Source organism: Ruegeria sp. AE3 (assembly GCF_056542225.1).
On sequence record NZ_JBQFZL010000001.1, the window covers coordinates 1,015,143 to 1,127,208 of the forward strand.

Genomic DNA, 112,066 nt, shown 5'->3' on the forward strand with positions numbered 1-112,066 from the left:
GCAAACAAGCAGCACATCGCGCACGACCATGACGGCGACATTGTCTATCTGACCCGGCTGCAATGGGACATCGACCGGGTGGTTCGGGACTATCCCGCCCTGAATCTGACCGCCACCAAAGAGATGATGGTGTGATCCAACTGACTGATTGCACAGCCAAGTCAGCCTGTGCAATTCTGCGCGCATGAACAAGGATGAACTGACTTTCCCCGGCGGTCTTCCAGACATGCTGGACAGGTATGAGAACCGGCGCAGCCCGTTTCAGTTCGGCACCACCTCTTTGCCTGACCTTGACATTGACCTTATTGAACTGGCCGGTCGAACATTGCCCGAAAGTGCGACTGTGCCCCCGCCGAAGCCCAGTACAAGTTGGGATCGCAAGCGTGCTCAGATTGCGCGGGAATTTGTCGGAAACTCGGAACTTGCCTTCCTGAATGCCCAGCTGATCTCGAACTTGCGAAAGCGGTCCTTCCCGCGTCACGCCCCGCTTCTGTTTTGTCGCCTCTGGGACGAACAGTCGGACCACCTTCTGTCCACGCTTGATTTGCGATGGCTGGTCTCGTCGGTTCAGACCTTTGCGGACCACGGTCAAACTGCAACTCAGCGCGAGGTTGGTCACGCTTTGCGCATGTTGTTCGGCATGATGAAGCTATATGAGTTCGAAAGGCGCTTTTCGGGGCTGACCCCGGAAACACCGTTTCAACACCAGAATTTGAGAAGTGTCCCGCTGCCCTATCAGATGAAAGGGTTTTCCCTTGGAAGTGGCGGACTGGATGTCAATCTGATTGCTCCGGTCTGGACCAAGGCCCTAAGCGATACCACCATCGCGCCGCTGGTCGATCACTTGATGACCGAACTCAACAGAGATCCCGGCGGTATCTTTCGGCGCCTGAAACGCATGCGCGAAGTGCGCGCGCAGCGCACATGACCACATGGGGTGTCGTGTCGATGGTCAGGGGCCCGACCGAAGATGTCCTTCGGTTCGTGGCCCATCACCTCGATCTGGGCGCCGAGACCATCTATATCTATCTGGATGAGCCGAACCAGCGCACGTTCGAGGCGCTGAAGGCACATCCCGGTGTTTGCGTAAAGGTTTGCGATGACGCCTATTGGCAAAAGCTAAAACGCACGCGACCGGAAAAGCACCAAGTTCGCCAATCGGTCAACGCGACATACACCTATCGCGACACGCACCTGGATTGGCTGGTCCATATCGATGTTGACGAGTTTCTGTGGTCGCCGACCCCAATCTCGGATGTGTTGCGCGATATTCCGGACAAGGTTCACGCCGCCCGTGTCCGCCCAATCGAGGCGCTGGCAGGCGGTGAAGACCTGTACAAGGCTCATGTGCCACAAAGCCCGGCCCGTACAGAGTTGATTGAGATGCTTTATCCCAACTATGGGGCTTTCGTCCTTGGCGGGTTCCTAAGCCATGTACAGGGCAAGTTGTTTGTGCGCACGGGATTGAAACGTCTGAGTTTTCGTATCCACAACCTGTTTCAGAACGGGAAATTGCTACCGTGCAAATACGAGCTTGCTCAGGTCGATCTATGCCACCGCCACGCGCCGGACTGGGATCACTGGATCGCACATTATCCGTTCCGCATGGATCGCGGCTCGTATCAGGCTGGTATGGCCCCGAATGCCCCGCGCGAGATGGGGGGGCTGAACAAGAATGAATTGCTCAGCTGGATTGAATGCGAACACGGCGAGGATGGGCTGCGCGCGTTCTTCAACGAGATGAGCGGCGCTGACCCAGAAGTCCGCGCCCGGCTGGAGCAGAATGGGCTGATCCGCCACCGCGCATTGAATCTGGACGGGAAACTGGCGAAACACTTTCCCGGAAGCTGCTGAATTGTTGCGCAAAACTCGAACCTGTTTCAATCAAACCAAGATGCTGCGGTCTTCATTTGACCCCGACCCACGTATTTGTTATGTCCGCGTCCAAGCCGATATGCCGCATCACGGGCATGGCCATCCGGGCCCGGCACATCTTATACGCGCGGGCCAGGTCAAGTGTCCGCATTAAACCGGACTTACATGACAAAATTTAACGAACTGAACCTGAACCCGAAGGTCCTCAAAGCCATTGAGGAAGCCGGATACGAAACCCCAACTCCGATCCAGGCAGGTGCGATTCCACCCGCATTGGAAGGGCGCGATGTTTTGGGCATTGCCCAGACTGGTACTGGCAAAACCGCCAGCTTTGTTCTGCCGATGATCACACTGTTGGCCCGCGGTCGCGCACGTGCACGTATGCCACGTTCGTTGGTTTTATGCCCCACGCGTGAGCTGGCAGCGCAGGTAGCGGAGAACTTCGACACCTACACCAAGCACCTGAAACTGACCAAAGCACTGTTGATCGGCGGCGTCAGCTTCAAGGAACAGGATGCCCTGATCGACCGGGGCGTCGACGTACTGATCGCCACGCCGGGCCGTCTTCTGGATCATTTCGAGCGCGGCAAACTGTTGCTGACCGGTGTTCAGATCATGGTGGTGGATGAGGCGGACCGGATGCTGGATATGGGGTTCATCCCCGATATCGAGCGCATCTTCTCACTGACACCATTCACCCGGCAGACCCTGTTCTTCTCAGCGACAATGGCATCCGAGATCGAGCGGATCACCGATACGTTCCTGTCGGCCCCTGCCCGGATCGAAGTGGCCCGCCAGGCCACCGCATCCGAAACCATCGAACAGAGCGTCGTCATGTTCAAAGGTGGGCGCCGTGACCGCGAGGCCAGCAACAAGCGCGGCCTTCTGCGCGCGCTGATCGATGCCGAAGGTGACAAATGCACCAACGCGATCATCTTCTGCAACCGCAAGACAGATGTGGATATCTGCGCCAAGTCGCTGAAGAAATACGGTTACGACGCCGCCGCCATCCATGGCGATCTGGACCAGTCGCAGCGGATGAAAACATTGGATGGATTCCGTGACGGGTCCTTGCGCCTGCTGGTCGCCTCAGACGTGGCGGCACGCGGTCTGGATGTTCCGGCTGTCAGCCATGTGTTCAACTTCGACGTCCCCAGCCACCCCGAGGATTATGTGCACCGCATTGGCCGCACCGGTCGCGCCGGGCGCGAAGGCAAGGCCATCACAATCTGCTCGGGACGCGACGAAAAAGCACTGGTTGCGATCGAAAAGCTGATCCAGAAAGACATCCCGCGCATAGACAACCCGGTTCAGGAAGAGCCCAAGCCCGAACAGCCGAAGCCCGAGAAGAAGGCCAAGGCCCCCGAAAGCATGAAAGAAGGTAAAAAATATCGTGAGCCGAAGGGGCACAGTCGTGGGCGCAAGGAAGGCACCGGCCAGGCCGTCGTGGGCATGGGAGATCACCTGCCCAGCTTCATCGCGCTTAGCTTTGACGAACGTCGCGCCAGCTAGATTGCCAGCACAAGCGCTAAAATCGAGAACCCAAGCAACATCATCCCGGCGATCTCGCGCCGGGTGATCGTTTCTCGGAAGAATAGGATCGAAGCCATGAGGCTAAAGATCAACTCTACCTGCCCCAGAGCTTTGACGTAAGCCGCATTCTGCAAGGTGAAGGCCCAGAACCAGCAAAACGAGCCACCGAGGCTGGTCAGGCCGACGAACACTCCGGTATTCCGCGTCTGCCAGACTGCGTGCAGTTCTGCGCGGTCGCGCCACAGCAGCCATATTCCCATGCTGGTAAACTGGAATGTCACCACCGCTGCCAGTGTTACCAGCGCCCGGAACCACGCATCGATATCGCCCAGTTGCAGTGAAGCCCCACGATAGCTGACGGCGGAAAACGCAAACAAAACACCTGATCCAAGCCCCAATTGCGAAGCCCGATTGGTCAGATGGCGCCACCAGGGTCCGTCCCCTCCGGGTGTTTTTGACAACAAAAGCACAGCCATCAACCCCAACAGGATCGCGAACAATGCGCCGCGCGATACACTGTCCCCCAGGATCAAAAAGCCAACAATCGCGGTCTGGATCACTTCGGTTTTCTTGAAGGTAATTCCAACGGCAAAATTGCGTTGTTTGAACAGCGCCACCACGCAGATCGTAGCAAGGATTTGCGCTGTCCCGCCGATGACCGCGTAAAGCCAGAACAAACTGCTGAGCCGAGGCATGCTCGCCCCAGTTATCTGCAACGCAACACATAGCCCGATAACGGCCAACGGCATAGAATAGGCAAACCGCGCAAAAGTTGCACCTGCAGCAGACAGCTTCACGCTGGCCAGGGACTTTTGCAGCATGAAACGCACAGTCTGAAAACTGGCGGCGGCTATGGTGACAGGAATCCAGAGACTCATGCCACCCGTTGTGTCGTTAAATCAAGGCTTTGGCCAGAGAGGATGTGGCACAGGGTCTTTTGCGCGAACGAAATACTGCCGGAAGATCTGTGTATAGGACCGGTAAACATAAGCCTCATTGCAAGCCAAGTACCTGTCCTTTCCGTCCCGGTACAATGCAGGTAGGCGATACCAAGGAGCGGCCGGATTCATATGATGAACGACGTGCAGGTTATTGTTCAGAAAAAGAAAAGCCAAAGGTCCGCTATCTTCGATGATCACCGTGCGGGCACGGGATTTTTCATGTGCACGATGTTCAAGAAACGTGCGGATCTTCAAAAGCGACAACCCCAGATAGGCTGCGATCAGATAGGCCCAGGCCGGCATGGCCGATTGCGCAACCACCCACAGCACCGCCGCCGCACCGGGCAAATGCAAAGCCCATCCTAGCAGGATCGCCTTGTCCCCGCGCATAAATCCACGCCATTCGTCCCGCATAAACAGAACCTGACCAAGAGCAGGACCCAACACCATCCGCCCCAACAGCGTGTTGTTCAGGCTCAAGATCATCTGCGCCAGCCGCGGCAATCCCGACCAGATATGCGGGTCCAGATAATTCGATTCCGGGTCGTCATAAGGGTCCGTCAGGGTGGCATCCTGATGATGCGCCAGATGCAGGTCCCGAAAGCGGCTATACGGAATGGCCAATGTCAACGGCAGTGCCATCAACGTCTCGTTCAGCCATTTGGCACGAAAGGGGTGCCCATGCAGGGCTTCATGCGTCAGTGACGAATGCAGAGCCGCAACGACACCCAGAGCCGGGACTGCCAACCACAAGGATGCAAGCGCCAACCAAAACAAACCGGCAAGCCATGCCGCATAACACAAGACAATCAGGAATAACGTGCCCCATTCGGGTGATTTGGGTGCAGTGGGATCAGCCATTTCGTCCCCACGAAATGTTCGCCCAGATTCTTTCGTAAATCACGTACATCGTCAGGCCGATGGCCGTGTTCACCAACGCCAGCGCCCCTCCTACAGCGGCCGAGCCTGTTGCCAACAAGCCCACCATTGTCATGATCGCCAACCCCATCGCATTCCAAACGATTGCTTTCACGACTGATCTTCGCCGCGTTTCCATTCCGAACCCCGTTCCTTTTTCTTACTCAAAAGCGTTACATCCGGACCCCAGTATTGGAAATTCTGAATATGATTAACAAAATTCAACAACAGTGATAAAAATCATGACATGCAGGGAAATATCGACAAGCGCGATCGCGCCTCCCAGTTTCGTCTCCGCCTAGCCCGCGCGATGGAAGAGCGCCATGTCAGCCAAAGTGCCCTTGCGCGCTATATTGGCGTTGACCGCTCGACCGTTTCCCAATTGCTGACAGATAATGGTGCTCGGTTGCCCAACGCACATGTTGTTGGCGGATGCGCAGCGGCGCTTGGTGTATCGGCCGACTGGTTGCTGAGCCTTTCCGACAGGCCGGAAAGCGCGGCTGAGCTTCTGGCAAGCTCGCTGACCTTTACCGAGGCCCCCCGCGCCCTTGTCGATGAACGTATCTTCGAGTGGCATCAGGAGGCCGCCGGGTACAAAATCCGCTATGTCCCGGCCACCTTGCCCGACATGCTCAAGACGCGTGCGATACTGGAATGGGAATACGCCCCGCATCTGGGCCGGACCGCTGATCAAGCCATCGGCGCGTCGGCGGATCGTCTGACTTGGATGCGCAGCGCCCAGTCGGACTATGAGATCGCCATGCCGTTATTCGAAATCGAAAGCTTTGCAAACGGCACCGGGTATTATCAAGATCTCAGCCCAGAGGTTCGGCTGGAACAGATCGATCACCTGTTGGCGCTGTGCGAACAGCTCTATCCGCGGATGCGCATCTATCTGTTTGACGCAAAACGGCTTTATTCGGCACCGGTAACGATTTTCGGCCCGCTACTCTGTGTATTCTACGCGGGAAGTCACTACATGGCCTTCCGCGACCGGGATCGGATCGAGACATTCTCACGCCATTTCGACACGCTGGTACGTGAGGCCGAAGTGGCCGCCCGGGATTTTCCGAACCACCTGCGTTGCCGCAGAACGGCGGTTTCCCGCGACGGGTGATGCAGCAGCGCTCAACCTGTGCTATTTTACTATGGCGCGAACCATAAGGCATTCCGAACACAGACGGAGGAGCACAGGAATGGACGCAATTCAAACCGCTCAATACGCACGTGCACTTTTTGCCGCCCATGGAGACCAAGCCGAGGCCGAAGCCGCGAAAAAAATGCGCGACTGCGAAGCTGCCGGGAATCGGCAAGAGGCCCAGGACTGGCAGGCGGTCCGTCGGACCATCCGCCAGATCCGTGGTCCAAACCAAGGCTGAGTTACAGTTTCGGGTCCGGGTTGACCGTGTGACCATCCACCGCGATCACCTGACCTGAAACCAGACGTGCCGCATCCGAGGCAAGGAATACTGCCATATCGGCGACATCCTGCGCTTCGACGAAGCGCCCCATAGAGGTGCCAGAGGCATAGCCCTGATAGACCTCTTCACGGGTCATGCCCTTGGCTGCGGCTTCACGGGTCAGGACGCCTTCCATCCGAGGGCCTTCAACTGCGCCCGGACAAATGGCATTGGCACGAATGCCATAGGGACCCAACTCCATGGCCAGCGTCTTCATCAACCCAATGACGGCCCATTTTGCCGACGCATAGGGTGCACGGAACGGGTAGCCATACTGCCCGGCTGTCGACGAGGTCAGAATGATACTGCCCGCCCGCGCCGATTTCATCAGCGGCGCTGCATGTTTTGCCGCCAGAAAAGCACCGTCCAGATTGACCGCGACACAAGCACGCCACGCGTCCAGATCAATATCCTCAATAGCATTTGTCGGGCCGGCAATACCGGCATTGGCGCAGAGCACATCCAACCCGCCCGTCGACCTGATGGCGTTAAATACCGCGCGCATGTCAGCCTCGTCCGCAACATCCGCTCGGTGCCCGGTCCAATGATCGGGCAAAGTATCCAACGCCGCCTGATCGATATCAGTAACTCGGACGTCATAGCCAACAGCGTCAAACGCCTCGGCCATGGCCCGGCCGACGCCTGACGCGCCAGCCGTCACCAAAACCCGGCGCGTCATGAAGGCTTCCTGATCGCCGCGCCTGCGCCTTCGGGGTAAGGCAACCCGGCCTGAGCCTTGGCAACCCGCGTCATAGCTGCCTCAATTTCAGCAGATGGCGGGCTGGGGCGACGGGTTTCCAGACTGACATGCAGCAGAAAACTTTCGCCCGTGGCCAGCAGCTTCTCGCCCTCGTACATGCTGTGGAACACGTGCAGTTTCTTGCCTTGCCCCAACAGCATCTGCGTGCGCACGTCGATTTTTGCACCAGCATGAGCTTCATCTACATAACGAATATGGTTCTCCGCCGTGAAATAGCTGCCACCCGAAGCGATGTAGTCCGCATCGCATCCGATGATTTCCATGAACCGATCGGTGGCAGCGGCAAAGGCCTCCAGATATTTCGCTTCGTTCATGTGGCCGTTGTAATCCGTCCAGTCCAGAGGAACAGCCCGCGACAGGGTCAGGATGGGCTGGCTCAGGTCCGCTTGATCCAGCGTCGGCAGCGCTCCGGGTTTCAACCGTGCATCATGTTGGTTCAGCACCGCACCCGCGCCGTAATTCTGCGCCTTGAGGGCCCGCATCATACCGACAAGGTTGTTATCGCGAATGCGCTCCAGCTCTCGGATCGAATGCATCCCGGATTGTGCGTCAGATTGATTGGCGATCAAATCGACCAGTTCGTCAGTGAACTCGGGAACATCCATCAACTTGGTCCAAGGCCATTTCAAGGCAGGCCCGAACTGCGCCATGAAATGCCGCATCCCCGCCTCGCCCCCGGCCACGCGGTAGGTTTCGAACAGACCCATCTGCGCCCAGCGGATGCCGAAACCCATTCGGATGGCCTCGTCAATTTCTTCGGTTGTCGCGATGCCATCCTTGACCAGCCAAAGCGCCTCGCGCCAGACAGCTTCCAGGAACCGGTCGGCGATATGCGCATCGATCTCTTTCCGGACATGCAACGGGAAGAACCCAAGCGATTTCAACAGGTCCTGGGCCTGTTTGATCATCTCGGGCGGGTTCTTGTCCGTTGGTACAAGCTCGATCAAAGGCAGCAGGTAAACCGGGTTGAAGGGGTGCGTCACCACGATCTGCTCGGGGCGCAGCGCTCCGTCCTGAAGTTCGGACGGCTTGAACCCGCTGGTCGAGGATCCAATGATCGCGCCCGGATCGCAAGCCTCCTGCAAGCCTTTGTAAACCTTCAGTTTCAGATCCAGACGCTCCGGCACGCTCTCCTGTATCCAACGCGCACCCTTAACCGCTTCGGCCATGTCGCTGTGAAAGCTCAGCGCACCCTCGGCTGGCAACGGAACGTCACTCAGCCCCGGCAAGGACCGTCTTGCGTTGTCCAACACCTCGCCAATCTTGCGTTCCGCCTCGGGATCAGGGTCAAACACCCGCACATCCCAGCCATTGAGCAGGAACCGCGCAGCCCATCCGCCGCCGATAACTCCGCCCCCAATAATTGCCGCCGTTTTCATGATTCCCCACCTACTGGCTGCTCATGTTTCATCTTTTTAGAAATACTCCGGGGGCTTGGGGGGCTGGCCCCCAAAAACCCGCGTGTCCATTATTTTGCAACAGGTGCCTGCTTGGTCAGCCCCAGCTTCGCACGGACTTCGTCAGGGCCGATCACGCGCGCGCCCATATTCTCGATGATGGATCCCGCACGTTCCACCAGTTGCCAGTTCTCGGCCATTACGCCCTTATCCAGCCACAGGTTGTCCTCAAGCCCAACGCGCACATTGCCGCCCGCCAGAACCGAAGCCGCGACAAACGGCATCTCGTTCCGTCCCAGCGAAAACGCGCTGAAGGTCCAGTCATCCGGCACGTTGTTCACCATCGCCATAAAAGTATTCAGATCATCCGGCGCGCCCCACGGTACCCCCATGCAAAGCTGGACCAGAGCGTTGGGTGCCAGAATCCCTTCCTTCACCAGTTGCTTTGCAAACCACAGGTGACCAGTGTCAAAGGCTTCGATCTCGGGCTTGACACCCAGATCGGTCATCATCTTGCCCATGGCGCGCAATGCCCCGGGCGTATTCGTCATAACATAATCGGCCTCGGCAAAGTTCATTGTGCCGCAGTCCAGGGTACAAATTTCGGGCAAACATTCGGCAATATGCGCCACGCGTTCCGATGCTCCGACCATGTCCGTGCCCGCGGCCACTGGAAACGGGTTTTCAACACCGCCGAACACGATATCGCCGCCCATCCCGGCCGTCAGATTCAATACGACGTCCACATCAGCGTCGCGGATGCGGTCCGTTACCTCGCGATACAGATCCAGCCGGCGGCTTGGCACGCCGGTCTCAGGGTCACGCACGTGGCAGTGAACCACTGCCGCCCCGGCCTTGGCGGCGGCAATCGCGCTGTCGGCGATCTGCCGCGGTGACCGCGGCACATGCGGACTGCGGTCCTGCGTTCCGCCCGAGCCGGTTACGGCACAGGTAATGAAGACTTCGCGGTTCATTTCCAGAGGCATGGTGTTTTCCCCAAGTTATACCCGGTTCTGCCTTGGGTTTTCCCCAGGCTTTTCCCCGGATTCCGATTTGCGTTCTGACCCGACTCTGGCGCAGCTTTGGGAAACCCACTTGGCAATATGCGAATCAAACTTGATGAAATCCGCAAAAAACATACTGCAACCGGAACACCGCGCCCTAAAAACTGCGGTGCTTGTACTGGACGAATGCAACACGCTCAGCTTTGCCTCTGCGGTGGACCCGATGCGGGCCGCGAACCGTCTGGCGGACCGCCCGGCCTTTGACTGGGACTATGTGACCGCGACGCCAGAACCCGCGGTGCTTACCAGTGCGTTGCAAGTGCCCGGTATCCCACTGGCCCGGTTGCAATCCTGCGACCTGATGATCGTGGTCGCCGGTTTCCAACTGGCCCGCCACGCCACCCCCAGCCTGCTGGCTGGTCTGCGGCGCATCGCGGGCACAGGCGCAACGATGGCAGGCATTGATGGCGGCCCGTGGCTCCTGGCCGAGGCCGGGCTACTGGATGGCCATCTGGCAACAACCCATTGGGAAGACCTCGAAAATTTTGCCACTCGGTTTCCCGAAGTTGATGTGCGCACCGATCGCTTCACCGTTTCCGGCAACCGCCTGACTTCGGGTGGCGCAATTCCGGCTGTAGAAATGATGCTGCACATCATCGCCGCCCGTCACGGCGCAAGTTTCGCCGCGCGCGTTGCAGGCCTGTTCCTTTACGATGGCGCTCCGGACCCCGGAAAACCGCAAAGCCGCACAGGCGCGCCACATCGCCACACAGCGCTGACGGCCAAGGCCAACTCGATGATGCAGGCGTCACTGGATGATCCCCTGCCGCTGGCCTTTATCGCAGACCGCCTGGGCACCAGCCCGCGGACGCTGCAACAACAGTTCCGCCTGCGCCTGAACACCACGCCGCAGGACCACTATCTGCAACTGCGCCTGGCCGAGGCCCGCCGTCTGGTCACCGACACCGACATGCCATTGATGGATGTGGCACTCGCCACCGGCTTCGCCTCACAATCCAGCTTTGCCCGCGCTTTCCGCACCGCCCACGGTCAATCGGCCCGCGACCTGAGACACGAACGCGCGCATCCCACCCATCACTGACCGGATCCCCCTTCATCTGGCCAAAAATATCCCGGGGGCGTCGCCAAAGGCGACGGGGCCAGAGCCCCTAAAACGGCATCGGGTGCGCCCGATGCGCCCTGCCGATCTCGGCCAACACATCCTTGGATAATTCTAGATCCACGCCCGCCAGAAGATGATCCAGCTGCGCGACGGTCGTGGCCCCGAAGATTGCCGACATCATGAAAGGGCGCGTCCGGCACCACGCCAGCGCCATATGCACCGGATCCAGACCATGCCGCGCGGCGATGTCCAGATAAGCTGCAACCGCCTCGAAAACACGACCGGATTTCCGGCCGCCCATCTCTGGCACAAATGACATACGCGATCCGTCGGGCACGCAGTCGTTTTGGTACTTTCCGGTCAAAAATCCTGCTGCCAAAGGGGAAAACGCCATCAGCCCAACATCTTCATGCACACTCAACTCACCCAGGTCGGTGTCGAAATGGCGGCACAGCAATGAATATTCGTTCTGCACAGATGCCACACGCGGCGCCCCCATCTGTTCGGCCAGCCGCAGCCATTGCGCGGTTCCCCAAGCACTTTCATTCGACAGGCCAAAGGCACGGATATTGCCCTTGTCCACCTGAGCCTGCAGTGCCTCAAGGCATTCCTGCATGTTGCTCAGCACTTCGTCTGTGTATTCGCCAGACGGCGCATAATCCCAATTCTGCCGAAACATATAGCTGCCCCGATTGGGCCAGTGGAACTGGTAGAGGTCGATGTACCCGGTCTGCAATCGTCGCAAAGACCCCTCAATCGCTTCGGGTATGGTGCGGGCGGTGATCGGCGCACCATCACGGACAAAGGACAGCCCCGCGCCGGAATGCTTGGTCGCCAGAACATAATCACCCCGGCGGGTAGGATTGGCGGCATTCCAGTTTCCCAAAATCTCTTCGGTGCGCCCGATCGTTTCCTTCGCGACAGGGTTCACCGGGTACATTTCGGCCGCGTCGACAAAGTTGATCCCCGCGTCCAGCGCCATATCCATCTGCCGGTGCGCATCCGTTTCAGATGTTTGAGAGCCAAATGTCATCGTGCCAAGGCACAGATCGCTCACCATAATTCCGGTACGGCCCAAAGGCTTCTTCTGCATCGTCGTATCTCCTGAAAATTGCGGGCCGGTCAGGCTTCGGCCTTTTTCTCCCACCGCCCGGACTCCTCCGACCAGTATTGTGCGGAACATCCGGCATCCGTCAGCGCTTTCCACTGCCCGCGCGCGTGTTGTACAGCCATGTCGTCATTGCCATCGAACAGGATACAAACCCGTTCCAGCGCGGCGACTTCTTCCGCCTCGACCGGCGCTCCATCCACGGCCATGATGCAGGTCGCGCCATTTCCCGCCACGGCGCTGGTGGTCAGCAGGATCGGCTGGTCCGCGTCATGCGGACCGCCTGCGCGACCATGGGGCACGAACCCGTCCTCGGGTCCCAGCCAAAGTTTTTCATCCAGCCAGTCCATCCGTGCAGGGTCAGTACCCCGCACGGCTATCCGCCACCCGGCTTGCCGCGCCTTGTCCAGCAGCGCAGGCAAGGTGTGCTCCAGCGGCTGGCGGGTCAGGTGGTAGAAATAGACAGCGCCCATATGCCTACTCGAAATTGTCCTGCACAAACCGGCTCAGTGCGCGTACGCCCCAGCCGGTGGCGCCTTTGGGCGCATAAGATGTCTCGTCGGCAACCGAGGCGACCCCCGCAATATCCAGGTGAATCCACGGCGTTTCCTCTTTCACGAAACGCTGCAGGAATTGCGCGGCGGTGACTGAACCCGCGGGACGACCGCCCACGTTTTTCATGTCGGCAATGCGCGATTTCAGCAATTTGTCATAGGCATCGCCCAATGGCATCCGCCAGGCGCCTTCATCCTCGGCCTTGGCTGATTTCAGAAAGGCATCGCAGAATGTGTCATTGTTCGAAAAGACACCAGCATTCTCATGGCCCAACCCGATAATGATCGCACCGGTCAAAGTTGCCAAGTCGATCATGCCGACCGGCTTGAACCGTTCCTGCGCGTACCACATCACGTCACACAGAACCAGGCGGCCCTCGGCGTCAGTGTTGATAATCTCGACCGTATCACCTTTCATAGACCTGACCACATCACCCGGACGGGTGGCGTTACCCGAGGGCATATTTTCGACCAGACCAACCAGCCCCACGACATTGGCTTTTGCCTTGCGCTTGGCCAGCGCGCGCATGGCGCCCGCAACAACTCCGGCTCCGCCCATGTCCATGGTCATCTCTTCCATGCCAGCAGCTGGTTTGAGCGAGATACCACCCGTGTCGAACACTACGCCTTTTCCGACCAAAGCCAGAGGCGCGTCGTCCTTGGCCCCGCCATTCCACTGCATCACCACCACTTTCGAAGGGCTGTCCGAGCCCTGCCCGACGCTTAGCAATGTGCGCATTCCCAACTCGGCCAGCTTGTCTTCGTCCAGCACTTCGACCTCAAGACCCAGCTCCTGCATCTCAACCAGACGGTCCGCGAATTCGGTAGTGGTCAAAACATTTGCCGGTTCATTGGTCAGATCGCGCGTCATCCGAACGCCATCAGCAATTGCATAGAGAGGTGCAAAATCTGCCTCGATCTCTGCAGGCTTTGCGTGGCTGATTGTCACTGTACCGGCCTTCTGGCTTTCCTTGGTTTTATGCGCGTCGAATTCATAGCTGCGCAGAACAATCCCCAGTGCCAGATCCTCGGCCCGCGCCTGATTGCCCACCATCACCAGCATGTCCTTGCCGCCTGCCAGCTTAGCCAGCGCCGCACCTGCCTTGCGGGCTTCGGCGGCCTCGGGGCGACGTGGCAGAACCAGAACATCCAGCGCCTCAGCCGCCATTCCGGCGGGCCATGCCATCGAGATGACATCACCTGTCTTGGACTTTCTGAAACTCTCGCTTTCAACAAGCCGCGCCAACCCGCCCTTTGTCAGACGGTTCGCCTTGCGGGCTGCCGGGCCCATCTTACCGTCATCCGGAATGATGATGGCGACGCGCCCTCCGGCCTGCGCCATAGCCTCCAGGTCAAACTCCTGAAAACGGATCGGTATCAGACTGCTCATTGTACACTCCTCGAATTCTGTTCCCCAAGACCTAGCCCGCAGGGCACGCGTTGACCAGATAGCAGTTTTCCCTGCCTTTCAATTGCATTAAGGTCCCGAAAAAATGACCGGCAGGCTCGGGGGAGAAAGACGTGGTACGAGAGGGCAGGCATACGCCATCGCGCACAGCATTGCGCAGGCGCGATATCGGCCCGAAGCCTCGCACTACAGGCACTGCGGGGTCGTGCCTATGATCCTGGACCGTTATTTCGCTCGCCGGTTCCTGCAAAGCTTCATGGTCATCGGAGGTATTTTCCTGACCTTGATGATTCTCATCGATCTGATCGAACAGATTCGCCGCTTTGACGATTTCGACCTGTCATTTGCCCAGTTGCTGCACCTTACGCTCCTGAATACACCAGCCGCCATCAGCGAAATGCTGCCTCTGCTGGTTATCCTGTCCACCATCGCCTTGTTCGTCGGGCTGGCACGCACATCAGAACTTGTGGTGACCCGTGCAACTGGCCGCTCGGGCATCCGCGCTTTGGTCGCCCCTGTCCTGTTGTCGCTAATCATTGGCGCGCTGGCCGTTGCATTGTTGAACCCCATCGCAGCGGCCACATCCGAAGAGTTCCGCCGCCTGTCGGATTCATACCGAAACAACGGCAGTTCGGCCCTTTCGATCAGCAGCGAGGGCCTGTGGCTGCGCCAGTCCGCCGAAAACGGACAGGCCGTTATCCACGCCCGGTCAACGTCGAACCAAGACAAGCTGCGGCTGGACGGTGTAACCGTCATCACCTTTGGGCGGGATGGCAAACCGACCCAGCAGATCGTTGCAAACCGGGCCGAGTTGGAAGATGGGAACTGGGTTCTGTATCAGGCAAAAACCTGGGCCTTGCAGGATGGGCAAAACCCCGAATCCAATTCAGTTGTACACGAGCGTCTGGAGCTGCCGACCTCGCTGACCCGACAGCGGATCATGGACACTTTGGGACAACAGGATTCGGTTTCGGTTTATGACCTGCCCCAGTTGATCAGCGACCTGCGCGAGGCGGGATTTTCGACCAAACAATATGAGGTCTGGCTGCAAGTTCAGCTTGCCCGGCCTTTGTTTCTGATCTCGATGGTTCTGATCGGGGCCGCGTTCACCATGCGCCACGTTCGGTTCGGCGGCACAGGGATCGCCGTCCTGACAGCCGTCCTGCTTGGATTTGCCATCTATTTCGTGCGCAATTTTGCGCAAATCCTCGGGGAAAACGGACAATTGCCCATCTATATCGCTGCCTGGGCACCGCCCTTTGCCGCAATTCTGTTGTCTCTTGGTCTGCTTCTGCATGCGGAGGACGGCTGATGCGGCATATTATTCATGTGTTGCTTACCAGTGCGCTCGCTTTGTCCGTCCCGGCGAAACTTGCAGCACAGACCTCTCAAGGTCAACCACAGCCACAGGGCACACAAGCGCAGCAAGAGCCCGCCTTGCTGGTGGCCGACAAGGTTTTCATCACGCCTGAACGCAAACTTGTGGCAGAAGGCAATGTCGAAGCTTTTCAGGGCGACATCAAATTGTCCGCTCATCGCATCACTTATGACCGCGAGACCGGCGAGCTGGTACTGGAAGGCCCCATTCGTATCGATCAGGGTGGTCAGACCACGCTACTGGCAGATTCAGGGCAACTGGACAGCGGAATTCAGAACGGACTGCTGATCGGCGCACGCATGGTGTTCGAACAGCAGGTACAGATCGCCTCGGTTCAGGCGAAACGGACCGCAGGCCGCTATACGCAATTCAGCAAGGTTTCGGCCACATCTTGTCATGTCTGCACCGACGGCAGGCCGCCTCTGTGGCAGATCAGGGCGCGCAAAGTCACACATGATCAACTGGAACGGCAACTATATTTCGAAGGCGCACAACTTCGGGTGCTGGATTATCCGGTATTCTACTTTCCCTATCTGCGCTTGCCCGACCCAACGCTAGAGAGGGCAACCGGATTTCTGGTTCCTTCGATCCGCAGCACGTCGCAATTGGGCACTGGAGTTCAGGTCCCTTATTTCTTTAAACTTGGCGATCACAAGGACCTGACACTTACTCCTTACGTCTCAGCCAAGACGACAACGCTGGGATACCGTTATCGTCAGGCTTTCGTGAACGGACGCATTCAGGTGGAAGGCGCTTATACACGGGATGATGTGCAACCCGATCAGGATCGCGGCTACCTTTTTGCCACCGGCTGGTTCAATCTGAAGAACGATTTCCGTCTGACCTTCAATCTGGAATCCACATCCGACGATGCCTACCTGGCCGACTACGGCTTGCCGGATCTGGACCGTTTGCGCAGTGAAATCGCGCTGGAGAGGATCAAGCGCGACAGCGCGTTCAAAACCAGCCTGATCTATTACAAAACACTGCGGGACAGCGAAAATCAGGACGAGATCCCGTCCCGCGTCTTCGATCTCAACTATGAAAAACGCTATTTTCCCAACACACTGGGTGGCGAGGTTCGGCTGGCTTTCATCGGCCACGCGCACGAACGTACCAGCAACACAGATGTTGTTGGCCGGGATATTGCACGGGCCACCTTCGACGCCGAATGGTTGCGCAGCTGGACGTTCGCGTCGGGGCTGCGGGTCGATACGACGCTAGGGGCGTCAGTTGACACTTTCAACGTCCGCCACGACAGCAACTATCCAGACAACGTGACCCGATCTACACCGCGTGCGGCTTTGACACTCCGTTATCCAATGACACGGCGCGAGGAGTCGGGGGCAGTTCAGTTCCTCGAACCGATCGCACAGTTTGGATGGACACATGTGTCGGACACCGATGTACCGAATGATGAAAGTACCTTTCAGGAATTCGATCAGGGCAACCTTCTGTCCCTGTCGCGTTTCCCGGCTGAAGATCAGCGCGAGAACAGCGCCACCGGCGTGGTTGGCCTGAACTGGGCTCGGTATAGCGCGGGTGGCTGGCAGGCTCAGGCGACCGTGGGTCAGGTGTTTCGTGCTGACGCCGATCCGAATTTCACGCTGACATCTGGGTTGCAGGGCACATCGTCGGATTTGCTGGTGGCCGGGCAGATCAGCACGGCCAATGGCTGGTCACTTGCCGGGCGTGGTCTGATCGACGGGGATTTCAGCTTTGTCAAAGCCGAGCTGCGCGGCGCTTGGGCATCCGAATATGCCGGCCTGTCTGGCAGCTATATCTGGCAGGAACCGGACCCGGCGGAAAACATCACCGAAGAAATCTCGGAAATTCTGCTGCTCGGGCGTTACCAGGTCGATCAGAACTGGCTGACAAATGCCCTGGCGCGCTACGATCTGGCCGAGTCGGAACCGATCCGGCTGGGTCTGGGCGTGACCTACCAGAACGAATGTGTTCAGGTTAACATGTCCGTAAGTCGGCGCTTTACTTCAACATCCACTATTGAGCCTTCGACAGAATTCGGCTTTACCCTTTCTCTGACAGGGTACGCCCTTGAAGGCGGTGGCAAGACATACAAGAGAACATGCAGTTGATATCAGGTTTCTCCAGGTTTCTCCGTTCCGGTTGGCTTAAGCCGGTCACACCGGCACTAGTTGCCGCAGTTTTTGCAATCGCGCCTCTTCAGGGCGGCGCGCAAAGCCTGTTCTCACCCGCGATCCGCGTCAATCAGGACATTGTCACCTGGTATGAGCTTGAACAGCGCTTGCAATTCCTGAATGTTCTGGGCCTGCCCGGTGGTAGCGAAGCTGACGTCAGGGATGCCTTGATTGATGAAAAACTGCGCAGGCAGGTCATGCGTGATGCCGGCGTGCAAGCGACGCCCGAGGCCGTTCAACTGGGCATCGACGAATTCGCCTCGCGCGGACAATTGTCATCCGAACAATTCCTAAAACTTCTCGGCGACGCGGGCGTCGACCCGGAAACGGTCCGGGATTATGTCGCCGATCAACTGGCATGGCGCGACTATATCAGTTCGCGCTATCTGTCGCAGGCCCGCCCGACCGAGGATGAGATCGATCGCGCTCTGGGCCAGACGGGCGGTGGCGGATTGCAGGTCCTGCTGTCCGAAATCATCATCCCGGTAAACCCGCAAACGGTTGCCCAGACCGAGCTGTTGGCCGAAGAAATCTCGCGGCTGGAAGGGCAAGACGCTTTTTCTGCCGCCGCGGCTCAGTATTCCGCAGCCGCAACACGGGGTCAGGGTGGACGTCTGGACTGGTTGAATATCTCGAACCTGCCCCCGGCGCTTCAACCTGTCATCCTGGGGCTTCAGACCGGTGAGATTACCGACCCGATCACCTTGCCGAACGCTGTTGCCCTGTTTCAGATGCGTGGCTTGCGCGAAGTCGCAACCGGCGCTCCGCGCATTTCAAAGTTGGATTATGCCGCCTATTACCTGCCAGGCGGGCGCAGCGCCGAAACCCTTTCGCGGGCCGCGAAGCTGAAAGAAGAAATCGACACTTGTGATGATCTCTATGGCATTGCCAAGGATCAGCCCGCCGAAGTTCTGGACCGGGTCGAAGCCGCGCCTTCCGAGGTGCCCGGTGATATTGCCGTAGAATTGGCCAAGCTGGACCGGAACGAAGCATCGGCGAATCTGACTCGCAACAATGGTCAGATGCTTGTGTTCCTGATGCTGTGCAACCGCACGCGGGATCTGGGCGAAGACACCTCTCGGGGCGATGTCGCCAATGCGCTGGCGCAGCAACGTCTTCAGGCCTTTGCGGCCAGTCTGGTGGAACAGCTGCGGGCTGACGCTGTCATTACTCAGGAATGATACGCCCCGTCGCGCTCAGCTGCGGCGAACCGGCCGGTATCGGCCCGGAAATCGCGGCCAAGGCGTGGGCTGAACTGCGCGATGCCTGCCCGTTTTTCTATATCGGGGACGCCAGCCACCTGCCCGCAGGCACTCCGGTTGCCAAAATCGAACATCCCAGTCAGGTCGCTGAAATCTGTGATCGGGCCCTGCCCGTTCTTCAGATGGACTTTCCCGCCCCTAACGTATTCGGCCAGCCAAACCCGGCCAACGCGCCGTCGGTGGTTGATGCCATCGAAACCGGCGCCGAACTGGTACAAACCGGTGAGGCCGCAGCGCTTTGCACTGCACCGATCAACAAGAAAGCCCTGATCGACGGCGCAGGCTTCACCTTTCCTGGCCATACCGAGTTTCTGGCAGCCCTTTCCGGAACCCGTCGGGTTGTCATGATGCTGGCCAGCGAGAGGTTGCGCGTCGTTCCCGCGACAATTCACATTCCATTGTCACAGGTTCCCGCGGCACTTACCCCTGATCTTCTGCGCGAGACGATTGAAATCACTGTACGCGGTTTGCGTGATCAGTTCGGGCTCACACATCCCCGCATCGCAGTTGCAGGTCTGAACCCACATGCAGGTGAAGGCGGCAAGATGGGCACAGAGGAACTCGACTGGATTGCTCCGATGCTGGCTGATCTGAACCCAGAGGGCGCAACCATCACCGGCCCCCATCCTGCGGATACTCTGTTTCACGCCGCTGCCCGCACCCGCTATGACGCCGCCATCGCCATGTATCATGATCAGGCTCTGATCCCGATCAAGACGCTGGATTTCGACCGGGGCGTGAATGTCACCCTTGGCTTGCCTTTCATCCGCACCTCACCCGACCACGGAACAGCACTGGACATCGCGGGGAAAGGCATCGCCAACCCCTCCAGCCTGATCGAAGCCCTGAAACTTGCCCGGCGCATGGTAAAAAGCTCTTGATCCTTCACCTGGCTGAAAATATCCCCGCCGGAGGCACAAAAATCTCGGGCGCAGCCCCTTTCACAGGCGCCAAGGTATTCCGATCATGAGCGCTATAGACACGCTTCCCCCTCTGCGCGAGGTCATCGCAACCCACCAGCTTTCAGCGCGCAAATCGCTGGGGCAGAACTTTCTGCTGGATCTGAACCTGACCGCTAAGATCGCCCGACAGGCTGGCGATTTGTCAGAATGCGATGTGCTTGAAATCGGCCCCGGTCCCGGTGGGTTGACGCGGGGCCTGCTGTCCGAAGGCGCGCGCAAGGTCGTGGCCGTTGAAAAAGACACCCGGTGCATTGCCGCCCTGAACGACATCGCGGCTGCGTATCCGGGTCGGCTTGAGGTGATCAACGGCGACGCCCTGGAAATAAACCCGCTTGAATACCTGTCACCGCCAATCCGCGTCGCAGCCAACCTGCCCTACAATGTCGGCACCGAGCTGCTGGTGCGTTGGCTGACACCGCCCGAATGGCCCCCATTCTGGCAGAGCCTGACGCTGATGTTCCAACGCGAAGTGGCCGAGCGTATCGTCGCCCAACCTGGCAGCAAAGCTTATGGACGCCTTGCCATCCTCGCTCAATGGCGGGCAGAGGCACGTATCGCCATGTCGCTTCCCCCCGGGGCCTTCACCCCGCCGCCCAAGGTTTCAAGCGCCGTGGTCCACCTGACCGCCCTGCCCGAACCACGCTTTCCCGCCGATGCCGCCACCCTGTCACGTATCGTGGCCGCCGCCTTCAACCAACGCCGCAAGATGCTGCGCGCCTCACTCAAAGGCATTGCCCCGGATATCGAAGACCGTCTGCTGGCTGCTGGTATCAAGCCCACGGACCGTGCCGAACAAATCCCGCTTGAAGCGTTCTGCGCTTTGGCGCGCGAAGTTAAGAAAACCTGATCAAACAAAAAAGCCCCGAGTTTGACCTCGGGGCTTGGTTCATTGGGCGTCAGCTTTACTCAGCCGCCTCTGGAGCATCCCCGGTGTTGGCGGGTGCTTCCTCTTTTGCCTCGGGTGCAGCTTTGGGCTTCCGCGTGCGCGGTTTACGCGCGGGTTTTTCTTTGAGCGGTGCCTCTTCCGGTGCCTCAGCTACCGGGGTTTCTTTGTTTTCCGGTGTTTCTACCAAGCCGCTATCGGGCTCTGAAACTTGCTGAGACAGGTCCATCAAATCAGGCTGCGGTGCTTCGGCCGGATCAGCCTGACGGGTCGCTTCGCGTTCCTGACGTTCGGCACGTTCACGATCGCGCTCAGCCTGGCGTTCGCGGTTCTGGCGCTCCTGCTCTTCACGGCGCGCATCCATTTCGCGCTGCGCCTCGCTCAGCATCCGCAGATAATGTTCTGCGTGTTGCTGGAAGTTTTCTGCCGCCACGCGGTCATTCGACAGCTGAGCGTCACGTGCCAACTGGTTGTACTTGTCAATAATCTGCTGCGGCGTGCCACGAACCTTGCCTTCGGGACCCGAGCTGTCAAAAACCCGGTTTACCACGTTGCCGCCAGAAGGACGATTGCGGTTATTCTTGGCCCGCGAACGGGGTTTGGAAGATCTCATCTTACTTACGTCAGCCTTATCAATGCGCTGTCGCTCAACCCGTGTTTTGCACTGCTCTAAGGCGTTTGCCGTGACGGGAAGTCGACTTTTTGGGCTTGGCGTCAGGGGTGCGCTGCAACAGCGTCAACCTCGCCGACTAATCCTGAGTAAACATGTCCTGACGGCGCAGACAAGAGGAATCTCGGGTTTTCACAAGCTTTTTTGTTCGGGTTGGCGTTTTTTGCCGCAAACCCGCCACTCAACCCGGCATTCTTGCGCCGACAACGCGGTCGCGACCGTCCAGATCAGGGATGATCCGAACATCCACCAACCCGGCAGCGTCGAACAGGGCTGATACTTTTGCCGCCTGCGTCTGACCGATTTCGACAAGAATTCGCCCGCCCGGCAACAGAAAATCCGGGGTCGCAGCCGCGATCCGACGATACGCTCCCAACCCATCCCCCTCATCCGTCAGAGCCATGCGCGGCTCATGCTCGCGCACTTCGGGCGACAGCTCTTCCATCTCAGACACTGAGATATATGGAGGGTTGGAAACAATCAGGTCGAATTGACCATTAATGTCTTCAAACCAGTTTGATCGAAGAATCTCAATCCGCGCCTCTACCTGATGCTGAACCGCATTGGCACTGGCTTGCAGGCAGGCGGCTTCGCTCAGATCGACACCCACGCCCGTGGAACTGCTGCGTTCGGCCAGAAGGGTTATCAGGATACACCCCGAGCCCAGCCCCAGGTCGAGGACATGATCAAATGGTTCGCTCAACGCCGCTTCGATCAGGGTTTCTGTTTCCGGGCGCGGATCAAGGACATCCCGGCTGACGCGAAACCTGCGGCCGTAAAACTCCCGCTCACCCAACAGATGCGATACCGGAACCCGAACGGCACGCAAGGAGATCAGCTGGTCATAACGCTCGGCGATTTCGGGCTGCAATTCTTCCGGGGCAATCAGTGTCACCCGGCTGGCTTCAATCCGTGCAGCGTGGGCCAGCAAAAGACGCGCGTCGCGCGCCGGATCGTCCACACCGGCCGCACGCAGGCGCGCTGTCGCTGCTACCATGGCCTGTGCCGCTGTTTGCAGACCCGTCATTGTGCCATCTCGGCCATCAGCCGGGCCTGATCGTCTGCCGTCAGCGCATCAATCACCTCGTCCAGATCGCCCTGCATCACCTGATCCAGCTTATATAGCGTCAGGTTGATCCGATGGTCGGTCATGCGCCCCTGCGGGAAGTTATAAGTACGAATGCGTTCCGAGCGATCCCCCGAGCCCACCTGACTGGCACGATCTGCCGAGCGTTCGCTGTCAATCCGCTGCCGTTCCAGATCGTACAAGCGCGTTTTCAGAACCTGCATGGCGATCTCGCGGTTGCGATGCTGGGACTTCTCGGAACTCGTCACCACCAATCCCGTCGGAAGATGCGTGATCCGCACTGCCGAGTCGGTCGTGTTCACGTGCTGTCCGCCCGCGCCCGAGCTTCGCATCGTATCGATTCGGATATCATTGGCGTCTATCTGGATGTCTACATCCTCGGCCTCGGGCAGAACCGCCACTGTCGCCGCCGAGGTGTGAATGCGCCCCCCGCTTTCGGTTTCGGGCACGCGTTGCACCCGATGGACGCCGGATTCGTACTTCAGGCGCGCAAAGACATTGTCGCCTTTGATATGGGCGACCACTTCCTTGATGCCGCCCAGATCCGAGGCCTGTTCTTCGATAATCTCGAATTTCCAGCCACGCGCCTCGGCGTAACGCTGATACATGCGCAACAGGTCGCTTGCGAACAAAGCGGCCTCGTCCCCGCCGGTGCCGGGGCGGATTTCCAGCATCGCCGGACGGGCATCCGCCGCGTCCTTTGGCAACAATGCCAGTTGGAGCGCGTTTTCCGCCTTGGGGATGCGGGCCTGCAACTCGGGGATCTCCTCCTCGGCAAGCTCTTTCATGTCCGGGTCAGTCAGCATCGCCTGCGCCTCGGCCAGATCTCCCACCAGCTGTCGCCAGGCCATGATCTGATCGACGACAGGCTTGAGGTCGGAATATTCTTTGGCCAGCGCCGCTATGTCACCACCCGACGCGCCATCGGCCATGGCTGCCTCGAGGTACTGGAAACGCTGGGTGATCTGTTCAAGACGTTCTTCGGGGATCATCCCGGCGGTGTCTCTCATCCGGGGGCTTTGGTCAAGGGCAACGTCATGCTAAGCTTGCGGCCATGAAACGGGTTTTAATTACTCTGCTGCTGACAACGACGCCTGCATTCGCCGATTACATCGGCCCTGATGGCAAGACGCGGGATTGCTATTGCACTGACACATCCGGGTCTCGCATCGAACTGGGTGAGATGATCTGCCTTCAGGTCGACGGACGCATGTTCACGGCGCAATGCCAGATGTCCCTGAACGTTCCCATGTGGCGTGAGGTTCAGGAGGGGTGTTTGTCGTCCAATTTACAGAGTGAGCCTGTCGACCCCTTGGATCTGGACGGCGCGTCCTGACCGTTTGAGCAACGACTAGAACTGCGCCAACCACCCATCGACTCGCGCCCTGTTAACCCCGAAATCCTTGCGGCCAAATCGCAGGCGCCCATGAATGCGCAGGGTGTCACCATCCTGCTGAACCGTGGTGTAGTCGGGAAAGCCGATCCATTTCGTGCGGGTGATATAGGTGATCATACCCTCACTGACCGAACCTGCCAAAACCGTGGTGCGCGACGTGGCTTGGGCAATCTCGTCAAGACGCTGCAACCCGTCGGAGCCGGTTTCGACAACGCGCACCACACCACCGGGCAAATCCTGATTTTCGGTTGCAACAAAAGCGACGTGCCACCGCGTAGGGTCGGACGGTGCCAGGCGGACATAGCCGCCCGCCCCAACCACAAGCGCAATCACTGCCCCCAAAGCCACCTTTTTCATCCCGTTCTATCCTTTTTGGTGAACCCTAAGCGGAACAAAACCGGCGGCAAGACATTCCACCGCGTCTTACCGCGACGTCACACCCGGCAGGATACACAGCATCTCGTAGATCAGGTTGGCCGCTGTCAGTGCAGTGTTGCCCGATGGATCATAAGGGGGTGAAACCTCGACCAGATCACATCCCACCACGTTTACCCCATGCAGGGCATGGATCAGTTGCAGCGCTTGCGGTGTCGTCAGACCTGCGATTTCCGGCGTGCCGGTGCCCGGAGCAAACGCGGGATCAAGGCTGTCGATGTCATACGAGATGTAAACCGGGTGGTCCCCGATGATCTTGCGAACCTGCGATCCGATCTGGGTCAGGTTCTGCTGCCACAGCTCCCAGGCCGGGAACTGGCGGAAGCCCCAGTCCTTGGCTTCGGTGAAGTCCGAGGCGGCATAGCCCGAGCCCCGAATGCCGATCTGGAACGTCTTGTCGGGAACAATCAGCCCCTCTTCATAGGCGCGGCGGAAGACGGTACCGTGGGTTTCACGCTCACCGAACATCTCGTCATTCACATCGGCATGGGCGTCCACATGCACCAGCGCCACGGGCCCGTGTTTTGCCTTGATGGCTCGCAGGATCGGCAGGGTGATCGAATGATCGCCCCCCATGGCCACCGGGATCACGCCTTTCGCCAATATGGCGTCATAGCTTTCCTTGATGATCCTGAGGCTATCTGCCAGCGAGAAGGTGTTGATCGCCAGATCCCCAATATCGGCTATCTGCAAACTGTCGAACGGGGCCGCTCTGGTGGCCATGTTATAGGGCCGGATCATCGCGCTTTCGCCGCGTATCTGCTTGGGGCCAAAGCGCGTGCCCGACCGCCACGACGTGCCGATATCCATCGGCACCCCCAGCACCGCCACATCCAGCCCCTCAAGCGAGGAGGCCTGCGGCAGGCGCATGAATGTGTTCGGCCCGGAAAACCGTGCCAGATCATTCCCGCTAATTGGTTGGTTGAATTCGGTCATGCGCGTAATGGTCCCGTCCCTGTTCGTCACTTGATCCAGCACATACCTTAAGCATGGCTAACTGTTGGTTAACGTGAACCCGTACGGGTTTACCCTTCTGCTTTTTCCATCTTGTTCCACCCCAACAGGCAAATGATCTGAGTCGCCACATGGGCCCCAGCAATCGCTGTCGCACCTGAGGTGTCAAAGGGCGGCGATACTTCGACCACGTCCCCGCCCTTGATATTGATCCCGGCAATGTCGCGCAGGATGATCTGTGCCTGAATCGAGCTTAACCCACCCCAGACCGGCGTGCCCGTACCAGGGGCAAAGGCCGGGTCAAGACCGTCAATGTCGAAGCTGAGGTAAACGGGGCTGTCACCAAGAATATCTTTGATCTTTTGCGCCACGGCAGCAGGTCCCGATTCATAAACCTCGCGCGCATCGATGATGTTCACGCCCAGCGTATCCTCATTCGTCGTACGAATACCCACCTGGACCGAGCGTTTCGGATCGACAATGCCCGACTTTACAGCCTTGTAGAACATTGTCCCGTGATCCACGCGGGACATATCGTCATCGACCCATGTGTCGGTATGCGCATCGAATTGCAGCAGGGACATTGGCCCGAATTTCTCGGCATAAGCCTTGAGGATCGGAAAGCTGATATAGTGGTCGCCACCCAACGCGACCGACGCTACGTCAGCGGTCAGAATGGTCCGGATGTGGTCGGTCAGCGTGTCGGGAAAGGCCGGTATATTGGCATAATCATAAGCCATATCGCCATAGTCCACGATCGCCAGTTCACTCAGCGCATCAAAGGGCCAGCCATAGGGCGCATCAGGCGACTGAAGCGCACTGGCCTCTCGGATCGCCCTAGGGCCAAGGCGCGTGCCGGGCCGGTTCGTAACCGCCTGATCAAACGGCACGCCGGTTACGGCGATGTCCACACCCTTCAGGTTCTTGGTGTAAAGCCGCCGAAGAAAAGACGTCGCGCCGCCGAACGTATTTTCATAAGACAACCCCTTGAGGTCCGGATTGGTGAATGCCTCATCCACTTGGTTTCTTGCGTCTTCCAGTGCCATGTCTTCCGTAGTCCCTTTCCCGAACCTTTATCAGCTCAACGGCTGCGCTTTTTCCACGATCCGCGCGAAAAACGACGCGCCCACCGGTGCGATTTCGTCGTTAAAGTTGTATTTCGGATGATGCAGCCCCGCGCCTTCACCCTGCCCGAGGAACAGATAAGCACCGGGGCGCTTTTGCAGCATGTACGAAAAATCCTCGGCCCCCATCTCGCGCCCGGTATTGCCGATGACCCGGTCATCTCCGGATATTTCTCGCGCCACTTCGGTCGCAAAACCCGCCTTTTCGGCATCATTGATGGTGGCAGGGTAATCGACATTGTATTCCAAACGCGCCTCGACCCCATAGGATTTGGCCTGCCCTTCGACAATCTCGGCCATGCGTCGCATCACCATCTGCTGGACGGTCGGATCGAATGTTCGAACGGTGCCGTTGATATAGGCCGTATCCGGGATCACGTTGTTGACCGTGCCGGTGTGAATTTGCGTGACCGAAATGACAAGATCATCCAGCGCATAGTGGTTGCGACTGACAATGGTCTGAATGGCCTGCGCAATCCCACAGGCCGCCATAACCGGATCACGGGTTTCATGCGGCATCGCACCGTGGCCGCCGACACCCTGAATATGCACTTCGAACGTATCGACAGCCGCCATGATCGGCCCCGGCGTGGTATAGAATGTCCCTTCGGCAAATCCCGGCGCGTTGTGCAGCGCGTAGACCTGTGAGATGTCGAACCGGTCCATGATGCCTTCTTCGACCATCACGCCAGCACCACCGCCATCTTCCTCGGCGGGTTGAAAGATCAGCGCCACGCGACCGCTGAAATTTCGCGTCTCGGCCAGATAACGGGCCGCGCCCAGTAACATCGCGGTATGCCCGTCATGACCGCAGGCATGCATCTTTCCGGGGTTCTGAGAGGCGTAGTCAACGCCTGTTTCTTCGGTAATTGGCAACGCATCCATATCGGCGCGCAGGCCAATCGTCGGCCCGTCGCCCTGCCCGTTTATGATCGCGACCATCCCGGTCTTTGCGAGCCCCTCATGCAACTCATCGACCCCGAACTCACGCAGACGTTCCGCCACAAAGGCCGCAGTTTCATGGCATTCGAATTCCAACTCTGGGATGGTATGCAGATACTGGCGCCATCTGGTCATGTCGGCAGAGAAATCGGCAATTCGGTTGACGACGGGCATCTGGGGTGGACTCCTGATCGGGACTGCGGAATGGATGCATCTGACACCGGAATGAAAGGGTTCGCAATGGCTGAAAATCCTCTGATCCATGACAGCGATGCAGGCATCGAACGGCTGCTGGAAATCATGCGCCGCCTGCGCGATCCGCAATCCGGCTGCCCGTGGGACATCGAACAGGATTTCGCGACCATCGCCCCCTATACGATCGAAGAGGCCTATGAGGTCGCGGACGCCATCGAACGCGAAGCCTTTGACGAGCTCAAGGGCGAACTGGGGGATTTACTGTTTCAATCCGTGTTTCACGCCCAAATGGCAGAAGAAGCAGGACATTTCACCTTTCAGGACGTAGTGCGCACCATGTCGGACAAGATGGTCAGCCGCCATCCGCATGTGTTTGGCGATGAATCCCGCGACAAGTCGGCCGACCAGCAAATCAAAGATTGGGAGGCCATCAAAGCCGCCGAGCGGGCGGGCAAGGAACAGAAAGGTGCGCTGGACGGTGTGGCCGCAAACCTGCCCGCACTTCTGCGCGCGCATAAGCTCCAAAAACGTGCCGCTCGGGTGGGGTTCGACTGGCCTGACGCAAGCCATGTGCTGGCCAAGATCACCGAAGAAGCCGCCGAACTGGAAGAGGCGCGTGACCAAATGGATGCTGACGCGCTGGAAGACGAATTCGGCGATCTGCTGTTCGTGATGGTCAATCTGGGTCGTCATCTTGGCATCGAACCCGAAGCCGCCCTGCGTCGCACCAATGCCAAGTTCACCCGTCGCTTTGAAAAGGTCGAAGCCCGGCTGGCCGAACGGGGCAAGACCCCCTCGCAAAGCGATCTGGCCGAGATGGATGCGCTGTGGGACGAAGTTAAAACGGAAGAGCATCGCGCGAATGGCAAACTCCCGCCGGTGGATACACTGGCCGCGACCAGAAACGGGTAGACAAGCGATCCGACACTTGCGAGTGTCCCACCTTCACGACCCCCGGAGACGCCTATGCCCCCTCGCAAGATCATCATCGACACCGATCCCGGACAGGACGACGCCGTCGCCATCCTGCTGGCGCTGGCCAGCCCGGACGAGATCGAGGTTCTGGGTATTACGGCCGTCGCGGGTAACGTCCCGCTCGCCCTTACAGCCAAGAACGCCCGAATCGTTTGTGAATTGGCCGGACGTACGGATGTGCCGGTTTATGCGGGCTGCGACAAACCGCTGAACCGTCCGCTTGTCACCGCAGAACATGTGCACGGGAAAACCGGGCTGGATGGCCCGGTCCTGCCGGATCCGCAGATGCCCCTGGCCAAAGGTCACGCTGTGGATTTCATCATCGACACCCTGCGTGCTGAAGAGCCGGGGACCGTGACCCTTTGTCCACTGGGTCCGCTGACAAACGTCGCGACTGCGTTTCGCAAGGCCCCCGATATCATCGACCACGTGCAGGAAATCGTCTTGATGGGTGGGGCGTATTTCGAAGTCGGCAACATCACCCCCACTGCTGAATTCAACATCTATGTCGACCCAGAAGCTGCTGATATCGTTTTTAAATCCGGAATACCGATTGTTGTCATGCCATTGGATATCACGCACAAAGCGCTGGTGACCAAACCGCGAAACGACGCGTTCCGCGCATTGGACAGCAAGGTTGGGCATGCAGTGGCCGAGATGACGGATTTCTTTGAACGCTTCGACAAAGAGAAATACGGCAGCGCGGGCGCTCCCCTGCACGACCCTTGCGTCACCGCCTATCTGATCCGCCCCGAGCTGTTTTCGGGCCGCCGCGTGAATGTCGAGATTGAAACAGGGTCCGACCTGACCTTGGGCATGACCGTTGCGGATTGGTGGGGTGTCACCAACCGCGCACCAAATGCGTTGTTCATGGGGGAAATCGACGCCGACGGCTTTTTCACCTTGCTGACAGAAAGGCTGGCCAGATTATGAGCGCTGCCCTCCGCCTAGCGCGTCCCGACGATCTGGATCGCCTGATGACGCTGGTCACCGCCTTTCATACCGAGGCCGGGCTGACACAGGACGCCGACAAGACACGCAATGCCCTCGCCCCCATGCTGGATGGTATCCCTCATGGCTGTGTCTATCTGATTGGGCCCGGGCGCGCGCCTTTGGGATATATCATCCTGACCTTTGGCTGGTCAGTCGAGTTTGGCGGCATGGACGGTTTCGTGGACGAAATCTATATACGCCCCGCCGTTCGGGGCCGCGGCATTGCCACCGAGGTTCTTTTGGATCTGCCCAAAGCTCTTGCCGGGGCAGGCCTGATGGCTCTTCATCTGGAAGTCGACCGAAACAATGAATCTGCCCATAAGCTCTATCTGCGTACCGGGTTTAGACAACGCGACAGGTATATGCTGATGAGCAAGGTACTTTAGCGCGACTCGCCGCGGAAGATATTTGCCGGATTCATATGCTGAACCGGGTCATTCGACGAAACCTCTTCTCCGGTTATCGGATACGTTCCCGGACCCGCGCAGGCGGACAATACTGTGATGGACGCTGTGACGATTATCAGAAGGAATTTGGATACAGACATCGTAGTCTCCTTTCTGCAATGAAGACAAACTACGGCATTCTGTGCGGGCGTGATAAGTAACAAGTTCACACATAAGAATAGATAAGCCACATTTTTTTTATCAAACACCTCAACCGCAAACGAACATGTCCCTGAAAAATTTAACTTTTCTCTGGCCTGAGGGTGCCATTCTCAAATAGCGGCATCTCAAAAAAAAGCAGGTGGTCGCGTGCGATTTCAGGAGTTTCGTAATAGGCGTCGCGCAAGTGAAAGCCCAAAGACAGGTATAACCGAGTCGCCGCTTCCAGGGGTTTGCCGGTGTCCATTCGAATATAGTCGAACCCAATATCTCGGCACATTTCGATCAGCGAAAGCATGATGGCACGGCCTGCTCCGGTCCCCCTTGCTGCGTCAGTTACAAATACACGTTTGATTTCAGCTACACCGGGTTCGTACGTGTGAAACATACCGCAGCCGACCGGTTCCCCATGCAGCAATGCCAGTTTGATCCCACCGGTCGGCGGTGTGTGTTCCGTGTCGATGTTGTCCATCACGCGGGCGTATTTTTCGCTTGGGTAGAAAGCCTGCACAATCTGGGCGGTTCTTTCATCCAGTGCCAGCAGGAAATCCCTGTAATCCCAACACAAACGCCGAACCGCTTCAATCTGGTCCGGCGTTTCCGGTTCGATGATGTTCAGCACAACGCGACCCCCGGATTAAAACCAGGGGCCAGCCTAGCGCCAAGCGCGTTATTTGCGAAGGATCGACGCGCCTGCGTATTCCGCAACCTCGCCCAGCGATTCCTCAATGCGGATCAACTGGTTGTATTTGGCCAACCGATCCGACCGCGCCAGCGAGCCGGTTTTGATCTGACCGCAATTGGTCGCCACCGCCAGATCGGCAATAGTGGCATCCTCGGTCTCGCCCGAACGGTGCGACATCACGTTGGTATAACGCGCACGGTGCGCCATATCGACGGCGCGCAGGGTTTCGGTCAGCGATCCGATCTGGTTCACCTTAACCAGCATCGAGTTCGCGCAGCCGCGCTTGATCCCTTCGGCCAAGCGCGCCGGATTGGTCACAAACAGGTCGTCGCCCACGAGCTGCACCTTGTCGCCGATGGCGTCGGTCAGGGCTTCCCAGCCGTCCCAGTCATCCTCGGACATGCCGTCTTCGATCGAGATGATTGGATAGTCATTGACCAGAGCCGCCAGATAGGCTGCGTTTTCTTCGGGTGTCAGGGTGATCCCCTCGCCCGCCAGAACGTATTTACCATCCTTGTAATACTCGGTCGCCGCGCAATCCAAGGCCAGGTGGATTTCTTCGCCGGGTTTGTAGCCCGCCTTTTCGATGGATTTCAGGATGAAATCCAGCGCCTCGCGGGTGCTGGCGATGTTGGGGGCAAAACCGCCCTCATCGCCCACGCCCGTGGCCAGCCCCGCGGAAGACAGTTCTTTCTTCAGCGTATGGAACACTTCGGACCCCATTCGCACGGCCTCGCGGATATTCGCGGCCGAGGTTGGCATGATCATGAATTCCTGAATGTCGATCGGGTTGTCGGCGTGTTCGCCGCCATTGATGATGTTCATCATCGGTACCGGCAGCACGCGAGCTGAGGTACCACCGACGTAACGATAAAGGGGCTGCGTCGTGAAATCGGCTGCCGCCTTTGCGGTGGCCAGCGACACACCCAGAATGGCGTTGGCGCCCAGACGGCCTTTGTTATTGGTTCCGTCCAGTTCGATCATCGCCTGGTCGATGGCCACTTGTTCTGTCGCGTCAAAGCCCACCAGTTCCTCGGCGATTTCACCATTCACGGCGGCCACGGCTTCCAGAACCCCTTTGCCCATATAGCGGGATTTGTCGCCGTCGCGTTTTTCTACGGCTTCATGTGCGCCGGTGGACGCACCGGACGGTACGGCGGCGCGGCCCATGGTGCCGTCTTCCAGAATCACGTCGACCTCGACCGTCGGGTTGCCCCGGCTGTCCAGAATTTCGCGCGCGTGGATGTCAATAATGGTGCTCATGAGGTCTGTCCCTATGGCTGCAGTCTGTTGCACGCGTCATAGCAGCAACCGGCCAAAAGTAAACCGGTTCCGTTATCGCTAACACGCATATTTACCGACCTTTAGGGCTAACAGTTTGCTGTTTGCGCCAACAGGATCAGGCCGGAACCAGATTGCGCGCCAGACGTCGCTCGCGGATAAAGGTATACAGGCCAGATCCGATGATGAGGCTCGCCCCAGCCATTGTCAGCGCGTCAGGGCGTTCACCGAACATCAACATTCCGGCAAGGATCGAAAACACCAGACGCGTGTAACGGAATGGCATCATGGCCGAAGCCTCGCCAACCCGCATGGCCGTTACGATGCCGTAATACCCCAAAACGCCGAAACCGATCGCGCCCAGATATGGCCCTGCCTGGCCGCTTTGCACCGGCACAAAGGGTGTTCCGGAAATGACCATCAACAGCAGCCCGGCCAGCGCCACTGCGATATACGCCTGCATCGCCACAACGGATGAGGCCACCCGAGCATCCAGCTTGCGCGTTATCAGATCACGCGCCGCAATCGCAAACACGGTCAGGACGACAAACAGCGAGTCTGGCTGAAACCCTTCCAATCCGGGGCGAATGATCATCAGAACACCGATAAAGCCGACACCAATGGCGCTCCAGCGGCGCCAGCCGACCTGCTCTCCCAGAAACAGGGCCGCGCCCATGGTCACGGCAAGCGGCATGGCCTGAAACACGGCGGCGACAGTGGACAGATCAATCAGCGACAACGCGGTGACAAAGGTTACGGCACCGAATCCTTCTGTCCCTGCACGTACCATCGGCAGCAGTTTCCACGCCACGGGATCGAAGATGCGTTTGCGGGTGACCACCGACATCACCGCAAAGACAAGCCCGCAGAACACACCCAGACACACCATGATCTGACCTGTCGGCACAGCGCCCGACAGGAACTTGATGAACATATCCTCAAGAGAAAAGGCCGCCATCGAGCCGATCAGCAAAAGGATGCCGTTTACGTTATTCATGCGCGCGTCCGTAGGAAAAGGGTACTTGGGGTGCAGTATGCGGGCACATGAACCGCAACCAGCGGCATCTGGCAAGCCAATTCCCGACACATTCAATGAATTAACGTGTTGGGGCCGTTCGTGATTTGTGATGGATCACTTCTGCTTGAGCGGCACGCCATACAGTTCCAGCCGATGCCCTTTCAGCTTGTACCCAAGCTTGGCGGCGATCTTTTCCTGCAGGGCTTCGATCTCGGGGTCGACAAATTCGATAACCTCCCCCGACTGCATGTCGATCAGGTGATCGTGGTGATCACGCTCGGCATCCTCGTAACGGGCCCGCCCATCGCCGAACTCCAGACGTTCCAGAATTCCGGCCTCTTCGAACAGTTTGACCGTACGATACACCGTCGCAATCGAGATGCCTGTGTCGATGGCAGAAGCACGCGCGTACAGTTCTTCGACATCCGGATGGTCGTCGCTTTGTTCCAATACCTGCGCGATGATCCTTCTTTGACCGGTCATGCGCAGACCCTTGGCCTCACAACGTCCAATAATCGTTTCCGACATGATGCCCCTCAGAATTGCTCGGGTGTCTGTCTTAGTATGTCTGTGCGATTTGCGCCACAGGGATTTCTTCTTTTCCAGTGAACTTAAGCCACGCGCGCCAAATCAGCCCAAACCGGCAGATGATCCGATGCGATATGTGCCGGGCGCGCGTCATGGACACCATGCGCAGTGGCCCTGACGCCCGCGCCCAGCGCGATCCGATCCAGCGCGCCCAGCGGCTGCGCGGCGGGAAAACTCGGCTTGGGGGGCAGAAAACGCATTTCCGGTGCCAGATGATCCAGAACAGGCTGTCGGGACCATTCGTTGAAATCCCCCGCCCAGACAGTCGGCATCTGCTCCAGCTCTTTATCAAACCGCCTGATATGCGAGATCTGCTGACGTCGCGATGCAGGCAACAGCCCCAGATGCATTCCCATCACCCTCAACGGCCCGATATGGGTATCAAATTCGACACGGACCGCGCCGCGCGGTTCAAGCCCGGGCAGTTCGTGATGCCCGGTTCGCCGGACCGAAAGGCCCTCGCCACGCCAGATCACTGCATTGCCATGCCAGCCCAGACTGCCGGCACCACCCAGATCGACGATCTGCCACCCCGCTTCATCCAGCATGAAATGCGGCAGGGCCGCCGGCCGCGGCGGCAGACGTTTGTCGGCCTCCTGCAACACAACGATATTGGCCTGCATATGTTCGATGACCTGCAAAATGCGCTGCGGCTGGCGCCGGAGATCCAGCCCGAGGCATTTCTGAATGTTATAGCTTGCGATGCGAAGGGTGGAAGATGACTGCATATAGACCTGACCAGTGGGCTTGACCCAAAGTGCCACGCCTGTCGCCGGACGCAACCCTTCAGTTTCACTTCTCAACAACGGCGACCGGGGAAGTCGCCTCGGCACAATATATCGCCTAAAAACCCGGCACGTGGCGTGGCCGGAAACAGATGGGTTTCCCCTCATATCATCCAGGTGCGGCAGGACGGAGATACAGCAGTTTCAGCGCATCCGACACCGATCTGGAACGGGCAAATCCGTTCGCCCCTCCCAGCGAAACGTTCCGCAGCGAGGGATTTCCAGAGATGTTTGACCGTCATGTTCCGCAAAACGTGACGTGCACAACTTCGTTATCGGTCGGGGGCCGTTTGAGATCCGCCGCTTCTGCCTGATCGTCGTATGGCCGCGTTAGGATTGTATTCAACCGATGGAACGGTTGGTAATCCCCCGCCACCGCTGATCGAATCATCTGCTCGACGCGGTGATTGCGCGGGATAAAGGCCGGGTTCGCCGCGGTCATCACTTCATGCGGTGACGCCTCATGCGCCAAACGCGCACGCCAGCCTTCTGCCCAACTGTCAAAGGCCTGTGGATCGACAAACTGATCGCGCACGGTATCTTTGCCCAGCGCACGGAAGGTGTTGGTGAAATCAGCCTGCCCCTCGGCCATACGTTTTAGCAAATCGGTGATCAGCGCCTGATCGCCTTCTTCAGCGGTCGTCAGCCCGATCTTTGCCCGGAACCGGGTCAACCAGTTCTGTTGCAGCAGGTCCGGCATGGCATGCACGATCTCGGTCGCCTGCTCAACAGCGGCGTCCTTGTTGTCCATCTGCTGAATCAGAGAGGTTGCCAGCTGCGCCAGATTCCACACTGCTATATCTGGCTGGTTGGCATAGGCATAACGGCCCATCCGATCTATCGAGCTGTAGACCGTATTGGGATGATAAACATCCATGAAGGCACAGGGGCCATAATCGATGGTCTCACCTGTAATCGAGCAATTGTCGGTATTCATGACCCCATGGATGAAACCCACGCTCATCCACTGAGCGATCAGGCGTGCCTGCGCATCCCGCACAGCCCGCAACAGACCCATTGGCCCTTCGGCCCCGGGATAGTGGCGCGCGATTGCGTAGTCTGTCAGGCGCCGCAGATTGTCCAACTGCCCCCGCGCTGCAAAGACCTGAAAGGTGCCTACCCGTAGATGGCTGGTTGCAACCCGGGTTAGCACCGCACCGGGCATCGGACCCTCCCGGAACACGGTTTCACCCGTCTCTACCGCCGCCAGCGCGCGTGTTGTGGGAATGCCCAGCGCGTGCATCGCCTCGGATATCACGTATTCGCGCAGAACCGGACCCAGCCAAGCCCTGCCGTCGCCTCGACGCGAAAACGGCGTCGGGCCCGAGCCTTTCAGCTGAACATCCCGCCGCACGCCATCCGTTCCGACAGTTTCGCCCAACAGCACCGCGCGTCCGTCCCCAAGCTGCGGATTGTACTGGCCAAACTGATGCCCGGAATAAAGCTGCGCGATGGGGTCCGCACCATCGGGGATGCGATTACCTGCAAAGGCTTCCGCCATCTCTTGCACGTCGCCCGGATGGACCTGCAACAGCCGTGCCAGATCATCATTGAACGCGATCAACTTGGGCGCGCGTACAGGCACCGGATTCTGTCGTGCAAAAAACGCGTCCGGCAGGCGGGCATATGAGTTATCGAATGGAATGGTCAGTGTCATGCGGCATACATATTCCCCGTGCGCACGAATACCATAGCGGATCACACCTTGCCGTGCATAATTGCGCCAAACACACGGGGGCCACATGACAGCACAAGAGATCATCGACCGCCTGAACCTGCAACCTCACCCCGAGGGCGGCTGGTACGCGGAAACCTGGCGTGCCGAGAACAAGGGCCGCCCGACCGGCACCTGCATCTACTTCCTGCTGCAAGCGGGGGAAAGCAGCCACTGGCACCGGGTAGACGCGACCGAGATCTGGCTCTACCACGCGGGCGCGCCACTGATCCTGTCCCTGAGTGCAACAGACAAGGGTCCGGCGGTTGACCATGTGCTGTCGCCCGATTTGTCTCGGGGCGCACCGCAACTGATTGTTCCCAACGGCCATTGGCAGGCCGCGCGCAGCACCGGTGATTACACGCTGGTCAGCTGTACAGTTTCTCCCGGATTTCAATTCGATGGGTTCCAACTGGCAGAACCTGGGTTTGATATCCCTCGGGGATAAGCTGATCTGGGGATGCTCTGAAAAGGTGAGTTTACAGAAAGTTACCCATTTATCATTCTGTCAACGCAACCGCAGGTATCGGAGCATCGGGTGATTGTGAAACGCATCTTTCTGGTCCTTCTGCTTCTGTTCGCAAGTACCTGTCTTGCAAACGCTGAGCCCGCCTGTGCAGAATCCCGCCTTTCATCCGAACTGGCACTGCCCGATCTGCAGGAGGAAGTCACGACCGAACATATCGAACCTACCGGGACTGTCGAACCTGCGGTGCTGACCTCGAAACGCCCAGCGCTGCGCCCTTGCAAGTTTCGCCAGTTTGAAGTGGGTCGTCAGCGTATGCGTGACCGCGGGGCGGTCTGTGGTGACTGGACCATCTTGGGCGAAACCCGCACGTCTTTGGCTGGAAAAGCGCTGGGTTGCGGCATCGCCAACCCGGTCCGGATTTACAGAATTTCGGACATTGCGCTCAGCCAGTTCTCGCTGATGGACTGTCAGACAGCCGTCACGCTGAAAACGTGGATCGAAAACGTCGCCAAACCCGCCTTTGCCGATCTGGGGGGTGGGCTCAAGGGTATGCGGGTTGTTGGCCACTATGCCTGCAAGACGCAGAACAACCAGCCCTATGCGCGCATTTCCGAACATGCGCGGGGTCGGGCCATCGATATCTCGACCTTCGTGTTGCAGGACGGAACGCAGATCACCGTTCAGGACGGGTGGAGCGACACCGATCAAAGCGTCGTGTTGCAAGAGTTGCACAGCGGAGCCTGTGGCCTGTTCGGAACTGTTCTTGGTCCTGACGCTGACCGGTATCACAAAGGGCATTTTCACTTCGACACAGCCCGTCGCAGTGGCAAGCCTGTGTGTCGATAACGCGTTAGCCAATACCTGTATGCAGCCTCAACCCACCGGTTGAACGTTCACTGAACTGACCATGCCGCCACCCACCAGCGCTTTCACCCCGGTTGTTCCGGGGCACGAGGTTGGCAATCCCCGCGCCACGCGCACAGCCAGATAGGCAAAGGCCTGCGCCTCGAGCATGTCGCCGTCCAGCCCCACCGCCTCGACCGGTTCGACCGGGCAGTCGAGGGATACGCGCAGCATCTCCATCAACACCGGATTGCGCCGTCCTCCGCCTGTAACCAGCACGCAAGACGGCGGCTGCGGACAATGTTCCATCCCCTGCACCACACCCGCTGCGCACATCCCGGTCAGGGTTGCCACCGCGTCAGCGTCACCCAGTTCTTTCACTAGGTCGATCATCTCAGAGAAATCGTTCCGGTCTAGCGACTTGGGCGGCATACGTGCGAAGAAAGGCTCAGCCAGAAACAGCTCCAGCGCGCCCATTTCGACTGTGCCATTGCGCGCAACCGCACCATCCCGGTCCATCGGCTGCCCCAACCGGGCCTGCATGAGGTCATCGACCGGCGCGTTCGCCGGCCCCGTATCAAAGGCAAGCAGCGCCCCCGGTGCCTCGGGACCATCAAAGCTTGGGTCCACATAGGTCAGGTTGCCAACACCACCCAGGTTCAAAAAGCACAAGGGGCGGTCCGCGCCAAACCACTTGGCGCAGGCAAAGTGAAAAAACGGTGCTAACGGAGCGCCCTCGCCCCCCATAGCCACGTCATCGCTTCGGAAGTCCCAGACCACCGGGCGCCCCAGCGCCTGCGCCAACCCAAGACCATCGCCCACCTGCAATGTCCCGCGCCCGCGCGGTTCATGCGCCAAAGTCTGGCCGTGAAAGCCGATCAGGTCTACATCTTCGAACTCGGACAGCGCTTCGGCATGGGCAAAGGTCACCATCTCGGCCGCCGCGTCGACCTGTGGACCGTGCCATTGCCCCAAAGCCGCCCGCAGAATTTCGCGTTCGGCATCGGTATAGGCGCGATAGCCGCTTTTCCCGAATCCAGCGATGGAATGCCCGTCGGTTTCCACCACCGCAGCGTCCACCCCGTCCAGCGACGTACCGGACATTGCGCCCAATGCCCGAACCATTCCGTGTTTCTTGATGGTTTGGCCCACGCCTGCCTCCTGATCTGGCAATGTTTCCGCCGTGCCCGGGGTTCTGGACTTCACCTCTGGGTTGCAGCTTGGTCAAGGTGCTTTTGTTATGCCGCCTTGGCAAGCCTTCTGATTGGGGGCGTCGGTTTTTTTCCAACGTCGCGTTTCATGATCAACACCCCGGCCATCAAGTTGCGCGCGCATATCACGGCACGCGGTTTTAGAGTGAAAAGGTGGCTTTTCCTCATCCGCAGCGCCGCCTATACAGTGCCCCGCAACACAAACCCCGAGGGCACGATATGACCTACCACCCCAAATCGGATTTCATCGCCACGATGATCGAGCGCGGCTTCCTCGCCGACTGCACCGATTATCAGGGCCTTGACGACGCGCTGATCAGTGGGTGCAAGCCAGCTTATATCGGCTTTGATGCAACGGCCAAGTCGTTGCATGTGGGCAGTCTGATTCAGATCATGATGCTGCGCTGGTTCCAGAAGACCGGCCACCAGCCGATCACCCTTATGGGCGGCGGCACCACCAAGGTGGGCGATCCCTCGTTCCGCGCAGATGAACGCCCCCTGCTGGGTCCCGAACAGATCGACGAAAACATCGCGGGCATCAAGAAGGTGTTCGCGGCCTATATCGATTACGACACTGACGCCGAGAACAAGGCGCTGATGTTGAACAATGCCGAATGGCTGGATGATCTGAACTACCTCGATTTCCTGCGCGACATCGGGCGGCATTTCTCGGTCAATCGGATGCTCAGCTTTGAATCTGTGAAATCCCGGCTGGATCGCGAGCAATCGCTGTCGTTTCTCGAGTTCAACTACATGATCCTGCAAGCCTATGACTTTCTGGAGCTGAACCGCCGCTATGGCTGTGTTCTGCAAATGGGCGGTAGCGACCAGTGGGGCAACATCGTCAACGGTATCGACCTGACGCGCCGGGTGCTGGATCACGAAATCTACGGCCTGACCTCACCCCTGCTGACTACCAGCGACGGCAAGAAGATGGGCAAATCGCAGGATGGCGCGGTCTGGCTGAACGCCGAGATGCGCTCGCCCTATGAATTCTGGCAGTTCTGGCGCAACACCACCGATGCGGATGTCGGCCGGTTCCTGAAGCTCTATACCGAATTGCCGGTGGATGAATGTGACCGTCTTGGCGCGCTTGCCGGGTCCGAGATCAATGAGGCCAAAAAAATACTTGCTGACGAAGTTACAACACTCCTTCATGGTGCTGACGCATCCAAAGCTGCCCGATCAACATCGGAAGGTATTTTTGGCTCCATGTCTGTTCGTGAAGGAGGTCAGGATACCCTCTACGCAACCGGAAATATCAGCGCGCTCCCTACCTTGACTCTAACTAAGGAAGAATTGGGCGACGGCATGTCCATCGTGCAGATCATTGTCAAATCAGGCCTCGCCAAGTCCGGCAAAGAGGCCAAGCGCCTGATTGCCGAAAACGGGGCCAAAATGGACGACGCTCCGCTGACGGATGCGGGTTTGATGATCGACGCGGGCGCATTGACGTCTCCGATCAAGCTGAGTGCAGGCAAGAAACGCCACGCATTGGTGCAACTGGGCTGACGCCCCTTTCACCTTGGAAAGCAAAACAGAAAACGGCCACCCGATCGGGTGGCCGTATCTGTATTGGGGTGGACGAGGCTACTGACGTCCCTTTCCGCCACCGCGACCGGGTCTGTCGCTTTCACCTTCATCGTCATTGGCGTTGTTTCCGCGACCCGGACTGCTGCCCTCGCCGCCGTTGCCGCTGCCATTGTTACCCTTATCGCCACCTTTGCCGCCGCCGTTATTGCCTTTACCACCGCCGGGCTCTCCACCGCCACCGCCGGGTTCTCCACCGCCACCGCCGGGTTCTTCGCCGCCGTTGTCAGGTTCTCCTCCACCACCGGGGCCGTCAGGACCAGCTGCATTCGCAAACCCTGCCCCGCCGGGTTCTGAACCGCGGCTTTCACCCCGATTCTCGGCCAGACCGGACAGGCTGGCCGTTGCCACGTCTGTCAGCAAAGCGGCCAGACCCGGGCATTGCGCCCCGGTAATGCTCAGCGTTGTCTCGAAATCCGGTCTCTTCTGAAGTCTGTCCAGAAAGCTTGGGGTCACCTGAACACAATCGCAAAGCCCGGCGTAGTCGCCTGCATTCGCAAGACTTCGAGCCGTTTGCCAATTACAGGTTTCCGGCGCTGCAAAAGCATTACCGGCAACCACAATCCCAAAGACAGGCGCGGCCAGAACAGCGCCCAGTGTTAGTTTCTTACTATTTACCATATCGGAACCTCCTGACGAAAAAACACGCAATGGCTGTGATTACTTCGTTCACGAACAGGCGCGTTTTCGTGAAGCGCGGATTAAGATGCCTTAAAGATGCGTATTGGCCCGGCAGCGGTTATTCCGCGCCGCCCCTTTGGGCGTTCGGGCTCAAAGATATGGACACAACCCCTGCAAAGCGGTTATTGAACAGTTGTTCATATCCTAGGGAGGAGTTCCGATGCACCTGTCCACCACAGCCGCTCTTGTCACCGGCGGCGCATCCGGTCTGGGCGAAGCCACCGCCCGTCACTTTGCCGCGCAGGGCGCACAAGTTACTATTCTAGACCGTGACGCGGACCGTGGCGCTCAAGTCGCCTCCGAAATCGGCGGGTATTTTGCGCTGACGGATGTAACAGACGAATCCTCGGTCGCAGCTGCCGTGCGCCACGGTATGGACAGGATGGGCAAGATTACCGCGACTGTGAACTGCGCCGGTATCGCTTATGGAATCAAGACGGTCGGCAAGGATGGCCCACACCCGCTGGACGCGTTCCAGCGCACGATCGACATCAATCTTGTCGGCACATTTAACGTCTCAAGGCTGGCTGCGGCCGAGATGGCAAAGAACGAACCCGAACCAGACGGGGCGCGCGGTGTGATCATCAACACTGCATCTATTGCTGCATTCGACGGCCAAAAGGGACAGGCGGCATATGCAGCATCTAAAGGCGGCGTGGTTGGCATGACCCTGCCGATGGCCCGCGACCTGGCCTCAACCGGGATTCGCGTCATGACCATTGCGCCGGGAATCTTTATGACCCCGATGCTGGCGGGCCTTCCTGAAGACGTGCAACAACAACTGGCCGCCGACGTCCCGAACCCGGCCCGCCTGGGCGACCCTAAGGAATACGGGCGGCTGGCCGGTTTCATCGTTGAAATGGGCTACCTGAACGGCGAGGTCATCCGCATCGACGGCGCTCTGCGGATGCGGTAAGACAGCTCTATGTCGGAGCGCCAGAAAATGCAGTCCGGGCAGTGGTATTGCTGTCTCGATCCCGAGTTGGACGATCTGCGCGCGCGAGCACGACGGGCTGTACACGCTCACAACACCTGTCCGCCCGACACACGCGGCGCGATGGCCCCGGAACTGCACGCGCTGCTGGGCCATGTCGGCGAGGACTGTTTTCTCGAAGCCCCTTTTCATTGCGCCTATGGAATGAACATCCATCTGGGCAGCCGGGTTTTCTTCAATGCCGGATGCGTTGTTCTGGACACGGCCCCCGTTCGGGTTGGCGACGACACGATGTTCGGCCCCAATGTTCAGATTTACTGCGCGCATCATGCCAAGGACCCTGCTGATCGGGCACAAGGGCTGGAAGTCGGCCTGCCCGTCAACATCGGCAGGCAGGTTTGGATTGGCGGCGGAGCGATCCTGTTGCCCGGCATAACCATAGGCGACTACGCCACAATCGGCGCAGGCAGCGTCGTCACCAAAGATGTCCCCGCCAGAGAAACCGTGGCAGGTAATCCAGCAAGACGTCTGGCCCTCTAAACGCTTTCAGCTTTCTCTTCGAGCGTCAGCCATTCCTCTTCAGCGGCCGAGAGTTTCTCCTGCCGCTCAACCAACGCCTCGGTCGCTTTTTGGAACTTCACCGGCTCACGCGTGAACAGCTCGGGATCGGACATCAACTCTTCCAGCTTGGCAATCTCGGCCTCTAGGCGCGCGATCTCGGCAGGCAGTTTCTCCAGCCGGTGCTTCTCCGAGAAGGACAAGCCGGATTTCGGCTTTTCTTCCTGCTTGACCTTTGGCTTTGAAAGCTTTGCTTTTTCTACACTTTTTTCGATCACATCACCGCGCTGTGCGATGTAATCCGACCAACCGCCAGCATAGACTGTCGCCTGTCCGTTACCCTCCATCGCGATGGTGGTTGTCGCCACGCGGTCCAGAAAATCCCGGTCATGGCTGACCAGCAGAACGGTGCCGTCGTAATCGTCCAAAAGCTCTTGCAGCAGGTCCAGCGTCTCGACATCCAGATCGTTGGTCGGTTCGTCCAGCACCAATAGGTTCGAGGGTTTCGCCATCAGCTTGGCCAGAAGCAATCGGGCTTTTTCCCCACCGGACAGGGACTTGACGGCTGCTCGGGCCTGCCGTTCGTCAAATAGAAATTCCTTGAGATACCCTACAACATGTTTGGGCTGCCCGCCCACCATCACCTGATCGGCCTTGCCCGACACCCGCATAGCCGGATCGCCGGTCAGACTGTCCCACAGGCTCATCTCAGGGTCTAGTTGGGCGCGGTTCTGATCGAATACCGCGATTTCAAGGTTCGTCCCCTGAGATACCGAGCCCGCGTCCGGCTCCACCTGCCCCAGCAGCATCTTCAGCAACGTTGTTTTTCCAACACCGTTCGGCCCGACAAAGGCCACCCGGTCACCGCGCTGTACCAGCAGATCAAAGTTCCGAACGATCTGCTTGTCGCCAAATCCTTTGGCCAGCGCCTTGGCCTCAATGACCTTGCGGCCCGATTTTGGCCCTGCCTCCAGCGCCATTGCAGCCGAACCCTGACGTTTGATCTGCCCCGCCTTTTCAGTTCTCAACGCCTGCAAGGCCCGCACCCGGCCTTGGTTGCGTTTGCGTCGGGCGCTAATGCCCTCAACCGCCCATTTCGCTTCAGATTTGATCAGGCGATTCAGCTTGTGGCGTTGCTGGTCCTCTTCCTCCCAGACCTTGTCCCGCCAGGCCTCAAAGGCTTCAAAACCCTGCTCCTGTCGCCGAACAGCCCCCCGGTCAATCCAAAGCGTTGCCCGCGTCAGAGCCCTCAAAAAGGCTCGGTCATGCGAGATCAGCACAAAGGCCGCTCGGCTCGCGCCAAGTTCGCGTTCCAGCCACGCGATGGCTTCGATATCCAGATGGTTGGTCGGCTCGTCCAGCAACATCAGATCCGGTGCTTCGGCCATCAGCTTGGCCAGTGCCGCCCGCCGCCGCTCTCCGCCCGAAGCGGTCTCAACCGCGCGTGAAGGATCGAACTTCAACCCTTCACCGGCCCGTTCAACTTTGTAAAGTTCTCCCGGCTCCAACCCGCAGGATGCGTAATCTCCCAACGTGGCAAAGCCTTCCATCGTCGGATCTTGCTCCATATAGCCAACGGATTTCCCGGGCGGCACGACAATCTCGCCCCGATCCGCCTCGACCAGACCGGCCATCACTTTCATCAACGTGGACTTTCCGGACCCGTTTCGCCCCACCAGCGCAACACGATCACCGGGTTGAACCACCAGATCCAGTTCGGAAAACACCGGGTCACCCCCGAAAGTCAGGGAAATGCCGGACATCTGCAACAAAGGAATTCTCGCCATGTCCGCCAGCTAAACCGGCTGACACATTGCGTCAACGCCCCGTCTTCACCTTTTCAAAAATACTCAATCTACCCGGCCACCGCCCGCAACAGACGTTTGCGCGCCGGGGGGATCGCACCGATTTCCACCCCTGTGAAAACGTGCAGCGTGTTCATGTCGCGATCCACCACCGCATGATCGCTGACCCAACCGCCCATCATCAGATAGGTCCGCAACAAAGGCGGCATCCGCAGCATTGCCTTTTTAGAATCCGGTCTGCGCCGCAAACGCGCGGCAAAACGAAACACATCCGGAGCCTTCACGCGCGGCAACCAACGTTTCGGGCCCAGATGGCGATGTTTTAGCATCGCAAACGCATCCAGATACTGCTCTGTTTCGGTACCGGCAAAAGAGGAACATCCAAACAGCATCTCGACGTTGTTCCGATCAACGTAGGCCGTCATTGCACCCCAGGCGACACGCAGGATGTCGGGGTCGCTGTGATCAGGATGGATACAGAATCGTCCCATTTCGACCATCCGACCTTTGAAGCCTTCGAGCGAGGTCAGGTCATAGAACTGCGCCGAATAACTTCGCCCGATCTCGCCGCCACTATCCATGGTCAGCATCCGAAAGCAGCAGACCAGCCGTTCTGCCGAGCGCATATCCTCGACCAGGATATGGCTACAGCGTGCATCAAACTCGTCGCAGTCCGGTTGCTCTGTGCCAAAAGCCAAGGTCCGCAATGCCTGAGCTGTTCTGATATCCTCGGGCGACTGCGCCAGTCTGGCGCGATAGCGCCCCTTGCTTAACAAAACTGCCGTTGCCACGGTCGCGCCCTCCACGGTTGCCGACCCTCAGGCGTCGGTACGACACCATTAGCACAAGACATGTGACTGCCCTGTGACCACCGCAAGGTTTAGGCGCAAATTAGTTGGCGCCCGGAATGTTCGCCGGGTTGAAGTTGCCGATATTGCCTAGCAGCTGACGCAGGAAGCCTTTGTCCTGAACGTTGGAATCGGTAACGCGGCGCTCCAGAGCAATCACATTCCCGTCTTCAAGACCAAAGCGTTCGATGTTTCTGACGACACCGCGCTGATCAAAACTGATGGCAACCAGTTCGCGGGATACCACCTCGGGCCGTTTCGGACCGTAGTGACGCACGCGAGAGCGGACATAGTAATAGCCCGAATCCCGAACCACGCCGGATGCGCCCGGCGCGCCGATAGCCTCTTGCACACTGTCCCGCGTGTCTACGCCTACTTTGATTTCCGCCAGTTCTTCGGCCGGTGGCACATAGCCGTGATTCTTGAAGATAGCCGTACAAGCCCCGGTCGCAGCCAGACAGGCAACAAACACAAGCGATTTCGCAGTTGGTTTCAACCGGTTCACTACCTTCAACATCTGCACCCTCTTGCCTTGGCCTTCTTCGGCTTCTATCCGATTACATAAACCGCTGCCACGGTTCAACACATAGAAAGGCTCACGAATGAGCAACACGACATCATTTCGGGTGTCTGACCTGCCGCAGAACGCCCCGACACCGTTCGATCTGCGCCCCGCAACCACCGCGCTCGAGCAGATCAGGCAAGACCTTGGGCTGCTGGGGCTGCGCAAACTCAGCTTTTCGGGCGAACTGAGGGCGCAGGGCAAACGGGACTGGGTTCTAAACGGGAAACTCGGTGCAACTGTCATCCAACCTTGCGTAGTGACGCTGGAACCGGTGACGACAAGGATCGACATACCAGTGCACCGGACTTTTCTTGCGGATTGGGCAGACCCAGATGATCCAGAGTTCGAAATCCAGGAAGATGACGAATCTGAACCTTTGGGGCCTGAAATTGATCCGGCCCTTGTCATGGTCGAGGCCCTGTCTCTGGCTTTGCCACAATATCCGCGTAAAGACGGCGCGGAACTGGGCCAAGCTGCCTACACAGAACCGGGCAAACAGGCGATGACGGATGACGATGCCAAACCCTTTGCAGGATTGGCAGGTCTGCGCGATGTGCTAAAAAAAGACGAGTGACAGGTGCCAGATTTCCTGTCATAGCAGGCGGTCAGAAAAATCGCTTGAACATGCCGAGAATCGCAGTATTTTCGCGCGCTCATCGGATTTTGGGTTGGACATTGCGGGGCCCGTCGCCTAAACGCGCGTCAAACCACGATAAACGAACTACGAAACCCGGGTCGGCAGCGAATCTGCGGCCCCCAGTCAGACAAAGGTTGAGACCATGGCCGTCCAACAGAACAAAGTTTCCAAGTCGCGTCGCAACAACCGCCGCGCACACGACGCTCTGGTTGCTGCAAACCCGAACGAATGCCCGAACTGCGGCGAGCTGAAACGCCCGCACCACGTTTGTGCCTCTTGCGGCCACTATGACGATCGCGAAGTCGTCGCACAGGCCGACGAAATCGATCTGGACGAAGACGCAGCCTAAGCCTGATTGAGCGCAGGCCAAGGCATGAACGATCAGCCCACGCACGCCGGACGGATCACCATCTCGGTTGACGCAATGGGAGGGGACGCAGGTCCCGCTGTCGTCGTTGCAGGTCTGGCAAAATCGGCTGGCAAGAACCCGAATATCGGGTTCCTGCTGCACGGGCCCGAACAGGTATTGCGCAAGCTGGTTGCCAAACGACGTGTCCTTGAAGGGCGCGTCGTTTTTCGTGATTGCCCCGACGTTGTCACGATGGAAGACAAGCCCAGCCAGGTCGTGCGCAACGGCAAGCAGACCTCGATGTGGTCCGCGCTGGAAGCGGTTCGTCAGGGTGAAGCCCATGGCGCGGTGTCCTGCGGGAACACCGGTGCCCTTATGGCCCTTTCGATGATGCGTCTGCGCAAATTGCCGGGCGTGAACCGCCCCGCAATCGCGATCCTGTGGCCTTCGCGCAACCCGCAGGGGTTCAATGTAATGCTGGACGTGGGCGCCGATGTGCGCGCCGACGCCAAGGATTTGCTGCAATTCGCCCTGATGGGCGCGTCTTATGCGCGCAACGGCATGGCCCTGAACCGCCCCCGGATCGGGTTGCTGAACGTTGGCACCGAAGAGCATAAGGGCCGGGCCGAACTGAAAGAAGCGCATGCCATGATTTCGGAATACGCCGAACAGGCGAATTTCGAGTTTGTTGGCTTTGTCGAAGGCAGCGACATTCCCGGCGACAAGGCAGATGTCATTGTTACAGATGGGTTTACGGGCAATGTTGCGATCAAAACGGGCGAAGGCACAGCCAGGCTGATCGGAGATCTTCTGCGTGAGGCGTTCAAATACTCTCCGTTGTCGCGATTGGCTTCGGTCCTGGCCATTACGTCACTACAGCGCCTGAAAAAGCGCATTGATCCGCGGCGTGTGAATGGTGGCGTGTTTCTGGGTCTGAACGGGACTGTTATTAAATCCCATGGCGGGGCAGATGCGACCGGAGTGTCGGCAGCGATCAAACTGGCCTTTACTCTGGCACGGTCCGGCTTTGCCGAAAAATTAGCTGCGCGGGTTGCATCCACGGCCCAGCTTGCACAAGATGCCGCGCAAGCTGCGCCGCAGACCGATAAATAACAAAAAAGGCAGTACCCCAAAAATGGCAGGCCGTTCAGTTGTAGTAGGTGTCGGGCATTATTTGCCGGAACGTATTGTTCCAAATTCCGAGTTTGAGAAAACGCTGGACACAACGGATGAGTGGATCAGAACCCGGTCGGGGATCGAACGCCGCCATTTTGCTGCCGATGACGAAACGACGTCGGACCTGGCCACCAAAGCTGCCGAGGCTGCCCTGGCCGATGCGGGCCTGACATCGGATGATATTGACGCGATCGTCGTGGCGACCTCGACCGCGGACCTGACCTTTCCTTCTGCCGCGACCATGGTTCAGGCCCGGCTGGGTATGACCAAGGGGTTTGCTTTCGACGTACAGGCCGTCTGCGCGGGATTCGTTTTCGCTCTCAGCAACGCAAATGCGTTGATCTTGTCCGGTCAGGCCAAACGCGTGCTGGTCATTGGTGCCGAAACCTTTTCCCGGATTATGGACTGGACCGACCGCTCGACCTGTGTTCTGTTCGGGGATGGTGCCGGCGCTTTGGTACTCGAAGCGCAGGATGGCGAAGGCACCGCTGCGGATCGCGGCATACTCGCAACCGATCTGAACTCGGACGGGCGCTACAAGGACCTGCTTTATGTCGATGGGGGTGTTTCGACCCAATCCACCGGGCATCTGCGTATGCAGGGCAATCAGGTTTTCCGACATGCCGTTGAAAAGCTTACCAAAACGGCTGAAACAGCCCTGAGCCGCGCGGGGCTGAGCAGTGCTGACGTCGACTGGATTGTTCCTCATCAGGCCAATATTCGCATCATTCAGGGCACGGCCAAAAAGATGGGCCTGCCGATGGAAAACGTGGTTGTGACCGTTCAGGATCACGGCAACACCTCGGCTGCATCCATCCCATTGGCACTGTCGGTTGGTAAACAACGCGGGCAGATCAAACCCGGCGACTTGATCGTGACCGAAGCAATTGGCGGCGGTCTGGCCTGGGGCGCGGTGGTTCTGCGCTGGTAACCGGCGCAATCCAGCTTACACAGCTGCTTGCAATTCATTGATATTGACAGCGAATTTGCCATACCCATATGCTTTGACAGCAACAGGGGAAATGACATGGGCGACAATACACTGACTCGAATGGATCTGAGCGAGGCCGTCTTTCGCGAAGTTGGGCTTTCGCGCAACGAAAGTGCGCAGCTGGTCGAAAGCGTTCTGAACCACATGTCCGACGCTCTGGTGCGTGGCGAGCAGGTGAAGATCTCGTCCTTCGGTACGTTCAGTGTTCGCGACAAGACCGCGCGAGTCGGACGCAACCCCAAAACCGGCGAAGAGGTTCCGATACAGCCCCGCCGCGTACTGACCTTTCGCCCGTCGCATCTTATGAAAGATCGCGTCGCCGTCGGGAATCGCAAGTAACCCCAGGGTCACGCGGATATGAGCAAATCCCGCGACGCGTTTCGCACGATCAGTGAAGTAGCGGATTGGCTTGGTGTTCAGGCCCATGTTTTGCGTTTCTGGGAAAGCCGCTTCACTCAGGTCAAACCGGTCAAACGCGCGGGCGGGCGTCGGTATTACCGCCCCAATGACATGCGTCTTCTGGGCGGCATCAAGAAACTGCTTCACGAGGACGGGATCACAATCAAAGGTGTGCAGCGCATCCTGCGCGAGCAAGGCGTCGCACATGTCGCAGCACTGTCTCCGCCTCTAGACGAACCGGGCCCTGCCCTGATTGAACCCGTTCAGGGCAAAGTGGTGCCGTTCGAACCGAAACCCGCTGCCGCCACCGAACAAATCCTTATGGATCTGGACGAACCGGCCGAGCAGCCGGTGAACGAAGGCGTGCAGGCCGACGCACTTCCCGCGACTGCGTCAGAACAAGAACCACAGCCAGACCTGAACACTGCGCCCCTGATGGGTGGGATCGCGTCGCTGGCGTGGAAGCGCGCCGAGTTTGACGACGAACTACTGCGCCGGATTGCACCAATTGCAAAAGACCTGCGCCGCTGGCTGGATCGTGTTGAAACACAGGCGACGGGTTAGGAAAAAAGGCAGTGTTTTCCTCTTGCCCCTGCCGGGAAAATCTTTATGAACGGCCCAACGTCGGGCTATGGCGCAGCCTGGTAGCGCGTCCGTCTGGGGGACGGAAGGTCGCAGGTTCGAGTCCTGCTAGCCCGACCAAATCACACCGACGTTTATGGCACAAAGGCCAGATCCCGCTCTGGCACACGAGGGGATCGAGATGACAGGTGTTTGCGCGAACCAGCAAATCGAAGCAATGATCGCGCGCGGAGAGATTGCCGCCAACCCCGATGTCCTGCCAGCGCAAATTCAACCAGCCAGCCTTGATTTGCGTTTGGGAACAGTGGCCTACCGGGTACGCGCCTCGTTCCTCGCGGGCGAAGGACGGACCGTTACGGATCGGTTGGCCGAGTTCGAAATGCACCGCATCGACATCTCGGACGGCGCTGTTCTGGAAAAGGGCTGCGTCTATCTGGTGCCCCTGATGGAATCACTTGCCCTGCCCCGCGACATAACCGCCGTCGCCAATGCCAAAAGCTCGACCGGGCGGCTTGACCTTCTGACCCGTACCATTACCGATGGTGGCACAGAATTCGATCGCGTTCCTGCGGGCTATAAGGGCCCGCTGTATGCCGAGATCTGTCCACGTTCGTTTTCGGTTCTGGTCCGGCCCGGTATGCGTCTGAACCAGATTCGTTTCCGTCAGGGTCAGGCCGTCTTGTCTGACGCCGAACTGACCGCCCTGCACGCCGAATCGCCGTTGGTAGACGGCCCTGCTGTGATTCAGGACGGTCTTGGCTTTTCGGTCGATCTGCAACTGCCCGATACCGATTTGGTCGGCTATCGCGCCAAGCCCCATACCGGGGTAATCGATCTGGACCGAATTGGCGAATACGACCCCCAGGACTATTGGGAGGAAGTACGCACCGAGGACGGTCGCATCATACTTGACCCCGGTGCATTCTACATCCTTGTCAGCCGCGAGGCGGTCCATATCCCGCCGATGTGTGCCGCCGAAATGGCACCTTATCTGGCGATGGTTGGTGAATTCCGGGTGCATTATGCCGGGTTCTTCGATCCCGGCTTTGGCCATGCCGCAGCGGGCGGTGCCGGGTCACGTGGTGTGCTTGAGGTGCGATGCCACGAAGCGCCTTTCGTCCTGGAGCACGGACAGGTGGTCGGGCGCCTTGTCTATGAGAAAATGGCCGAGATGCCCACGCAGCTATATGGTGCCGGGATTGCATCGAACTATCAGGGGCAAGGCCTGAAACTGTCCAAGCACTTCAAAGCGGTTGGCTAATCCTCAGAATTTCTTGCAACGGTGCTTGTGCTAGATAACCCGCGTTGCCTGTCGTAGGTTCTGCGTCTGACCTGTAGTGACCTGTCCGGATTTTTTACTCATCAAACAGTTCCGACTGGTCCTCGTCCACTTCGTCCTCGCGCCCCTCGCCCAAGGGGATAGCCCCCGGTGGAGGCCGGTTTTCCAACAGACCCGCAGCCCTTAGTTCCTTGAGCCCCGGCAGGTCGCGGGCGTTCTCCAGACCAAAATGATCCAGAAATTCGGACGTCACCACAAATGTCACCGGACGACCCGGTGTCATGCGACGACGGCCCAGCCTGATCCACTCCATCTCAAGCAACTGGTCAATCGTCCCGCGAGAGACTGACACACCGCGAATTTCCTCAATCTCGGCGCGGGTGCAGGGTTGGTGATAGGCAACGATGGCCAATGTCTCGATCGCGGCCCGGCTGAGTTTACGAGTTTCAACCGTTTCCTTTTGCATCAGAAAGCCCAGATCAGGGGCCGTACGGATCGCCCATGCCTCTCCAACACGCACCACGCGCACGCCGCGCCCTTCGTAACGTCTCTGAAGCAACTCAACGGCTTGTGCGGCGTCGCTTCCATGCGGCATCCGCGCCTCAAGGTCGGCAATCGTCACCGGATCGGCGCTGGCAAACAAAACGGCCTCGACCATACGCTCCTGTTCCGCCAATGGTGGCGCCTCGAACAGGGTGCCGGTTTCTTCTGGGGCGTCAGTCACGTGTCTGGGTCCTCTTGCGCAAATGGATCGGCGCGAATGTCTCGCTCTGCTTGATCTCCATATGTCCTTCTTTCACCAGTTCCAGCGAGGCCGCAAAGGTCGCAGCCGTCGCCGACCTGCGGCGCACCGGGTCAGTATCCCAACCATCGGGCAGATAGGTTTCCATATCGGTCCACGTCCCCGCAAAACCGATCAGCGGGCGCATCCGCTCCAGTGCCTGCTCCATCGTAAACACCGAGTCGCGGTCCATCACAAAGGGGCGGAACTCGTCACGGGTGCGAATACGGGCATATCCCTGCATCAGATCCAGCAGCGTGGCGGAATAGGTTACGGTGCGGATGCGGGTTACGTCCTCGCCCTGCCCGCGCTTGAAAAAATCACGACCCAGTTGGTCGCGGGCCATCAGCCGCGCAGCGACGTCGCGCATTGCCTGCAGGCGTTCAAGTTGAAACGCCAGATGCGCGGCCAGTTCTTCACCCGATGGCCCATCGTCATCCGGATCTGGCGGGAGCAATAGACGGGACTTGAGAAAGGCCAGCCACGCCGCCATGACCAGATAATCGGCGGCCAGTTCAATGCGCAGCGCACGCGCCTTTTCAACAAAGGCCAGATATTGCTGCGCCAGCGCAAGAACCGAGATCTTGCGCAGATCCACTTTTTGCGTGCGTGATAGAGTTAGCAGAACGTCCAACGGGCCTTCGAACCCGTCGACATCAACAATCAGCGCTTCGGCCGCAAGACGATCCGCGACCGAGACAGGGTCTTCGCTAAAAAGATTATCGTTCATATACCTGCCCGCCCATTAGGGCAGATAGTTCCGCTTCGGCGGCTTGGATGTCAAGTTCCCGCGGGCGTTTGCGCATCGCCAGCGCCCGTTCTGCGCGGGCTTGTGCCACATCCGACATTTCTCCGGCAGTTTCCATTACAGCGGCACGTTCAGAAAAACTGCCATTGCAATGCAGGACTACATCGCAGCCCGCCTGCAAAGATTGGCGGGAGAGGTCCGTCAACGCCCCGCTGAGCGCCTTCATCGAGATATCGTCGGTCATAATCAGCCCGCCAAAGCCGATATTGTCTCGGATCAGACCCATCATGGCCGCGGAAATGGTGGCCGGCCGGGGATCTATCTGATCAAAGACCAGATGCGCGGTCATCCCCATCGGCAGGTCGTTCAAGGCACGGAACGGCGCGAAATCGCTGTATTCCAACTCTTCCAGCGGCAAATCAACATGCGGCAGGTCATGGTGACTGTCCAGAGTGGCACGGCCATGGCCGGGAATGTGCTTGAGAACCGGAAGAACGCCCCCATCAAGAAGGCCCTGCGCCACAGCCCTGCCGATCCTGGAAATCTGCTCAGGATCAAAGGCATAACAGCGGTTTTTCAGAAACGCGTGTGTCTCGGGCCGCACCACATCGACCATAGGGGCACAATTGCTGTCGATGCCCAGACCAAACAGCTCATCCGCAATCAGGCGGTACCTGAGGTACATGGCGCGTTCCGCTTGATCACCCGCCCTGGTCACATGATCCAGCGGGGGCAGCCATTCGCGGGCCAAGGGTGCGCGCAAACGCTGTACGCGCCCTCCTTCCTGATCAATGGTAATGGGGCAGTTGCGCCCAACAGCCTCTCGGAAATCATCACACAAGGCGCGCACCTGATCGGCGCTTTCAATATTGCGGGCGAACAGAATGAACCCAAACGGGTTCATCTGGCGAAACAGGTCTCTTTCCTCCTGCGTCAGGCGCAGTCCTTCAGCATCTGTGATCGCTGCTCCGAACTTCACCTCACGGCCACCGGGATACAGTCAGCGCCTTGCGCGACCAGAGCGGCGCAGAATTGGCGCGAGTCGCTCAGATCTTCAAACCCCAGAACGCGCAGGCGGTAGAAGGTCCGCCCACCGCTTGAGGTTTTCTGAATAACGCGCTGTTTTCCCGACATATACTCACCAAACTGACCATTCAAACGGTCCCACTCGGCCTGTGCCACTTGCGTGCTGTCATAAGCCCCAAGCTGCGCCAGTCGGGTCCCCTTGGCCAGTGTATCCGGATCAACATCCACCCCAACCGCAGCTTTCACCGCTGCATTAATGGCGTCTTCGGAATTCTCGCTGGGTGCGACCTGACTGCGGGTCGACCGTGCCGGACGCGTCACAGGGCGCAACGATCGGCGCACACCCGGCAACTCTGCGAAACTTGGGTCTGGCAAGGCCGCAGCAAAATCTGCCGGGTCAATGGCGGGTTCTTCGTCGGGGGTGGTCAGCGATGCCAGTTGCACACCGTCTTCGAATTCTTGCTGCGTTTCTGCTGCCGCACCCGCCAATTCCGCAACCAGCGCATCTACTGCGTTCTGGCGCAGGCGCGCGGCTTCCTGCGTGGTGATCGGTTCTTCGACCACATGCAGCGCAGGGGTCGGCTTCAGTTCTCCGGCGGGCAGGTCTTCTTCCGTAAGGGACACCGGGCGCGGCGCAAGGATCAACCGGTCAGCCGGTGCCGCGGCACTGCCTTCGGCGGCGACGGCATTCACGGCAAAGCCCTGATGATCGGCGGGTGTTCCACCCGGATTTTCCGGTTGCACACGCATCGGCCCTTCGGCGGCGCGGACAACCGGCACGCCACTGACATCGCGCATGATCAGTTGATAGCCCCAGACCCCGACACCGGCGACCAGCGCCAAGGAAGCAACAGCCCCCAGGAAATTGACTGCCCTGCCCAGACCAAACGAGCCTCGCGGCGCGTCATCTTCCTGCATATCTTCGGGAAAATCATACACATCATCAGAATGCGCTTGATTCGGGTAATGAATCTGCCCGGGGCTTTGATGCCCCGAGTAATCGTAACTCGCCATGTCCGCCTCACTGCCCGTTTCACGCCTGAAAATAAGGCCCGCGGGTCATTTCTTGCCTACCTCGTACCGGCGGTTCGGGCGATATTTGTTACCGCATCTCCTGCGCCGGAGTAACGCCAAGAATACCCAAGCCCGCTGAAATCACAACAGAAACGGCCCGGGCCAAAGCGATTTTTGACTGGCTTGTGGCAACATCGCCATCCTGGATGAAACGCAATTGCGTCTCGTCATTACCCTTGTTCCACAACGCATGAAAGTCGCCTGCAAGTTCATAAAGGTAAAATGCGACCCGGTGCGGTTCATTGGTCCGCGCCGCAATCTCGACCAGCCGCGGCCATTCTGCCAGCTTCTTGGCAACAACCAGTTCCGAGGCATGATCGTTTTTGCTCAGGTCGGCGCCTGCAAGGGTCGCATCATCAACCGCAATTCCAGCCTCGGCCGCGCGGCGCAGCACGCTCATGACACGGGCATGTGCGTATTGAACGTAGAATACAGGGTTCTCGCGACTTTGTTCCAGAACCTTGTCAAAATCGAAATCCAACGGCGCGTCGTTCTTGCGGGTCAGCATAACAAACCGCGTCACGTCCGGGCCCACCTGATCGACCACATCGCGCAGAGTGACAAAGTTCCCTGCACGCTTGGACATCTTGAACGGCTCGCCATTCTTCCACAGCTTCACCAGCTGCGTCAGCTTGATATCTAGCGGCACCTCACCGTCGGACAGTGCCGAAACAGCCGCCTTCATCCGCTTGACATAGCCGCCATGGTCCGCGCCAAACACGTCGATCAGCGCGTCAAAACCACGGGACACCTTGTCATAGTGATAGGCAATATCCGGGGCAAAATAGGTCCAGCTGCCATCTGATTTCTTGACAGGGCGATCCACATCATCGCCATGTTCGGTCGATTTGAACAGCGTCTGTTCGCGTGGCTCCCAATCTTCGGGCTTTTTGCCCTTCGGCGGCTCGAGCACGCCTTCGTAAATCAGACCCTTGTCAGTCAGCGATTGCAATGCGGCCTCGATCCGACCGGTGCCATAGAGCGATTTTTCCGAGAAGAACACATCCATCTCAACGCCCAGCGCTTTTAAGTCAGCACGGATCAGATCCATCATCGCGTCGGTCGAGAACTCACGTACCTCTTCCAGCCAGTCACTTTCCGGCTTGTCGATCAGGCTGTCGCCGTATTTCTCTTTCAACGCTTCCCCAATTGGGATCAGGTAGTCGCCGGGATAAAGACCTTCGGCAATCTCCGGGCTCAGACCATTGGCCTCGCGATAGCGTTCGTAAGCCGAGCGCGCCAGCACATCCACCTGCGCGCCGCCGTCGTTGATGTAATACTCACGGGTCACGTCATGGCCGGAATAGGCCAGCAGGCTTGCCAGAGCGTCACCGAAAACCGCGCCCCGTGTATGACCCACGTGCAGCGGACCGGTTGGGTTGGCCGAAACATATTCAACGTTGACCTTTTGCCCATGGCCCATAGTCGAGCGGCCATAATCGGTGCCCTTCTCCAGCACAGCCGCCAGCACGCCTTGCCAGACCGACGGTGCCAGCCGCAAATTGAGAAAGCCCGGACCTGCCACATCGGCGCTGGTGATCCGGTCATCTGCCGCCAGCTTCCCCGCCAATACCTCGGCAATGTCACGCGGTTTCATCCTGGCCGGTTTTGCCAGCACCATCGCCGCGTTTGTCGCCATGTCGCCATGCGCTGCATCGCGCGGCGGTTCGACCGCCACGTTGTCAAAACTCAGCCCCTCGGGCAACGCGCCTTCGGACTGCATCTGCGCCAGCGCGTCCAGTACAAGGCCGCGGATCTCGGAAAACAGGTTCATTTCGGATGTCCTTTTGCTTGCCCGGCGGTTTACCACGCATCACGGCAAGGTCAATGGACGCCTAATGTTTGGACTTGGTTTGCGCCCAATGTCTGCCAATCTCGCCCGGATTTCCACTGTCAGAGATTTCAAATACCCTGCGGGCTGTCTGTCGTACGGCTTCTGATCATCGCTTCCCGCCTGCGCAAGGCACCAATCAACCCACAAAAAAGGTCGCAAACATGGACCATTACCCGTGTCATTGCGGCCCAGTCAGCCAGTCAGCCGCGCGTGATCCTGCAAGGCAAAACGGTCGGTCATACCTGCGATGTAGTCCGATACGATCCGGGCCAAAGCTGTCTCATCCGCCGCAGCTTCAATATCCTCGTGCCAACGTGCGGGCATCTGTTTCGGGTCGTTCAGGTAGATCGGGAACAGGTCTTCGACAACCGTTGCAACCTTGGCCCGTACCTTCATGACGCTGGGTGCGCGATACATCCGGGTGAACAGGAACGCCCTGATTTGTTTCAGATCCGCCCAAGTCCCGGTCGAGAATTGGATGACAGGATGCCCAAGATGGCGAATCTCTTCGACCGATTGCGCGCCCGAGGCTACAATCAAGTCTCGTGACGTTGTGATGACATCTGCCACCATGACCCCAAATACCCGCCGCAGTGCTTCATGACGTCGTCGATACGGATCAAGACCGGGGTATTTAGCATCCACATCCGCGTAGCATCCCCCCACGATCGGAAGGTGACGCAGATCATCATCTTCAAACAACCCCGCGCGCAACCCATCCAGAAGGTCGTGATTGTTGTAAGCAATGTCATCAGACAAAGCCGCCACCTGCGCCTCGGCACTTGCATGGGTATGAAGTTCAAGATCAAAGCCCTGGTTGCATTCAGCCAGCGCCCACGGCAGATCGCCAACAACTGGACCGTTATGCTTGGCGATACCCTCCAGACATTCCCAGGTCAGGTTGCATCCGTCAAACCCGGCATAATGCCGCTCCAGCTTCGTTACGATCCGAATGGCCTGGGCATTGTGATCAAACCCCCCGTAAGGCACCATCAGCGCGTGGAGGGCGTCTTCACCCGTATGACCAAAGGGTGTATGACCCAGGTCGTGCGCCAGGGCTACAGCCTCGGTGAGTTCAGGATTCAGGCCCAACGCCCCTGAAATGGTTCGCGCGACCTGAGCAACTTCGATGGAATGGGTCAGCCGTGTTCGATAACTGTCACCTTCATGCTCGACAAAGACTTGCGTCTTGTGTTTGAGCCGCCGAAACGCACTGGCGTGAATGATCCGGTCGCGATCACGCTGAAAGCATGACCGGAAGCTGCTTTCTTCCTCTGGCACCAGCCGCCCCCTTGCACGGTCTGGGTCCGAAGCAAATCCCGCTCTGTCCAAAGGCCTTGTCCTTGTCGCCTGTCTTTTTGTTTCATATATTGTAGGACGCTTGGGAAATAAACCTTTGGAGACCGGCATGAATCTGCCCCCATCAGTCACCGAACGCGCCTTTGACCGCCTCGCCGAGATCGGCGCCGCGGAACAGGGGCAAGCCCTGCGTGTCGCAGTGGAGGGTGGTGGATGTTCCGGTTTTCAATATGAAATCGCTCTGGACACGCCAAACACCGATGACCTCATCCTAGAAGGCAAGGGGCAGAAAGTCATCGTCGACCCGGTCTCTCTGCCCTTTCTTGAAAACGCGGTGATCGATTTCACTCAGGAGCTTATTGGTGCAAGGTTTGTGATCGACAACCCCAACGCCACCTCTTCCTGTGGCTGCGGCACGTCGTTTTCGATGTAACCGGCGGGGGCTTTGCCCCCACACCCCCAGGATATTTTCAGCCAGATGAAGCAGGAATCCGCTCTCTGACCAAAACGACCAGAGAGCTTCACCTGGCGCGGTCATCGGCGTCCCCGCCTGTACCGCCCCTTCTAGTATCGAAAAAATGGTTAAGGGTTCGTTTCTTCATCTGGCTAAAAATATCCCGGAGCGCGAGGCAGAGCCTCGCTTATCCGATCTCCGACTTGCCGCTGGGCCCGTTCTGAGCGATAGGTTGCCACAAGGTTTCGGAGGATCGCGCATGAAAATCGCCACGTTCAACATCAATGGCATCAAGGCACGAACCGAGGCGCTGCCCCGCTGGCTGGACGACGCCCAACCCGACGTTGTTCTTCTTCAGGAAATCAAATCCGTCGACGAGAACTTCCCACGCGAGATGTTTGAAGATCGCGGGTACAACGTGGAAACACATGGGCAAAAAAGCTTTAATGGTGTCGCGATCCTGTCGAAGCTTCCGCTGGAGGATGTATCTCGCGGCCTTCCCGGCGATGACAATGATGAACAGGCGCGCTGGATCGAGGCCACCGTCGTAGGCAAAAAGGCCCTGCGGCTCTGTGGGCTGTATCTGCCCAACGGGAATCCGGCACCCGGACCGAAATACGATTACAAGCTGGCCTGGATGGAACGGCTTTACGACCGCGCCCAGGCCCTGATGAAGTCAGAGGAGCCTGCCCTGATGGCCGGAGACTATAACATCATCCCACAGGCCGAGGATGCCAAACGCCCCGATGCCTGGCGGGAAGACGCGTTGTTCCGCCCGGAAAGCCGGGCCGCCTTTCGAAAGATCCTGAACCTTGGCTTTACCGAGGCCTTTCGCGCCACAACGCAGGGCCCCGATCACTATTCTTTCTGGGATTATCAGGCTGGCGCGTGGAACCGGAATGACGGAATTCGAATTGATCATTTCCTGCTGACGCCACAAGCGGCCGACCTCATGCGGGATTGCCAGATTGATGCGGCTGTTCGGGGGCACGAAAAGCCATCCGATCACGTTCCCGTCTGGATTGACTTGGATCTTTGAGGCCCTAGGCAGCCGTGACGTCGTGACTGTAGATCCATTCATAGCGTTGTGACAACCGGGCACCGACGACCCTCAGCACACATTGCGCAGCCATACGGGCTGGACCGCGCAGATGAAAGTTCCGCGCATTTGACCCGGCCGCCGCGACAACGCGCTGCGCCCTTGGTTTCCGGGTTGTTTCATAGGTTGCCAGTGCGCTGGTGATACCCGATCGTTCGTCAAACGCGCGCGCCAGAACCCAAGCGTCCTCGAGCGCCAGACACGCCCCTTGCGCCATGAACGGCAATGTCGGATGGGCCGCGTCCCCTACCAGAACCAATCGGCCATTCTGCCAGTTTTGCGCGACAGGCCGCAGAAACAATGCCCACAGATGCACATCCGTGACTTTCGACAGAATGTCGCACACGGGGCCACCGAAATCTGCAAAGCGCTTGCGCAACTCTTCAGGGTCGCCCGTCTGACGCCATCCTTCTTCCCGCCAGTCCGAACGCTCTTCAACCGCGACAATGTTCATCATGCTTTCGTCACGCAACGGATAGGTTACCACATGCCGCCCAGGCCCCATCGTCAGGGATGCGGAAACCGGGTCATGACCGGGCTGCCAGGGGATGGCGGCGCGCCACGCCACCTGATGCGTGAACTCCGGCATCTCTGCCCCGTTCAGAGCCGGGCGGAGCATGCTGCGGCCGCCATCGGCCGCAATGGCGCACTCGGCGCGAATTCGCTCGCCTGACGCCAAGATCACCTCGGCCTCGTTGGGATGCTTTTGCACATGCGAAACTCTGGCACCCAAGCGGATATTCACGCCTGCGTCACAAGCCGCATCATGAAGAAGGTTCAGAAGGTCGGCACGGTGGTAGTAATAAGTCGGACCAGCTGCAGGGCCCGGCAGGTGACTGACCACGCGCCCTTCTCGGTAATCGCGCAAGACAGTTCCATGGGACTTCTGCCCGACAGAAAGACCTGTGACGCCAAGTGCATGAAGAACGCGCATCCCGTTCTCGCTGATCTGCAAACCAGCGCCGACTTCGGTCAGGGCCGGGGCTTGCTCCAGAAGCGTGACATGCGCCCCACGGTGTTGCAGTGCCAGAGCCGAGGCCAGGCCGCCGATTCCACCGCCAATGACACAGAATTTCAATCCATCTATCTTCATGGCATCCGCATAACGCAAAAACGCCGGAGCCACAGGCCCCGGCGTTTGGATTTCTTACACATACCCGGCGATTAATCGTCGCGGTGGACCTTTTCGCGACGCTCATGGCGCTCTTGTGCCTCAAGTGTCATGGTTGCAATCGGTCGTGCGTCCAGACGCTTCAGCGAGATCGGATCGCCCGTCATTTCGCAATACCCGTATTCGCCATCATCAATCCGGCGCAGGGCCGAGTCGATCTTTGCGACCAGCTTTCGCTGACGATCACGGGTCCGCAGTTCTAGCGCACGGTCAGTTTCTTCGCTGGCGCGGTCCGCGACGTCCGGAATGTTACGGGTGTTGTCTTGCAGCCCTTCGATGGTGTCGCGGCTACCAGCCAGTAACTCTGTCTTCCAATCCAGCAGCTTGCGGCGAAAATACTCAAGCTGACGATCATTCATGAAAGGCTCATCTTCGGCCGGACGGTAATCTTCCGGCAGAAAAACTTCCTGCTTCATATTTGCTCCCTCGGTATGGCCAGTAACGTCGTTCGAGGCTGTTTCAGCTGACATTTGGCTCTCCCTTCTGCGCAGCGTTTAGCCGACGGGCGGTGGAATGTCACTACACAAACGTTGCGCAACACTGCACCCCCGCGGATTTGTCTAACTATGAGACAAACATCAACAAAACCTTGTATTTCTATGAAATTTGACAGGCTTTTTTGGGGCGAGAGTTACAACGTCCGGGAATGGTCTACATCGGAATCAAGCAAAAGGGCTTGGAGTTGCAGCACAATTCCCGCCGGGCGACGCAGGGACGCGGGTTGTAAAAAACCTTGCCGCTCTGTAACCCGGAAACCACAACCTGCCCGTCCAACGCAATATACGCACGAGAGGCCCATGACCGCACGTTTCCAAGGTACAGCCGAATATGTCGCCACCGACGATCTGACCATTGCCGTGAACGCCGCTGTCACGCTTGAGCGCCCCCTGTTGGTGAAGGGCGAACCCGGTACCGGCAAGACCGAGTTGGCCAGACAGGTGGCCGGTGCGCTGGGGCTGAAAATGATCGAGTGGAATGTGAAATCCACCACCCGCGCGCAGCAGGGTCTTTACGAATATGATGCCGTCAGCCGCCTGCGTGACAGCCAACTAGGCGAAGAGCGTGTCCATGATGTGTCGAACTATATCCGCAAGGGCAAGCTGTGGCAGGCCTTCGACGCCGACGAAAAGGTTGTTCTGCTGATCGATGAAATCGACAAGGCGGATATCGAGTTCCCCAATGACCTATTGCAGGAGCTCGATAAGATGGAGTTCCACGTCTACGAAACGGGCGAGACGATCCGGGCCAAGCACCGCCCTATCGTCATCATAACCTCGAACAACGAAAAAGAGCTGCCAGACGCTTTCCTGCGCCGCTGTTTTTTCCACTATATACGCTTTCCGGATGAGGCGACGATGCGCCGGATCGTTGATGTGCATCATCCCGGCATCAAGGACGCACTTCTGACCGCCGCGCTGACGCAATTCTATGAGATCCGAGAGACGCAAGGGCTCAAGAAAAAGCCCTCGACCTCGGAGGTGCTGGACTGGCTGAAGCTGTTGCTGGCCGAAGACCTGACGGCCGAAGACCTCAGGCGTGACGGGGCCAGCGCGCTGCCGAAGCTGCATGGCGCTTTGCTGAAAAATGAACAGGATGTGCATCTGTTCGAACGTCTTGCTTTCATGGCACGTGGCAAACGCTAGCCTGCGTGTGAACAATCAGTGATCACGGCTTGCCATTGCGTATCCCGGGTGTCAGCATCGAAATACCTGACGCAACCGCGTTTCAAAGCAGCAGTATTGGGGTCATCACTTGGCGAACGCTCTGACAATCCGGACCCTGCGGGCCGAGGACAAAGATCAGTGGGCCGAAATGTGGCGGGATTATCTGGCGTTTTATGAAACTACCCTGCCTGAAAACGTGTATGAAACGACCTTTTCTAGATTGTTGGGCGACGACCCACAGGATTTTTCCTGTTTTGTTGCGGAACAGGATGGCGTTTTGGTCGGGCTGACGCATTACCTGTTTCATCGCCACGCTTGGAAAGTGGAAAAGGTCTGTTACCTGCAAGACCTGTTCGCCCGACCTGAAACCCGAGGAACGGGCGTCGGTCGCGCCTTGATTCAGGCGGTTTATGAAGAGGCGGATCGCCAGGGCGCCCCATCCGTTTACTGGCTGACGCAAGAGTTCAACCACACGGCACGCCACCTTTATGATCGCATCGGCACCCTGACACCGTTCATCAAGTACGCCCGCCCATGATGCGTTTGGGCGCCCTTTTTCTGGCGCTGGTTATCGCTGGCTGCACGTCTGTCGAGACAATCGAAATCGGGAACGATGTTTCATATGTCGAAGTGGCGTTGCCACCAGCCAAGTCTTTTGCGGCACCGCGTCCCTCGCCACCGGCACGGTCCAACACGAACATCGCGGCGGATTTCCTGTCCCTGCATTTCGAACTGGAAAGCGGGGCCGCCCTGCCTGTTTTCACCCGGTTCGAAATGCCGATCACCGTTCGCCTGACCGGATCGCCGACACAAAGTATGCAGCAGGATTTGACCCGCCTGCTGAACCGCCTGAAGCGCGAGGCGGGTATCAACATCCGACAAATCAACGACGGTCAGGCCAATATCACGATCGAAGCGGTCAGCCAGAAGGACATTCTGCAAATTCTGCCAAACGCGGCCTGTTTCGTGGTGCCAAACGCGTCCAGCCTGGCTGAGTATCAGCGCGACCGCCGCAAGACCAAAAGCAGTTGGGTTGAGCTGCGCCAGCGCGAACGATTGGGGATATTCATCCCCTACGATGTCAGCCCGCAGGAAATGCGCGATTGTCTGCACGAAGAACTGGCGCAAGCCCTTGGTCCGCTGAACGACCTCTATCACCTGCCGGATTCCGTGTTCAACGACGACAATATTCATACGGTTTTGACCGGGTTCGACATGTTGATCCTACGCGCGGCCTATGCGCCCGAACTGCACACCGGTATGACACGGGATCAGGTCGCCGCCGTCATCCCCGATGTTCTCAGCCGCCTGAATCCACGCGGTGACCGATTAGCCGCGCAACGGCCAACGGATACCCCCCGAGAGTGGATCAACGCGATCCAGAAATCACTGGGACCAGGGCCGGGTTCCCCCCGGCAGATACGCGCCGCGCAAAAGGCAGCCCGCATCGGGCAGCAATTGGGATGGACGGATCACCGCCGCGCCTATCCCCACTACCTGATGGGTCGGATGGAGCAGTTTCGTGACCCGGCGGAAGCCCAGCGGCAGTTCAAGATCGCGCAACAGTTTCTTCGCGCAACGCCCGGAACCGAGGTTCATCAGGCTTATGTCTCAACGCAAACCGCAGCCTTTGCGCTTGCGCAGGATCGCGGGCCAGAGGTCCTGCCCGAACTGGATCAGGCCATCGACGTGATGACCCGCGCGGAAAACGCTTCGCTTCTGGCAACCTTGCTGCTGTTGAAATCCGAGGCCTTGAAACAGGCCGGTCAATTACAAAAGGCACGTGCCGTCAGACTGGACAGCCTTGGGTGGGCGCGATACGGGTTCGGTTCTGATTTGGTGGCTCAGTCTTTGGTTCAAAACAGTGGCCGACGCCCCGCTGACAGCACGAAAGACGGATGAAACGCATATGTTGCTAGTACTGGGAATGGCGATACTGGGTGCAATCCTGGGTGCTTTGACCGCAAAAAAACGCAATGGAAACGGCGCTGACATGGCACAGTATGCCGCCGGATATGGGATCGCTTTTGCGCTTGTGGGGCTGGTGATCTCGCTGGTTCTGCTTCGCATGGTGGCATGACGCAATGTTCCTGCCCTTTTTCAAAAACCTCCGCAAAGCGGGCATCCCGGTATCACTCCGGGAGTATCTGACTTTTCTGGAAGGCATGAAAAAGGGTCTGGTCACCTATGATGTCGAAGCGTTTTATTACCTTGCCCGGGTGTCGATGGTGAAGGACGAGCGCAATATCGACAAATTCGACCGCGCCTTTGCCGCCAGCTTTGAGGGCTTGGGCGAGATCAGTTTCGATCAGGTGTTGGAAGCTGTCGATATCCCTGCCGATTGGCTCGCCAAGATGGCCGAGAAACACCTGTCGGAGGAGGAAAAAGCCGAGATCGAAGCGCTTGGCGGGTTCGACAAGCTGATGGAAACACTGCGCGAACGGCTCAAGGAACAACAGGGCCGTCATCAGGGCGGCAACAAGTGGATCGGCACCGCAGGAACCTCTCCGTTCGGGGCCTATGGGTACAACCCCGAAGGCGTCCGTATCGGTCAGAAAGAAAGCCGTCACCAGCGTGCGGTCAAGGTCTGGGACAAACGGGAATTCAGGAACCTCGACGATACGGTTGAACTGGGCACCCGCAACATCAAGGTCGCCCTGAAACGCCTGCGCCGCTGGGCGCGGGAGGGAGCAGCCGAAGAGCTGGATCTGGACGGCACCATCCGTGCCACGGCCGAGCATGGCTATCTGGATGTCAAAACCCGGCCCGAGCGCCACAACGCCGTCAAAGTACTGTTGTTTCTGGATGTCGGCGGCTCGATGGACCCGCATATCAAGGTGGTTGAAGAGCTGTTTTCCGCTGCAAGAACCGAGTTCAAGCATCTGGAATATTACTACTTTCACAATTGCCTGTATGAAGGGGTCTGGCGGGACAACCGCCGCCGCTGGAACCAACAGACCCCGACCCACGAAGTGCTGCGCACCTATGGGTCCGACTACAAGTGCATCTTTGTCGGCGACGCTTCGATGAGCCCCTATGAGATCGCCTATCCCGGCGGTGCCAATGAACATTGGAATCAGGAAGCTGGTCAGGTCTGGCTGCAACGCGCGCGCGAACAGTGGGCGTCAAACCTGTGGATCAACCCGGTGCCCGAGAAATACTGGGAATATACCCATTCCATCAGCATGATCCGCGACATCTTTGAAGATCGCATGGTGCCCATGACACTGGCTGGTCTTGAAAAGGGAATGCGCGAGCTGACGCGGTAGAGGCTGATGGCAGGTTTGAGGCCATAGCGACCGGTTTTCCAACTTACGAGCGTCCAGTCTTCGAACTTTTTTGTTTTTTGCACCTAATCCGGCACACCAGCCTTTTTCAAACTCGCCAACCAGATTTTTCGGTTTTCTGGATGATTTTTCGATCCTGCGAACTGTCTCTTCATCGCCGAAATTGAAAGTTTCGGATTAATGCGCATAGCCGCCTCCACGGCCTCACGAGCTTCTTCCGGTCGGTCCATTTCGGCAAGGTTTGCGGCGCGCAGTAGATGATGAAACAGACGCCACGTGTTGCTTGTCGCGACAGTGCCCAGCTGCCTTGCAGTATCCAGCGCCTCTTCGTGGCGTCCAAGATGAAACAGGATATGCCCTTTATAAAAGTACATGTTCTGCAGCATCGGATCGCGCGGACTCAGTTTAATGGCCATTTCAATTTCCGGCAACGCACGGTCCTGCATACGAAACCAATCGAAAGTATGCGCCAGTTCCAAACGGATACGAGCGTCATTGGGATTGAGAGCTACCGCGCGTTCGAGGTTTGCGATGGCAGGATCCGCCTCGCCGGTAAACCGGTAAATATATCCCAATGCCGCGTGGGCCTGCGCTTCCTGACCGTCGAGTTCTATAGCTCGCGTAGCGGCTTCGGTAGCGGATATGAGCGTGTTCTGCGGGGTGTCTGCCCATTGGAAGAAAAAAGTCGTCCCAAGGGCACGAGCCAACAGGCTGTAGGCTGCGGCAAAACCAGGATCAGCCGCAATCGCTTCCCGCGCGTAGCTTGCGGCTTCCTCCTGTGCCTCCTTGGTAAACTCGGATTGACGCACCCGACCACGAAGGTACAGGTCCCACGCTCCCATGTCCTCGGTTGGCTTTCCCTGTGAGCGCGTCGCGTCCGACAGGTATATTTCCGGCAACAATTGCCCGGCGATTGCTTGGCTAATCTCGTCCTGAACCGCAAAGATACCCGTTGTTTGCCGTTCGAAACTCTCTGCCCAAATAGTTTCGCTGGCATCCACATCAATAAGTTCTCCGCTAACCCGCACCCGATCGCCAGCGCGTCGGACGCTGCCCCGGACGATGTAATCGACCCCCAGTTCGCGGGCGATTTCGATCGGGCTCGCCTCGCCACGCGCATAAGAAAACATCGTCGCGCTGGAAACGACGAACAAGTCACGGTTGCGTGACAGGTGAGTGGTCAGATCGTCTGTAAGACCATCGACAAAGTACTGCCCCGCGTTATCACCGCCCAGATTATCAAAACGAACAACAGCCAATGACGGGGTTTCGGTATCTGGCAATCCTTGCCGTTCAAAGGAGACAGAAAAAAAGACAATGGCAAGAGCACACGCCAAAACAATGCTCGCAGCAAGAGCAAGCCGTTTTGAAGGCCTGCCAGATTGCTGTTCCGAAGGCTCGTTTTGAACGACCGGCGCAACGAACTGAAACCCGCGCTTGGGAAGCGTCTTGATGTACTCCGAACTCGCCGCGCTATCGCCCAGTGCTTTTCGTACAGAGCGGATTCGCGTGTTCAGAGCTGCGTCCGTTATGGCCTTTCCGGCCCAGACTTCATCAACTATTTCATCCTTGGTGACGATTCGACTGCGGTTTCTAATCAGTAATTCAAGCAATTGAAGTGCCTGAGGCTCCAATGCCACCGGATGTCCGCTGCGGCTCAAACCTTTTGCCGGGTCAAGTTCAAAATCCAAAAACCTGTACATAGTTCAACTTACATCCGGCTGTGTTTGTCGCTCAACGGATTTTGCCAATTGTCATCTAAATGTCAGGAAATATCAGCTTTCGATCAAGTGCCGCGGCCGGAATCCTTCTAACTTCCGTATGGCGGGAAATCATCCCGATACGTTTCCCCCATCATGAAAGGAGAAGGAACATGCCACGGTTGAGAACACTGCTCATGGCGGCCGCAATAACCTGTGCCGGCGGCTCGGTCTTCGCGCAAACTGACCTTGAAGCGGCATTGGCCAATGGCGGCAAAAAGCTGAATGCAGAACAGATAGCCGAGTTACTGATCGGAAACAGGGTCACAGCCAGTTCCGGAGAGAAGACGTTCCGTTTCTATTACGACCCGAACAATATCGTCAGTGGCGAATTAACCAACGGCGGTTGGACGGGTACGGGAGCATTTGCGATCACTGATACGGATCAGGTTTGTGTTTCCATGGTAGCGGATGAAGGCCGCTATCGTTGTCTGACGGTCGTTCGCGAAGGTGACGTGGTTCAGAAATTCGACGTCAATGGAAAGAAGACTTTCGTCTTACTGGAAGTTGAGCCGTCTACAGGTCTTTGATTGCTACATCGCATCCTATAGATCAACAAAGCTGCCGCAGGATCGCAGAATTCTGGCGGTAGCTTTGTCCCAATAGCGGCCCCTGAATTTTTCGTTTGCTCTAAAAGCCCAGTGCTACCATATCTAACCCATGCTTCGCCTGACCCCGATCCTGCTGGCCATTGCCTATGGAATTGTGATGTACCGGATTTCCGTCTGGCGCACCCATCGGGAACTGGATGCGAAATCGACGGAACTTGCCGATCCGGCGCTGAAACGCATGACCGACCGGCTGGCGGCGGCGCTCGGGATCGAACGGGTGCCGGTCTATATCTACGAGATCGACCCGGTGAACGGGCTGGCCGCGCCGGACGGGCGGATATTCATCACGCGGGGATTTTACCGCAAGTTTCACAACGGAGAGGTTTCGGCTGAGGAAATGGCCAGTGTAATCGCGCATGAGTTGGGGCACGTGGCGCTGGGTCACGCACGGCGGCGGATGATCGATTTTTCAGGGCAGAATGCGATGCGAACGGCGCTGATCATGGTTCTGAACAGGTTCATCCCCTTTGTCGGGGCGATGATTGCCAATGCGTTGACCGCACTGATCGCCTCGCGCCTGTCGCGGCAGGACGAGTATGAGGCGGATGAATACGCAGCCGCTTTGCTGACAAAAGCCGGGATTGGAATCGGACCACAGAAATCACTGTTTCACAAGCTGGAAGAGTTGACACAGCAGCGCGCCGGGGTGGTCCCGGCCTGGCTGATGAGCCATCCCAAGACAGATGAACGTGTTGCGGCGTTGGAAAAGCTTGAACAGCGTTGGGCACGCGGGTGATGCCTGTGCTGCGAGAGGCCAGCCTCTCGCGCTCTCCGGGATATTTTTGGCCAGATGAAGCTGGATCCCGCTCAGATGGCGAGCGCTTTGCCCAATCGCGGAAGCCGGGCTTTTTTCATGAGCGCGCGGAGAGTCCATTGTTCGCCTGAGAGGCGATCGGCTTCGGCAAGGACCTGTGTGGCAAGTGTGCTCATGCCTTCTGGGTTTGACTGCCAGAAGCTGTACAACAGGCTGTCGGGATCTTTCCGGTCAAGCCCTTCATCAGTCAGGATATTTCTGGGAAAATCCTTGGCATTTACCGTGACAATCAGATCAGCGGAAGCCGCGATTGCTGTGGCCAGCACGTGGATATCTGCGGCGTCCGGCAGCCACAGACGGTTTTGAAGACCCTCGTTCGCTGGACGTTCGGCATCCGGCCAGGCACCTTGCACCAGCGCGATTTCAGCACGCGCCTGCGCCTCCCCCGTCGGGCCCAGCTTGCGGGCGGCGCGGGCCCATTCTTCGAGGATGCGGGCGGACCAGATCGGGGTGAAGTGTCCCAATCGCGCGGCGCCCAATAGCATTTCGCGCATGACCGTGGGATAGAGGACGCAAGTGTCGAGAACAGCCTTCATAGGCGGTAAAACACCGCCTTGAGGTAGCCGCTTTCCGCCAGTTGCGGCAGTTGCGGATGATCCGGCCCAGCAAATCCGGTGTGGATCAGTTGCGACTTTCGGCCCGCCCGGCCGATCCCGCGGGAGGAGGCATCGCGGAACCGTCCCAGATCGGCGGCATGAGAACACGAGCACAGCCCCAGATAGCCGCCCGGTTTGACCAGAGGTGCGGCAAGCCGTGCGATACGTTCATAGGCGCGCAAACCCGCATCCAGCGCTTGTTTTGATGGGGCAAAGGCAGGTGGGTCACAAATGACCACGTCAAAAACCGCACCCTCGTCCCCCAATTGAGTCAGTACATCGAACGCGTCGCCCTGCCGGGTCTGGAACCTGTCGGCAAGGCCCGAAGCCTCGGCACCTTTGGTGGCCAGTTCCAGCGCGGCCGCAGACCCATCGACGGATAAGGCCCGTCCGGCACCTGCGGCCAGCATCGCCAGACCAAAGCCGCCGACATGACTGAACACGTCCAGCACCTGCGCTCCGGGATGTACCAGCCGTGAGGCAAAGGCTTGGTTGGGGCGTTGATCGTAAAACAGGCCGGTTTTCTGACCTCCGGTCAGGTCGGCCATATACGTGGCACCATTCATTGGCACAGGCAGGGGCGCGTCGGGTGCAGTGCCGTGCAAAGTCAGGTTCTCATCGTCCAGCCCTTCCAGCCCGCGCGTGCGGCCCGAGGCGTTTTTCAGCACCGTCGTCACGCCTGCGACCTTGATCAGCGCATCGGTGAGCGTATCCAGATGCACCTCGGCCCAGGCCGCGTTGGGCTGGATGACACAGGTATCGCCAAACCTGTCGATGATCACACCGGGAAAGCCATCGGCCTCGGCATGGACCAGACGGTAGAAAGGCGCATCAAACAGACGTTCACGCAGTGCAAGGGCGCGGCTGAGGCGGGTTTCGAACCAAGTATTGTCCAACTGCGCGTTGGTATCACGATCCAGCACCCTGCACATGATTTTTGACTCAGGATTGACCGCCACCAGCGCAAGCGCTGCGGGAGTGTCATCCTCGAGAATCGCCAGAGCGCCTGCGGGGATCTTGCGCGTACGGCGGTCGGTGACGATGTCATTTGCATAGACCCAAGGGAAGCCATGGCGCAGGCCGCGCGCGTTGGCTTTGGGTTTCAGGCGGATACGGGGGCGGTCGGCAGATTGGGTCATGGTGCCCTCTTAGTCGCGAATGTGCCGATGGAAAAGACCTAGCGGCTTCGCGAACGCCAGCCACCGCGCCGTTTCGGGGTTTGGGCCGCCTGAAGGCCCTCGGACAGAACCTGAGTCATGGGATGATCCGGGCTGTGCAGCGCGTATGCCGCATGCAACTCGGTCAGCGCCGTGTTCTGGTCACGCTCTTCGGGCAGGCTGAGCGCCCAGTCCAGAAATATGCTGCGGCATTCCGGCAGGGTGATGCCTTCGATGCGATAAGCTTCCTGGATCAGACCTTTGTGGTCATTGGGATCAGTGCTGCGTGCCATCTTCGCCCTCTTGGATCACGCTGCCGATCAGGTCGGCCGCAGTTGTGTAACTCTCCTGCAATGCCCGTTGCAGTGCATCGACCTGTTCAAACCCGGTGGCACGGCACAGGAAATCCACACCTCCTTCACCGATCTGCTCCGCCTCGATGACTTTGCCCGATAGAAGCCGGGCCGCACATTGCACCGACCAGCATAGGCTGTAGCAGTCTTTCAGGGATTGCGCCTGCGCGACATCCAGCAACCCGGCAGCGACGGCTCCATCGAGGCCCGAGGACACATCGCGTGCCGTAGTCCCTGCCAGCAAGGCACCGGTTTCGGCCATCAGTTCGATGTCCATCAGGCGGCCGGGCCCGTTTTTGGCATCCCAAATCCCGGCAGGTGCCTTGGCTGCGGCCAGGCGCGTTCGCATCTCGGCGACTTCGCGCAAGACATTGTCCCGCTCGCGTGGGCGCGACAGAAACCCGGCGCGGAACGCTTCGATATCATTTGCCAAACCGGCATCACCCGCAACGACATGAGCACGGGTCAGGGCCAGATGTTCCCACACCCAGGCCTCGTTCTGCTGATAATTGGTAAAGCTGGCCCAACTGGTGGCGACCGGCCCCTGATTGCCGGACGGGCGCAGGCGCATGTCAACTTCATACAGCCGCCCCTGTGACATCGGAGCTGAAAGTGCTGTGATCAGCGCCTGCGTGAACCGCGCATAATAGGTGCGCGTGGCCAGAGGGCGCGGACCATCGGACATGTCCTGATCCTGCGGGTCATAGATCACAATCATGTCCAGATCGGATTGCGAATTGATCCGTCCTGCGCCCAGCGACCCCATGCCCAACACCGCCGCTCCGCGCCCCGGTGCGGGCCCGTGTTTGCGGGCGAAATTTTCGGCAACATATGGCAGGATGGCGGCAATCACCGATTGTGCAAGCTCTGCATATTGCCGGCCTGCCTGTGCCCCGTCGATCAGACCGCGCAAGTGGTGGACACCGACCCGGAAATGCCATTCCTTACACCAGCGCCGCGCAAGGTCGAGCCGGGTTTCATAGTCAGGCTCTTCCGCCAGCGCACGGGCCAGTTCGATTTGCAAAGCCTTCTGCCCCGGCCAATCGGCAAAGAAACTGCCGCCGATCACCGCATCGAAAACCAAGGCATTGTGCGACAGATGCGAGGCCAGAGCATGAGACGTGCCAACGATATCGACCAGTAGGTCAATCAGTTGCGGATTGGCCTCGAACAATGAAAACAGCTGCACCCCGGCAGGAAGGCCTGACAGAAACCCGTCCAGCGCCATCAACGCCTCGTCCGGTTTGGCGGTCTTGGCAAGACGCGACAGCAGCTCGGGCCGCAACCGTTCGAATATCCGCGACCCGCGCTGGGACCTTAAGGCCGGATAGGTCGTCCACCGGGCCAGAACACTCTGGTCAAACTCCACATCCTGCGCCGCCACAGGTGCAGGACCGGGCCCGGGCGCAAAAAAACCTTCGGTCAGTTCGTGTACTTCCGTCAGGCGGTTTTTCAGGTCCTGTTTCAGTTCGTCGCTGCCGATCCCCATCAGACAGGCGATGCGTTCGATGCCTTCCGGTGATTTCGGCACCTTATGCGTCTGTGCATCATGAACCATCTGAATGCGGTGTTCGACTTCGCGATGCGCCCGATAATGATCGGTCAGTTTGTCCGCGACATCCTGCGGCACCCAGCCTTTTGACGCCAACGCCGCCAACCCCGGGACCGTTCCGCGCACCCGTAAATCCGGATCGCGGCCACCTGCGATCAACTGACGGGTCTGGGTGAAGAACTCGATCTCGCGAATACCGCCCTGCCCCAGCTTCATGTCGTGGCCGGGGATCGACAAGGCCCCGCCCGTACCCTTGTTTTCGCGAATTCGAAGACGCATATCATGCGCGTCCTGAATGGCGGCAAAATCCAGATGGCGACGCCAGACAAAAGGGCGTAATGTGTCCAGAAACCGCTGCCCCGCGGCCAAGTCTCCGGCGCAGGGGCGGGCCTTAATATATGCTGCGCGCTCCCACGTGCGGCCAAGGCTTTCGTAGTACCGTTCAGCGGCCTCCATCGCCATGCAGACCGGTGTTACGGCGGGATCAGGTCTCAGCCTCAGATCTGTACGGAAAACATAGCCATCGGCAGTCTTGTCGCTAAGCGTCGCGCAGAAGTTCCGCGTTGCCCGCACCATACCCTGCCGGGCCTCGTAGAAGTCGTCGGGGTCAAACCGTGTCTCATCAAACAGCACAATCAGATCGATATCCGAGCTGTAGTTCAGCTCATGCGCGCCCATCTTGCCCATGGCCAGAATGACCATCCCGGCGGCAGTTTCGATATCGTCCTCGGTCATACCCGGCAGTTTGTTGCGCCGGATCAACGTCGCAATCTCGGCCTTGGCCGCAACATCTGCGGCCAGTGCCCCGAAATCGGTCAGTGCCGCGGTGACTTTCTCAAGCGGCCAGGCACCTGCGATGTCGGCAAGCGCGGTCAACAGCGCCACACGCCGCTTTGCCTGCCGCAAGCCGGATTTCAGCTGATCCGGGGGCAGCTCACGCGCTTCCGCCATGACTTCAGACAGCGCCTGGTCCGGGCGCACTAAGGCATCAGGCAGCCATTCCCTTTCACGCTCTATCAGGCCTTTCAGATATGGGCTGGACCCGGCGGTTCCCGCCACCAGCTCTCCCATCTCCTGCGACAGATCAGGTATCAGAGCGCGGGTTTCATCGCCCAGGGACGGATCAAACGCACGCGGAAGGCGGGTAATGGCAAGAGCGTCAGTCATGCGCGCACCCTGCGCATTGCAGGACGTAATCGTCAATGGGGCATTCTGATCAGGTTTCCTGAACCGGCGTGTCCTGACTGAAGCTGTTGACCCAGACGTCGTTTCTTCTTTCCCACAAAGATGAAATCAGCATCGCCTCGCGCCGATCTGCACCCGGGCGCAGGTAATCGGCACGGTAGGACAGCAACACGATATCCGGAGTCAGGACACGTAACCAAGCGTCACTCAGATCAAACTCGGCCATCGTTGGCGCATCTGCAAATTGCCCGACGTGATCGTCCCGATTGGCAAACCCCGTGGGATAAACACCCAGAAAATCCGCGCTCAACAAGGCGCGGTCGGCGCTTGCGTCGCCTTCAACCAGCGCCACCCAGACCTGCGTTTCCAGTTCAAGAATGTCCTTTAGTGCAGGGGCGGCTTTGTTGTCCGTCATATCCATACCCAGACCCTGCGAGCCAGATCCTGAAACGTCAACCGGATTGCTTAATGTAAATCTTTTTCACATTACCCCTTGCACCCAACCAAACGATACCCCATCTATGCAATGTGAATAGAGTTTACATCAACCCTGGAGAGCTCAAATGACCGCATTGTCCGACCCCGCCGTCCCCGCGAATCCGGGATGGCTTTACCGAACCGAAGCCTGGCTGGATGACAAAGGCAAAGGGGCCTGGATCGCCGCCATGGTTCTTGGTTTCATCTTCTTCTGGCCCGTTGGCCTTGCCCTGCTGGCCTATATGATCTGGAGCAAACGCATGTTCAGCAAATCCTGCAACCGCCGCAAATCCTGGCACAGCCACATGAGTGCAATGAAGCCCTCGGGCAACAGCGCCTTTGACGCCTACAAAGCAGATACCCTGGCCCGCCTGGAACGCGAACAACAGGATTTCGAAGCCTTCTTGCGCCGCCTGCGTGACGCCAAGGACAAAGCCGAATTCGATCAATTCATGGATGAACGCGCCCGCGAAAGCCATGACGAAGACGGCAAGGGCGAGCCCGCCTGATTGACCTTGCCCTGCCCCGGTGTTTCGGGACAGGGTCCCCCTACCCCTGTTTTACGGACCTTTCGAATGAACCATCTGCCCGACCCGGACACCCAACCTGATTTCTATCGTTCGGTGACAACCAAACGCTTTGTCGCCTGGCTGTTCGATATCGCGTTCATTTCGCTGCTTTGCACGGTGGCAATCCTTTTAACCGCTTTTCTGGGTCTGTTTTTCCTGGCCCTGATCTACGCGGTTGTCAGCTTCGTCTACCGGGTGGTGACCATCGCCAACGGCTCAGCCACGCTGGGTATGCGCTTTATGGGGATCGAGCTGCGCGATGCGTTCGGAGAACGAATGGATCTGGGCAAGGCGCTTGCCCACACAGCTGGTTATTTCGTCAGCATGGCCTTTCCCGTGGTCCAGATCATCTCGGTCATCATGATGATGACCAGCGCCCGTGGCCAGGGTCTGACCGACAGTTTTCTGGGCACCGTCATGATCAATCAACGGGCCTGACGCAAGGTTGCGTGAAACACTTGGCGGTCTCGGGAACGGTTGCTATCATCCCTCCCGAGGCTGGATGGGGATTTCATGCGACATACGCTGCCAATTGCGCCACAATTCTATGTCACGGCACCGCAGCCCTGCCCTTATCTTGGCGGCAGGATGGAACGTAAACTGTTCACCGCCCTGCAAGGCGAAGGGGCTGAACAGCTGAACAATTCCCTGTCTCAACAAGGATTTCGCCGGTCTCAGAATGTACTCTACCGGCCTTCGTGCACGGATTGCGCAGCCTGCCTGTCGGCCCGGATCGATGTTTCAGCCTTCCGTCCGACCAAAAGCCAGAAACGCACGGCAAAGCGGAACGGGTATCTGGAACGCCGCGCAACCTCGCCATGGGCCACGGATGAGCAATACGAGCTGTTTCGCCGCTATCTTGACACCCGTCACGCCGATGGTGGCATGGCTGACATGGACGTTTTCGAATTCGCCGCGATGATCGAGGAAACACCGATCCGCAGCCGCGTTGTGGAATATGCCGATCCTGAAACGGGCGAGTTGATCGCCGTCAGCCTGACCGATGTGCTCGATGACGGACTAAGCATGGTCTATTCCTTCTACGACCCGGAACAGCCGCAGAACTCACTCGGCACCTACATGATCCTCGACCATATCGACATCGCACGTGAGGCGGGCCTGCCCTATATCTATCTGGGGTACTGGGTCCCCGGCAGTCCCAAGATGGGCTACAAAGCCAAGTTTTCTGGGCTTGAGGCGTATATTCAGGGGGGGTGGCAAAAGATCAGTGATCCGGATGCTTATTCCGGCACATCGCATCACCCCTTGTCGGCGCCGCCAATCGCCGAACAGGTCGCCAATATCCAGCTCCCTGACCGGCATCCGACCAAAGGCTGACCGCGCGATGAAACAAAGCCTGCATGCCGTCACCCTTGTTGTGCCGGATTACGACGACGCCATCTTGTTTTATACAAAGACACTCAGCTTCCAACTCATCAAGGACATCGACCTCGGCCATGGCAAGCGCTGGGTTCTCATCGCGCCTCCAGGTTCGGACAGCGGATGCCTTCTATTGGCAAAGGCTGACGGACCTGAACAAACCGCCGCCATAGGCAACCAGACCGGCGGGCGCGTTGGGTTCTTCCTGCAAACCGATGACTTTTATCGTGACCACGCAGATATGCGCGCTGGGGATGTCCTCTTCGAAGAAGACCCACGCCACGAACCCTATGGCATCGTCGCTGTCTGGCGTGATCCCTTCGGCAATCGCTGGGACCTGATCCAGTTCACCTGATCCGCATCTTAATCTGGCTATAAATATCCCGGGGATGAATTGGCCGCAGGCCAAGAAGGGGCTGGCCCCTTGCCCGAAATAAACAGAAAAGGGGGCCAGCCGGCCCCCTTTGCAATATTCTCTTCCGGATCGGATCAGTTTGGCATCAGGTCCGGAACGATCGTGACAATCGTCGGGAAGAACCACAAGATCGCGATCCCCATCACCTGGATCAGAACAAACGGAACGATCCCGCGATAAATATGACCTGTTGTGACCTCTTTCGGCGCAACCCCTCGAAGGTAGAACAACGCAAACCCGAAAGGTGGCGTCAGGAACGACGTCTGAAGGTTCACCGCCACCATGATCGTGACCCATTTCGGATCGAACGAGCCGCCATAGATCACCGGGCCCACGATGGGGATCACGATGTAGATGATCTCGAGGAAATCCAGCACGAACCCCAGAATGAACAGCACCAGCATCACGATCAGGAAAACCGTGAACTCGTTGTCAAAGCTCTTCAGGAATTGCTGGATATAATGCTCCCCTCCGAATGAAATCACCACGAGGTTCAGCAACTGCGATCCGATCAGGATGGTGAACACCATCGAGGTCACTTTGGCTGTCTCACGCACCACCGGGGTCAAAACACCGCTGGAATAGAGCACCCAGCATCCGTACAGCAGCCCGAACAGGGCGTACAGATAGGCCGCATAAGCAATGATGAAGGCGATCCAGGTTTCCACCGTCACACTGCCTTGATTGATACGCAGGTCAAAGTTGACCCCCATCAGCAGTGCAATGACAACGGCGAAGGTCGACCAGATGACCACTTTGCCCGAACGGCCCTGATCCTGCAGCTTGCGATAGGCCGCCAGCATGATCGCGCCACCCGCGCCCAGCGCAGCCGCTGGTGTCGGATTGGTGACACCTCCCAGAATCGAGCCCAGCACCGCGATGATCAGAACAAGCGGCGGGAAGACCACGCGGATCAGATCGTTTGTGGCACAGCGGGCCGCAGCCTCCTTGCAACCATACATGGCCAGCGCGAACGGCAGGGCGAGCAGCACGAAAGTCACGCCAGAGGATGTGGTAGGCGATATCATCAGGATATCGACCAGTGCCATCAGCAGCAGCCCGATTGCGCCAAGTATCAGCGGTTGCGGTGACCGCGACGGTGCGATCCCTCGGCCCAGAACCAGGGTCAGACCCAGCAGGACGAGGGTAACCGCCACTCCGGTGCCGATCGGTGCCGCATCGGCAATCCTTTTTTGCTGTTCAGCAGCCAGTTCCTCTTCTGTCAGGCGATGCGCTTGGGTTGTGCCGCCCGCGGCATCAATGGCTTCCTGCTCGGAAACCGCCTGATCCCATGCAGCCTGCCCATGCAGGTCGATCATTGACGCCTTGCATTCTTCCGATACGTTGGTCCGCAGCGACGCACCCTCGCCGATATCCGAGAAGGCCGAGACCGAGATGTTCTGGCTTCCGATCACACCGACATTGCCCAAAAGGACCGCGCCGACGATCAGGGCTACAGGCGCACCCAGCAACCATGTCAGGCCTTCTGACCGCGTAATGGGTTCCCCGGAACCACCGGACACAGCCACAGCGGGCGCTTTGTGTGGATTCAGCAATGCATAACCAAAGGCATAGAGCGCATAGAGCAGCGCCAGCATGATCCCTGGCAACAGCGCAGCCTGGAACAATGTCCCGACCGAGACAACCGCAGGCTCACCCAGATAGGTCAGCGCGTCGGTGCAACCGGCCTCAACAGCCCTGGTTTCCTGGGCTGTCGAATACAGATCTCCTGCCAATGTGCCCAGTAGGACGATCACGATCGACGGCGGAATGATCTGCCCCAAGGTGCCCGATGCCGCGATCACACCGGTCGCCAGTTCCGGTGAATAGTTGTTGCGCAACATGGTTGGAAGCGCCAGCAGGCCCATCGTCACAACGGTCGCGCCAACGATACCGGTCGAAGCCGCCAGAAACGCCCCCACAACCACAATTGACACGGCCAGACCACCCGGAAGCGGGCCAAAAACACGTGCCATCGTCGTCAGCAGATCATTGGCAATCTTCGAACGTTCCAGCGTGATGCCCATCAGAACAAACATGAGCACGGCCAGAAGGGTCTCGATGGATTGTCCGGCCAGTACGCGCTCGTTCATGCGGTTCACGATGAACGAAACGTTGCGGTCCAGCGCGGTTTCCCAGCCCGAGGCAAAAACCGGTTCGGCAAGCCTTGGCAAATCCGGGTATCGGAACACCGATATGGTGTCCGGCTTGATCCCGGAATTCACAAGGTCCCGATAACTTTGCGATCCGACATCAATCGCCTGGTGGATCAGCAACCCCGCACTGTCCAGCGCGGCGATGATGCCAAAGGATATGATCCCCGCCCCGCCGATGGCAAAAGCCACCGGAAAGCCGGAAAGAATGCCCCCGAAAAGGCAAAAGAATACGATAATGAGGCCTATCTCGACGCCATCAAGTCCGAATAGCATTGTCTTTGTCTCCGCCCTTAATGCGCGCCTTCATAGGCTTCTTCACCCTCACCAAGGCTGTCCTTGTCGAGGTATTTTCCAACGCTTTCCGGCCCTTCCACAAATTCCAGATACGACCGGTACAGGAATGCGACGGCGTGCAGGAACACCATGGCCGCAAAAGCCACCAGAAGGATCTTGAACAGGAAGTAGGCATTGAACCCGTTGGGGCTGAACCCGATGGTTTCCACGTTCCAGCGCAAGGCACGGGACTTGGCTACCAGACGGTCCAGCGCGTCACTGGCCGAAGGGTTCGGCACGATCAGGTGACGCCACAGGAAGAACCAGCCGTACATCCAGGTCAGCACCGCCATTGGCATCATGAACAGTAACGCACCGCACATATCGACCACGCGCTTGGCGCGGTGGCTGATACCGGCATAGATCAGATCAACGCGCACATGCCCGCCCTGCACAAATGTGTATGTACAGCACAGACAGACGACCATGGCGTTATACAGTTTCAGCTCTTCCGCGAACCAGCTGATATCCATCTGGAACGGTATTCCCAGACCGAAGGACATATCGGGACGGGTAAAGACCCGTTGCATGAATACGATGACAATCTGCTGGATTACCATCAGCAGACCCGCCCAGGCAAAGAACCGCCCGGTGGTGTTTGCAAACCCTTCCAGGCCACGCACGATGGCCCACATGAAGTTTCTGTAATACAACCCGACGGCTGTCAGAACCAGAAAGAAGGTGAACACCACAAAGAAGAATTCGACCGAACCGCCGTAATAGACAAAGCGCATGATCGACGCCTTGTCAGACCAGTCCAGCCAGAGCTGCGGATGCGTGATCGCATATCCGAAATTATAGAAGGCTTCGGCAATGTTCTGAATGAACCAAACCAGTCCATTCCACAGGGCGCCGAAGAACGAGATACCGTTTTCGTCCTGCATGTTGTCCCCAGGTCGTCTCAGTTGCGCGCAGGCCTATTGTGGCTTGCCCAAGTCCTTTCGCGCAACGGGAAAGGTTTCCCCGCAAGGCGCGGGGAAACCGTTTTTCCTTTGATCAGGAAGATTTAGCCGCGAACACGGTCACGCTGTGCGGTGTAGACACCCGACGACAGGTTGTTCCATGCCGACGAAGCCGCCATCGACGGCATTGCGCTGTCGTAGATCTTCTTGAACAGCTCGTCGCCCATGTTCTCGTCCAGAACCTCTTGGCTGGCCTTGCCGAACGCATCCCAGACACTGTCGGGGAATTCCAAAACCTTGACGCCACCGGCCTGCAGGCGCTGCAGGGCGGCACCGTTGTTGGCCAGGAACTGCGCCAGGTTCCACTGGTGCGCTTCGGCGGCAGCGATCTCGATGATCTTCTGCTGGGCCGGGGTCAGTTCATTGAACACGTCGCGGTTGGTTGCCAGCGACAGACCTGCGCCCGGCTCGTGGAAGCCCGCGGTGTAGTAGGTCTTGGTGATTTCCTGGAAGCCTGCCTTTTCGTCGGCCCAGGGTCCGATCCACTCGGTTCCGTCAATCGCGCCGGACGACAGCGCCTGATACACTTCGGAACCGGGGATGTTCTGAACGGACGCGCCCAGTTTGCCCAGAGCTTTACCGCCCAGACCGGGCATACGGAACTTCAGACCATTGAAGTCTTCGGGGCTGTTGATCTCTTTCGAGAACCAGCCGCCCGCCTGCGCACCGGTGTTACCGGCCAGGAATGACTTCAGGCCAAAGATTTCGCCCAGCTCATCATGCAGCTCCATACCGCCGTCATGATAGTACCAGTTCACAAGTTCCTGTGCGGTCATGCCGAAAGGCACTGCCGTAAAGAACGCATAGCCCGGGTGCTGACCGACAAAGTAATAGTCAGCGGCGTGATACATGTCGGCCTGGCCGGACGACACCGCGTCAAACACCTCGAACGCGCCAACCAGTTCGCCTGCCGCCTTGATCTCAACATTCAGGCTGCCATCCGACATGGCGTTGATGCTGTCGGCACAACGCTGCGCGCTGTCAAACACGCCAGCCAAACCACGGCCCCACGAGGTCACCATGGTCAGTGTGCGCTGTCCCTGTGCATAGGCCGGAGCCGCCAGAGCGGTTGCTGCGGCTGCCGAACCGCCCAGCGCGGATTTTTTCAGAAATGAACGACGATCCATATGAGTGTTCCTCCCCTTCATAGTCACGATCCGGCAGAACCGGACCTGTCGCATTCAGTGCGCGTCAGCCTAATGTGAGCGAAGCGAAAGGGAATACCTACTACTGCGTAGAGAATCGATTTCTTTGGGGGATGCGGTGAAATTTCCGAATGAAAACTCCAACAAATACGGCCCAAATACCGGAATTTCACCGACCAACGCCAATCTTTTTGCATTTTTGCCGCCGCTTGCGTATCGATTCGTCCATGCAAAGACTCCGACATCTGATTTCGCTGACCTATGCGCAGAAACTGTCGCTGGTGGCCGCAATCCCGCTGGTTGTGGCCGTGGCAGCAATCGCTGTGCTTGTCGCATATGAGGCGCGTGCGACCGCTGAGCGCGAGATCGAAGCCCTGGAGCGCAGCCTGATCGAGGCCAAGAAAGAAGAACTGCGCAACTACGTGACGCAGGCGCGCAATGGTTTTGCCTATATCTATGGCCGCGCTGAACCGGACGATGAGGTGTCGAAGAACCTTGTCTCGCAGATACTTTCGGCAATGATCTATGGGCAGGACGGGTTCTTTTTCGTTTACGATTATGATGGCAACAATCTGGTCAGCCCCCGTCAGACACAATTCATCAACCGCAACTGGGAAGGTCTGACCGACAGCGATGGCACACCTATCGTTGACGAGTTCATTCGCCTCGCCCGTCAGGGAGCCGGGTGGCACAGCTTCATGTGGGAAAAACCCTCGACCGGGGATGAGGCGCAGATGATCGCCTATGTCGTCGGGTTGCAGGACTGGCGCTGGGTCGTGGGTACCGGGGTCTTCATTGACGACATTGTCGCCACGGTCGCCAACGCAAGGGCCGAGGTTGAGACCCGCGTGCAGCGCACCTTCATGTATATCGGCGCCATTGTTGTTGCTGCGGTTCTGATTGTTTTTGCTTCGGGCATGTTGCTGAACATTCGCGAGAGACGGTTGGCGGATGCCAAGTTGAAAGAACTGACGCAGCGTGTCTTCGACGCGCAGGAAGAGGAACGCGGCCGGGTTGCCCGCGAACTGCATGATGGCATAAGCCAGATCCTTGTGGGTGTGCGCTATGCGCTGGACAATGCGCGCCGCCGGCTGTTGCGCGGCGATGATGCAGGCGCGCGCGATCCGCTGGACAAAGGCATTGACCATCTTCGCACCGCTATCACCGAGGTGCGCCGCATCAGCCGCGACCTGCGCCCCGGCGTGCTGGATGACCTTGGCCTTGGACCTGCGTTGAAGGCTCTGACCGACGATTTTCGCGAACGAACCGGGATCGAGACCGAGTTTTCCACCGTCGTATTCCGCAACCGGCTGGATCAGGACAGCAAGATCGCACTCTACCGCATCGCACAAGAGGCGCTGACAAATATCGAACGCCACGCGGATGCCTCTTATGTGACGATTGACCTGCGCGGCCACAAGAAAGGCGCAACCATGCGGATCACCGACAATGGCCGTGGGTTGCGCGCAGAATCCGGAACCCCAACCACCGGCATCGGTCTGCGCAACATGCAGGAGCGAATTGAGCAACTTGACGGATCGCTGCGTATTCTGTCATCACGCGGACCGCGCGGCGGTACGGTAATCGAGGCCAGCCTGCCGCTGAGCCACCTGTTGCCTCCGCAGGAAGACGCAACTCCGAACCGAAAGGCCGGTACATGAGCGCCAAAAACATCCGAGTTCTTATTGTCGACGATCATCCCATGGTGGCCGAGGGCATTCAGTCGATCCTTGAAAGCTACGACGATATCGAAGTGGTTGGAACTCTCGGCAGCGGTCAGGCCGCGGTGGATCAGGCGGTTGGCCTCGCCCCGGATGTCATCCTGATGGACCTGAACATGCCTGGCCTCGGCGGACTCAGCGCCACGGAGATCATTCTGGAACGTCTGCCCGATACGCGCATCCTGATCCTGTCGATGCATGACAGCCCCGAATACATTTCGACCGCGCTCAGCCACGGCGCAAAAGGCTATGTTCTCAAAGATGTCCCAACCGAAGAGATCAAGCAGGCCATCGATGCGGTCATGCGGGGTGAGCAGTATCTGTGCACAGGTGCAAGTGGGTCCCTGAAACCCAAAGGCGACAACGCACGCGAGGCGCTGACTGGGCGCGAGCAAACAATTCTGCTGGAACTGGCTCAGGGCAAATCAAACAAAGAAGTTGCGCAAAAGCTGGATATCTCGGTGCGAACGGTTGAAACGCATCGCAAGAACATCAAGCGCAAACTGGGAATATCCTCGACCGCCGGGCTGACCCGCTATGCGCTGGAACATGGCATGCTGCAAGGCACGGGGGTCGGCTTCTGATCTTTGCGCAACCGCAGCGCGCAGCGCTGCCCGGCCCAAGCAGATAAGACGCGCCACAGGCGCGTTGACGACGGGCGGGAGCCTTGACCTCCGGTAGTGCCCCTTCAATCCAGCAACTGATCTTTTCGCAAACCCGCACGCTCATAATGGTGTGGCAACACGCGTCCATAGAGCTGCTGCGTCCGTTCGATCCCACCACACATGCCTTCGGCCTCGACAAATGAAAAGATACCCACATACCGCCGCCGCGTGCCCTTGACCGGGGCGACCCTGTGCAGGGAGTAGCGGCCTTTGAATATCTGCAAGTCCCCAGGTCGCAGCTCCAACCGATGAACGCGCTCATTGTTTCCGTCCAGAACCGACGCGACCTGATCGAAATTCTCATCCTCGGCTGTGCGCAGATTGGGTGCGTATTCGAATGCACCGCCCTGCTCGCCATTCTGGATCGCCAGTGTCACGGTGTAGTTGTTGGTGTCGAAATGCCAGGGAAAGCCCTGCCCCTCTTCCACGACATTGATGATCACATCTGCCAGAGGGTCATCGTAACGAAAGAAGCGGTCCTCAGGCTCATCCAGCGCATCCCGAATGAAGGGAAGAAATCCGCTAAACTCGTAAATCCTGCGCAAAGGACCGGAATGCGCAAAATTGTCAGCAGGAACAAACGCGTTCGACCGGTCATAGAACCGTCTGATCGGATGGGCGGCGTCGAACCGTGGGTCATCTTTGGTGAAATAGGCATTTGTGCGATTGAAAGACCGGTGTGCATTGGGTGCCACCTCGTCGGCCTCCTGCACCAACAGCTCGATCCCTTGCGCATGTGCGAAACCCGGCAGAACCGCACAGCCGTCCTGTTCCAACTCGCGCCGCAAATCCCCGATCAATCGCCTGTAAGCTGGCGAATCCGGGCGATCAATCGGATATCGTCCCAGATCTACCAGGTCATGTAACATGCTCCGCCTCCCTCGTTTGCGAACACAAGGTCAGCGTGACGCAGACAAATCACCGGATCATGCCAGTTTCAGACATCGACCTGACGCATTCAGACCTTCATACCTGTCCCGCCCTCACGAAAATGCCCGCCCTTTTCCCGGAAATTCCCGGCGTGCGGCAATCTGCGCAACAAAATTTCGAAAAATACCGCCATTGAGATAGAAAATTGGTGGATTTGCCTGTTGACGCTTCTCCCCCCCGAACATAATGTCCCCTCCAAGCAAAAAGGAGCCTCTGGCGATGAGAACGCTAGTCGTAATCGTAGGAACCACGCGCATGGGCCGGTAACGGTAAACCATAATCGAACCCATGCGCCTCCGAAATTTCGGGGGCTTTTTTTTGTCAAACGCAAGACACATGTCGCGAACGGAGCAAAGCAGATGACACGTGAGATGACCGGCGCAAAGATGGTAGTTCAGGCCCTTAAGGATCAGGGCGTGGACACGGTATTCGGATACCCCGGTGGCGCCGTCCTACCGATCTATGACGAGATCTTTCTGCAAAACGACATTCGCCACATTCTGGTGCGTCACGAACAGGGTGCAATCCACGCCGCCGAAGGCTATGCGCGGTCGACCGGCAAGCCAGGTGTTGCGCTTGTAACCTCTGGTCCCGGTGCCACAAACGCAGTTACCGGCCTGACCGATGCGTTGCTGGATTCGATCCCGATTGTGGTTCTGACCGGACAAGTCCCGACCTTCATGATCGGATCGGATGCCTTTCAGGAGGCCGACACCGTTGGCATCACGCGCCCCTGCACCAAACATAACTGGCTGGTAAAGGACACGAATTCGCTGGCCGAGACGCTGCACGAAGCCTTCCATGTGGCCAAGTCGGGTCGTCCCGGCCCGGTTCTGATCGACATTCCCAAGGATGTGCAGTTTGCCACGGGTGAATACAACAGTCCGAAACCTTCGACCTCGCACTACCAGCCTGTGCTGAAAGGCGATCTGGAGGAAATCAACGAGCTTGTTGCAGCCATTGAGAAAGCCAAGAAGCCGGTTTTCTATACGGGCGGTGGTGTCATCAACTCTGGCCCCGCAGCCAGCCAGTTGTTGCGCGAACTGGTGGATTCCACGGGCTTCCCGATCACCTCAACCCTGATGGGTCTGGGCGCTTACCCCGCCTCAGGCGAAAACTGGTTGGGTATGCTGGGGATGCACGGCCTCTACGAGGCGAACCTTGCGATGCACGGCTGTGACCTGATGATCAACATCGGTGCACGGTTCGACGACCGGATCACCGGGCGCATTGACGCGTTCTCTCCAAAGTCCAAGAAAGCCCATATCGACATTGATCCGTCTTCGATCAACAAGGTCATCCGCGTGGATATTCCGATTGTCGGCGACGTGGCGCATGTTCTGGAAGACATTCTGAAGGTGTGGAAGTCACGCGGGCGCAAGACCGATGCAGCGGCTGTCAAGAAATGGCAGGCGCAGATCTCTGAGTGGCGTAAGATCAACTGTCTGTCCTACACCAACAGCGAAAAGTCGATCAAACCGCAATATGCGCTGCAACGACTTGAAGAACTGACGAAAAAGTATAACCGCTATATCACCACCGAGGTTGGCCAGCATCAGATGTGGGCGGCACAGTATCTTGGGTTCGAAGATCCCAACCGCTGGATGACATCGGGCGGGTTGGGCACCATGGGCTACGGCTTCCCCGCTTCGATCGGCGTGCAGATGGCACATCCGGACGCGCTGGTGATCAACGTCGCCGGTGAAGCCTCGTGGCTGATGAACATGCAGGAGATGGGAACGGCCGTTCAGTACCGTCTTCCGGTCAAGCAGTTCATCCTGAACAACGAACGCCTCGGCATGGTCCGCCAGTGGCAAGAGCTACTGCATGGCGAGCGGTATTCGCATTCCTGGTCCGAAGCCCTGCCCGATTTCGTAAAACTCGCTGAAGCGTTCGGCGCCAAAGGCATCCAGTGTTCCGACCCCGCCGATCTGGACGACGCAATCATGGAAATGATCAACTACGACGGTCCGGTAATCTTCGACTGTCTGGTTGAAAAGCACGAGAATTGCTTCCCGATGATCCCGTCCGGCAAAGCGCATAACGAGATGCTTCTGGGTGAGGCCGAAACGCAGGGCGTGATCGACAGCAAAGGTTCGGTTCTGGTCTGATACCGTCCGAGGATTACCGCCGGGCGACCATTGCGCCCGGCAAACACAGGATGATGAAAGGGACATAAATGTCTGCCCTACATATCAAAAAAGGCTCCAACCGCCATTCGGCCTATAACCTACGGCCTACTTTTTCGGACGTGCAGGAACGCCACACCATTGCCGTGCTGGTCGAAAACGAACCCGGTGTCCTGGCCCGCGTGATTGGGCTGTTCTCGGGGCGTGGATATAACATCGAAAGCCTTACCGTGGCCGAGGTGGATCACACAGGACACCTGAGCCGCATCACCATTGTCACCACCGGCACGCCGCAGGTGATCGAGCAGATCAAGGCGCAGCTGGGCCGGATCGTGACTGTCCATGACGTGCATGACCTGACGGTCGAAGGCCCGTCGGTTGAACGCGAACTGGCCATCATAAAAGTCGTGGGAGAAGGCGACAAACGCGTCGAGGCGCTGCGCCTGGCTGACATCTTCCGCGCCAATGTGGTCGACAGCACCCTGAACTCTTTCATCTTCGAGATCACCGGCGCGCCGGACAAGATCGACGCTTTTGCTGACCTGATGCGCCCGCTGGGCCTGATGGAAATCGCCCGCACCGGCGTGGCGGCCCTGCTGCGCGGCGACTGAACAACGTACCCGCCTTGGGACTTTTCTTGCACCCAAGGCGGGAACACTATTTGAGGTTGGTGGGCATTTTTAAAACCAACCCACGCGCCCTTCTATGCGCTAAATTTGCCATAGGGCCGGCTTTTCCGAATAAGGATCAGGTATTTTCACATAAAGCCTATTGCCATTGCGCTTAATGGCATTAGCCTCGATGCCGCAACGCGACGTGGGGATACGTTGCTTGGGGTCAAACTGTACGATTTTTGAATGCGCGCCAGGGTTTGGCCCGGTGTTGCGATGGTTTTTCGGGAAACTCAGCAAGGCGTGGGCATCCATGATCGACGACATTCGCAGCCCGGCTGAACTTCGCGCGATGTTTGGTGCGAACCTGCGGCAACTGGCACGAAGGTATCGGTCAGTCTCGGCACTGTGCCGCAAGCTTGGCGTGAATCGGACGCAATTCAACAGGTATCTTTCAGGCGAAAGTGTTCCACGGCCGGATGTTCTGGATCGCATCTGCCGATTTTTCGACGTGGATGCGCGCATTCTCCTGAAGCCGCTGGACGAAATTGAAAAGATCGAGGACCACCCCGCAGCAGCGGCCTTGACCGAATTCCTGGGATCAGGTGTGGACATGATCGCCAGAACTGCGTTTTCTCCGGGGTTTTATGCCGTGATCGAAAGCGTCTCGGCCTCGCACCGTATGACCTTGCTGCACGCCCGACCACTGGCCCAATGCACGTTGATACGCGGATATGTGTCGCGCGCCGCGATGCCCGAAGCAACACCACAGGCGCGCGAAATACAGGGGATCGTCGCCTGCACCGGCAGTTCCGTCTATATGCTGACCTCTCAGCGAGCGGGTCAGAACAGTCGTGTTTATATGATTGCACCCGATCCGACGGGAACAGCAGTTCAGTGGCGCGGCACGGTCATAAGCCCGGCCAACCCTTCGACACCGGAACCCGTGGTTCTGAAATATCTCGGGCACGATGCAACGGCGATTTTCGCCGCTGCACGGTTGTCGACCAACAATCCGGCACAGTATCCCTGACCGGTTTTCTCAGGACGATGCGTCCTCGCCTTCGACTTGGGTGATTTGCCTATACAGGTGCCAACTGGCGTGGCCCAACAGTGGCAGGACCACCAGAAGGCCCAAAAACCAGGGCACCATGGCCAGAAACGTCAAAACAGCGATGATCACCCCCCATGCCAGCATCACCGGAAAGTTCCCGGACACATAGGTAAAGCTTGCAATCATTGCCGTGACAAAATCCAACTCGCGATCCAGCAGCAGTGGGATCGACAAAACGGTGATCATATACAGAACGGTTGCGAAAACCGCCCCGACCACCGTGCCCACAGCCAGCATTGTCAGGCCATTCGCCGTCAGAAAGACCTCAAGCGAGGATGACACGTTTGTCATCGTAGCCAGCCCAAGGAACAGGGCAAAGATCATGTGCCCCAGAAAAAACCAGAACAGAAACACCACGACGATGATGGCGCAGATCGACGGCAATTGCCTACGGCTTTGTTGCAGCACGACACCAAAGATTGCGCCAAGATCCAGCGGTTCACCCTGTTCCAGCCGGTGCGACACCTCGTAAAGGCCAACAGCGGCAAACGGGCCGATCAACGGAAAGCCAATGGCTGCCAGAACCAGCCAGAAGGTTGTACCGGTCTGGATGGTGACCCATGCCATCGCCCATCCCGCAAGCACGTAGAACCCGGCAAAGATCAACCCGAACTGCGGCGCACGCCGAAAGTCGGCCCAGGCGCGCCCCAACGCGGCGCGTAGCATGGCAGTATCTACCGGACGCATGTCCGGAACGCCAAATGGCTTTTCCATTAAGTCTCCTCCCTGATCGGCGTTATGACATCGCCGGCCTCTTGTTGGGCCAGTCGGTTTCGGCGTGATAGGCCGCCCCGACCGACAATAATTTCTGATCCGACCCTTTTGGTCCAAACAGTTGAAAGCCCATGGGCAGGCCCTGCACACCAAATCCGGCGGGCGCGGCCAGACAAGGCAAGCCAATCAGGCTGACCGGTACCGTGACATGCATCCAGCGATGATACGTATCCATTGCGCAGTCCGCGATCCGTGTGGGGTAAGGTGTTTCAATCCCAAACGGCCAAACTTGTGCGGATGGCAGGACAAGGGCATCAAACTGCTCGAACAGTTCAGCCGCGCGCCGGAACCAGTCTGACCGGACAACACTGGCGTGATGCACATCCATGGCACTCATCGTCAGACCCCGATCCAGCTCCCACTGGGCTGTGTCTTTCAGGTGGTCCCGTCGTTCAGCCAAGGGTTCAATCCCCGCGGCAACGCTCCAGGACCGCAGGTTGATCCAACTGGTCCATAACCGTTCGGCATCGAAAGGCGAGGCGACATGTTCAACGCGCGCGCCGAGCATTTCGAACACCTTCAACGCATCTTGGCACAGCTCGAGAATTCCGGCCTCTGTTGGAAAGGCCCCGCCCCAATCGCCCAGCCAGCCAATGCGCAGCCCGCTCAGATCTGCTGCGACCACCGGTGACACCGGCGTACAATCTCTGGCCAGCGGCAGGCGTGGATCAGGCCCCGAGATCACATCGAGCAGGAGACCCAAATCTTCGGGACTGCGCGCCATCGGGCCCAGCGTGGACAGTTGATGCAGGAAACTGTCACCCACAGGATCAGACGGCACCCTGCCCCAACTAGGCCGAAAGCCATAGATGTTGTTCCATGCCGCCGGGTTGCGCAGGCTGCCCATCATGTCGGACCCGTCGGCCAATGCCACCATACCCGTCGCCAAAGCCACTGCTGCCCCACCGGATGAGCCACCGCAAGTGAAACTGGCATCATACGGGTTGCGCGTCGCACCATAGACCGGGTTGAACGTGTGCGAACCCAGCCCGAATTCCGGAGTGTTGGTCTTGCCGATCAGGATGGCGCCTGCGGCCCGCATCCTAGCGGCAATCAGATCATCCCTGTCAGGGACGACATCCCTGAAAACAGGCGATCCATGCGAAGAGACAATACCTGCTACATTGACCAAATCCTTGACCGCAATTGGCAAGCCGTGCAGCGGGCCAGTGACGGGGCCGCTGTCGCGGGCCTGTGCTTCGGCCATCAGTTCACTCTTGTCCCGCAGCGCCACGATGGCGTTCACGTCACCGTTGACCTTGGCAATGCGATCCAGCGTGGCCTGCATGACTTCCGTGGCCAAAACCTGTCGTGTAGCCAGTTGGTTCAGAAGCTCTGTGGCAGATATCCGGGTCAGGTCCATAACACGCCAGTCTATTGTTGTCTTCAGCAGCCTAGCGAGCGGTTCACCTCATTTAAACCCACTGTTTAGATGTATATTTTCTTGTCTTACTAACAACAGCATCACAACGCTTTGCCGTGCAATGGCAGGTTGCTGTTCCGGCCCAGCCAATACCGTAGACAAAGGGCAATGGCGCCACCACTCAACACCAGCCAGACGCCACCCCACAGCATCGCGGTGCCGCCGAATTCCTCGGCCAGCAGGAACGCGTCCGAGCGCGCTCCGGATCGCCGGATAGTGTCATCAAAGATATCAAACGGCACGTAGATCATGCTGGTCAGCCCGATGACGCGCAGCACCAGATCACTGACCTCGTGGCTCAGAAACCACGCTGTCGCAATCATTGCCGTCCCGACCCCTGCGCAAAACAGCAAGGCGAAAGCATCGCGTATGTACAGCAGTGCGATCAGACACATGATTGCGCCGAAAACAGCCAGAACAGCTCGGTCAGCATTTGTCCGCAAGGCGATGATCAAAAGCGCAATGCCAAACACAAGCGAGCCGAGATACCCGGCGGACAGGCTGAGAAACCTGCTGCCGCCCCGGCCGATCACCATTCCGCCTTGCTGGGGTGAAATCGTGAAACCCTCGACCGAGCCGCCAGTCAGTAGGATTGTCCCGGCATGAGACAGCTCATGCAGAAAGACGACCAGAATTTTAAGCGGAACAACAACCGGCGTATTCCAGAGCGCAAAGACCAGACCGGTGATCAGGATAAGCTGCCAGTGCCCTTTCAGCAGGTCCAAAACGGAACGCTGGCGTGTCACCTTAGCTGTCGCCCTGCGCCTCGGATCGGCTTTTGCCTGCCACGTTCAGGGCCAAGGTTGCCGCCATGAATCCGTCCAGATCGCCGTCCAGAACGCCTTTGGTATCCGAGGTTTCGTGATTGGTTCGCAGGTCCTTTACCATCTGATAGGGCTGCAACACGTAAGACCGGATCTGGTTGCCCCAGCCGGCATCGCCCTTGGCCTCGTGCGCGGCGTTGATATCCGCGTTGCGGCGATCCAGTTCCTGCTGGTACAGACGCGACTTCAGGGCCTTCATGGCAATATCGCGGTTCTGGTGCTGGGACTTTTCCGAGCTGGTCACAACAATCCCGGTCGGGATGTGTGTGATCCGGACGGCCGAGTCGGTGGTGTTCACGTGCTGGCCACCAGCCCCCGAAGACCGGTAGGTGTCGATGCGGATATCGGCCGGGTTCACCTCGATCTCGATATTGTCGTCGACCACCGGATAGACCCAGACCGAGCTGAACGACGTGTGGCGCTTGGCCGCCGAGTCATAGGGCGAAATTCGCACCAGCCGATGCACGCCGCTTTCCGATTTCAGCCAGCCATAGGCGTTGTGACCGGAAATCTTGTAGGCTGCGGATTTGATCCCAGCTTCTTCGCCCGGTGTCTCGGATTGCAGCTCGACTGTGTAACCCTTTTTCTCGGCCCAGCGCACATACATGCGCGCCAGCATCGACGCCCAGTCGCAGCTTTCGGTTCCCCCCGCGCCCGAGTTGATTTCGAGGAAGGTATCATTGCTGTCGGCCTCACCGTCCAGCAGCGCCTCAAGCTCTTTTTTTGCAGCCTTGGTTTTCAGCGTCTTGATCGCGGCTTCGGCATCCTGAACGACTTCTTGGTCTTCCTCCATCTCGCCCAACTCAATCAGTTCGATATTGTCGCTGAGATCGGTCTTGATGGATTCATACGTCTCGATTGCATCGACCAGCATCTGCCGCTCGCGCATCAGTTTCTGCGCGTTTTCAGGGTTATCCCAAAGGTTGGGGTCTTCGACGCGCGCGTTGAATTCCTCAAGGCGATGCGGCGCAGTTTCATAGTCCATACGCTGCGCCAGCAGCTCCAGCGACTTTTTGATATCCGCCACGATGTTCTGGGTTTCAGCGCGCATAGTCTTGTCCCAACTTGCTCAATCAGGCCTGCGTGATAGCAAGAGGTGCGAGACACCACAAGACAGGCTGGATGCTGAAACAGCTATCGTGCTTTCAATCTGAAAGATGCGCAATCGCCCGAATTTCCACCAGCGCCCCTTCCCCTCGCAATCCCGCAACTTCAACTGCGGTCCAGGCCGGGTACGGCGCGGTCAGTACCTCAAGGCGCACGCGATCAAACAGGTCGAAATGATCCCGCATTTCAACGTGGTATGTCGTCATCTCGACGACCGCATCCAATCCAAGGCCGGCTTCCTTCAAAACCTCTGCAATCTTTGCAAAGGCGTTTCGGAATTGTTCTTCCGGATCGCTTGGCATGGAGCCGTCCGCCGCGTTTCCGGTCATGCCGGTTAGAAACACGTGCTGGCCCGAGAGGACGCCCGGAGAAATGCTCAACTGTCCGGGTGCCCCCAGCAAAGAGTGCGGAATCAGCGGGATCTTAGCCAATTGGAACGCACCTTGTCAGTAAAGCCCGCCGGTGCTCAGGTCCCCTTGGGAAGCTTTCGGTCCAACGGTCACGGTCTCGCCCGTTGACGTCTGAACCTGAACCCCCGCGCGCTGCACTTCTTCAAACAATGGCAGATCCGATCCGATGGCAAAACCACCATCATAGACACGGTCGATGAATCCATCGACACCGTCGCGGAAGAATTCGGCCACGACATAATCACCGGTGGCATCATCTGGCAGGCGGGCCCCGCTGAAACGGTCGATCTTGATGAAATGGCCGCCTTCGGGCACTTCAAACGGACCACCGCCGTATTTCTCGACCGCTTTTTCCATGAAGCTCTGGAAAACTGGGCCGCACAACGTGCCACCATAGGCCCCACGTCCCATCGGACGCGGTCGATCATAGCCGATGTAGCAACCCGCCACGATGTTCGACGTAAAGCCGATGAACCACGCATCCTTGGAGTCGTTGGTGGTTCCGGTTTTGCCTGCTGTTGGCACCGGCAGATTCACTACGCCGGATGCTGTCCCGCGATCCACCACGCCCTTCATCATCGATGTCAGCTGATAGGCGGTGATCGCATCCATGACCTGCGCGCGATCCGTGACAAGGGTCGGCGATTCATCTGGTTCCAGCCAGGTCGAGTTACAGTCCAGACACTGACGGTCATCGTGGCGATAGATGGTTTTTCCGAACCGGTCCTGAATGCGGTCGACTAGAGTCGGTTCCACACGTTGGCCGCCATTGGCGAACATCGCATAGGCCGCGACCATCTTGTAAAGCGTGGTTTCCTCGGCCCCCAGCGAATTGGCCAAAAACGCGCCCATCCGGTCATAGACACCGAACCGTTCCGCATAGCCGGCAACAACGGGCATTGTAACTTCCTGCGCCAGACGGATGGTCATCAGGTTCCGCGACTGTTCGATCCCTGTTCGCAAAGGTGTAGGGCCGTAGAACTTGTTGGAGGAGTTCTTGGGGCGCCACAGACCCTGCGGCGTGTTCACTTCGATTGGCGCATCGACAACGATGGTCGCGGGGCTGTATCCGCTGTCCAGCGCGGCAGCATAGACAAACGGCTTGAACGACGATCCCGGCTGGCGTTGTGCCTGTGTGGCCCGGTTGAACACGGTATCCTGATACGAGAACCCGCCCTGCATCGCCAGAACACGACCCGAGTTCACATCCATCGCGACAAAGCCGCCTTGTACCTCGGGCACCTGGCGCGCCGACCATTGCCCATCTTCACCCGCAACGACAAAAATGACATCACCACGCTTGAAGTTGGCCGCAAAATCACCCTGCATCCACTTGATGTCCGCGCGCGGGATAATCCCATCGGCAGGACCTTCTTCGACACCAACGGTCAGTTGCTGGTCGGTCACGCCCAGAACCACGGCGGGATACCAACGGGTTGGCAGAATAACGTCGCGCGGAATTTCCATGGTCGCCAGCGCCTCGCGCCATTGCGCCTCATCCGCCAGTTTTTCTTCCGGGATCACGTCACCTGTTCCGCGCCATTTGCCACGGGACCGGTCGTATTTCTCGAGCGCCTCGCGCAAGGCCCGTGCGGCCTCAACCTGCATTTCCTCGTCCACCGATGCACGCACGGTGAAGCCCCCGGTAAAGAACTCGCCCTCACCAAAATCTTCGCTCAGCTGGCGGCGGATTTCGTCGGTGAAATAGTCGCGGGGCGGCAGGGCCGTACGGAAGCTTTCAAAATCTCCGTTCTGGACCGAGCGCAGAGGCAGCTCGACCTCGGCCTCATAGGTCGCCTGATCAATGTAACCGTTCTGCCGCATCTCACGTAACACGTAGTTGCGCCGGGCCAGAAGGCGTTCTTTTTCCCAAACGGGGTGGTAATCTGACGGCGCTTTGGGCATGGCAGCCAGCATGGCGGCCTCATGCGGGGCCAGTTCCTGGAGAGTCTTGTTGAAATAGGTCTGCGCAGCGGCAGTCACACCGTACGAGTTCTGGCCCAGAAAGATCTCGTTCATATAAAGTTCGAGGATCTGTTCCTTGTCCAATGTATCCTCAAGCCGAGTCGCAAGAATGATTTCCTTGATCTTACGCTCGGCCCGGCGGTCACCGGACAGCAGAAAGTTCTTCATGACCTGCTGCGTGATGGTTGATGCGCCGCGTACGGTTTCGCCCTTGGTCCGCACTGCCTCGACCCCGGCGGCAATGATGCCGCGCGGGTCATAGCCCTGATGGTTGTAGAAATTCTTGTCTTCTGCCGAAATAAACGCCTGCTTCACCAGATCCGGGATTTCCTCGGATGGCGTAAACAGGCGGCGTTCCTGCGCGAATTCATCAATCAGCTTGCCTTCACCCGAATAGATCCGGCTGATCGTGGGTGGTTTGTACTGTGCCAGTGACTCGTGGCTGGGCAGGTCGCGCCCATACATCCAGAACACCGCGCCGATCACCAGCGCGGCCATGAAAATACCCAATGTCACGAGGCTGAAAATCGCCCCGAAAATCGAAAGAATGAACCGGATCACGTTACTGCCTTTTTTTCGCGGTGCCGCATATATAGTGATGCGCCGCCCAAGGGTCAAAACACCGAGCGTATTCTAGCCGTTTTACGCCGCAAGGTCACTGACCAATAAGGGATTTGCGGATCACATCCTGCTGGCGCCAATCCTCAAGCCCCCGATGAATTCCCAGCGCCATTCTTGCCCGCCAATCAGGATCTTTGAGGTTCTTCAGGTCTCTGGGACTGGACAGAAATCCAAGCTCGACCAGAACCGACGGGATGTCCGCCGCCTTGAGTACTGAAAAAGATGCGGTACGCAAGGGTTTGCCGTTCATCGGCCCGCCTTGTTGTGCCAGGCCGTTTGCGATGGCCTTGGCCAGCGCGCTTGTGCGTGGCATCGTTTCCTGACGGGCCATGTCCAGCAGAACATCGGTGACCTGATCATCCGCCCCGTTCAGATCGATACCGGAAATCAAATCCCCGCGGTCGTGCCGTTCCGCCAGCTTCGCACTGGCCACATCCGAGGCATCGTTAGACAGGGTATAAACCACCGCGCCATGCGCCCGCCCCTCGGACAGGGAATCGGCATGAAGCGAGATGAACAGGTCCGCACCGGCCCGGTGCGCCAGCGCAATTCGACGCTCCAGCGAGACGAACTGATCGTCGACCCGCGTCAGAACCACCTCGTATCCGCCTGATCTCAGAAGAACTTCGCGCAGCTCACGCGCGAAAGTCAGCATAAGGGTCTTTTCATCAATCGCGTCAGTCTCGGCCCCCGGATCAATGCCTCCGTGGCCCGGATCCAGCATGACACGCAAGGGTTTGTCGGCACTGCGCACCGCGGCTTGCGGCACATTCGCCGGTTCCGGCAGGTCCCAGCCCGGGTTTCGCGGCGCGCCCGCCGAGGCGTTGAAGGCATCGAAATCCGTCCCCTTAAGGTCGAGCGAAAGCAAAGCGGCCCCCGAATCCTCTGCCACCGACAATTCTGCCGTCGCCACTGCCATCGGAGCACCCAACTCCAGCACCAGTCGTGACCATCCCGGAACATACGCACCGAACTGCACAGCGCTAATGCGATCAGATTGCAGAAAATCTTCGCGGGTCAGCCCGGCCCAGTCCACTTCGTTGAAGTCCAGAACCATACGGTAGGGATCCTGCAAGGTGAAAATCCTGTAGGGAACGCCCTGACTGAGGGCGATGTCCACCCGAACACCGGTACGCCCGACATCCGTAATACGGCTCTGGTCAGGCTGGACACGCGCCAACGCGCTGAAATCCTGCGCAATGGCACCACCAGCCAACGCCCAGAACAGCGCAATGCTAAAGAAGATCCTGCTCATGGCCTCAAGTTTTCCCGAGATCGTTTGTCGGGCACCCTATACCACAAGCGGCGGTTTGTGAACGGTTCAGGCCCTTTCCCTGACAGCACCGCGCCGGGTCATAAACTGACGCAAACGCTCAAGCCCTTCCTGAATGTCATCCGTCGCGCGCGCATAGGAAAAACGCAATGTGGTATGGCCGCGCTGCGGGTCGAAATCCAGCCCTGGCGTCACGGCCACACCGGCCAGTTCCAGAATCTCGGCCGCAAATGTGCGGCTGTCGTCGGTCAGGTCGGATACATCTGCATAAACATAAAACGCCCCGTCGGGCGGCGCTATGTTCGAAAACCCGGCCTTGGGCAGCCCGTCCAGCATCAGCGCGCGATTGCGGCGGTACACATCCAGATTGGCTTGTAATTCGTCGTCGCAATCCATCGCAGCCAGCGCTGCGACCTGGCTGGCATGAGGGGCGCAGATGAACATGTTCTGAGCAATCCGTTCGACCACGCGCACCTGATCCTCAGGCACCACCATCCAGCCAACGCGCCATCCGGTCATCGAAAAGTATTTCGAGAACGAGTTGATCACATAGCATTCATCTGTCAGTTCCAGCGCCGTCACGGCCTTGGCTTCGTATTCCAGCCCGTGGTAAATCTCATCACTGATGAACGACGCGCCCTGCCCGTGCGCCGCCTCGATCAGGGCGCCCATGGCGGCCCGGTCCAACATCGTACCGGTCGGATTTGCGGGTGAGGCCACCATCAGCCCTTTCAGGTCCATCCCCTGAATATCCGCTGCGACAGGCTGCAACCTGTTTTCCGGCGCGGTCGGCAGGTCGACCGGGACCAGACCCAGCGCCTTCAGGATCTGGCGATAGGACGGATAGCCGGGCGCCCCGATACCGACACGGTCGCCACTGTCGAACAAAGCGGTAAAGGTCAGCAGGAATCCGCCGGACGAGCCAGGTGTGATCACCACCCGCTCGGGGTTCAGGTCGACATTGTACCAATCGCCGTAAAGCCGGGCGATCCGCTGCCTCAGGGCGGGCAGACCCAGGGCAACCGTATAGCCCAGCGGGCCTTGCTCCATCGCCGCGGCCAAAGCTTCGGTCGCACCCTTTGGCGCGCCGGTTCCGGGCTGGCCGACTTCCATGTGGATCACGTGGCGACCTGCCTCTTCGGCCTTGCGTGCCGCCTCCATCACATCCATCACGATGAAGGGATCGACCCCGGACCGGGTTGAGTTTCTCATGCCCATCTCCCATGTTGCAGTCATGGCTTTTGAGCGCGTATCCCGGTTGGCGTCAATCCCGGCCTTGATGGTTGCCGTTGTCGTCTGGCTGGCGGCAGCGGTGCAATCGCACGCGCAAAGCCTGATCCGCGACCCTGATATCGAACATGGCCTGCGTGAACTGGCCTTTCCGGTGTTGCGGGCTGCGGGGCTGAACACGAACCGGGTTCAGATTCTGGTCGTAAACGACAACACGTTCAATGCATTCGTCATCGACTACAACGCGATTTATGTGAACTACGGGCTGATTCTGACCGTCGAAAGCCCCGAGATGTTGCAGGCTGTCATCGCCCACGAGGCCGCCCATATCTCGAATGGTCATCTGGCACGACGGGCTGAGAACCTGAAAGCGGCGCAGCGCAACGCAAGCCTCGGCACGGCTTTGGCCCTGCTGGCAGCTGCGGCGGGTGGGGGCGAGGCCGCCATCGGGATCGCTGCTGGCACCCAAGGCGCAGCAATTCGCGGTTTTCTGGGTCACACCCGCGCGGAAGAGGCATCCGCCGACCGCAGTGCCGCAAGTTACCTGCGATGGGCCGAAATCTCACCCAGCGGGATGGTGGAACTGCACCGGAAGTTCGCCGGTCAGGAACTGCTGAGTGTCGCCAATCAGGACCCCTATATGCGCTCACACCCAACAAGCCGTGATCGTCTGCGCGCCGCCGAGGCGTTCCTGGACGAGTTTGGTGACCGCGCCGTTCCAAACCCCAATTCGGATTACTGGTTTGCGCGGGTTAAAGGCAAGCTGTCGGCCTTTCTGCGGTCGCCCAGTTGGACCTTGCGGCGCGCCGGCGAAGAACCCTACCGCGACATCCGCCTGATGCGAGAGGCTTCGGCCTATCATCAGAATCGCGATCTGTCCCGCGCTCGTGCCGCGATAGACTCGGCGCTTGCCGAGCGTCCTGATGACCCGTTCTATTACGACCTGAAAGGGCAAATCCTGTTGGAAAACAGAAGGGTAAGCGAGGCTGTTAAAGCCTACGCAAGCGCTGTTGAAATGGCACCTAACAATGCGTTGATCCTTGCGGGCTATGGGCGCGCACTGTTGGCGCAAGGGGAAACAAAACAGGCATTGAATGCACTGGAACAGGCGCGTGCGCGCGACTTTCGTAATGCACGCCTGATGCAGGACCTGGGTGTGGCTTACGCGCAGGTCGGAAATAACGGCATGGCTTCGACCGTGACGGCAGAGCGCTATGCCCTGCAGGGTCGGATGGAGGATGCCGGAATTCACGCGAAACGGGCCGTGGCGCAATTGCCGGAAGGCTCTCCGGGTTGGCAAAGGGCACAAGACGTGTTGATTGCCTCAGAACGACTCAAGAAAGATAAAAGGAAACGGAAATGATCCTCAGACATGCTGCACCTGCCCTTCTGGGGCTTTCCATGGCGGCGACCTCAGCGCAGGCGCTGGACCTGAACGCGATGAATGATGCCGAAAAGGCAGAGTTTGGCGCTCAGGTACGCGAATACCTGCTGGAAAACCCCGAAGTCATTATCGAGGCAATCAATATCCTCGAACAGCGAAACGCAGTGGCCGAAGCGGCCGCAGACAAGGAACTGGTTGCCGCCAATGCGGCCGAACTGTTCGACGATGGCTTTAGCTGGGTTGGGGGCAACCCGGATGGCGATATCACACTGGTCGAGTTTATGGACTACCGCTGCGGCTATTGCCGTCGCGCTGTACCCGAAGTGGCAAACCTGTTGGCCAGTGATGGCAATATCCGGTTTGTGATCAAAGAACTGCCAATTCTGGGCGACGCTTCTGTTTTGTCCTCGCGCTTTGCTGTGGCCACCAAGCACGTCGCTGGTGGTGACGCCTATAAACAGGTTCACGATGCGCTGATGGAATTCAATGGCGAACCGTCCGAGGTCACCCTGCGCCGCATCTCTGACGGGCTGGGCCTGGACAGCGATGCGATCATAGCCGCGATGGACAGCGACACCGTCACGGATGAGATCAGCCGCACCCGCGCCCTGGCGCAACGGATGCAGATTTCGGGCACGCCCTCATTCGTGCTGGGAACCGAGTTGCTGCGCGGCTATCTCCCCGCTGATCAGATGCAGCAGATTGCAGATGGCGTTCGCGCGGAACAGGGTTGATAGGTCTTGGGGGCGGCACAGCTGCCCCCAGACAAAAAAGACGGACTGATCGCTGATCTCAGCCGTCTGCCGGTTCCACGGCCCATTGATAGAGATGCCACGTGGTATGGCCAAGGATCGGCAAGGTAAAGATCAAGCCCATAAACGCCGGAACCATCGACAACAACATTGTCACCGAGATGATCGCTGCCCAGCCGAGCATGACCACAGGGCTTTCCGAGACGACGCGTAAAGACGTCAACATGGCTGAAACGAAATTTGTTTCCCGGTCCAGAAGCATGGGCATGGCGACGACAGTGACCGAAAACAGGACGGCCGACAGAAATGCCCCGACACAGGTGCCGATTGCAAGGAAAGTCCAACCCTGCGGAGTGAACAAGATGATGTTCAAGAATCCGTCAAAATCCGAAAAGGATGAATTCTGCAGGATGATCGCAAGCCAAAGCCGGACCTGGTAAACCCAAACCCAGAAGATGAACAGCGTAACAAAGGCCATCCAGCCCATTTCGCGCTTGCGTTGATCGGCCATGACTGTGAGGATTTCATACCAGCCAAATTTCTCTCCCTTCTGTAACCGCCGGGACATCTCATAAAGTCCTGCAGCGGCGAAAGGCGCGACCAGAGGAAACCCGACAATCGCTGGGATGATCATCCAGATCTTGCCAAGCCAGACCAAGCTCCAGACCATCAGGATGCCGAAAGCCGCATAGAAAAACCCGAAGAAACCGCTCATGAAGGGGCGCGCCAGAAAATCGGAGAACCCAGCTTTTAGCGACGCCTTTATATCATCCGAAGTAACCCGATTGACCTTGGGCATGGCCTGCTGGTGTGGCGTCAGGTTCTCAGGTGGCGTAGGGCCTGCGGTCTTGGATGTCATGACACACTCCTCCCAAAGCATGGGTCCGCGCTGTTCTGTTTACCGACAGAACCAGCGGCGAAACAGGCATCGTTCGGTCACGAAACAAGTTTGCAACAGCTCAGGCATCAGGGCAAGGGATGAGTAAGGTCGCTATGTCTGCCTTACCGACACAGCCGACCCCACACTACTCCGCCGCTTCCGCAGCCGCGTCCAGTTCCGCGGCTTTCTTTTCGACCTGCTCCACGATGTGGTCGATCATCTGATCGTTGGACATCTTATGGCTGGCCTTGCCCGCCAGATAGACCATTCCGGACCCTGCCCCGCCGCCGGTAAACCCGACATCGGTCATCAGCGCCTCGCCCGGTCCATTGACCACGCAACCGATGATCGACAGGCTCATCGGTGTCTTGATGTGTTCCAGACGACGTTCCAGCGCCTCGACGGTCTTGATGACGTCAAACCCCTGTCGCGCGCAGGACGGGCATGAGATGATATTGACGCCACGGTGGCGCAGACCAAGGGATTTGAGGATTTCAAAGCCTACCTTCACCTCTTCCACCGGATCGGCAGACAGGCTGACGCGGATAGTGTCGCCGATCCCCATCCACAGCAGGTTGCCCAACCCGATGGCGGATTTGATGGTGCCGGACACCAGTCCGCCCGCCTCGGTGATACCCAGATGGATGGGCGCATCAGTGGCTTCGGCTATGCCCTGATACGCGGCGGCGGACAGGAATACGTCGCTGGCCTTCACACTGATCTTGAACTCGTGAAAATCATTGTCCTGAAGGATGCGGATATGTTCCAACCCGCTTTCGACCATCGCCTCGGGGCACGGTTCGCCATATTTCTCAAGCAGGTGCTTTTCCAGGCTGCCTGCATTTACGCCGATGCGGATCGAGCAATTGTGGTCGCGCGCGGCCTGAATGACTTCTTTCACCCGACTTTCATCGCCGATGTTGCCGGGATTGATACGCAGACAGGCAGCGCCTGCCTCGGCCGCTTCGATACCACGGCGATAGTGAAAATGGATGTCCGCAACGATGGGCACCGGGCTTTCGCGCACGATTTCTTTCAATGCCTTAGCCGACGCCTCATCTGGGACTGAAACGCGCACGATATCCGCGCCAGCCTCGGCTGCGGCCTGAACTTGCGCCACCGTTGCCGCCACATCGGTGGTCAGGGTGTTGGTCATGGTCTGAACGGCGATCGGGGCATCCCCCCCGACGGGAACGTTACCGACCATGATTTGACGGGATTTACGACGATATATGTCACGCCAGGGGCGCACGTGATTAAGGGACATAAGGACGGATCCGCGTCTGCCTGAGTTGCGACTGTAGATAGTCCGGCAAAGGGGTTACCGCAATGGCAAGATCACTCGGCGGGCGCTTCTGTCGCCTCGGTTTGCAGTTCAGCCACCAATTGCTTGAGAGCGCTGTTCTGTTCCGCCTCAAGATCGGCAACGGCATAAACTTCAGACACCGCGTCTTTCGAAAGGATCACCCCTTTGGCAACCGTGCCGGGTGCCCCTGCCGGGCCATAGTGCTCGCCGTTCATTGAGAAATAAACCGATCCCGACGCCCCTGCCCGCAACAGCGGTGGTTCTTCCGTTAGCGGAACCTCAAAGACACTGCCTTGCTCGACCGTTCCAAGGGTCCCTTCGAAAATAACACTGCCATCCGCCGCCGTCACCCGCATCCAAGAAGGATCGACAGCAACGATTTTCAGCATGGTATCAATCTGTTCCACGACCTGCGGCAAGGATGGTCGTTCAACCGTGTGCACTTCGGCGACTTCGAACTGCGGCAGGCTTGGCGGGCGGAAGGTTCCGACATCGCGTGGATCAAGGGTCGAAATCGGCGCATCGCGGGCAACCAGAACCGGAACATCCAAGGCCTGCGGACGATAGAGGCGGTCCAGTGCCTCGGTGTTCGCCGCAGCAACCGCATCATCGACAACGCCGTCGCGCACGGCATCCAGCGGATCAAGGTCGGAAAGCACCACAGGCGCTTGTTCAACCGGGCTGACCTGTACCTGCTGGATCTTGTTCAGAACCGCCCACCCGCCATAGCCGATGCCACCAATAACCGCCACAAGCACCAGCGACGATCCGATGGCGCGCGGTTCAATCTGACTGACCAGAGATTCCTTGCCCGGAATATACGGCGTATTGGGCGAGATGAAGGGATCGCGCCCCATTGGCCCACGCGCCGGAAGCGCGCCGGTCGGCTTTCGCACCACCGAAGCCTCGGCCGACATGCCATGCGCGACCGAAAAACCGCTTTCCGCGCAGAAAGTCGAGAAGGTTTCATCCGGGTTCATCCCCAGATAACGCGCGTAAGAACGCACATACCCGGCGATAAAGCCGGGCGTGTCAAAGGCATCAGGATCTGCGTTTTCGATGGCAGCAATGTAGTTGGCTTTGATCCTCAGCTCGCGCTGAACATCCAACAGGGATTTGCCCATGGTTGCGCGTTCGCCGCGCATCTTGTCACCAAGGCGTACCTCGTAGTCGTCAAACCCTTTCGGTCTGACATCTACATCCTCATCAGATTCGCGCTGTGATCTGCGCCCAATCATTCCTGCTGCCCCATTCTGCCTGTCGCGCGTTTCGCGCTAGCGGCGAATCATCCCCAAAACGATTCGTCCGCCGATTTTGTTAGCGTAAGCTTAACACGCGGCAAATACGTTGCACACTTTGGCGTGAGGTTAACCGGCAAGTTCGGCGCGATTTAGCGCACAATGTGACCAAAGTTCGTCCATCGCCTGTACCAGACGGTTCATTTCGTCAGGCCCATGCACCGGAGAAGGGGTAAAGCGCAGACGCTCGGTTCCGCGCGGAACGGTCGGGAAATTGATCGGTTGCACATAAATGCCGTAATCATCCAACAGCATATCGCTGAGCTTCTTGGTATGGACCGGGTTTCCAACGATCACGGGCACGATATGGCTTCCGTGGTCGATCAGCGGTAACCCCATCCCCTTCAACCGCAGCTTGAGGATTTTGGCCTGCGTCTGATGCTGCTCACGCAGTTCAGGTGCAGTTTTCAGGTAGGCAACCGATGCAGCAGCCCCGGCCGCAACCGCAGGTGGCAGGGACGTGGTAAAGATAAAGCCCGGCGCATATGACCGCACGGCGTCGCACATCTTGGCGCTGGCCGCGATATAGCCGCCCATCACGCCATAGGCTTTTGCCAGCGTGCCATTGATGATGTCGATCCGGTGGGCAAGGTTATCGCGCTCGGTCACACCGCCGCCGCGCGAGCCATACATGCCTACCGCGTGCACTTCGTCGATATAAGTCAGTGCGCCGAACTCATCTGCCAGATCGCAGATCTCTTCGATCGGACCAAAATCGCCGTCCATAGAATAAACCGACTCAAATACGATCAGTTTGGGTGCGACCGGATCGTCCGCCTCAAGCAGTTCGCGCAGATGCGGCACATCGTTGTGCCGGAAGATGCGCTTGGCCCCGCCATTCCGGCGCACGCCTTCGATCATCGAGGCATGGTTCAGCGCGTCAGAGTAGATGATCAGGCCCGGGAACAGTTTGGGCAGCGTGCTGAGCGTTGCGTCATTAGCGATATAGGCGCTGGTAAAAAGCAGCGCAGCTTCCTTGCCGTGAAGATCGGCCAGTTCAGCCTCAAGCCTTTTATGATAAACCGTGGTGCCCGAGATATTGCGCGTACCGCCTGAACCTGCACCGGCTGCATCAACAGCTTCGTGCATTGCATTCAGAACGACCGGGTTTTGCCCCATGCCCAGATAATCGTTGCCGCACCATACGGTGATGTTCTGCTGTGACCCTTCCGGACGTGTGCGCACCGCATGGGGAAAATGCCCATTGCGACGTTCGATATCGATGAAGGTCCGGTAACGACCTTCATCATGCAGCCTGGCAATCGCTGAATCGAGCTGAGCAGTATAGTCCAAAGGACCCTCCTTGAACGCCCGTATCCGGTTTCCCATTGGGCGATATTTTCGCCACCTCCCACAGCTTACCCTGTTTCGGTGGCTTTGTGTTCCCTTATTCAGCTGGTTACAGCCGAAAAGGTGAACCCAACTTTGATTTGCATCAAATATAAGTTTGCACCCCATCAGACAAGTAAAGTTACGGCCATCGAACGCGTGGAAACGACGCAGGTCTCGCCTCCCTACCCAAAGCTTACGCTGCCGGGCCGCAATTCGTGTCAACAACTCTGGACGGCGCCGACAACGCTGCTAGGGTTCGCGGGAACAAAAAACAGGCAGGAGCCCCCCATGTCGCTAGACGCCGTGTTGAACCGGATTGACGAAGATCTGCAAACCTCGATCGACCGCCTGATGGAACTGCTGCGCATCCCGTCGATCTCGACCGACCCCGCATACAAGGCCGAGGTCAGCCGCGCCGCGGACTGGCTGGTCGCCGATCTGAACAGCATCGGGATTGCGGCAGAGAAACGGGAAACACCGGGCCACCCGATGGTTGTTGGCCACGTGGGTGAGGACGCGACTGCGCCGCATTTCCTGTTTTATGGCCACTACGATGTGCAGCCGGTCGATCCGTTGAACCTGTGGAACCGGGATCCATTCGATCCCGCCATTGAGGACACCGAAACCGGACCGGTCATCCGCGGACGCGGAGCGTCAGACGACAAAGGCCAGCTAATGACTTTTGTCGAAGCCTGCCGCGCCTGGAAGGCCGTACACGGATCCTTGCCCTGCCGCATCACTTTCTTTTTCGAGGGCGAAGAAGAATCAGGCTCGCCCTCACTGGTTCCTTTCCTCAAGGAAAATGCCGCCGAACTCAAAGCGGATCTGGCGCTGGTCTGCGATACATCCATGGTATCACGCGGCGTTCCGTCGATTGCGGCGCAGTTGAGGGGCATGCTGAAGGACGAGTTTACCATTGTGGGGCCGCGCATCGACCTGCATTCCGGTCACTATGGCGGCCCGGGCCTGAATCCGCTGCGCGAACTGTCGAAAATCGTGACCTCTTTTTATGACGACGAAACCGGGCGGATCGCTGTCGACGGGTTCTACGAAGGCGTGCATGAAGTACCCGAAGACCAGTTGCGCCAATGGCAGAATTGCGGCTTCGACGAAGCGGATTATCTGAATTCGGTCGGCTACACCCAGCCGCATGGCGAAAAGGGTTACTCCACCTTGGAGCAACAATGGGCACGACCAACGCTCGAAGTGAACGGGCTGTGGGGTGGTTATAACGGTACGGGCTCCAAAACCGTTATTCCGTCCAAGGCCCATTGCAAAATCACCTGCCGTCTTGTTGGTGACATGGACCCGGACGCGCTGCGCGCCAAAATCCGCAAACATGTCGAGGATCAGCTATCCCCGGACGCCAAAGTGGTCTGGGATAACGATATGGAAGGGTCTCCCGCTTCGGTCATGAATATCACCCGCCCCGAATTCGAAGCCGCGCGCGGCGCATTGTCGGATGAATGGGACCGCGAGGCAGTGTTCACTGGAATGGGGGGATCAATCCCTGTTGTCGGCTATTTCAACACCGTTCTGGGGCTCGACTCGATGCTGGTTGGCTATGCAAACGAAGATGATGCCATCCATTCGCCGAACGAGAAATATGACGTGAAAAGCTTCCACAAGGGCATCCGGTCATGGGCGCGCATTCTGGATGCTTTGAACAAATAGGTCTTTTGCGAGGCTCTGCCTCGCGCTCCGGGGTATTTGCAGCCAGATGAATAAAGGATCCCTGCTTCATCTGGCCTAAAATATCCCGGGGGAGGCGCGCGGCACGCGCGGCGGGGGCAGAGTCCCCAACCCTGACGGGGAACTTCGCCGATCTTACATATGGATCACGCGACCATAGGCATCCAGCACACTTTCGTGCATCATCTCTGACAGTGTCGGGTGCGGGAAGACGGTGTTCATCAGGTCTTCTTCCGTTGTCTCCAGCTGGCGACCGACCACGTAACCCTGAATCAGTTCGGTAACTTCGGCACCGATCATGTGGGCGCCCAGCAACTCGCCTGTTTTCGCATCAAACACGGTTTTGATCAGCCCGTCCGGCTCACCCAAGGCTATGGCCTTGCCATTGCCGATAAAGGGAAAGCGGCCGACTTTGATGTCGTAACCCAGCTCTTTGGCCTTTGCTTCGGTATATCCAACCGAGGCAACCTGAGGCTGGCAATAGGTGCATCCCGCGATGCTTTCGGGTTTGACCGGGTGCGCATGTTGACCCGCGATGAGGTCCGCGACCATGACACCCTCGTGGCTTGCTTTATGTGCAAGCCAGGGCGCGCCTGCGATGTCACCGATCGCATAAAGGCCCTCAACGCCGGTGCGGCAATACTCGTCCGTAACCACATGTGTCCGGTCGATCTTGACGCCCAGAGCTTCCAGACCAAGGTTTTCGATATTGCCAACGATCCCGACAGCCGAGATCACTGTGTCGAACTCTTGTTTCTCGACCTTGCCCTTTACCTCGATATGCGCGGTCACTTTCCCCTTGCCACGGTCCAGCTGCTTGACCATGGCTTTTTCCATGATGGTCATGCCCTGTTTGGTGAACGCCTTCTTGGCCAATGCGCTGATTTCGGCGTCTTCGACCGGCAACACCCGGTCCATCACCTCGACAACTGTGGTGTCTGCGCCCAGCGTATTGTAGAAGCTGGCAAACTCGATGCCGATCGCACCAGACCCGATGACGAGCAGTTTTTTCGGCATCCGCGGCGGTTGCAGTGCGTGCTTGTACGTCCAGACCAGATCGCCGTCAGCTTCAAGGCCCGGCAGTTCCCGCGCCCGTGCCCCGGTTGCGAGAATGATGTTCTTGGCGGTCAGTTCCTCGGTGCCTTTGTCGGTCTTGACGCTGACCTTGCCCTTTGCAGGGATCGTGGCCTGCCCCATTACAACGGCAACCTTGTTCTTCTTCAGCAGATGGCCAATGCCTCCTGACAGCTGCGCGGCCACGCCACGGGATCGTTTGACCACCGCGTCCAGATCATATCCGATCTTTTCGGCTTTCAGACCGAAATCCTTGGCGCGCTCCATCAGATGGAACACTTCGGACGACCGCAACAGCGCCTTGGTCGGAATACAGCCCCAGTTCAGGCAGATCCCCCCCAAATGCTCGCGCTCGACCACTGCGGTTTTCAGGCCCAGCTGGGCTGCGCGGATTGCAGCGACATAGCCGCCGGGGCCAGCCCCGATTACGATCAGATCATAGGATTGTGCAGCCATGTGTTCCTCTCGGCGCAGGAGTTGAAAATTTAGTTTACCATTAAACTATTATTCGGAACGCATCAACACACCGTTCCCGCGACAAATAGGACGCAGGGCAAGCGATGCCTGAACTTGCGGATTTCAGCCTATACCCCGGGCCATGCAATGGCTAGAAAAGAAACGCCGACACCGGTCGGACCTATTCTTTTCTCAACCCATTCAAGGGGCTGACCATGGCCAAAACTCTGAAAGATCTGCTGCTTGCCCTGCTCAATGCCACATTGATACTTGTTGCGCTGTGCCTGTTTCTGGGCTGGAAACTGGCGTCCAAAGCCGAAAACATCACTGCTGAAGTCTCGCAAACGGTTCAGGCCTTGGCCCCCATCCGGGATGAGGCGAAGGGCATTCGGGACGAGCTTGCGGCGTTGCGGACTGATTTGGCGGCGCTTTCACAGCAAGACACGTTTGCAGACAGCCAAGCCGCGCAAAACCTCCGGGCAACGCTGGGGCGCCTGAATGCAGCAGAACAGAAGCTGCAAACGGTTCAGGAGCGGATTTCGGAACTGGCTGACACGCCAGAAATGCTGATTGCGCAGGCGATCCAAACCGGCGCCGATATCGCAGCGGAACGCGTTTTGGCATTGCGGGGATGCACACCTGAGTCATAAAGCGCAGCCGTGACCAAAGAGCGGTTGCGGCTTCGCGTTCAGCCCGTAGCTTGTAGTTCGCGCACGGTCGTGCCGTACCCGCCCATATCGACATAGGCAGTTTCATGCGGAGTCGAGCTGCGGGACAGCGCCGCGTTCCGATACGGGAAACGACCGAACTTGCGGATCACCTCGCGATGCGCTCTGGCGTGCAGCAGGTTGCTTGCGTCGCTGCTCATGTTTTGGCAGATCAGACGCACACAGCGTTCCTGATCGCACAGGTTTTCCGAGTGCATCATCGGCAGGTAAAAGAACTGTCTGGCTGGTTCGTCGATCTTCTTGTCCCAGCCTTTGTCGACTGCGCATTTCGCCGCCGCCAATGCCGCACGATCGGTCGAGAAGGCACGCGCCTCACCTCGGAACATGTTACGCGGGAACTGATCTGTCAGGATGATATAAGCCAGCGCCCCGCTGGGATAAGTCAGCCAGAGCGAAAACCGACCCGCTGCCGCTGCTTCCCAAGTTGACTGAAACCGCGCCCGAATGTCTGCGTCCAGCGCCTCATTTTCAATATACCAGCCCTTAGGGCCAACTTCATCTAACCAAAAACTCAATACTTCTTCAGGCGTTACCATTGCCTCAAACTCCGTCAATTGCCCGCGCCCCAGACGTAACGTCATTTAAGTCCCTTTTACAGAACTGTTACAGTAACATATTGCAACACAACCGACATAATTTCGTGTCTCAAGCGGTTTCGCGCGCACCTTCTTCGAACTCTGCTTCTGCCGCCTCTATGGCAACTTCCTGTGCAACCTCGAATGCAACGGGCGATGCAGTGGGATAAAGCGTCGACATGGTGCCGGTTTCATCAACAGGAACTGCTGCACGCTGGGTCATCCGGTAGACCGAATAGGCGGCCAATGCGACAAGCAACACGGCAATGATCAGGAAAAAGCCCGGCGGGCCAAAGACTGCGTCACCCATCAGCCAGCCTGTGATAACGGGTCCGGTAATTGCCCCAAGGCCGTTGATGAAGATCAGACCACCGGATGCCGCGGCCATATCCTCGTATTCCAGAAAATCGTTGGTGTGCGCAATCAGCAATGAATACAAAGGGTTGGTCATTCCGCCGATCACAAAAGCAGACGCCAGGAGGATTTCGAAGGAAAAGCCATAAAGCATACCACTGACGGCGCCAACTGCTCCGGTTGCCGCGACCAACAGGATCAAGAAACGCCTGTCCATCCGGTCGGAAAACCAGCCCAGCGGGTATTGCAGGACAATTGCCCCAACATAGAACGCCGCCACAAATGCCGAGATCTCAACCAAGGACAGACCGGCCTGGGCCCCGTAAACCGCAGACATCCCGAATTGCGCCGAGAACACGCCGCCTAGCAGGAACATGCCGACACACCCCAGCGGAGAGCTTTTCATCAATTCCCGCAACGTCATCGGCTTGGTAGTATCGAATGCCGGCGTTGGCGAAATTGACAGCAAAATCGGTGCGAAAGATACCGAAACAAGGATCGAGGCGATCACGAATGTTTCGTATCCGGCAGGGTCGCCCAACAGGAAAAGGCCCTGCGCGCCGATGATACCCAACATCTGAACGATCATGTAAAGCGACAGGGCCTGACCGCGGTTTTCATTATTGGCTGCGTTGTTGAGCCAGCTTTCCGCAGTGACGTAAACGCCCGAAAAACAGAACCCGATCACTACGCGTCCCAGAACCCAGGCAATCGGGTCTGCCAGCATCGGATACATGATCATCACGGCAGAAATGAAAGACGCCAGCGCCGCGAAGACCCGCACATGACCAACACGCCGGATCATCTCGGGCGCAAGCCGTGAACCACCCAGAAAACCAACAAAATATGCTGACATTACAAAAGACATCTCAAGGGTCGAAAACCCCTCGAGTTGTCCGCGAACACCCAGGATCGTGCCCTGAAGGCCGTTTCCGACCATCAGCAACCCCATGCCGAGCAACAATGCCCATGCGCTGGACAGAACCTGAATCATTTGGGCCTCCGATAGGTGCCAAGCTGGTTTGAGTTTTGTTCTGCGATCAAAGACCGCTTCCATCGCGCTTGTCTACGACATTCCCTGTCGGTGATGCCGTATGCGCGCCTATCCGGGGATCAAAAGCGACGCATCGCCATAAGAAAAGAACCGGTATTTCTGCGCGATGGCATGGGCGTAAACCTCGCGCATCCGGTCCTGACCCATCAACGCCGAAACCAGCATCAACAACGTGGATTTCGGCAGATGAAAATTTGTCATCAGCGCATCGGTCACGTGAAACCGGAAACCGGGATAGATGAAGATATCGGTGTCACCTTCCCACGGTTCGATCGTGCCCGAACGCGCAGCACTTTCGATCAGGCGCAAGGCGGTGGTGCCCACCGGGATGACACGCCCGCCCGCAGCTTTTGTCGCCTGTATCTCGGCAACAGCCTCGGCGCCAACCTGCCCCCATTCGGCGTGCATCTTGTGGGTTGTCACATCCTCGACCTTGACCGGCAGGAAGGTTCCGGCGCCAACATGCAGGGTCACATGTGTGACGGCGACACCCCGTTTCGACAAAGCCTGCATCAGGGCATCGTCAAAATGCAACGAGGCGGTCGGGGCTGCCACCGCACCGGACCTGCGGGCCCAGATGGTCTGATAATCCGTCTTGTCCTGCTCGTCCGCCGGACGTTTGGCGGCGATATAGGGCGGCAGCGGCATCGCACCGGCCTGATCCAGCGCCTTGTCGAAATCCTGACCACTGAGATTGAAGCGCAAGTAGGCCTGCCCGTCTTCCACCCGATCCAGCGTCGCGCTCAGATCGGCCGAAAACACGATCTCTTCCCCCGGCTTCACTTTCTTCAATGGCTTGATCAGCGCAGACCAGGTGCCATCGGCCTGCGGGTCCAGCAGAGTGGCCTCGACCCCGACGGAAACCGGGCCTTGCGCGCTGTCTCTGTGGCGCCGCCCGTTCAGGCGCGCCGGGATAACGCGCGTGTCGTTCAGCACCAGCCGGTCGCCCGGCCGCAGGAAATCGGGCAGGTCGAACACGTGGCTGTCCACTGTGGCACCCCCCCGCGCCACAAGAAGGCGCGCAGAGGATCGCGGGCTGGCAGGCCGCGTGGCAATCAGGTCGTCGGGCAGGTCGAAATCAAAATCGCTGAGCTTCATGACCGCGCCTTACAACCCCACAAAAGATTCGGCCATATCCCGTCAGCGGTCACTGGGAGGAGAACCAAATGTCGGTTTCGGCTCGTCAGGTTCCACCGGCGCAGCATTGGGGCCGTCCGAGACCTTTGGCGCAGGCTGACGCAACAGATCACGCAAAAACAAGGGCGCCAGACCGGACAGAGGGTTCACCGCGACTTTGGGCGAGGATATCGGCCCGGTCAGCGTGTAATTGAATCCGATGACACCTTCGCCCTTGCGGGTAAACACGCTGCCAACGGCATTGAGAAGGTAAATC

General features: G+C 58.3%; 113 protein-coding genes and 1 tRNA gene (2 of these 114 only partly in view). 51 read left to right on the forward strand and 63 right to left on the reverse strand.

What is annotated here, in order from left to right; all coding sequences use genetic code 11:
• The 4 genes from ACR0NZ_RS05030 to ACR0NZ_RS05045 form a co-directional block, all read left to right on the forward strand.
• On the forward strand, positions 1-135 hold the 3' portion of the coding sequence (locus ACR0NZ_RS05030) for a peptide chain release factor 3 (protein WP_480517299.1). The gene continues 1,470 nt to the left of window position 1, outside the view; the window shows 135 of its 1,605 coding nt (coding positions 1,471-1,605); its start codon lies beyond the left edge, outside the window; it ends in the stop codon at positions 133-135.
• A 49-nt stretch (positions 136-184) separates the two neighbouring features.
• Entirely contained in the window at positions 185-928 is a 744-nt protein-coding gene (locus ACR0NZ_RS05035; RefSeq protein ID WP_480517301.1) for a hypothetical protein, read from the forward strand.
• Positions 925-1,854, forward strand: coding sequence for a glycosyltransferase family 2 protein (locus ACR0NZ_RS05040; protein ID WP_480517303.1), 930 nt, complete (start codon positions 925-927; stop codon positions 1,852-1,854). The genes ACR0NZ_RS05035 and ACR0NZ_RS05040 overlap by 4 nt, the downstream gene beginning before the upstream one ends.
• A gap of 186 nt (positions 1,855-2,040) precedes the next feature.
• Positions 2,041-3,387: a DEAD/DEAH box helicase gene (locus ACR0NZ_RS05045; protein WP_480517305.1), complete on the forward strand. Its 1,347-nt coding sequence runs from the start codon at positions 2,041-2,043 to the stop codon at positions 3,385-3,387.
• Here ACR0NZ_RS05045 and ACR0NZ_RS05050 read toward each other — a convergent pair.
• From ACR0NZ_RS05050 to ACR0NZ_RS05060, 3 genes are read right to left on the reverse strand one after another with little or no spacing between them, the layout of a single operon-like run.
• Positions 3,384-4,286, reverse strand: coding sequence for an EamA family transporter (locus tag ACR0NZ_RS05050; protein ID WP_480517307.1), 903 nt, complete (start codon positions 4,284-4,286; stop codon positions 3,384-3,386). The genes ACR0NZ_RS05045 and ACR0NZ_RS05050 overlap by 4 nt on opposite strands.
• 21 nt (positions 4,287-4,307) lie before the next feature.
• Positions 4,308-5,210, reverse strand: a complete 903-nt coding sequence (locus ACR0NZ_RS05055; protein ID WP_480517309.1) for a fatty acid desaturase — start codon at positions 5,208-5,210, stop codon at positions 4,308-4,310.
• Positions 5,203-5,406: a DUF2061 domain-containing protein gene (locus tag ACR0NZ_RS05060; RefSeq protein WP_267366130.1), complete on the reverse strand. Its 204-nt coding sequence runs from the start codon at positions 5,404-5,406 to the stop codon at positions 5,203-5,205. The genes ACR0NZ_RS05055 and ACR0NZ_RS05060 overlap by 8 nt, the downstream gene beginning before the upstream one ends.
• 108 nt (positions 5,407-5,514) lie before the next feature.
• On the opposite strand from ACR0NZ_RS05060, the gene ACR0NZ_RS05065 reads away from it, so the two are divergent.
• Both ACR0NZ_RS05065 and ACR0NZ_RS05070 read left to right on the forward strand, forming a co-directional pair.
• Positions 5,515-6,384, forward strand: coding sequence for a helix-turn-helix domain-containing protein (locus ACR0NZ_RS05065; RefSeq protein WP_480517310.1), 870 nt, complete (start codon positions 5,515-5,517; stop codon positions 6,382-6,384).
• Positions 6,385-6,463: 79 nt separating this feature from the next.
• On the forward strand, positions 6,464-6,646 hold the full coding sequence (locus tag ACR0NZ_RS05070; protein ID WP_480493037.1) for a hypothetical protein: 183 nt from the start codon (positions 6,464-6,466) through the stop codon (positions 6,644-6,646).
• Between the two features lies 1 nt (position 6,647).
• Here the strand turns inward: ACR0NZ_RS05070 and ACR0NZ_RS05075 are convergent, their stop codons facing one another.
• From ACR0NZ_RS05075 to bcoG, 3 genes are all read right to left on the reverse strand, one after another.
• Positions 6,648-7,406 carry an SDR family oxidoreductase gene (locus ACR0NZ_RS05075; RefSeq protein ID WP_480517311.1) on the reverse strand — a complete coding sequence of 253 codons (759 nt, stop codon included), beginning with the start codon at positions 7,404-7,406 and terminating at the stop codon, positions 6,648-6,650.
• Positions 7,403-8,869: a carnitine 3-dehydrogenase gene (locus ACR0NZ_RS05080; RefSeq protein WP_480517758.1), complete on the reverse strand. Its 1,467-nt coding sequence runs from the start codon at positions 8,867-8,869 to the stop codon at positions 7,403-7,405. The genes ACR0NZ_RS05075 and ACR0NZ_RS05080 overlap by 4 nt, the downstream gene beginning before the upstream one ends.
• Positions 8,870-8,955: 86 nt before the next feature.
• Complete coding sequence (gene bcoG, locus ACR0NZ_RS05085; protein WP_480517312.1) at positions 8,956-9,870, reverse strand: 3-dehydrocarnitine:acetyl-CoA trimethylamine transferase BcoG; 915 nt, start codon at positions 9,868-9,870, stop codon at positions 8,956-8,958.
• A 133-nt stretch (positions 9,871-10,003) separates the two neighbouring features.
• On the opposite strand from bcoG, the gene ACR0NZ_RS05090 reads away from it, so the two are divergent.
• Entirely contained in the window at positions 10,004-10,990 is a 987-nt protein-coding gene (locus ACR0NZ_RS05090; RefSeq protein ID WP_480517314.1) for a GlxA family transcriptional regulator, read from the forward strand.
• Positions 10,991-11,057: 67 nt separating this feature from the next.
• On the opposite strand, the gene ACR0NZ_RS05095 is transcribed toward ACR0NZ_RS05090, so the two are convergent.
• From ACR0NZ_RS05095 to ACR0NZ_RS05105, 3 genes are read right to left on the reverse strand one after another with little or no spacing between them, the layout of a single operon-like run.
• On the reverse strand, positions 11,058-12,104 hold the full coding sequence (locus tag ACR0NZ_RS05095; protein ID WP_480517316.1) for an aldo/keto reductase: 1,047 nt from the start codon (positions 12,102-12,104) through the stop codon (positions 11,058-11,060).
• Between the two features lie 29 nt (positions 12,105-12,133).
• On the reverse strand, positions 12,134-12,592 hold the full coding sequence (locus tag ACR0NZ_RS05100) for a DNA polymerase III subunit chi (RefSeq protein ID WP_480493034.1): 459 nt from the start codon (positions 12,590-12,592) through the stop codon (positions 12,134-12,136).
• Positions 12,593-12,596: 4 nt separating this feature from the next.
• Complete coding sequence (locus ACR0NZ_RS05105) at positions 12,597-14,063, reverse strand: leucyl aminopeptidase (protein WP_480517317.1); 1,467 nt, start codon at positions 14,061-14,063, stop codon at positions 12,597-12,599.
• 229 nt (positions 14,064-14,292) lie between these two features.
• Between ACR0NZ_RS05105 and lptG the strand changes: the two genes are divergently transcribed.
• From lptG to rsmA, 5 genes are all read left to right on the forward strand, one after another.
• Positions 14,293-15,393, forward strand: a complete 1,101-nt coding sequence (gene lptG, locus ACR0NZ_RS05110; RefSeq protein ID WP_480517319.1) for an LPS export ABC transporter permease LptG — start codon at positions 14,293-14,295, stop codon at positions 15,391-15,393.
• Positions 15,393-17,555, forward strand: coding sequence for an LPS-assembly protein LptD (locus tag ACR0NZ_RS05115; protein ID WP_480517321.1), 2,163 nt, complete (start codon positions 15,393-15,395; stop codon positions 17,553-17,555). The genes lptG and ACR0NZ_RS05115 overlap by 1 nt, the downstream gene beginning before the upstream one ends.
• Positions 17,546-18,799 carry a peptidylprolyl isomerase gene (locus tag ACR0NZ_RS05120; RefSeq protein WP_480517323.1) on the forward strand — a complete coding sequence of 418 codons (1,254 nt, stop codon included), beginning with the start codon at positions 17,546-17,548 and terminating at the stop codon, positions 18,797-18,799. Before ACR0NZ_RS05115 ends, ACR0NZ_RS05120 begins: the two co-directional genes overlap by 10 nt.
• Positions 18,796-19,761 carry a 4-hydroxythreonine-4-phosphate dehydrogenase PdxA gene (pdxA, locus tag ACR0NZ_RS05125; protein ID WP_480517325.1) on the forward strand — a complete coding sequence of 322 codons (966 nt, stop codon included), beginning with the start codon at positions 18,796-18,798 and terminating at the stop codon, positions 19,759-19,761. Before ACR0NZ_RS05120 ends, pdxA begins: the two co-directional genes overlap by 4 nt.
• 85 nt (positions 19,762-19,846) lie before the next feature.
• Complete coding sequence (gene rsmA, locus ACR0NZ_RS05130; protein ID WP_480473190.1) at positions 19,847-20,689, forward strand: 16S rRNA (adenine(1518)-N(6)/adenine(1519)-N(6))-dimethyltransferase RsmA; 843 nt, start codon at positions 19,847-19,849, stop codon at positions 20,687-20,689.
• Positions 20,690-20,744: 55 nt separating this feature from the next.
• On the opposite strand, the gene ACR0NZ_RS05135 is transcribed toward rsmA, so the two are convergent.
• From ACR0NZ_RS05135 to prfA, 3 genes are all read right to left on the reverse strand, one after another.
• Positions 20,745-21,338 carry a DUF4167 domain-containing protein gene (locus tag ACR0NZ_RS05135; protein ID WP_480473192.1) on the reverse strand — a complete coding sequence of 198 codons (594 nt, stop codon included), beginning with the start codon at positions 21,336-21,338 and terminating at the stop codon, positions 20,745-20,747.
• A gap of 238 nt (positions 21,339-21,576) precedes the next feature.
• Positions 21,577-22,422 (reverse strand): peptide chain release factor N(5)-glutamine methyltransferase, encoded by an 846-nt coding sequence (gene prmC / locus ACR0NZ_RS05140; protein WP_480517327.1) that lies wholly within the window; start codon positions 22,420-22,422, stop codon positions 21,577-21,579.
• Entirely contained in the window at positions 22,419-23,474 is a 1,056-nt protein-coding gene (prfA, locus tag ACR0NZ_RS05145) for a peptide chain release factor 1 (RefSeq protein ID WP_480476765.1), read from the reverse strand. Before prfA ends, prmC begins: the two co-directional genes overlap by 4 nt.
• A gap of 62 nt (positions 23,475-23,536) precedes the next feature.
• Between prfA and ACR0NZ_RS05150 the strand changes: the two genes are divergently transcribed.
• Positions 23,537-23,818: a hypothetical protein gene (locus ACR0NZ_RS05150; protein ID WP_480517329.1), complete on the forward strand. Its 282-nt coding sequence runs from the start codon at positions 23,537-23,539 to the stop codon at positions 23,816-23,818.
• 15 nt (positions 23,819-23,833) lie between these two features.
• On the opposite strand, the gene ACR0NZ_RS05155 is transcribed toward ACR0NZ_RS05150, so the two are convergent.
• The 4 genes from ACR0NZ_RS05155 to ACR0NZ_RS05170 form a co-directional block, all read right to left on the reverse strand.
• Positions 23,834-24,235: a DUF1499 domain-containing protein gene (locus tag ACR0NZ_RS05155; protein WP_480517331.1), complete on the reverse strand. Its 402-nt coding sequence runs from the start codon at positions 24,233-24,235 to the stop codon at positions 23,834-23,836.
• Between the two features lie 66 nt (positions 24,236-24,301).
• Positions 24,302-25,249, reverse strand: coding sequence for an agmatinase (speB, locus tag ACR0NZ_RS05160; RefSeq protein ID WP_480473203.1), 948 nt, complete (start codon positions 25,247-25,249; stop codon positions 24,302-24,304).
• Between the two features lie 89 nt (positions 25,250-25,338).
• The gene (speB, locus tag ACR0NZ_RS05165; RefSeq protein WP_480517333.1) at positions 25,339-26,313 is read right to left on the reverse strand and encodes an agmatinase; all 975 of its coding nucleotides are present in this window, start codon (positions 26,311-26,313) and stop codon (positions 25,339-25,341) included.
• Positions 26,314-26,343: 30 nt separating this feature from the next.
• Entirely contained in the window at positions 26,344-27,507 is a 1,164-nt protein-coding gene (locus ACR0NZ_RS05170) for a M20 aminoacylase family protein (protein ID WP_480517335.1), read from the reverse strand.
• 66 nt (positions 27,508-27,573) lie between these two features.
• On the opposite strand from ACR0NZ_RS05170, the gene mazG reads away from it, so the two are divergent.
• Genes mazG through ACR0NZ_RS05185 form a run of 3 tightly spaced genes read left to right on the forward strand, consistent with a single transcriptional unit; the run spans position 27,574 to position 29,882 of the window.
• Positions 27,574-28,440, forward strand: coding sequence for a nucleoside triphosphate pyrophosphohydrolase (gene mazG / locus ACR0NZ_RS05175; protein ID WP_480517760.1), 867 nt, complete (start codon positions 27,574-27,576; stop codon positions 28,438-28,440).
• Between the two features lie 54 nt (positions 28,441-28,494).
• Positions 28,495-29,436: a nucleoside hydrolase gene (locus ACR0NZ_RS05180; protein ID WP_480517337.1), complete on the forward strand. Its 942-nt coding sequence runs from the start codon at positions 28,495-28,497 to the stop codon at positions 29,434-29,436.
• The gene (locus tag ACR0NZ_RS05185) at positions 29,433-29,882 is read left to right on the forward strand and encodes a GNAT family N-acetyltransferase (protein WP_480517339.1); all 450 of its coding nucleotides are present in this window, start codon (positions 29,433-29,435) and stop codon (positions 29,880-29,882) included. The genes ACR0NZ_RS05180 and ACR0NZ_RS05185 overlap by 4 nt, the downstream gene beginning before the upstream one ends.
• Here ACR0NZ_RS05185 and ACR0NZ_RS05190 read toward each other — a convergent pair.
• The 7 genes from ACR0NZ_RS05190 to ACR0NZ_RS05220 form a co-directional block, all read right to left on the reverse strand.
• A complete protein-coding gene (locus ACR0NZ_RS05190; RefSeq protein WP_480517341.1) occupies positions 29,879-30,043 on the reverse strand; it encodes a hypothetical protein in 165 nt (54 codons plus the stop codon). The genes ACR0NZ_RS05185 and ACR0NZ_RS05190 overlap by 4 nt on opposite strands.
• 140 nt (positions 30,044-30,183) lie before the next feature.
• Positions 30,184-30,723: a GNAT family N-acetyltransferase gene (locus tag ACR0NZ_RS05195; protein WP_480517343.1), complete on the reverse strand. Its 540-nt coding sequence runs from the start codon at positions 30,721-30,723 to the stop codon at positions 30,184-30,186.
• A gap of 48 nt (positions 30,724-30,771) precedes the next feature.
• Positions 30,772-32,049 carry a phosphopyruvate hydratase gene (gene eno, locus ACR0NZ_RS05200; RefSeq protein ID WP_480517345.1) on the reverse strand — a complete coding sequence of 426 codons (1,278 nt, stop codon included), beginning with the start codon at positions 32,047-32,049 and terminating at the stop codon, positions 30,772-30,774.
• A gap of 136 nt (positions 32,050-32,185) precedes the next feature.
• Positions 32,186-33,064 carry a DMT family transporter gene (locus ACR0NZ_RS05205; RefSeq protein WP_480473219.1) on the reverse strand — a complete coding sequence of 293 codons (879 nt, stop codon included), beginning with the start codon at positions 33,062-33,064 and terminating at the stop codon, positions 32,186-32,188.
• A 135-nt stretch (positions 33,065-33,199) separates the two neighbouring features.
• A complete protein-coding gene (locus ACR0NZ_RS05210; protein WP_480473221.1) occupies positions 33,200-33,613 on the reverse strand; it encodes a Fur family transcriptional regulator in 414 nt (137 codons plus the stop codon).
• An 83-nt stretch (positions 33,614-33,696) separates the two neighbouring features.
• Positions 33,697-34,401, reverse strand: coding sequence for an endonuclease/exonuclease/phosphatase family protein (locus ACR0NZ_RS05215; RefSeq protein WP_480517762.1), 705 nt, complete (start codon positions 34,399-34,401; stop codon positions 33,697-33,699).
• 295 nt (positions 34,402-34,696) lie between these two features.
• Positions 34,697-36,115, reverse strand: coding sequence for a protein adenylyltransferase SelO (locus ACR0NZ_RS05220; protein ID WP_480517347.1), 1,419 nt, complete (start codon positions 36,113-36,115; stop codon positions 34,697-34,699).
• Positions 36,116-36,200: 85 nt separating this feature from the next.
• On the opposite strand from ACR0NZ_RS05220, the gene ACR0NZ_RS05225 reads away from it, so the two are divergent.
• Both ACR0NZ_RS05225 and ACR0NZ_RS05230 read left to right on the forward strand, forming a co-directional pair.
• Positions 36,201-36,620 carry a cupin domain-containing protein gene (locus ACR0NZ_RS05225; protein WP_267367608.1) on the forward strand — a complete coding sequence of 140 codons (420 nt, stop codon included), beginning with the start codon at positions 36,201-36,203 and terminating at the stop codon, positions 36,618-36,620.
• Positions 36,621-36,710: 90 nt separating this feature from the next.
• A complete protein-coding gene (locus tag ACR0NZ_RS05230) occupies positions 36,711-37,487 on the forward strand; it encodes an extensin-like domain-containing protein (protein ID WP_480517349.1) in 777 nt (258 codons plus the stop codon).
• 27 nt (positions 37,488-37,514) lie between these two features.
• Here ACR0NZ_RS05230 and ACR0NZ_RS05235 read toward each other — a convergent pair whose 3' ends face one another.
• Positions 37,515-38,609, reverse strand: coding sequence for an anhydro-N-acetylmuramic acid kinase (locus ACR0NZ_RS05235; RefSeq protein WP_480517764.1), 1,095 nt, complete (start codon positions 38,607-38,609; stop codon positions 37,515-37,517).
• A 305-nt stretch (positions 38,610-38,914) separates the two neighbouring features.
• On the opposite strand from ACR0NZ_RS05235, the gene tyrS reads away from it, so the two are divergent.
• On the forward strand, positions 38,915-40,207 hold the full coding sequence (gene tyrS, locus ACR0NZ_RS05240) for a tyrosine--tRNA ligase (RefSeq protein WP_480517351.1): 1,293 nt from the start codon (positions 38,915-38,917) through the stop codon (positions 40,205-40,207).
• A 78-nt stretch (positions 40,208-40,285) separates the two neighbouring features.
• Here tyrS and ACR0NZ_RS05245 read toward each other — a convergent pair whose 3' ends face one another.
• Entirely contained in the window at positions 40,286-40,906 is a 621-nt protein-coding gene (locus tag ACR0NZ_RS05245) for a hypothetical protein (RefSeq protein WP_480517353.1), read from the reverse strand.
• 220 nt (positions 40,907-41,126) lie between these two features.
• Here ACR0NZ_RS05245 and ACR0NZ_RS05250 point away from each other — a divergent pair, with 220 nt between their 5' ends.
• Positions 41,127-41,882, forward strand: a complete 756-nt coding sequence (locus tag ACR0NZ_RS05250; RefSeq protein WP_480517355.1) for a 3-hydroxyacyl-CoA dehydrogenase — start codon at positions 41,127-41,129, stop codon at positions 41,880-41,882.
• Positions 41,883-41,891: 9 nt separating this feature from the next.
• Positions 41,892-42,440, forward strand: coding sequence for a sugar O-acetyltransferase (locus ACR0NZ_RS05255; protein ID WP_480517357.1), 549 nt, complete (start codon positions 41,892-41,894; stop codon positions 42,438-42,440).
• Here the strand turns inward: ACR0NZ_RS05255 and ACR0NZ_RS05260 are convergent.
• The 3 genes from ACR0NZ_RS05260 to ACR0NZ_RS05270 form a co-directional block, all read right to left on the reverse strand.
• Entirely contained in the window at positions 42,437-44,245 is a 1,809-nt protein-coding gene (locus ACR0NZ_RS05260; RefSeq protein WP_480517360.1) for an ABC-F family ATP-binding cassette domain-containing protein, read from the reverse strand. The genes ACR0NZ_RS05255 and ACR0NZ_RS05260 overlap by 4 nt on opposite strands.
• A 68-nt stretch (positions 44,246-44,313) precedes the next feature.
• Positions 44,314-45,054 (reverse strand): GNAT family N-acetyltransferase, encoded by a 741-nt coding sequence (locus ACR0NZ_RS05265; RefSeq protein WP_480473237.1) that lies wholly within the window; start codon positions 45,052-45,054, stop codon positions 44,314-44,316.
• A gap of 100 nt (positions 45,055-45,154) precedes the next feature.
• The gene (locus ACR0NZ_RS05270; protein WP_480517362.1) at positions 45,155-45,628 is read right to left on the reverse strand and encodes an outer membrane protein assembly factor BamE; all 474 of its coding nucleotides are present in this window, start codon (positions 45,626-45,628) and stop codon (positions 45,155-45,157) included.
• A gap of 85 nt (positions 45,629-45,713) precedes the next feature.
• Here ACR0NZ_RS05270 and ACR0NZ_RS05275 point away from each other — a divergent pair, with 85 nt between their 5' ends.
• The 8 genes from ACR0NZ_RS05275 (at position 45,714) to ACR0NZ_RS05310 (ending at position 51,071) form a co-directional block, all read left to right on the forward strand.
• Positions 45,714-46,250 carry a YceD family protein gene (locus tag ACR0NZ_RS05275; RefSeq protein WP_480517364.1) on the forward strand — a complete coding sequence of 179 codons (537 nt, stop codon included), beginning with the start codon at positions 45,714-45,716 and terminating at the stop codon, positions 46,248-46,250.
• Positions 46,251-46,455: 205 nt separating this feature from the next.
• A complete protein-coding gene (gene rpmF / locus ACR0NZ_RS05280) occupies positions 46,456-46,662 on the forward strand; it encodes a 50S ribosomal protein L32 (protein WP_008756996.1) in 207 nt (68 codons plus the stop codon).
• A 24-nt stretch (positions 46,663-46,686) separates the two neighbouring features.
• On the forward strand, positions 46,687-47,775 hold the full coding sequence (gene plsX / locus ACR0NZ_RS05285) for a phosphate acyltransferase PlsX (RefSeq protein ID WP_480473243.1): 1,089 nt from the start codon (positions 46,687-46,689) through the stop codon (positions 47,773-47,775).
• 22 nt (positions 47,776-47,797) lie between these two features.
• Complete coding sequence (locus tag ACR0NZ_RS05290) at positions 47,798-48,769, forward strand: beta-ketoacyl-ACP synthase III (RefSeq protein ID WP_480473245.1); 972 nt, start codon at positions 47,798-47,800, stop codon at positions 48,767-48,769.
• 96 nt (positions 48,770-48,865) lie between these two features.
• Entirely contained in the window at positions 48,866-49,168 is a 303-nt protein-coding gene (gene ihfA / locus ACR0NZ_RS05295; protein WP_209503673.1) for an integration host factor subunit alpha, read from the forward strand.
• Positions 49,169-49,186: 18 nt separating this feature from the next.
• On the forward strand, positions 49,187-49,792 hold the full coding sequence (locus tag ACR0NZ_RS05300; protein WP_480473247.1) for a MerR family transcriptional regulator: 606 nt from the start codon (positions 49,187-49,189) through the stop codon (positions 49,790-49,792).
• Between the two features lie 61 nt (positions 49,793-49,853).
• Positions 49,854-49,930: transfer RNA gene (locus tag ACR0NZ_RS05305), tRNA-Pro, on the forward strand.
• Positions 49,931-49,991: 61 nt separating this feature from the next.
• Positions 49,992-51,071 carry a 2'-deoxycytidine 5'-triphosphate deaminase gene (locus ACR0NZ_RS05310; protein ID WP_480476773.1) on the forward strand — a complete coding sequence of 360 codons (1,080 nt, stop codon included), beginning with the start codon at positions 49,992-49,994 and terminating at the stop codon, positions 51,069-51,071.
• 94 nt (positions 51,072-51,165) lie between these two features.
• Here the strand turns inward: ACR0NZ_RS05310 and scpB are convergent, their stop codons facing one another.
• The 6 genes from scpB to ACR0NZ_RS05340 all read right to left on the reverse strand — a co-directional run bounded on the left by scpB (position 51,166) and on the right by ACR0NZ_RS05340 (position 57,884).
• Positions 51,166-51,813, reverse strand: coding sequence for an SMC-Scp complex subunit ScpB (scpB, locus tag ACR0NZ_RS05315; protein ID WP_480517366.1), 648 nt, complete (start codon positions 51,811-51,813; stop codon positions 51,166-51,168).
• Positions 51,806-52,600, reverse strand: coding sequence for a segregation and condensation protein A (locus ACR0NZ_RS05320; protein ID WP_480517368.1), 795 nt, complete (start codon positions 52,598-52,600; stop codon positions 51,806-51,808). Before ACR0NZ_RS05320 ends, scpB begins: the two co-directional genes overlap by 8 nt.
• Positions 52,590-53,597 (reverse strand): beta-N-acetylhexosaminidase, encoded by a 1,008-nt coding sequence (nagZ, locus tag ACR0NZ_RS05325; RefSeq protein ID WP_480517370.1) that lies wholly within the window; start codon positions 53,595-53,597, stop codon positions 52,590-52,592. Before nagZ ends, ACR0NZ_RS05320 begins: the two co-directional genes overlap by 11 nt.
• On the reverse strand, positions 53,594-54,658 hold the full coding sequence (locus tag ACR0NZ_RS05330; RefSeq protein WP_480517372.1) for an SPOR domain-containing protein: 1,065 nt from the start codon (positions 54,656-54,658) through the stop codon (positions 53,594-53,596). The genes nagZ and ACR0NZ_RS05330 overlap by 4 nt, the downstream gene beginning before the upstream one ends.
• 88 nt (positions 54,659-54,746) lie before the next feature.
• A complete protein-coding gene (gene argS / locus ACR0NZ_RS05335) occupies positions 54,747-56,492 on the reverse strand; it encodes an arginine--tRNA ligase (RefSeq protein ID WP_480517374.1) in 1,746 nt (581 codons plus the stop codon).
• 252 nt (positions 56,493-56,744) lie between these two features.
• Positions 56,745-57,884 carry a deoxyguanosinetriphosphate triphosphohydrolase gene (locus tag ACR0NZ_RS05340; RefSeq protein WP_480473259.1) on the reverse strand — a complete coding sequence of 380 codons (1,140 nt, stop codon included), beginning with the start codon at positions 57,882-57,884 and terminating at the stop codon, positions 56,745-56,747.
• 76 nt (positions 57,885-57,960) lie between these two features.
• On the opposite strand from ACR0NZ_RS05340, the gene ACR0NZ_RS05345 reads away from it, so the two are divergent.
• Together ACR0NZ_RS05345 and xth are read left to right on the forward strand one after the other, a co-directional pair.
• Entirely contained in the window at positions 57,961-58,284 is a 324-nt protein-coding gene (locus ACR0NZ_RS05345) for a HesB/IscA family protein (RefSeq protein ID WP_267363969.1), read from the forward strand.
• A 280-nt stretch (positions 58,285-58,564) separates the two neighbouring features.
• Positions 58,565-59,344 carry an exodeoxyribonuclease III gene (gene xth, locus ACR0NZ_RS05350; RefSeq protein WP_480473261.1) on the forward strand — a complete coding sequence of 260 codons (780 nt, stop codon included), beginning with the start codon at positions 58,565-58,567 and terminating at the stop codon, positions 59,342-59,344.
• Positions 59,345-59,348: 4 nt separating this feature from the next.
• Here the strand turns inward: xth and ACR0NZ_RS05355 are convergent, their stop codons facing one another.
• Entirely contained in the window at positions 59,349-60,497 is a 1,149-nt protein-coding gene (locus ACR0NZ_RS05355) for an FAD-dependent monooxygenase (protein WP_480517377.1), read from the reverse strand.
• A 71-nt stretch (positions 60,498-60,568) separates the two neighbouring features.
• Positions 60,569-60,991: an RNA polymerase-binding protein DksA gene (gene dksA, locus ACR0NZ_RS05360; RefSeq protein WP_209504868.1), complete on the reverse strand. Its 423-nt coding sequence runs from the start codon at positions 60,989-60,991 to the stop codon at positions 60,569-60,571.
• Positions 60,992-61,372: 381 nt separating this feature from the next.
• Here dksA and ACR0NZ_RS05365 point away from each other — a divergent pair, with 381 nt between their 5' ends.
• The 5 genes from ACR0NZ_RS05365 (at position 61,373) to ACR0NZ_RS05385 (ending at position 65,508) form a co-directional block, all read left to right on the forward strand.
• Complete coding sequence (locus ACR0NZ_RS05365; RefSeq protein ID WP_480473265.1) at positions 61,373-62,218, forward strand: AAA family ATPase; 846 nt, start codon at positions 61,373-61,375, stop codon at positions 62,216-62,218.
• A gap of 109 nt (positions 62,219-62,327) precedes the next feature.
• Positions 62,328-62,777: an N-acetyltransferase family protein gene (locus tag ACR0NZ_RS05370; protein ID WP_480473267.1), complete on the forward strand. Its 450-nt coding sequence runs from the start codon at positions 62,328-62,330 to the stop codon at positions 62,775-62,777.
• Positions 62,774-64,141: a DUF2927 domain-containing protein gene (locus ACR0NZ_RS05375; RefSeq protein ID WP_480517379.1), complete on the forward strand. Its 1,368-nt coding sequence runs from the start codon at positions 62,774-62,776 to the stop codon at positions 64,139-64,141. Before ACR0NZ_RS05370 ends, ACR0NZ_RS05375 begins: the two co-directional genes overlap by 4 nt.
• 7 nt (positions 64,142-64,148) lie before the next feature.
• Positions 64,149-64,319 carry a hypothetical protein gene (locus ACR0NZ_RS05380; RefSeq protein WP_209503658.1) on the forward strand — a complete coding sequence of 57 codons (171 nt, stop codon included), beginning with the start codon at positions 64,149-64,151 and terminating at the stop codon, positions 64,317-64,319.
• Between the two features lie 4 nt (positions 64,320-64,323).
• A complete protein-coding gene (locus ACR0NZ_RS05385) occupies positions 64,324-65,508 on the forward strand; it encodes a vWA domain-containing protein (RefSeq protein ID WP_480517381.1) in 1,185 nt (394 codons plus the stop codon).
• An 83-nt stretch (positions 65,509-65,591) separates the two neighbouring features.
• Here the strand turns inward: ACR0NZ_RS05385 and ACR0NZ_RS05390 are convergent, their stop codons facing one another.
• Complete coding sequence (locus ACR0NZ_RS05390; protein ID WP_480517383.1) at positions 65,592-67,229, reverse strand: winged helix-turn-helix domain-containing tetratricopeptide repeat protein; 1,638 nt, start codon at positions 67,227-67,229, stop codon at positions 65,592-65,594.
• A gap of 170 nt (positions 67,230-67,399) precedes the next feature.
• Between ACR0NZ_RS05390 and ACR0NZ_RS05395 the strand changes: the two genes are divergently transcribed.
• Positions 67,400-67,816, forward strand: coding sequence for a hypothetical protein (locus ACR0NZ_RS05395; protein ID WP_480473275.1), 417 nt, complete (start codon positions 67,400-67,402; stop codon positions 67,814-67,816).
• A 130-nt stretch (positions 67,817-67,946) separates the two neighbouring features.
• On the forward strand, positions 67,947-68,633 hold the full coding sequence (locus ACR0NZ_RS05400; RefSeq protein WP_480473277.1) for a M48 family metallopeptidase: 687 nt from the start codon (positions 67,947-67,949) through the stop codon (positions 68,631-68,633).
• 71 nt (positions 68,634-68,704) lie between these two features.
• Here ACR0NZ_RS05400 and ACR0NZ_RS05405 read toward each other — a convergent pair whose 3' ends face one another.
• Genes ACR0NZ_RS05405 through ACR0NZ_RS05425 form a run of 5 tightly spaced genes read right to left on the reverse strand, consistent with a single transcriptional unit; the run spans position 68,705 to position 73,969 of the window.
• Positions 68,705-69,247, reverse strand: a complete 543-nt coding sequence (locus tag ACR0NZ_RS05405) for an RSP_2648 family PIN domain-containing protein (protein WP_480473279.1) — start codon at positions 69,245-69,247, stop codon at positions 68,705-68,707.
• Positions 69,244-70,446: an RSP_2647 family RNA methyltransferase gene (locus tag ACR0NZ_RS05410; RefSeq protein WP_480517385.1), complete on the reverse strand. Its 1,203-nt coding sequence runs from the start codon at positions 70,444-70,446 to the stop codon at positions 69,244-69,246. The genes ACR0NZ_RS05405 and ACR0NZ_RS05410 overlap by 4 nt, the downstream gene beginning before the upstream one ends.
• Before the next feature lie 38 nt (positions 70,447-70,484).
• On the reverse strand, positions 70,485-70,757 hold the full coding sequence (locus ACR0NZ_RS05415; RefSeq protein WP_480517387.1) for a hypothetical protein: 273 nt from the start codon (positions 70,755-70,757) through the stop codon (positions 70,485-70,487).
• A complete protein-coding gene (locus ACR0NZ_RS05420) occupies positions 70,741-73,536 on the reverse strand; it encodes a [protein-PII] uridylyltransferase family protein (protein ID WP_480517389.1) in 2,796 nt (931 codons plus the stop codon). The genes ACR0NZ_RS05415 and ACR0NZ_RS05420 overlap by 17 nt, the downstream gene beginning before the upstream one ends.
• A gap of 49 nt (positions 73,537-73,585) precedes the next feature.
• Entirely contained in the window at positions 73,586-73,969 is a 384-nt protein-coding gene (locus ACR0NZ_RS05425; RefSeq protein ID WP_480517391.1) for a DUF4440 domain-containing protein, read from the reverse strand.
• A 148-nt stretch (positions 73,970-74,117) separates the two neighbouring features.
• Between ACR0NZ_RS05425 and ACR0NZ_RS05430 the strand changes: the two genes are divergently transcribed.
• The 4 genes from ACR0NZ_RS05430 to ACR0NZ_RS05445 all read left to right on the forward strand — a co-directional run bounded on the left by ACR0NZ_RS05430 (position 74,118) and on the right by ACR0NZ_RS05445 (position 76,335).
• Positions 74,118-74,540, forward strand: coding sequence for a DUF2852 domain-containing protein (locus ACR0NZ_RS05430; RefSeq protein WP_480473289.1), 423 nt, complete (start codon positions 74,118-74,120; stop codon positions 74,538-74,540).
• 66 nt (positions 74,541-74,606) lie between these two features.
• Entirely contained in the window at positions 74,607-75,038 is a 432-nt protein-coding gene (locus ACR0NZ_RS05435) for an RDD family protein (RefSeq protein WP_480473291.1), read from the forward strand.
• A gap of 75 nt (positions 75,039-75,113) precedes the next feature.
• Positions 75,114-75,938: an arginyltransferase gene (locus ACR0NZ_RS05440; protein ID WP_480493009.1), complete on the forward strand. Its 825-nt coding sequence runs from the start codon at positions 75,114-75,116 to the stop codon at positions 75,936-75,938.
• A 7-nt stretch (positions 75,939-75,945) separates the two neighbouring features.
• On the forward strand, positions 75,946-76,335 hold the full coding sequence (locus tag ACR0NZ_RS05445; protein ID WP_480517393.1) for a VOC family protein: 390 nt from the start codon (positions 75,946-75,948) through the stop codon (positions 76,333-76,335).
• Between the two features lie 134 nt (positions 76,336-76,469).
• Here the strand turns inward: ACR0NZ_RS05445 and ACR0NZ_RS05450 are convergent, their stop codons facing one another.
• The 3 genes from ACR0NZ_RS05450 to ACR0NZ_RS05460 all read right to left on the reverse strand — a co-directional run bounded on the left by ACR0NZ_RS05450 (position 76,470) and on the right by ACR0NZ_RS05460 (position 80,973).
• On the reverse strand, positions 76,470-78,824 hold the full coding sequence (locus tag ACR0NZ_RS05450) for a TRAP transporter large permease (protein WP_480517395.1): 2,355 nt from the start codon (positions 78,822-78,824) through the stop codon (positions 76,470-76,472).
• 17 nt (positions 78,825-78,841) lie between these two features.
• Complete coding sequence (locus ACR0NZ_RS05455) at positions 78,842-79,768, reverse strand: TRAP transporter small permease subunit (protein ID WP_480473299.1); 927 nt, start codon at positions 79,766-79,768, stop codon at positions 78,842-78,844.
• A 122-nt stretch (positions 79,769-79,890) separates the two neighbouring features.
• Positions 79,891-80,973, reverse strand: a complete 1,083-nt coding sequence (locus tag ACR0NZ_RS05460) for a TRAP transporter substrate-binding protein (RefSeq protein ID WP_480473301.1) — start codon at positions 80,971-80,973, stop codon at positions 79,891-79,893.
• 245 nt (positions 80,974-81,218) lie between these two features.
• Between ACR0NZ_RS05460 and ACR0NZ_RS05465 the strand changes: the two genes are divergently transcribed.
• Positions 81,219-82,652, forward strand: coding sequence for a cache domain-containing protein (locus ACR0NZ_RS05465; protein ID WP_480473303.1), 1,434 nt, complete (start codon positions 81,219-81,221; stop codon positions 82,650-82,652).
• Positions 82,649-83,296, forward strand: coding sequence for a response regulator transcription factor (locus tag ACR0NZ_RS05470; protein WP_267363844.1), 648 nt, complete (start codon positions 82,649-82,651; stop codon positions 83,294-83,296). The genes ACR0NZ_RS05465 and ACR0NZ_RS05470 overlap by 4 nt, the downstream gene beginning before the upstream one ends.
• A 104-nt stretch (positions 83,297-83,400) precedes the next feature.
• On the opposite strand, the gene ACR0NZ_RS05475 is transcribed toward ACR0NZ_RS05470, so the two are convergent.
• The gene (locus ACR0NZ_RS05475) at positions 83,401-84,246 is read right to left on the reverse strand and encodes a HalD/BesD family halogenase (protein WP_480517398.1); all 846 of its coding nucleotides are present in this window, start codon (positions 84,244-84,246) and stop codon (positions 83,401-83,403) included.
• Positions 84,247-84,666: 420 nt separating this feature from the next.
• On the opposite strand from ACR0NZ_RS05475, the gene ACR0NZ_RS05480 reads away from it, so the two are divergent.
• From ACR0NZ_RS05480 to ACR0NZ_RS05490, 3 genes are all read left to right on the forward strand, one after another.
• On the forward strand, positions 84,667-86,418 hold the full coding sequence (locus ACR0NZ_RS05480) for an acetolactate synthase 3 large subunit (RefSeq protein ID WP_480493004.1): 1,752 nt from the start codon (positions 84,667-84,669) through the stop codon (positions 86,416-86,418).
• Positions 86,419-86,486: 68 nt separating this feature from the next.
• Positions 86,487-87,047 (forward strand): acetolactate synthase small subunit, encoded by a 561-nt coding sequence (gene ilvN / locus ACR0NZ_RS05485; RefSeq protein WP_209503637.1) that lies wholly within the window; start codon positions 86,487-86,489, stop codon positions 87,045-87,047.
• 313 nt (positions 87,048-87,360) lie between these two features.
• A complete protein-coding gene (locus tag ACR0NZ_RS05490) occupies positions 87,361-88,080 on the forward strand; it encodes a helix-turn-helix domain-containing protein (protein ID WP_480473315.1) in 720 nt (239 codons plus the stop codon).
• Between the two features lie 9 nt (positions 88,081-88,089).
• Here the strand turns inward: ACR0NZ_RS05490 and ACR0NZ_RS05495 are convergent, their stop codons facing one another.
• The 8 genes from ACR0NZ_RS05495 to ACR0NZ_RS05530 all read right to left on the reverse strand — a co-directional run bounded on the left by ACR0NZ_RS05495 (position 88,090) and on the right by ACR0NZ_RS05530 (position 97,770).
• On the reverse strand, positions 88,090-88,875 hold the full coding sequence (locus ACR0NZ_RS05495; protein WP_480473317.1) for a DUF2189 domain-containing protein: 786 nt from the start codon (positions 88,873-88,875) through the stop codon (positions 88,090-88,092).
• 22 nt (positions 88,876-88,897) lie between these two features.
• Positions 88,898-90,298: an amidase gene (locus ACR0NZ_RS05500; RefSeq protein ID WP_480517400.1), complete on the reverse strand. Its 1,401-nt coding sequence runs from the start codon at positions 90,296-90,298 to the stop codon at positions 88,898-88,900.
• Between the two features lie 101 nt (positions 90,299-90,399).
• A complete protein-coding gene (locus ACR0NZ_RS05505; protein WP_480517402.1) occupies positions 90,400-91,104 on the reverse strand; it encodes a M50 family metallopeptidase in 705 nt (234 codons plus the stop codon).
• A 1-nt stretch (position 91,105) separates the two neighbouring features.
• Positions 91,106-92,233 carry a peptide chain release factor 2 gene (prfB, locus tag ACR0NZ_RS05510; RefSeq protein WP_480517404.1) on the reverse strand — a complete coding sequence of 376 codons (1,128 nt, stop codon included), beginning with the start codon at positions 92,231-92,233 and terminating at the stop codon, positions 91,106-91,108.
• Positions 92,234-92,327: 94 nt separating this feature from the next.
• Positions 92,328-92,720, reverse strand: coding sequence for a RidA family protein (locus ACR0NZ_RS05515; RefSeq protein ID WP_480517406.1), 393 nt, complete (start codon positions 92,718-92,720; stop codon positions 92,328-92,330).
• Between the two features lie 15 nt (positions 92,721-92,735).
• Positions 92,736-95,225, reverse strand: a complete 2,490-nt coding sequence (locus ACR0NZ_RS05520) for a penicillin-binding protein 1A (protein WP_480493002.1) — start codon at positions 95,223-95,225, stop codon at positions 92,736-92,738.
• Between the two features lie 94 nt (positions 95,226-95,319).
• A complete protein-coding gene (locus tag ACR0NZ_RS05525) occupies positions 95,320-96,540 on the reverse strand; it encodes an N-acetylmuramoyl-L-alanine amidase (RefSeq protein ID WP_480517408.1) in 1,221 nt (406 codons plus the stop codon).
• A gap of 66 nt (positions 96,541-96,606) precedes the next feature.
• The gene (locus tag ACR0NZ_RS05530; protein ID WP_480517410.1) at positions 96,607-97,770 is read right to left on the reverse strand and encodes a pyridoxal phosphate-dependent aminotransferase; all 1,164 of its coding nucleotides are present in this window, start codon (positions 97,768-97,770) and stop codon (positions 96,607-96,609) included.
• Between ACR0NZ_RS05530 and ACR0NZ_RS05535 the strand changes: the two genes are divergently transcribed.
• Both ACR0NZ_RS05535 and ACR0NZ_RS05540 read left to right on the forward strand, forming a co-directional pair.
• Positions 97,769-99,151, forward strand: coding sequence for a M48 family metalloprotease (locus ACR0NZ_RS05535; RefSeq protein WP_480517412.1), 1,383 nt, complete (start codon positions 97,769-97,771; stop codon positions 99,149-99,151). The genes ACR0NZ_RS05530 and ACR0NZ_RS05535 overlap by 2 nt on opposite strands.
• Entirely contained in the window at positions 99,148-99,906 is a 759-nt protein-coding gene (locus ACR0NZ_RS05540; RefSeq protein WP_480517414.1) for a DsbA family protein, read from the forward strand. Before ACR0NZ_RS05535 ends, ACR0NZ_RS05540 begins: the two co-directional genes overlap by 4 nt.
• 58 nt (positions 99,907-99,964) lie before the next feature.
• On the opposite strand, the gene ACR0NZ_RS05545 is transcribed toward ACR0NZ_RS05540, so the two are convergent.
• The 4 genes from ACR0NZ_RS05545 to hemA form a co-directional block, all read right to left on the reverse strand.
• Positions 99,965-100,783 carry a DUF2189 domain-containing protein gene (locus ACR0NZ_RS05545; protein ID WP_480517416.1) on the reverse strand — a complete coding sequence of 273 codons (819 nt, stop codon included), beginning with the start codon at positions 100,781-100,783 and terminating at the stop codon, positions 99,965-99,967.
• A 166-nt stretch (positions 100,784-100,949) separates the two neighbouring features.
• On the reverse strand, positions 100,950-102,071 hold the full coding sequence (ispG, locus tag ACR0NZ_RS05550; protein ID WP_480473338.1) for a flavodoxin-dependent (E)-4-hydroxy-3-methylbut-2-enyl-diphosphate synthase: 1,122 nt from the start codon (positions 102,069-102,071) through the stop codon (positions 100,950-100,952).
• A 71-nt stretch (positions 102,072-102,142) separates the two neighbouring features.
• Positions 102,143-103,348 (reverse strand): helix-turn-helix domain-containing protein, encoded by a 1,206-nt coding sequence (locus ACR0NZ_RS05555; RefSeq protein ID WP_480517418.1) that lies wholly within the window; start codon positions 103,346-103,348, stop codon positions 102,143-102,145.
• A 129-nt stretch (positions 103,349-103,477) separates the two neighbouring features.
• A complete protein-coding gene (hemA, locus tag ACR0NZ_RS05560) occupies positions 103,478-104,701 on the reverse strand; it encodes a 5-aminolevulinate synthase (protein WP_480517420.1) in 1,224 nt (407 codons plus the stop codon).
• A gap of 327 nt (positions 104,702-105,028) precedes the next feature.
• On the opposite strand from hemA, the gene ACR0NZ_RS05565 reads away from it, so the two are divergent.
• A complete protein-coding gene (locus tag ACR0NZ_RS05565; RefSeq protein ID WP_480517422.1) occupies positions 105,029-106,414 on the forward strand; it encodes a M20/M25/M40 family metallo-hydrolase in 1,386 nt (461 codons plus the stop codon).
• A 153-nt stretch (positions 106,415-106,567) separates the two neighbouring features.
• Here the strand turns inward: ACR0NZ_RS05565 and lpdA are convergent, their stop codons facing one another.
• A complete protein-coding gene (gene lpdA, locus ACR0NZ_RS05570) occupies positions 106,568-107,962 on the reverse strand; it encodes a dihydrolipoyl dehydrogenase (protein ID WP_480517424.1) in 1,395 nt (464 codons plus the stop codon).
• A 215-nt stretch (positions 107,963-108,177) separates the two neighbouring features.
• On the opposite strand from lpdA, the gene ACR0NZ_RS05575 reads away from it, so the two are divergent.
• Positions 108,178-108,612, forward strand: a complete 435-nt coding sequence (locus tag ACR0NZ_RS05575) for a hypothetical protein (RefSeq protein WP_480517426.1) — start codon at positions 108,178-108,180, stop codon at positions 108,610-108,612.
• A 38-nt stretch (positions 108,613-108,650) separates the two neighbouring features.
• On the opposite strand, the gene ACR0NZ_RS05580 is transcribed toward ACR0NZ_RS05575, so the two are convergent.
• The 4 genes from ACR0NZ_RS05580 to ACR0NZ_RS05595 form a co-directional block, all read right to left on the reverse strand.
• Positions 108,651-109,226 carry a DUF924 family protein gene (locus ACR0NZ_RS05580; protein WP_480476775.1) on the reverse strand — a complete coding sequence of 192 codons (576 nt, stop codon included), beginning with the start codon at positions 109,224-109,226 and terminating at the stop codon, positions 108,651-108,653.
• A gap of 109 nt (positions 109,227-109,335) precedes the next feature.
• Complete coding sequence (locus ACR0NZ_RS05585) at positions 109,336-110,613, reverse strand: MFS transporter (RefSeq protein WP_480485322.1); 1,278 nt, start codon at positions 110,611-110,613, stop codon at positions 109,336-109,338.
• A gap of 108 nt (positions 110,614-110,721) precedes the next feature.
• Positions 110,722-111,771: a tRNA preQ1(34) S-adenosylmethionine ribosyltransferase-isomerase QueA gene (gene queA / locus ACR0NZ_RS05590; RefSeq protein WP_480517428.1), complete on the reverse strand. Its 1,050-nt coding sequence runs from the start codon at positions 111,769-111,771 to the stop codon at positions 110,722-110,724.
• Positions 111,772-111,813: 42 nt separating this feature from the next.
• Positions 111,814-112,066, reverse strand: the final stretch of a protein-coding gene (locus ACR0NZ_RS05595; protein ID WP_480517430.1) for a YhdP family protein. The gene runs 3,131 nt beyond the window's last position; 253 of the gene's 3,384 nt are visible here — the last part of the coding sequence; its start codon lies beyond the right edge, outside the window; its stop codon occupies positions 111,814-111,816.

Excerpts from the sequence above, each read along its gene's own strand:
- ACR0NZ_RS05035 (WP_480517301.1), top strand. The coding sequence starts at position 185 with ATGAACAAGGATGAACTGACTTTCCCCGGCGGTCTTCCAGACATGCTG.
- ACR0NZ_RS05040 (WP_480517303.1), top strand. The coding sequence starts at position 925 with ATGACCACATGGGGTGTCGTGTCGATGGTCAGGGGCCCGACCGAAGAT.
- ACR0NZ_RS05045 (WP_480517305.1), top strand. The coding sequence starts at position 2,041 with ATGACAAAATTTAACGAACTGAACCTGAACCCGAAGGTCCTCAAAGCC.
- ACR0NZ_RS05050 (WP_480517307.1), bottom strand. The coding sequence starts at position 4,286 with ATGAGTCTCTGGATTCCTGTCACCATAGCCGCCGCCAGTTTTCAGACT.
- ACR0NZ_RS05055 (WP_480517309.1), bottom strand. The coding sequence starts at position 5,210 with ATGGCTGATCCCACTGCACCCAAATCACCCGAATGGGGCACGTTATTC.
- ACR0NZ_RS05060 (WP_267366130.1), bottom strand. The coding sequence starts at position 5,406 with ATGGAAACGCGGCGAAGATCAGTCGTGAAAGCAATCGTTTGGAATGCG.
- ACR0NZ_RS05065 (WP_480517310.1), top strand. The coding sequence starts at position 5,515 with ATGCAGGGAAATATCGACAAGCGCGATCGCGCCTCCCAGTTTCGTCTC.
- ACR0NZ_RS05070 (WP_480493037.1), top strand. The coding sequence starts at position 6,464 with ATGGACGCAATTCAAACCGCTCAATACGCACGTGCACTTTTTGCCGCC.
- ACR0NZ_RS05075 (WP_480517311.1), bottom strand. The coding sequence starts at position 7,406 with ATGACGCGCCGGGTTTTGGTGACGGCTGGCGCGTCAGGCGTCGGCCGG.
- bcoG (WP_480517312.1), bottom strand. The coding sequence starts at position 9,870 with ATGCCTCTGGAAATGAACCGCGAAGTCTTCATTACCTGTGCCGTAACC.
- ACR0NZ_RS05090 (WP_480517314.1), top strand. The coding sequence starts at position 10,004 with ATGAAATCCGCAAAAAACATACTGCAACCGGAACACCGCGCCCTAAAA.
- ACR0NZ_RS05095 (WP_480517316.1), bottom strand. The coding sequence starts at position 12,104 with ATGCAGAAGAAGCCTTTGGGCCGTACCGGAATTATGGTGAGCGATCTG.
- ACR0NZ_RS05100 (WP_480493034.1), bottom strand. The coding sequence starts at position 12,592 with ATGGGCGCTGTCTATTTCTACCACCTGACCCGCCAGCCGCTGGAGCAC.
- ACR0NZ_RS05105 (WP_480517317.1), bottom strand. The coding sequence starts at position 14,063 with ATGAGCAGTCTGATACCGATCCGTTTTCAGGAGTTTGACCTGGAGGCT.
- lptG (WP_480517319.1), top strand. The coding sequence starts at position 14,293 with ATGATCCTGGACCGTTATTTCGCTCGCCGGTTCCTGCAAAGCTTCATG.
- ACR0NZ_RS05115 (WP_480517321.1), top strand. The coding sequence starts at position 15,393 with ATGCGGCATATTATTCATGTGTTGCTTACCAGTGCGCTCGCTTTGTCC.
- ACR0NZ_RS05120 (WP_480517323.1), top strand. The coding sequence starts at position 17,546 with ATGCAGTTGATATCAGGTTTCTCCAGGTTTCTCCGTTCCGGTTGGCTT.
- pdxA (WP_480517325.1), top strand. The coding sequence starts at position 18,796 with ATGATACGCCCCGTCGCGCTCAGCTGCGGCGAACCGGCCGGTATCGGC.
- rsmA (WP_480473190.1), top strand. The coding sequence starts at position 19,847 with ATGAGCGCTATAGACACGCTTCCCCCTCTGCGCGAGGTCATCGCAACC.
- ACR0NZ_RS05135 (WP_480473192.1), bottom strand. The coding sequence starts at position 21,338 with ATGAGATCTTCCAAACCCCGTTCGCGGGCCAAGAATAACCGCAATCGT.
- prmC (WP_480517327.1), bottom strand. The coding sequence starts at position 22,422 with ATGACGGGTCTGCAAACAGCGGCACAGGCCATGGTAGCAGCGACAGCG.
- prfA (WP_480476765.1), bottom strand. The coding sequence starts at position 23,474 with ATGATCCCCGAAGAACGTCTTGAACAGATCACCCAGCGTTTCCAGTAC.
- ACR0NZ_RS05150 (WP_480517329.1), top strand. The coding sequence starts at position 23,537 with ATGAAACGGGTTTTAATTACTCTGCTGCTGACAACGACGCCTGCATTC.
- ACR0NZ_RS05155 (WP_480517331.1), bottom strand. The coding sequence starts at position 24,235 with ATGAAAAAGGTGGCTTTGGGGGCAGTGATTGCGCTTGTGGTTGGGGCG.
- speB (WP_480473203.1), bottom strand. The coding sequence starts at position 25,249 with ATGACCGAATTCAACCAACCAATTAGCGGGAATGATCTGGCACGGTTT.
- speB (WP_480517333.1), bottom strand. The coding sequence starts at position 26,313 with ATGGCACTGGAAGACGCAAGAAACCAAGTGGATGAGGCATTCACCAAT.
- ACR0NZ_RS05170 (WP_480517335.1), bottom strand. The coding sequence starts at position 27,507 with ATGCCCGTCGTCAACCGAATTGCCGATTTCTCTGCCGACATGACCAGA.
- mazG (WP_480517760.1), top strand. The coding sequence starts at position 27,574 with ATGGCTGAAAATCCTCTGATCCATGACAGCGATGCAGGCATCGAACGG.
- ACR0NZ_RS05180 (WP_480517337.1), top strand. The coding sequence starts at position 28,495 with ATGCCCCCTCGCAAGATCATCATCGACACCGATCCCGGACAGGACGAC.
- ACR0NZ_RS05185 (WP_480517339.1), top strand. The coding sequence starts at position 29,433 with ATGAGCGCTGCCCTCCGCCTAGCGCGTCCCGACGATCTGGATCGCCTG.
- ACR0NZ_RS05190 (WP_480517341.1), bottom strand. The coding sequence starts at position 30,043 with ATGTCTGTATCCAAATTCCTTCTGATAATCGTCACAGCGTCCATCACA.
- eno (WP_480517345.1), bottom strand. The coding sequence starts at position 32,049 with ATGAGCACCATTATTGACATCCACGCGCGCGAAATTCTGGACAGCCGG.
- ACR0NZ_RS05205 (WP_480473219.1), bottom strand. The coding sequence starts at position 33,064 with ATGAATAACGTAAACGGCATCCTTTTGCTGATCGGCTCGATGGCGGCC.
- ACR0NZ_RS05210 (WP_480473221.1), bottom strand. The coding sequence starts at position 33,613 with ATGTCGGAAACGATTATTGGACGTTGTGAGGCCAAGGGTCTGCGCATG.
- ACR0NZ_RS05215 (WP_480517762.1), bottom strand. The coding sequence starts at position 34,401 with ATGCAGTCATCTTCCACCCTTCGCATCGCAAGCTATAACATTCAGAAA.
- ACR0NZ_RS05220 (WP_480517347.1), bottom strand. The coding sequence starts at position 36,115 with ATGACACTGACCATTCCATTCGATAACTCATATGCCCGCCTGCCGGAC.
- ACR0NZ_RS05225 (WP_267367608.1), top strand. The coding sequence starts at position 36,201 with ATGACAGCACAAGAGATCATCGACCGCCTGAACCTGCAACCTCACCCC.
- ACR0NZ_RS05235 (WP_480517764.1), bottom strand. The coding sequence starts at position 38,609 with ATGGTTCGGGCATTGGGCGCAATGTCCGGTACGTCGCTGGACGGGGTG.
- tyrS (WP_480517351.1), top strand. The coding sequence starts at position 38,915 with ATGACCTACCACCCCAAATCGGATTTCATCGCCACGATGATCGAGCGC.
- ACR0NZ_RS05245 (WP_480517353.1), bottom strand. The coding sequence starts at position 40,906 with ATGGTAAATAGTAAGAAACTAACACTGGGCGCTGTTCTGGCCGCGCCT.
- ACR0NZ_RS05250 (WP_480517355.1), top strand. The coding sequence starts at position 41,127 with ATGCACCTGTCCACCACAGCCGCTCTTGTCACCGGCGGCGCATCCGGT.
- ACR0NZ_RS05255 (WP_480517357.1), top strand. The coding sequence starts at position 41,892 with ATGTCGGAGCGCCAGAAAATGCAGTCCGGGCAGTGGTATTGCTGTCTC.
- ACR0NZ_RS05260 (WP_480517360.1), bottom strand. The coding sequence starts at position 44,245 with ATGGCGAGAATTCCTTTGTTGCAGATGTCCGGCATTTCCCTGACTTTC.
- ACR0NZ_RS05270 (WP_480517362.1), bottom strand. The coding sequence starts at position 45,628 with ATGTTGAAGGTAGTGAACCGGTTGAAACCAACTGCGAAATCGCTTGTG.
- ACR0NZ_RS05275 (WP_480517364.1), top strand. The coding sequence starts at position 45,714 with ATGAGCAACACGACATCATTTCGGGTGTCTGACCTGCCGCAGAACGCC.
- rpmF (WP_008756996.1), top strand. The coding sequence starts at position 46,456 with ATGGCCGTCCAACAGAACAAAGTTTCCAAGTCGCGTCGCAACAACCGC.
- plsX (WP_480473243.1), top strand. The coding sequence starts at position 46,687 with ATGAACGATCAGCCCACGCACGCCGGACGGATCACCATCTCGGTTGAC.
- ACR0NZ_RS05290 (WP_480473245.1), top strand. The coding sequence starts at position 47,798 with ATGGCAGGCCGTTCAGTTGTAGTAGGTGTCGGGCATTATTTGCCGGAA.
- ihfA (WP_209503673.1), top strand. The coding sequence starts at position 48,866 with ATGGGCGACAATACACTGACTCGAATGGATCTGAGCGAGGCCGTCTTT.
- ACR0NZ_RS05300 (WP_480473247.1), top strand. The coding sequence starts at position 49,187 with ATGAGCAAATCCCGCGACGCGTTTCGCACGATCAGTGAAGTAGCGGAT.
- ACR0NZ_RS05310 (WP_480476773.1), top strand. The coding sequence starts at position 49,992 with ATGACAGGTGTTTGCGCGAACCAGCAAATCGAAGCAATGATCGCGCGC.
- ACR0NZ_RS05320 (WP_480517368.1), bottom strand. The coding sequence starts at position 52,600 with ATGAACGATAATCTTTTTAGCGAAGACCCTGTCTCGGTCGCGGATCGT.
- ACR0NZ_RS05330 (WP_480517372.1), bottom strand. The coding sequence starts at position 54,658 with ATGGCGAGTTACGATTACTCGGGGCATCAAAGCCCCGGGCAGATTCAT.
- argS (WP_480517374.1), bottom strand. The coding sequence starts at position 56,492 with ATGAACCTGTTTTCCGAGATCCGCGGCCTTGTACTGGACGCGCTGGCG.
- ACR0NZ_RS05345 (WP_267363969.1), top strand. The coding sequence starts at position 57,961 with ATGAATCTGCCCCCATCAGTCACCGAACGCGCCTTTGACCGCCTCGCC.
- xth (WP_480473261.1), top strand. The coding sequence starts at position 58,565 with ATGAAAATCGCCACGTTCAACATCAATGGCATCAAGGCACGAACCGAG.
- ACR0NZ_RS05355 (WP_480517377.1), bottom strand. The coding sequence starts at position 60,497 with ATGAAGATAGATGGATTGAAATTCTGTGTCATTGGCGGTGGAATCGGC.
- dksA (WP_209504868.1), bottom strand. The coding sequence starts at position 60,991 with ATGAAGCAGGAAGTTTTTCTGCCGGAAGATTACCGTCCGGCCGAAGAT.
- ACR0NZ_RS05365 (WP_480473265.1), top strand. The coding sequence starts at position 61,373 with ATGACCGCACGTTTCCAAGGTACAGCCGAATATGTCGCCACCGACGAT.
- ACR0NZ_RS05375 (WP_480517379.1), top strand. The coding sequence starts at position 62,774 with ATGATGCGTTTGGGCGCCCTTTTTCTGGCGCTGGTTATCGCTGGCTGC.
- ACR0NZ_RS05380 (WP_209503658.1), top strand. The coding sequence starts at position 64,149 with ATGTTGCTAGTACTGGGAATGGCGATACTGGGTGCAATCCTGGGTGCT.
- ACR0NZ_RS05385 (WP_480517381.1), top strand. The coding sequence starts at position 64,324 with ATGTTCCTGCCCTTTTTCAAAAACCTCCGCAAAGCGGGCATCCCGGTA.
- ACR0NZ_RS05390 (WP_480517383.1), bottom strand. The coding sequence starts at position 67,229 with ATGTACAGGTTTTTGGATTTTGAACTTGACCCGGCAAAAGGTTTGAGC.
- ACR0NZ_RS05395 (WP_480473275.1), top strand. The coding sequence starts at position 67,400 with ATGCCACGGTTGAGAACACTGCTCATGGCGGCCGCAATAACCTGTGCC.
- ACR0NZ_RS05400 (WP_480473277.1), top strand. The coding sequence starts at position 67,947 with ATGCTTCGCCTGACCCCGATCCTGCTGGCCATTGCCTATGGAATTGTG.
- ACR0NZ_RS05405 (WP_480473279.1), bottom strand. The coding sequence starts at position 69,247 with ATGAAGGCTGTTCTCGACACTTGCGTCCTCTATCCCACGGTCATGCGC.
- ACR0NZ_RS05410 (WP_480517385.1), bottom strand. The coding sequence starts at position 70,446 with ATGACCCAATCTGCCGACCGCCCCCGTATCCGCCTGAAACCCAAAGCC.
- ACR0NZ_RS05415 (WP_480517387.1), bottom strand. The coding sequence starts at position 70,757 with ATGGCACGCAGCACTGATCCCAATGACCACAAAGGTCTGATCCAGGAA.
- ACR0NZ_RS05420 (WP_480517389.1), bottom strand. The coding sequence starts at position 73,536 with ATGACTGACGCTCTTGCCATTACCCGCCTTCCGCGTGCGTTTGATCCG.
- ACR0NZ_RS05425 (WP_480517391.1), bottom strand. The coding sequence starts at position 73,969 with ATGACGGACAACAAAGCCGCCCCTGCACTAAAGGACATTCTTGAACTG.
- ACR0NZ_RS05430 (WP_480473289.1), top strand. The coding sequence starts at position 74,118 with ATGACCGCATTGTCCGACCCCGCCGTCCCCGCGAATCCGGGATGGCTT.
- ACR0NZ_RS05435 (WP_480473291.1), top strand. The coding sequence starts at position 74,607 with ATGAACCATCTGCCCGACCCGGACACCCAACCTGATTTCTATCGTTCG.
- ACR0NZ_RS05440 (WP_480493009.1), top strand. The coding sequence starts at position 75,114 with ATGCGACATACGCTGCCAATTGCGCCACAATTCTATGTCACGGCACCG.
- ACR0NZ_RS05445 (WP_480517393.1), top strand. The coding sequence starts at position 75,946 with ATGAAACAAAGCCTGCATGCCGTCACCCTTGTTGTGCCGGATTACGAC.
- ACR0NZ_RS05450 (WP_480517395.1), bottom strand. The coding sequence starts at position 78,824 with ATGCTATTCGGACTTGATGGCGTCGAGATAGGCCTCATTATCGTATTC.
- ACR0NZ_RS05455 (WP_480473299.1), bottom strand. The coding sequence starts at position 79,768 with ATGCAGGACGAAAACGGTATCTCGTTCTTCGGCGCCCTGTGGAATGGA.
- ACR0NZ_RS05460 (WP_480473301.1), bottom strand. The coding sequence starts at position 80,973 with ATGGATCGTCGTTCATTTCTGAAAAAATCCGCGCTGGGCGGTTCGGCA.
- ACR0NZ_RS05465 (WP_480473303.1), top strand. The coding sequence starts at position 81,219 with ATGCAAAGACTCCGACATCTGATTTCGCTGACCTATGCGCAGAAACTG.
- ACR0NZ_RS05470 (WP_267363844.1), top strand. The coding sequence starts at position 82,649 with ATGAGCGCCAAAAACATCCGAGTTCTTATTGTCGACGATCATCCCATG.
- ACR0NZ_RS05475 (WP_480517398.1), bottom strand. The coding sequence starts at position 84,246 with ATGTTACATGACCTGGTAGATCTGGGACGATATCCGATTGATCGCCCG.
- ACR0NZ_RS05480 (WP_480493004.1), top strand. The coding sequence starts at position 84,667 with ATGACACGTGAGATGACCGGCGCAAAGATGGTAGTTCAGGCCCTTAAG.
- ilvN (WP_209503637.1), top strand. The coding sequence starts at position 86,487 with ATGTCTGCCCTACATATCAAAAAAGGCTCCAACCGCCATTCGGCCTAT.
- ACR0NZ_RS05490 (WP_480473315.1), top strand. The coding sequence starts at position 87,361 with ATGATCGACGACATTCGCAGCCCGGCTGAACTTCGCGCGATGTTTGGT.
- ACR0NZ_RS05495 (WP_480473317.1), bottom strand. The coding sequence starts at position 88,875 with ATGGAAAAGCCATTTGGCGTTCCGGACATGCGTCCGGTAGATACTGCC.
- ACR0NZ_RS05500 (WP_480517400.1), bottom strand. The coding sequence starts at position 90,298 with ATGGACCTGACCCGGATATCTGCCACAGAGCTTCTGAACCAACTGGCT.
- prfB (WP_480517404.1), bottom strand. The coding sequence starts at position 92,233 with ATGCGCGCTGAAACCCAGAACATCGTGGCGGATATCAAAAAGTCGCTG.
- ACR0NZ_RS05525 (WP_480517408.1), bottom strand. The coding sequence starts at position 96,540 with ATGAGCAGGATCTTCTTTAGCATTGCGCTGTTCTGGGCGTTGGCTGGT.
- ACR0NZ_RS05535 (WP_480517412.1), top strand. The coding sequence starts at position 97,769 with ATGCCCATCTCCCATGTTGCAGTCATGGCTTTTGAGCGCGTATCCCGG.
- ACR0NZ_RS05530 (WP_480517410.1), bottom strand. The coding sequence starts at position 97,770 with ATGAGAAACTCAACCCGGTCCGGGGTCGATCCCTTCATCGTGATGGAT.
- ACR0NZ_RS05540 (WP_480517414.1), top strand. The coding sequence starts at position 99,148 with ATGATCCTCAGACATGCTGCACCTGCCCTTCTGGGGCTTTCCATGGCG.
- ACR0NZ_RS05545 (WP_480517416.1), bottom strand. The coding sequence starts at position 100,783 with ATGACATCCAAGACCGCAGGCCCTACGCCACCTGAGAACCTGACGCCA.
- ispG (WP_480473338.1), bottom strand. The coding sequence starts at position 102,071 with ATGTCCCTTAATCACGTGCGCCCCTGGCGTGACATATATCGTCGTAAA.
- ACR0NZ_RS05555 (WP_480517418.1), bottom strand. The coding sequence starts at position 103,348 with ATGATTGGGCGCAGATCACAGCGCGAATCTGATGAGGATGTAGATGTC.
- ACR0NZ_RS05565 (WP_480517422.1), top strand. The coding sequence starts at position 105,029 with ATGTCGCTAGACGCCGTGTTGAACCGGATTGACGAAGATCTGCAAACC.
- lpdA (WP_480517424.1), bottom strand. The coding sequence starts at position 107,962 with ATGGCTGCACAATCCTATGATCTGATCGTAATCGGGGCTGGCCCCGGC.
- ACR0NZ_RS05575 (WP_480517426.1), top strand. The coding sequence starts at position 108,178 with ATGGCCAAAACTCTGAAAGATCTGCTGCTTGCCCTGCTCAATGCCACA.
- ACR0NZ_RS05580 (WP_480476775.1), bottom strand. The coding sequence starts at position 109,226 with ATGGTAACGCCTGAAGAAGTATTGAGTTTTTGGTTAGATGAAGTTGGC.
- ACR0NZ_RS05585 (WP_480485322.1), bottom strand. The coding sequence starts at position 110,613 with ATGATTCAGGTTCTGTCCAGCGCATGGGCATTGTTGCTCGGCATGGGG.
- queA (WP_480517428.1), bottom strand. The coding sequence starts at position 111,771 with ATGAAGCTCAGCGATTTTGATTTCGACCTGCCCGACGACCTGATTGCC.